116 protein-coding genes, 1 pseudogene and 1 riboswitch (1 of these 118 running past the window's edge) are annotated in these 113,851 nt (G+C 62.5%); of the genes and pseudogenes, 52 read left to right on the top strand and 65 right to left on the bottom strand.

Annotated features, from left to right (window positions below):
* From YH3_RS09070 to YH3_RS37285, 3 genes are all read right to left on the bottom strand, one after another.
* Positions 1–754 carry the 5' portion of an amino acid ABC transporter ATP-binding protein gene (locus YH3_RS09070; protein WP_020968833.1) on the bottom strand. Its footprint begins 32 nt before the window's first position, so 754 of the gene's 786 nt are visible here — the first part of the coding sequence; its start codon is at positions 752–754; its stop codon lies beyond the left edge, outside the window.
* Positions 751–1,725 (bottom strand): amino acid ABC transporter permease, encoded by a 975-nt coding sequence (locus tag YH3_RS09065; RefSeq protein WP_003944440.1) that lies wholly within the window; start codon positions 1,723–1,725, stop codon positions 751–753. The genes YH3_RS09070 and YH3_RS09065 overlap by 4 nt, the downstream gene beginning before the upstream one ends.
* Positions 1,726–1,835: 110 nt before the next feature.
* The gene (locus YH3_RS37285) at positions 1,836–1,913 is read right to left on the bottom strand and encodes a putative leader peptide (protein ID WP_350318888.1); all 78 of its coding nucleotides are present in this window, start codon (positions 1,911–1,913) and stop codon (positions 1,836–1,838) included.
* A 7-nt stretch (positions 1,914–1,920) separates the two neighbouring features.
* Positions 1,921–2,015, bottom strand: a riboswitch (SAM riboswitch).
* A 199-nt stretch (positions 2,016–2,214) separates the two neighbouring features.
* Between YH3_RS37285 and YH3_RS09060 the strand changes: the two genes are divergently transcribed.
* The 8 genes from YH3_RS09060 to YH3_RS09025 all read left to right on the top strand — a co-directional run bounded on the left by YH3_RS09060 (position 2,215) and on the right by YH3_RS09025 (position 8,687).
* Complete coding sequence (locus tag YH3_RS09060; RefSeq protein ID WP_003944404.1) at positions 2,215–2,982, top strand: sulfite exporter TauE/SafE family protein; 768 nt, start codon at positions 2,215–2,217, stop codon at positions 2,980–2,982.
* Between the two features lie 37 nt (positions 2,983–3,019).
* On the top strand, positions 3,020–3,835 hold the full coding sequence (locus tag YH3_RS09055; RefSeq protein ID WP_003944345.1) for an HAD-IIA family hydrolase: 816 nt from the start codon (positions 3,020–3,022) through the stop codon (positions 3,833–3,835).
* 290 nt (positions 3,836–4,125) lie between these two features.
* Positions 4,126–4,683, top strand: coding sequence for an alternate-type signal peptide domain-containing protein (locus YH3_RS09050; protein ID WP_047269467.1), 558 nt, complete (start codon positions 4,126–4,128; stop codon positions 4,681–4,683).
* A gap of 4 nt (positions 4,684–4,687) precedes the next feature.
* On the top strand, positions 4,688–5,254 hold the full coding sequence (locus YH3_RS09045) for a hypothetical protein (RefSeq protein WP_064443278.1): 567 nt from the start codon (positions 4,688–4,690) through the stop codon (positions 5,252–5,254).
* Complete coding sequence (locus tag YH3_RS09040) at positions 5,251–5,895, top strand: signal peptidase I (RefSeq protein WP_064443277.1); 645 nt, start codon at positions 5,251–5,253, stop codon at positions 5,893–5,895. Before YH3_RS09045 ends, YH3_RS09040 begins: the two co-directional genes overlap by 4 nt.
* Entirely contained in the window at positions 5,879–6,481 is a 603-nt protein-coding gene (locus YH3_RS09035) for a SipW-dependent-type signal peptide-containing protein (protein ID WP_082920554.1), read from the top strand. The genes YH3_RS09040 and YH3_RS09035 overlap by 17 nt, the downstream gene beginning before the upstream one ends.
* Positions 6,482–6,486: 5 nt before the next feature.
* The gene (locus YH3_RS35545) at positions 6,487–8,091 is read left to right on the top strand and encodes a signal peptidase I (protein ID WP_193777152.1); all 1,605 of its coding nucleotides are present in this window, start codon (positions 6,487–6,489) and stop codon (positions 8,089–8,091) included.
* On the top strand, positions 8,091–8,687 hold the full coding sequence (locus YH3_RS09025; protein WP_047269470.1) for an alternate-type signal peptide domain-containing protein: 597 nt from the start codon (positions 8,091–8,093) through the stop codon (positions 8,685–8,687). The genes YH3_RS35545 and YH3_RS09025 overlap by 1 nt, the downstream gene beginning before the upstream one ends.
* A 43-nt stretch (positions 8,688–8,730) precedes the next feature.
* Here YH3_RS09025 and YH3_RS09020 read toward each other — a convergent pair whose 3' ends face one another.
* Genes YH3_RS09020 through YH3_RS09010 form a run of 3 tightly spaced genes read right to left on the bottom strand, consistent with a single transcriptional unit; the run spans position 8,731 to position 10,851 of the window.
* Positions 8,731–9,954 carry an O-succinylhomoserine sulfhydrylase gene (locus YH3_RS09020; protein ID WP_172403504.1) on the bottom strand — a complete coding sequence of 408 codons (1,224 nt, stop codon included), beginning with the start codon at positions 9,952–9,954 and terminating at the stop codon, positions 8,731–8,733.
* Positions 9,951–10,379 carry a rhodanese-like domain-containing protein gene (locus YH3_RS09015; RefSeq protein ID WP_007726822.1) on the bottom strand — a complete coding sequence of 143 codons (429 nt, stop codon included), beginning with the start codon at positions 10,377–10,379 and terminating at the stop codon, positions 9,951–9,953. Before YH3_RS09015 ends, YH3_RS09020 begins: the two co-directional genes overlap by 4 nt.
* 46 nt (positions 10,380–10,425) lie before the next feature.
* Positions 10,426–10,851 (bottom strand): hypothetical protein, encoded by a 426-nt coding sequence (locus tag YH3_RS09010; protein WP_007726820.1) that lies wholly within the window; start codon positions 10,849–10,851, stop codon positions 10,426–10,428.
* A 230-nt stretch (positions 10,852–11,081) separates the two neighbouring features.
* Here YH3_RS09010 and YH3_RS09005 point away from each other — a divergent pair, with 230 nt between their 5' ends.
* Both YH3_RS09005 and YH3_RS34885 read left to right on the top strand, forming a co-directional pair.
* Entirely contained in the window at positions 11,082–12,479 is a 1,398-nt protein-coding gene (locus YH3_RS09005) for an FAD-dependent oxidoreductase (RefSeq protein WP_003944405.1), read from the top strand.
* Positions 12,480–12,588: 109 nt separating this feature from the next.
* On the top strand, positions 12,589–13,428 hold the full coding sequence (locus tag YH3_RS34885) for an amidohydrolase family protein (RefSeq protein ID WP_223304639.1): 840 nt from the start codon (positions 12,589–12,591) through the stop codon (positions 13,426–13,428).
* Here YH3_RS34885 and YH3_RS08995 read toward each other — a convergent pair.
* The 5 genes from YH3_RS08995 to YH3_RS37130 all read right to left on the bottom strand — a co-directional run bounded on the left by YH3_RS08995 (position 13,332) and on the right by YH3_RS37130 (position 17,796).
* Positions 13,332–13,814: a DUF456 domain-containing protein gene (locus YH3_RS08995; RefSeq protein WP_042924222.1), complete on the bottom strand. Its 483-nt coding sequence runs from the start codon at positions 13,812–13,814 to the stop codon at positions 13,332–13,334. The genes YH3_RS34885 and YH3_RS08995 overlap by 97 nt on opposite strands.
* Positions 13,811–15,046, bottom strand: coding sequence for a formate-dependent phosphoribosylglycinamide formyltransferase (gene purT, locus YH3_RS08990; protein ID WP_003944342.1), 1,236 nt, complete (start codon positions 15,044–15,046; stop codon positions 13,811–13,813). Before purT ends, YH3_RS08995 begins: the two co-directional genes overlap by 4 nt.
* A 40-nt stretch (positions 15,047–15,086) precedes the next feature.
* On the bottom strand, positions 15,087–16,592 hold the full coding sequence (locus tag YH3_RS08985) for a GGDEF domain-containing protein (RefSeq protein WP_231783042.1): 1,506 nt from the start codon (positions 16,590–16,592) through the stop codon (positions 15,087–15,089).
* A gap of 240 nt (positions 16,593–16,832) precedes the next feature.
* Positions 16,833–16,979, bottom strand: coding sequence for a hypothetical protein (locus YH3_RS08980; RefSeq protein ID WP_007726811.1), 147 nt, complete (start codon positions 16,977–16,979; stop codon positions 16,833–16,835).
* A gap of 694 nt (positions 16,980–17,673) precedes the next feature.
* The gene (locus YH3_RS37130; RefSeq protein ID WP_003944443.1) at positions 17,674–17,796 is read right to left on the bottom strand and encodes a hypothetical protein; all 123 of its coding nucleotides are present in this window, start codon (positions 17,794–17,796) and stop codon (positions 17,674–17,676) included.
* 320 nt (positions 17,797–18,116) lie between these two features.
* Between YH3_RS37130 and YH3_RS08975 the strand changes: the two genes are divergently transcribed.
* The 3 genes from YH3_RS08975 to YH3_RS08965 all read left to right on the top strand — a co-directional run bounded on the left by YH3_RS08975 (position 18,117) and on the right by YH3_RS08965 (position 23,121).
* Complete coding sequence (locus tag YH3_RS08975) at positions 18,117–19,850, top strand: ABC transporter ATP-binding protein (protein WP_007726810.1); 1,734 nt, start codon at positions 18,117–18,119, stop codon at positions 19,848–19,850.
* The gene (locus tag YH3_RS08970; RefSeq protein ID WP_042924214.1) at positions 19,847–21,913 is read left to right on the top strand and encodes an ABC transporter ATP-binding protein; all 2,067 of its coding nucleotides are present in this window, start codon (positions 19,847–19,849) and stop codon (positions 21,911–21,913) included. The genes YH3_RS08975 and YH3_RS08970 overlap by 4 nt, the downstream gene beginning before the upstream one ends.
* 107 nt (positions 21,914–22,020) lie before the next feature.
* Complete coding sequence (locus YH3_RS08965) at positions 22,021–23,121, top strand: CaiB/BaiF CoA-transferase family protein (RefSeq protein ID WP_042924245.1); 1,101 nt, start codon at positions 22,021–22,023, stop codon at positions 23,119–23,121.
* Positions 23,122–23,180: 59 nt separating this feature from the next.
* On the opposite strand, the gene YH3_RS08960 is transcribed toward YH3_RS08965, so the two are convergent.
* Positions 23,181–24,284, bottom strand: coding sequence for a bifunctional 2-polyprenyl-6-hydroxyphenol methylase/3-demethylubiquinol 3-O-methyltransferase UbiG (locus YH3_RS08960; protein ID WP_064443275.1), 1,104 nt, complete (start codon positions 24,282–24,284; stop codon positions 23,181–23,183).
* A 47-nt stretch (positions 24,285–24,331) separates the two neighbouring features.
* A complete protein-coding gene (locus YH3_RS08955; protein WP_054827550.1) occupies positions 24,332–25,807 on the bottom strand; it encodes a PLP-dependent aminotransferase family protein in 1,476 nt (491 codons plus the stop codon).
* 61 nt (positions 25,808–25,868) lie between these two features.
* On the opposite strand from YH3_RS08955, the gene YH3_RS08950 reads away from it, so the two are divergent.
* Positions 25,869–26,099 (top strand): hypothetical protein, encoded by a 231-nt coding sequence (locus YH3_RS08950; RefSeq protein ID WP_042924212.1) that lies wholly within the window; start codon positions 25,869–25,871, stop codon positions 26,097–26,099.
* A 45-nt stretch (positions 26,100–26,144) separates the two neighbouring features.
* Complete coding sequence (locus YH3_RS08945) at positions 26,145–26,615, top strand: 5'-3'-deoxyribonucleotidase (protein WP_042924209.1); 471 nt, start codon at positions 26,145–26,147, stop codon at positions 26,613–26,615.
* Between the two features lie 52 nt (positions 26,616–26,667).
* Here YH3_RS08945 and YH3_RS08940 read toward each other — a convergent pair whose 3' ends face one another.
* Positions 26,668–27,957, bottom strand: a complete 1,290-nt coding sequence (locus tag YH3_RS08940) for an adenylosuccinate synthase (protein WP_003944351.1) — start codon at positions 27,955–27,957, stop codon at positions 26,668–26,670.
* A 283-nt stretch (positions 27,958–28,240) separates the two neighbouring features.
* Between YH3_RS08940 and YH3_RS08935 the strand changes: the two genes are divergently transcribed.
* From YH3_RS08935 to YH3_RS08925, 3 genes are all read left to right on the top strand, one after another.
* Complete coding sequence (locus YH3_RS08935; RefSeq protein ID WP_080961056.1) at positions 28,241–28,915, top strand: hypothetical protein; 675 nt, start codon at positions 28,241–28,243, stop codon at positions 28,913–28,915.
* Positions 28,912–29,682 (top strand): site-2 protease family protein, encoded by a 771-nt coding sequence (locus YH3_RS08930; RefSeq protein WP_003944319.1) that lies wholly within the window; start codon positions 28,912–28,914, stop codon positions 29,680–29,682. Before YH3_RS08935 ends, YH3_RS08930 begins: the two co-directional genes overlap by 4 nt.
* Before the next feature lie 70 nt (positions 29,683–29,752).
* Positions 29,753–30,241 (top strand): GNAT family N-acetyltransferase, encoded by a 489-nt coding sequence (locus YH3_RS08925; protein ID WP_007726792.1) that lies wholly within the window; start codon positions 29,753–29,755, stop codon positions 30,239–30,241.
* A gap of 100 nt (positions 30,242–30,341) precedes the next feature.
* Here the strand turns inward: YH3_RS08925 and YH3_RS08920 are convergent, their stop codons facing one another.
* Positions 30,342–31,580 (bottom strand): HNH endonuclease signature motif containing protein, encoded by a 1,239-nt coding sequence (locus YH3_RS08920; RefSeq protein WP_064443274.1) that lies wholly within the window; start codon positions 31,578–31,580, stop codon positions 30,342–30,344.
* A gap of 91 nt (positions 31,581–31,671) precedes the next feature.
* Positions 31,672–32,169, bottom strand: coding sequence for a helix-turn-helix domain-containing protein (locus YH3_RS08915; RefSeq protein ID WP_003944415.1), 498 nt, complete (start codon positions 32,167–32,169; stop codon positions 31,672–31,674).
* Positions 32,170–32,227: 58 nt separating this feature from the next.
* Between YH3_RS08915 and YH3_RS08910 the strand changes: the two genes are divergently transcribed.
* Together YH3_RS08910 and YH3_RS08905 are read left to right on the top strand one after the other, a co-directional pair.
* Positions 32,228–33,643, top strand: coding sequence for an MFS transporter (locus YH3_RS08910; protein WP_064443273.1), 1,416 nt, complete (start codon positions 32,228–32,230; stop codon positions 33,641–33,643).
* The gene (locus YH3_RS08905) at positions 33,640–34,809 is read left to right on the top strand and encodes a thiolase family protein (RefSeq protein WP_042452159.1); all 1,170 of its coding nucleotides are present in this window, start codon (positions 33,640–33,642) and stop codon (positions 34,807–34,809) included. Before YH3_RS08910 ends, YH3_RS08905 begins: the two co-directional genes overlap by 4 nt.
* A gap of 28 nt (positions 34,810–34,837) precedes the next feature.
* Here YH3_RS08905 and YH3_RS08900 read toward each other — a convergent pair whose 3' ends face one another.
* Positions 34,838–35,494, bottom strand: coding sequence for a class I SAM-dependent methyltransferase (locus YH3_RS08900; RefSeq protein WP_042452162.1), 657 nt, complete (start codon positions 35,492–35,494; stop codon positions 34,838–34,840).
* A gap of 240 nt (positions 35,495–35,734) precedes the next feature.
* On the opposite strand from YH3_RS08900, the gene YH3_RS08895 reads away from it, so the two are divergent.
* Positions 35,735–36,676 (top strand): DUF808 domain-containing protein, encoded by a 942-nt coding sequence (locus YH3_RS08895; protein WP_007726787.1) that lies wholly within the window; start codon positions 35,735–35,737, stop codon positions 36,674–36,676.
* On the opposite strand, the gene YH3_RS08890 is transcribed toward YH3_RS08895, so the two are convergent.
* Entirely contained in the window at positions 36,673–37,626 is a 954-nt protein-coding gene (locus tag YH3_RS08890) for a YafY family protein (protein ID WP_064443272.1), read from the bottom strand. The genes YH3_RS08895 and YH3_RS08890 overlap by 4 nt on opposite strands.
* Before the next feature lie 64 nt (positions 37,627–37,690).
* On the opposite strand from YH3_RS08890, the gene YH3_RS08885 reads away from it, so the two are divergent.
* Positions 37,691–38,155 carry a pyridoxamine 5'-phosphate oxidase family protein gene (locus YH3_RS08885; protein WP_029254754.1) on the top strand — a complete coding sequence of 155 codons (465 nt, stop codon included), beginning with the start codon at positions 37,691–37,693 and terminating at the stop codon, positions 38,153–38,155.
* On the opposite strand, the gene YH3_RS08880 is transcribed toward YH3_RS08885, so the two are convergent.
* The 3 genes from YH3_RS08880 to YH3_RS08870 all read right to left on the bottom strand — a co-directional run bounded on the left by YH3_RS08880 (position 38,145) and on the right by YH3_RS08870 (position 40,714).
* Positions 38,145–39,074, bottom strand: a complete 930-nt coding sequence (locus YH3_RS08880; protein WP_054187138.1) for a cation diffusion facilitator family transporter — start codon at positions 39,072–39,074, stop codon at positions 38,145–38,147. The two genes, YH3_RS08885 and YH3_RS08880, sit on opposite strands and share 11 nt — an antisense overlap.
* A 91-nt stretch (positions 39,075–39,165) precedes the next feature.
* The gene (locus tag YH3_RS08875; RefSeq protein ID WP_003944297.1) at positions 39,166–40,311 is read right to left on the bottom strand and encodes an aromatic acid exporter family protein; all 1,146 of its coding nucleotides are present in this window, start codon (positions 40,309–40,311) and stop codon (positions 39,166–39,168) included.
* The gene (locus YH3_RS08870; RefSeq protein ID WP_007726781.1) at positions 40,298–40,714 is read right to left on the bottom strand and encodes a DUF3151 domain-containing protein; all 417 of its coding nucleotides are present in this window, start codon (positions 40,712–40,714) and stop codon (positions 40,298–40,300) included. The genes YH3_RS08875 and YH3_RS08870 overlap by 14 nt, the downstream gene beginning before the upstream one ends.
* Positions 40,715–40,839: 125 nt before the next feature.
* Between YH3_RS08870 and YH3_RS08865 the strand changes: the two genes are divergently transcribed.
* The gene (locus YH3_RS08865; protein ID WP_064443271.1) at positions 40,840–41,574 is read left to right on the top strand and encodes a nuclear transport factor 2 family protein; all 735 of its coding nucleotides are present in this window, start codon (positions 40,840–40,842) and stop codon (positions 41,572–41,574) included.
* 79 nt (positions 41,575–41,653) lie between these two features.
* Here YH3_RS08865 and fbaA read toward each other — a convergent pair whose 3' ends face one another.
* On the bottom strand, positions 41,654–42,691 hold the full coding sequence (fbaA, locus tag YH3_RS08860; RefSeq protein ID WP_007726777.1) for a class II fructose-bisphosphate aldolase: 1,038 nt from the start codon (positions 42,689–42,691) through the stop codon (positions 41,654–41,656).
* A gap of 181 nt (positions 42,692–42,872) precedes the next feature.
* On the opposite strand from fbaA, the gene YH3_RS08855 reads away from it, so the two are divergent.
* Both YH3_RS08855 and YH3_RS08850 read left to right on the top strand, forming a co-directional pair.
* Positions 42,873–43,610 (top strand): VTT domain-containing protein, encoded by a 738-nt coding sequence (locus YH3_RS08855; RefSeq protein WP_277921643.1) that lies wholly within the window; start codon positions 42,873–42,875, stop codon positions 43,608–43,610.
* Between the two features lie 29 nt (positions 43,611–43,639).
* Positions 43,640–44,302 (top strand): DedA family protein, encoded by a 663-nt coding sequence (locus YH3_RS08850; RefSeq protein ID WP_003944306.1) that lies wholly within the window; start codon positions 43,640–43,642, stop codon positions 44,300–44,302.
* Between the two features lie 11 nt (positions 44,303–44,313).
* Here the strand turns inward: YH3_RS08850 and YH3_RS08845 are convergent, their stop codons facing one another.
* Together YH3_RS08845 and YH3_RS08840 are read right to left on the bottom strand one after the other, a co-directional pair.
* Positions 44,314–45,441, bottom strand: coding sequence for a GTP-binding protein (locus tag YH3_RS08845; RefSeq protein WP_003944416.1), 1,128 nt, complete (start codon positions 45,439–45,441; stop codon positions 44,314–44,316).
* A gap of 44 nt (positions 45,442–45,485) precedes the next feature.
* Positions 45,486–46,838, bottom strand: coding sequence for an LLM class flavin-dependent oxidoreductase (locus YH3_RS08840; protein WP_058038543.1), 1,353 nt, complete (start codon positions 46,836–46,838; stop codon positions 45,486–45,488).
* 91 nt (positions 46,839–46,929) lie between these two features.
* On the opposite strand from YH3_RS08840, the gene YH3_RS08835 reads away from it, so the two are divergent.
* Entirely contained in the window at positions 46,930–47,928 is a 999-nt protein-coding gene (locus YH3_RS08835; RefSeq protein ID WP_238592549.1) for a GNAT family N-acetyltransferase, read from the top strand.
* On the opposite strand, the gene YH3_RS08830 is transcribed toward YH3_RS08835, so the two are convergent.
* From YH3_RS08830 to YH3_RS08810, 5 genes are all read right to left on the bottom strand, one after another.
* The gene (locus YH3_RS08830) at positions 47,891–48,598 is read right to left on the bottom strand and encodes an alpha/beta fold hydrolase (protein ID WP_064443269.1); all 708 of its coding nucleotides are present in this window, start codon (positions 48,596–48,598) and stop codon (positions 47,891–47,893) included. The genes YH3_RS08835 and YH3_RS08830 overlap by 38 nt on opposite strands.
* Before the next feature lie 11 nt (positions 48,599–48,609).
* On the bottom strand, positions 48,610–49,731 hold the full coding sequence (locus tag YH3_RS08825; protein WP_003944321.1) for a glycoside hydrolase family 76 protein: 1,122 nt from the start codon (positions 49,729–49,731) through the stop codon (positions 48,610–48,612).
* 57 nt (positions 49,732–49,788) lie between these two features.
* Positions 49,789–50,481, bottom strand: coding sequence for a TrmH family RNA methyltransferase (locus YH3_RS08820; RefSeq protein ID WP_064443268.1), 693 nt, complete (start codon positions 50,479–50,481; stop codon positions 49,789–49,791).
* Positions 50,481–51,080: a DUF6636 domain-containing protein gene (locus tag YH3_RS08815; RefSeq protein WP_003944380.1), complete on the bottom strand. Its 600-nt coding sequence runs from the start codon at positions 51,078–51,080 to the stop codon at positions 50,481–50,483. Before YH3_RS08815 ends, YH3_RS08820 begins: the two co-directional genes overlap by 1 nt.
* 67 nt (positions 51,081–51,147) lie before the next feature.
* On the bottom strand, positions 51,148–51,930 hold the full coding sequence (locus tag YH3_RS08810; protein ID WP_003944309.1) for an SDR family oxidoreductase: 783 nt from the start codon (positions 51,928–51,930) through the stop codon (positions 51,148–51,150).
* 34 nt (positions 51,931–51,964) lie between these two features.
* Here YH3_RS08810 and YH3_RS08805 point away from each other — a divergent pair, with 34 nt between their 5' ends.
* Positions 51,965–52,408 carry a hypothetical protein gene (locus YH3_RS08805; RefSeq protein ID WP_007726759.1) on the top strand — a complete coding sequence of 148 codons (444 nt, stop codon included), beginning with the start codon at positions 51,965–51,967 and terminating at the stop codon, positions 52,406–52,408.
* A gap of 4 nt (positions 52,409–52,412) precedes the next feature.
* On the opposite strand, the gene YH3_RS08800 is transcribed toward YH3_RS08805, so the two are convergent.
* The gene (locus YH3_RS08800; RefSeq protein ID WP_064443267.1) at positions 52,413–53,126 is read right to left on the bottom strand and encodes a lysoplasmalogenase; all 714 of its coding nucleotides are present in this window, start codon (positions 53,124–53,126) and stop codon (positions 52,413–52,415) included.
* A 49-nt stretch (positions 53,127–53,175) separates the two neighbouring features.
* Positions 53,176–53,856 (bottom strand): 1-acyl-sn-glycerol-3-phosphate acyltransferase, encoded by a 681-nt coding sequence (locus tag YH3_RS08795; RefSeq protein WP_003944312.1) that lies wholly within the window; start codon positions 53,854–53,856, stop codon positions 53,176–53,178.
* 63 nt (positions 53,857–53,919) lie between these two features.
* On the opposite strand from YH3_RS08795, the gene YH3_RS08790 reads away from it, so the two are divergent.
* Genes YH3_RS08790 through YH3_RS08780 form a run of 3 tightly spaced genes read left to right on the top strand, consistent with a single transcriptional unit; the run spans position 53,920 to position 56,240 of the window.
* The gene (locus tag YH3_RS08790; RefSeq protein ID WP_064443266.1) at positions 53,920–54,483 is read left to right on the top strand and encodes a TetR/AcrR family transcriptional regulator; all 564 of its coding nucleotides are present in this window, start codon (positions 53,920–53,922) and stop codon (positions 54,481–54,483) included.
* Positions 54,484–54,516: 33 nt separating this feature from the next.
* A complete protein-coding gene (locus YH3_RS08785) occupies positions 54,517–54,960 on the top strand; it encodes a MarR family winged helix-turn-helix transcriptional regulator (protein ID WP_003944339.1) in 444 nt (147 codons plus the stop codon).
* Between the two features lie 23 nt (positions 54,961–54,983).
* A complete protein-coding gene (locus YH3_RS08780) occupies positions 54,984–56,240 on the top strand; it encodes an MFS transporter (protein WP_003944384.1) in 1,257 nt (418 codons plus the stop codon).
* Positions 56,241–56,291: 51 nt separating this feature from the next.
* On the opposite strand, the gene pyrE is transcribed toward YH3_RS08780, so the two are convergent.
* From pyrE to clpB, 5 genes are all read right to left on the bottom strand, one after another.
* Positions 56,292–56,825, bottom strand: coding sequence for an orotate phosphoribosyltransferase (gene pyrE / locus YH3_RS08775; protein ID WP_003944385.1), 534 nt, complete (start codon positions 56,823–56,825; stop codon positions 56,292–56,294).
* Positions 56,826–56,899: 74 nt separating this feature from the next.
* On the bottom strand, positions 56,900–57,700 hold the full coding sequence (locus YH3_RS08770) for an SDR family oxidoreductase (protein ID WP_037131478.1): 801 nt from the start codon (positions 57,698–57,700) through the stop codon (positions 56,900–56,902).
* Positions 57,701–57,746: 46 nt separating this feature from the next.
* Positions 57,747–58,619: a hypothetical protein gene (locus tag YH3_RS08765; RefSeq protein ID WP_064443500.1), complete on the bottom strand. Its 873-nt coding sequence runs from the start codon at positions 58,617–58,619 to the stop codon at positions 57,747–57,749.
* Positions 58,620–58,705: 86 nt separating this feature from the next.
* Complete coding sequence (locus YH3_RS08760) at positions 58,706–59,677, bottom strand: hypothetical protein (protein ID WP_003944332.1); 972 nt, start codon at positions 59,675–59,677, stop codon at positions 58,706–58,708.
* Positions 59,678–59,835: 158 nt separating this feature from the next.
* On the bottom strand, positions 59,836–62,388 hold the full coding sequence (clpB, locus tag YH3_RS08755; RefSeq protein ID WP_007726750.1) for an ATP-dependent chaperone ClpB: 2,553 nt from the start codon (positions 62,386–62,388) through the stop codon (positions 59,836–59,838).
* A gap of 182 nt (positions 62,389–62,570) precedes the next feature.
* Here clpB and YH3_RS08750 point away from each other — a divergent pair, with 182 nt between their 5' ends.
* Positions 62,571–63,767 carry an FAD-binding oxidoreductase gene (locus YH3_RS08750; protein ID WP_007726748.1) on the top strand — a complete coding sequence of 399 codons (1,197 nt, stop codon included), beginning with the start codon at positions 62,571–62,573 and terminating at the stop codon, positions 63,765–63,767.
* A 16-nt stretch (positions 63,768–63,783) separates the two neighbouring features.
* The gene (locus YH3_RS08745) at positions 63,784–64,530 is read left to right on the top strand and encodes an FAD-binding oxidoreductase (protein WP_003944435.1); all 747 of its coding nucleotides are present in this window, start codon (positions 63,784–63,786) and stop codon (positions 64,528–64,530) included.
* 3 nt (positions 64,531–64,533) lie between these two features.
* On the opposite strand, the gene YH3_RS08740 is transcribed toward YH3_RS08745, so the two are convergent.
* A complete protein-coding gene (locus YH3_RS08740; RefSeq protein WP_054781177.1) occupies positions 64,534–65,694 on the bottom strand; it encodes a globin domain-containing protein in 1,161 nt (386 codons plus the stop codon).
* A gap of 235 nt (positions 65,695–65,929) precedes the next feature.
* Here YH3_RS08740 and YH3_RS08735 point away from each other — a divergent pair, with 235 nt between their 5' ends.
* Positions 65,930–67,117, top strand: coding sequence for a nitric oxide synthase oxygenase (locus YH3_RS08735; RefSeq protein ID WP_082920553.1), 1,188 nt, complete (start codon positions 65,930–65,932; stop codon positions 67,115–67,117).
* Positions 67,118–67,123: 6 nt separating this feature from the next.
* On the opposite strand, the gene YH3_RS08730 is transcribed toward YH3_RS08735, so the two are convergent.
* Positions 67,124–68,509, bottom strand: coding sequence for a CitMHS family transporter (locus tag YH3_RS08730; RefSeq protein WP_003944372.1), 1,386 nt, complete (start codon positions 68,507–68,509; stop codon positions 67,124–67,126).
* Positions 68,510–68,602: 93 nt separating this feature from the next.
* Entirely contained in the window at positions 68,603–69,655 is a 1,053-nt protein-coding gene (locus YH3_RS08725; RefSeq protein WP_007726742.1) for a tripartite tricarboxylate transporter substrate binding protein, read from the bottom strand.
* A gap of 112 nt (positions 69,656–69,767) precedes the next feature.
* Between YH3_RS08725 and YH3_RS08720 the strand changes: the two genes are divergently transcribed.
* Both YH3_RS08720 and YH3_RS08715 read left to right on the top strand, forming a co-directional pair.
* Positions 69,768–71,420, top strand: a complete 1,653-nt coding sequence (locus YH3_RS08720) for an ATP-binding protein (RefSeq protein WP_238592548.1) — start codon at positions 69,768–69,770, stop codon at positions 71,418–71,420.
* Positions 71,417–72,100, top strand: a complete 684-nt coding sequence (locus YH3_RS08715; protein ID WP_003944308.1) for a response regulator — start codon at positions 71,417–71,419, stop codon at positions 72,098–72,100. The genes YH3_RS08720 and YH3_RS08715 overlap by 4 nt, the downstream gene beginning before the upstream one ends.
* 24 nt (positions 72,101–72,124) lie before the next feature.
* Here YH3_RS08715 and YH3_RS08710 read toward each other — a convergent pair whose 3' ends face one another.
* Positions 72,125–73,699 (bottom strand): AMP-binding protein, encoded by a 1,575-nt coding sequence (locus YH3_RS08710; protein ID WP_039972740.1) that lies wholly within the window; start codon positions 73,697–73,699, stop codon positions 72,125–72,127.
* A 222-nt stretch (positions 73,700–73,921) separates the two neighbouring features.
* Between YH3_RS08710 and YH3_RS08705 the strand changes: the two genes are divergently transcribed.
* The 5 genes from YH3_RS08705 (at position 73,922) to YH3_RS08685 (ending at position 78,987) form a co-directional block, all read left to right on the top strand.
* Positions 73,922–74,467, top strand: a complete 546-nt coding sequence (locus YH3_RS08705) for a hypothetical protein (protein WP_003944299.1) — start codon at positions 73,922–73,924, stop codon at positions 74,465–74,467.
* A gap of 126 nt (positions 74,468–74,593) precedes the next feature.
* Positions 74,594–75,790: a Rieske 2Fe-2S domain-containing protein gene (locus YH3_RS08700; RefSeq protein WP_058038551.1), complete on the top strand. Its 1,197-nt coding sequence runs from the start codon at positions 74,594–74,596 to the stop codon at positions 75,788–75,790.
* Between the two features lie 51 nt (positions 75,791–75,841).
* On the top strand, positions 75,842–77,023 hold the full coding sequence (locus YH3_RS08695; protein WP_064443265.1) for an acyl-CoA dehydrogenase family protein: 1,182 nt from the start codon (positions 75,842–75,844) through the stop codon (positions 77,021–77,023).
* Positions 77,024–77,062: 39 nt separating this feature from the next.
* Positions 77,063–77,974 (top strand): biphenyl-2,3-diol 1,2-dioxygenase, encoded by a 912-nt coding sequence (gene bphC, locus YH3_RS08690; RefSeq protein WP_007726736.1) that lies wholly within the window; start codon positions 77,063–77,065, stop codon positions 77,972–77,974.
* A gap of 230 nt (positions 77,975–78,204) precedes the next feature.
* Positions 78,205–78,987, top strand: coding sequence for an IclR family transcriptional regulator (locus YH3_RS08685; RefSeq protein WP_007726735.1), 783 nt, complete (start codon positions 78,205–78,207; stop codon positions 78,985–78,987).
* Position 78,988: 1 nt separating this feature from the next.
* Here YH3_RS08685 and YH3_RS08680 read toward each other — a convergent pair whose 3' ends face one another.
* The gene (locus tag YH3_RS08680; protein ID WP_003944324.1) at positions 78,989–79,690 is read right to left on the bottom strand and encodes a PadR family transcriptional regulator; all 702 of its coding nucleotides are present in this window, start codon (positions 79,688–79,690) and stop codon (positions 78,989–78,991) included.
* A 240-nt stretch (positions 79,691–79,930) separates the two neighbouring features.
* Here YH3_RS08680 and YH3_RS08675 point away from each other — a divergent pair, with 240 nt between their 5' ends.
* The 3 genes from YH3_RS08675 to YH3_RS08665 all read left to right on the top strand — a co-directional run bounded on the left by YH3_RS08675 (position 79,931) and on the right by YH3_RS08665 (position 81,175).
* Positions 79,931–80,431 carry a flavin reductase family protein gene (locus YH3_RS08675; protein WP_007726733.1) on the top strand — a complete coding sequence of 167 codons (501 nt, stop codon included), beginning with the start codon at positions 79,931–79,933 and terminating at the stop codon, positions 80,429–80,431.
* Positions 80,432–80,543: 112 nt separating this feature from the next.
* Positions 80,544–80,930 (top strand): nuclear transport factor 2 family protein, encoded by a 387-nt coding sequence (locus YH3_RS08670; protein WP_003944423.1) that lies wholly within the window; start codon positions 80,544–80,546, stop codon positions 80,928–80,930.
* A complete protein-coding gene (locus YH3_RS08665; RefSeq protein ID WP_003944366.1) occupies positions 80,930–81,175 on the top strand; it encodes a hypothetical protein in 246 nt (81 codons plus the stop codon). The genes YH3_RS08670 and YH3_RS08665 overlap by 1 nt, the downstream gene beginning before the upstream one ends.
* On the opposite strand, the gene YH3_RS08660 is transcribed toward YH3_RS08665, so the two are convergent.
* Positions 81,148–81,633 carry a flavodoxin family protein gene (locus YH3_RS08660; protein WP_064443264.1) on the bottom strand — a complete coding sequence of 162 codons (486 nt, stop codon included), beginning with the start codon at positions 81,631–81,633 and terminating at the stop codon, positions 81,148–81,150. The genes YH3_RS08665 and YH3_RS08660 overlap by 28 nt on opposite strands.
* Before the next feature lie 119 nt (positions 81,634–81,752).
* Here YH3_RS08660 and YH3_RS08655 point away from each other — a divergent pair, with 119 nt between their 5' ends.
* Both YH3_RS08655 and YH3_RS08650 read left to right on the top strand, forming a co-directional pair.
* Positions 81,753–82,187, top strand: a complete 435-nt coding sequence (locus tag YH3_RS08655) for a nucleotidyltransferase domain-containing protein (protein ID WP_238592547.1) — start codon at positions 81,753–81,755, stop codon at positions 82,185–82,187.
* Positions 82,184–82,807 carry an AAA family ATPase gene (locus YH3_RS08650; RefSeq protein WP_064443262.1) on the top strand — a complete coding sequence of 208 codons (624 nt, stop codon included), beginning with the start codon at positions 82,184–82,186 and terminating at the stop codon, positions 82,805–82,807. Before YH3_RS08655 ends, YH3_RS08650 begins: the two co-directional genes overlap by 4 nt.
* Positions 82,808–82,838: 31 nt before the next feature.
* Here the strand turns inward: YH3_RS08650 and YH3_RS08645 are convergent, their stop codons facing one another.
* The gene (locus YH3_RS08645; RefSeq protein WP_064443261.1) at positions 82,839–83,459 is read right to left on the bottom strand and encodes a TetR/AcrR family transcriptional regulator; all 621 of its coding nucleotides are present in this window, start codon (positions 83,457–83,459) and stop codon (positions 82,839–82,841) included.
* Positions 83,460–83,550: 91 nt separating this feature from the next.
* On the opposite strand from YH3_RS08645, the gene YH3_RS08640 reads away from it, so the two are divergent.
* Together YH3_RS08640 and YH3_RS08635 are read left to right on the top strand one after the other, a co-directional pair.
* On the top strand, positions 83,551–84,921 hold the full coding sequence (locus tag YH3_RS08640) for a cytochrome P450 (protein WP_080726744.1): 1,371 nt from the start codon (positions 83,551–83,553) through the stop codon (positions 84,919–84,921).
* Between the two features lie 72 nt (positions 84,922–84,993).
* On the top strand, positions 84,994–85,236 hold the full coding sequence (locus tag YH3_RS08635; RefSeq protein ID WP_064114255.1) for a hypothetical protein: 243 nt from the start codon (positions 84,994–84,996) through the stop codon (positions 85,234–85,236).
* A gap of 57 nt (positions 85,237–85,293) precedes the next feature.
* Here the strand turns inward: YH3_RS08635 and YH3_RS08630 are convergent, their stop codons facing one another.
* Both YH3_RS08630 and YH3_RS36640 read right to left on the bottom strand, forming a co-directional pair.
* A complete protein-coding gene (locus YH3_RS08630; RefSeq protein WP_082920578.1) occupies positions 85,294–86,565 on the bottom strand; it encodes an EAL domain-containing protein in 1,272 nt (423 codons plus the stop codon).
* A 236-nt stretch (positions 86,566–86,801) separates the two neighbouring features.
* A complete protein-coding gene (locus tag YH3_RS36640; protein ID WP_231916151.1) occupies positions 86,802–87,113 on the bottom strand; it encodes an STAS domain-containing protein in 312 nt (103 codons plus the stop codon).
* A gap of 423 nt (positions 87,114–87,536) precedes the next feature.
* On the opposite strand from YH3_RS36640, the gene YH3_RS08620 reads away from it, so the two are divergent.
* Positions 87,537–88,970, top strand: coding sequence for an FAD-dependent oxidoreductase (locus YH3_RS08620; RefSeq protein WP_064443260.1), 1,434 nt, complete (start codon positions 87,537–87,539; stop codon positions 88,968–88,970).
* 21 nt (positions 88,971–88,991) lie between these two features.
* On the opposite strand, the gene YH3_RS08615 is transcribed toward YH3_RS08620, so the two are convergent.
* The 5 genes from YH3_RS08615 to YH3_RS08595 form a co-directional block, all read right to left on the bottom strand.
* On the bottom strand, positions 88,992–89,642 hold the full coding sequence (locus tag YH3_RS08615) for a hypothetical protein (RefSeq protein ID WP_003944437.1): 651 nt from the start codon (positions 89,640–89,642) through the stop codon (positions 88,992–88,994).
* The gene (locus YH3_RS08610; protein ID WP_042452216.1) at positions 89,639–89,941 is read right to left on the bottom strand and encodes a hypothetical protein; all 303 of its coding nucleotides are present in this window, start codon (positions 89,939–89,941) and stop codon (positions 89,639–89,641) included. Before YH3_RS08610 ends, YH3_RS08615 begins: the two co-directional genes overlap by 4 nt.
* Positions 89,942–90,040: 99 nt before the next feature.
* Complete coding sequence (locus YH3_RS08605) at positions 90,041–90,871, bottom strand: mycofactocin-coupled SDR family oxidoreductase (protein ID WP_042924153.1); 831 nt, start codon at positions 90,869–90,871, stop codon at positions 90,041–90,043.
* A 4-nt stretch (positions 90,872–90,875) separates the two neighbouring features.
* Positions 90,876–91,673: a mycofactocin-coupled SDR family oxidoreductase gene (locus YH3_RS08600; protein ID WP_064443259.1), complete on the bottom strand. Its 798-nt coding sequence runs from the start codon at positions 91,671–91,673 to the stop codon at positions 90,876–90,878.
* A complete protein-coding gene (locus YH3_RS08595) occupies positions 91,670–93,295 on the bottom strand; it encodes an NAD(P)/FAD-dependent oxidoreductase (RefSeq protein WP_007726712.1) in 1,626 nt (541 codons plus the stop codon). The genes YH3_RS08600 and YH3_RS08595 overlap by 4 nt, the downstream gene beginning before the upstream one ends.
* Before the next feature lie 297 nt (positions 93,296–93,592).
* Between YH3_RS08595 and YH3_RS08590 the strand changes: the two genes are divergently transcribed.
* A complete protein-coding gene (locus tag YH3_RS08590; protein WP_047269511.1) occupies positions 93,593–94,033 on the top strand; it encodes a hypothetical protein in 441 nt (146 codons plus the stop codon).
* Positions 94,034–94,040: 7 nt separating this feature from the next.
* Here the strand turns inward: YH3_RS08590 and YH3_RS08585 are convergent, their stop codons facing one another.
* Entirely contained in the window at positions 94,041–94,700 is a 660-nt protein-coding gene (locus YH3_RS08585) for a response regulator transcription factor (protein WP_007726710.1), read from the bottom strand.
* Between the two features lie 176 nt (positions 94,701–94,876).
* Here YH3_RS08585 and YH3_RS08580 point away from each other — a divergent pair, with 176 nt between their 5' ends.
* The gene (locus tag YH3_RS08580; protein ID WP_003944388.1) at positions 94,877–95,338 is read left to right on the top strand and encodes a hypothetical protein; all 462 of its coding nucleotides are present in this window, start codon (positions 94,877–94,879) and stop codon (positions 95,336–95,338) included.
* Positions 95,339–95,429: 91 nt separating this feature from the next.
* Here the strand turns inward: YH3_RS08580 and YH3_RS08575 are convergent, their stop codons facing one another.
* The 9 genes from YH3_RS08575 to dnaK form a co-directional block, all read right to left on the bottom strand.
* On the bottom strand, positions 95,430–96,605 hold the full coding sequence (locus YH3_RS08575) for an NADH:flavin oxidoreductase (RefSeq protein WP_042452220.1): 1,176 nt from the start codon (positions 96,603–96,605) through the stop codon (positions 95,430–95,432).
* A 132-nt stretch (positions 96,606–96,737) separates the two neighbouring features.
* Positions 96,738–97,457 carry an ABC transporter ATP-binding protein gene (locus YH3_RS08570; protein ID WP_003944438.1) on the bottom strand — a complete coding sequence of 240 codons (720 nt, stop codon included), beginning with the start codon at positions 97,455–97,457 and terminating at the stop codon, positions 96,738–96,740.
* Entirely contained in the window at positions 97,457–99,307 is a 1,851-nt protein-coding gene (locus YH3_RS08565; protein WP_003944379.1) for an ATP-binding cassette domain-containing protein, read from the bottom strand. The genes YH3_RS08570 and YH3_RS08565 overlap by 1 nt, the downstream gene beginning before the upstream one ends.
* A gap of 1 nt (position 99,308) precedes the next feature.
* The gene (locus YH3_RS08560; protein WP_064443258.1) at positions 99,309–100,166 is read right to left on the bottom strand and encodes a branched-chain amino acid ABC transporter permease; all 858 of its coding nucleotides are present in this window, start codon (positions 100,164–100,166) and stop codon (positions 99,309–99,311) included.
* Positions 100,163–101,377 (bottom strand): ABC transporter substrate-binding protein, encoded by a 1,215-nt coding sequence (locus YH3_RS08555; protein ID WP_007726702.1) that lies wholly within the window; start codon positions 101,375–101,377, stop codon positions 100,163–100,165. The genes YH3_RS08560 and YH3_RS08555 overlap by 4 nt, the downstream gene beginning before the upstream one ends.
* Before the next feature lie 332 nt (positions 101,378–101,709).
* On the bottom strand, positions 101,710–102,120 hold the full coding sequence (locus YH3_RS08550; protein ID WP_003944355.1) for a heat shock protein transcriptional repressor HspR: 411 nt from the start codon (positions 102,118–102,120) through the stop codon (positions 101,710–101,712).
* Complete coding sequence (gene dnaJ / locus YH3_RS08545; protein ID WP_003944329.1) at positions 102,117–103,289, bottom strand: molecular chaperone DnaJ; 1,173 nt, start codon at positions 103,287–103,289, stop codon at positions 102,117–102,119. The genes YH3_RS08550 and dnaJ overlap by 4 nt, the downstream gene beginning before the upstream one ends.
* Before the next feature lie 22 nt (positions 103,290–103,311).
* Positions 103,312–103,908, bottom strand: coding sequence for a nucleotide exchange factor GrpE (grpE, locus tag YH3_RS08540; RefSeq protein ID WP_003944430.1), 597 nt, complete (start codon positions 103,906–103,908; stop codon positions 103,312–103,314).
* Positions 103,905–105,758 carry a molecular chaperone DnaK gene (dnaK, locus tag YH3_RS08535; RefSeq protein WP_003944365.1) on the bottom strand — a complete coding sequence of 618 codons (1,854 nt, stop codon included), beginning with the start codon at positions 105,756–105,758 and terminating at the stop codon, positions 103,905–103,907. The genes grpE and dnaK overlap by 4 nt, the downstream gene beginning before the upstream one ends.
* Positions 105,759–106,020: 262 nt before the next feature.
* Between dnaK and YH3_RS08530 the strand changes: the two genes are divergently transcribed.
* The gene (locus tag YH3_RS08530) at positions 106,021–106,596 is read left to right on the top strand and encodes a hypothetical protein (protein WP_064443257.1); all 576 of its coding nucleotides are present in this window, start codon (positions 106,021–106,023) and stop codon (positions 106,594–106,596) included.
* On the top strand, positions 106,593–107,597 hold the full coding sequence (locus tag YH3_RS08525; protein WP_042452226.1) for a TIGR03617 family F420-dependent LLM class oxidoreductase: 1,005 nt from the start codon (positions 106,593–106,595) through the stop codon (positions 107,595–107,597). Before YH3_RS08530 ends, YH3_RS08525 begins: the two co-directional genes overlap by 4 nt.
* 19 nt (positions 107,598–107,616) lie before the next feature.
* Here YH3_RS08525 and YH3_RS08520 read toward each other — a convergent pair whose 3' ends face one another.
* The 5 genes and pseudogenes from YH3_RS08520 to YH3_RS08500 all read right to left on the bottom strand — a co-directional run.
* Positions 107,617–108,261, bottom strand: coding sequence for an FMN-dependent NADH-azoreductase (locus YH3_RS08520; RefSeq protein WP_007726694.1), 645 nt, complete (start codon positions 108,259–108,261; stop codon positions 107,617–107,619).
* A gap of 23 nt (positions 108,262–108,284) precedes the next feature.
* Complete coding sequence (locus YH3_RS08515; RefSeq protein ID WP_007726692.1) at positions 108,285–109,868, bottom strand: MFS transporter; 1,584 nt, start codon at positions 109,866–109,868, stop codon at positions 108,285–108,287.
* 104 nt (positions 109,869–109,972) lie between these two features.
* On the bottom strand, positions 109,973–111,457 hold the full coding sequence (locus tag YH3_RS08510) for a dynamin family protein (protein WP_042452229.1): 1,485 nt from the start codon (positions 111,455–111,457) through the stop codon (positions 109,973–109,975).
* Positions 111,454–113,322 (bottom strand): dynamin family protein, encoded by a 1,869-nt coding sequence (locus tag YH3_RS08505; RefSeq protein ID WP_007726689.1) that lies wholly within the window; start codon positions 113,320–113,322, stop codon positions 111,454–111,456. Before YH3_RS08505 ends, YH3_RS08510 begins: the two co-directional genes overlap by 4 nt.
* 123 nt (positions 113,323–113,445) lie before the next feature.
* Positions 113,446–113,851: pseudogene (locus tag YH3_RS08500) on the bottom strand (hypothetical protein); the annotation flags it as partial.

Genomic DNA, 113,851 nt, shown 5'->3' with positions numbered 1-113,851 from the left:
GTTCGTGGACCGGATTGTCGATCACCTGCGAAGGCGGGCCCTGTTCGACGATGACGCCGCCGTCCATGAAGACCGCAGTGTCCGCCACTTCCCGAGCAAATCCGACCTCGTGTGTGACGATCACCAAGGTGGCGCCGTCACGGGCCAGCTGAGCCAGGACTTCGAGAACCTCGCCCACCAGTTCCGGGTCGAGCGCCGACGTCGGCTCGTCGAAGAGAATGACCGCCGGCCGCAGTGCCAGCGCTCGCGCTATCGCGACGCGCTGTTGCTGGCCACCGGAGAGTTGGCGGGGATACTCGTCCGCCTTGTCCCCCACTCCCACTCGCTCGAGCAATGCGCGGGCCTCGCGGTACACCTCGTCACGATCACGCTTCTGGGCCGAGAGCGGCGCTTCCACCACGTTTTCCAACGCGGTCAGGTGCGGAAACAGGTTGAAGTTCTGGAACACGAATCCGATGTGCGAACGCTGTTTCAGGATCTCGCGGTCACGCAGTTCGTGGAGTCGATTTCCCTTGCGCCGGTATCCGATCAGCTCTCCGTCGATCCGTACGGTTCCGCGGTCGACTTTTTCGAGGTGATTGAGGGTTCGCAGCAAGGTGGACTTACCGGAACCCGACGGACCGAGAATGACGGTCACTTCGCCCTTGCGGACCAGGAGATCAACGCCGGCAAGTACTTCCAGCGTGCCGAAGGACTTGTGAATTCCGCGCGCTTCGACGGCATACACCGTCTCTTCGGCCAGTTCTGCGGTCATCGGGTCGCACCTCTCGGAATATCGAGACGCGCATCGCGAATCTCTTCGAACTTCTTGCGCGCCTTCTGTACCGGAGTCAACGGAAGAGCACGGGCGGATCCTCGTGCATAGTGGCGCTCCACGTAGTACTGACCGATCGAGAGCAACGTCGTGAGGATGATGTACCAGATCGTGGCGACCATCAGCAGGGGCACGACTCGTCCGTTGCGTCCGAAGATGACCTGCACCTGGTAGAACAGTTCGGCGATTGCCATGGTGGAGACGATCGACGTTCCCTTGAAGAGTCCGATGACCTCGTTGGCGGCGTTGGGGAGGATCGCCCGCATTGCCTGCGGGAGAACGATCTTGAAGAACTGGCGACTGCGCGGAATGCCGAGCGAGTGAGCAGCTTCGATCTGACCGTGATCCACCGAGATGATTCCGGAGCGAATGATCTCGGCCGAGTATGCAGCCTGGTGCAGCGCCAAACCGATGACTGCCGCGGTGAATCCGCCGATCACACCGCTGACCTGGAAGGTGAAGAACTCGGGACCGAAAGGTATTCCGAGAGAAAGTGTCTGGTACAGGTAAGTGATGTTGAACCAGAAGAGCAACTGCACGATGAGTGGAATCGAGCGGAAGGCCCAGATGTAGGTCCAGGCGATCACCTGCAGGACCGGATTCTTCGACAACCGACCGAGTGCCAGGAAAACACCGAGACCGAACCCGAGGATCGTCCCCCACAGGGTCAGTTTGATCGTCATCCACAACGCGGCGAGCACTGATTTCGCGGTGAAGTACTGCGCGAACGTCGGCCAGTCCCAGCCGGGGTTGACGACGAGCCCGTGGATGAACTGAGCAAGCAGGACCAGCACGACCGCACTGATCACCCAGCGCAGCGGGTGCCAGGTGCGAGCGACGACAAGCTCCGAGTCGGGAAGTTGCGACTCGGACACCGACTTTTCGGGGCGGACATCGGTGGGCGCGCTCACGGCGCGCTACCTGACGGAGTGGACATCACGAATAGACCTTTCGGGGAAATGGGAACGCAGCTGTGTCCTCGAGTTGGTGCGCTCGAGTTGCGAAGACGACGAGAGTTCGGTCAGCGACAGTGACACGAAGCGGTGCGGCACAGATCGATGTGACGTCGCTTGTGCGCAGCGTGCGAAGTGGTACCCATGTGATGCCTTCCATCGGTCCTGGCGGTAGCACCCGCTCCCGATCACTCGGGGGGTTGCTGCGACGTCGACGAGCCAGGTCTCTCGGTCGCTCTGGATGGTGAGCAAAGACTAGACGCGAAATGTCGAGTCGTCAAATGTTGTATTTCCCTGCACTGCAAGGGAAATGAAGTGTCTACGATGTTGAAATCGCATTGATTTCAACGGTGTCCGAAGCCGCGTTCGGCGTGTTGAATGGAGCGTTCGAATGAAGACCGGGACCGCCGTCCGGACTGACTTTTCCTCTGCCGTACCGTCTGCGGAGTGAGTGGACTCGACGCTTTCTTCATCTTGTTGGCCGGTATCGGCGCGGGCGCGATCAACGCCGTGGTCGGCAGTGGAACGCTGATCACGTTTCCCACCCTGGTCGCCTTCGGCATGCCGCCCGTGACCGCAACCATGTCCAACGCGGTCGGGCTCGTCGCCGGCGGAGTTTCGGGTACCTGGGGCTACCGACGTGAGCTGTCCGGACAGTGGGATCGACTGAAGTGGCAGATTCCGGCGTCACTCGCCGGGGCACTACTCGGTTCGTGGTTGCTCATGCATCTACCCGAGAAACTGTTCGAGACCATCGTTCCGGTGCTGCTGGTCCTCGCTCTCGCGCTCGTCCTCCTCCAACCACGCATCCAGGCGTGGGCCAAGAAGCGTTCCACCGAAGAAACGACGCTGTCCACCAAGAGGCTGATGCTCCTGACCGCCGGCACTTTTGCAGTCGGCATCTACGGCGGGTACTTCACTGCCGCGCAGGGCATCCTTCTCATCGGTGTGATGGGTGCCATCCTCCCGGAAACCCTCCAGCGCATGAACGGCGCGAAGAACCTGCTGTCGCTGCTCGTCAACATCGTTGCAGCAGGGATGTACATCACTCTGGCATTCGATCAGATCAATTGGGCAGCAGCCGGTTTGATCGCCGTCGGCTCACTCGGTGGTGGCGTTCTCGGTGCCCGCTACGGACGGCGCCTGTCCCCCACTGCACTGCGCTACACGATTGTCGTCGTCGGCCTGATCGGACTGTGGCGCCTTCTCGCTTGACCGCCCACATCGGGCGCCACCCGCACATACTGGAGTAATGACCAGTACAGAAGATCAGACCGGTTGGACCTACCTCATGGACATGGACGGGGTTCTCGTCCACGAGGAGCACTTGATACCTGGAGCGGACACGTTCCTGGCAGAGCTGGCGTCGAACGACATCCCGTACATGGTGCTCACCAACAACTCCATCCGCACCCCGCGTGACCTGCGAGCACGCCTGCTCAATTCGGGACTCGACATCCCGGAGAAGTCGATCTGGACGTCAGCGCTCGCAACCGCGACGTTCCTGGCCAACCAGCGGCCGGGCGGCAGCGCCTACGTGGTCGGCGAATCGGGCCTGACCACTGCCCTGCACGACATCGGTTACGTCCTGACGGACAGCGACCCCGACTACGTCGTCCTCGGCGAGACGCGAACGTACTCCTTCGAGGCAATCACCACCGCCATTCGCCTGGTCGAGCGTGGATCGCGGTTCATCGCCACCAACCCGGACGCCACTGGACCGTCGCGAGACGGCTCGCTGCCGGCCACCGGCTCGGTCGCCGCTCTCATCACCAAGGCGACCGGACGCGATCCCTACTACGTCGGCAAGCCCAACGCCTTGATGATGCGCTCAGCCCTGCGGTCCATCGGCGCTCATTCCGCCAATACGTTGATGATCGGCGACCGCATGGACACCGACATCGTCTGTGGCCTCGAAGCCGGACTGCAGACGATTCTGGTGATGACCGGGATCTCGACCCGCGCGTCGGTAGAGCTCTATCCCTACCGCCCGACCATCGTCCTCGAGTCGGTCGCCGATCTTGTGGGAACAACAACCGATCCATTTCGTAGCAACACAAACAATTGATTCAAATTGCAAAACAAAACCGAAACTCGGTAATTAACTGGTAAAAAACAGCAGATTTGCCAGGTTCCGACTCGTCCGCTTTGTCCAACTGAACAAACCAACGGTTTTATTCGCACCAAACTTACAAACGAGTAGTTAGACGCAGGTCAAAGATCATTTCGACACCGAGTGACAGTTGGACTCCAGTCGTAAAATTGATTTTTCGAAAAGTGGTAACGAATCGTTTGCCGTGTCTGATACTCATGTCTGAATGGCCCCATTTCGGGTCCCAGACATGAAATGAGATTTTCATGAAGAAGCAGACCAAGGGTGCGATCGCTGCTGCGGCGGCCGGTGCTCTCCTCCTCGGCGGTGCCGGCTCGCTCGCAGTCTGGAGCGATTCGGCCGACGTCAGTGGCGGCGGGCCCGTCACGTCCGGCGCCCTCGACCTGAGCTCTTGCGCACCGGTCGGTGGCGGGTGGAACTCCCTCAACCCGACGAAGACCGCGATCACCAACATCTCGGCTTACCGAATAGTCACCACCGAGAGCATCGAATACACCTGCGACGTCACTGTGACCGCAGTGGGCGATCGTCTCGCGGCTGTTCTGACCGCTGATACGGCCGGAATCGTTCCGGGTGCGAACAGCGCCGAGCTTGCCGCTGCTGTCGTGCCCGTGACGACAATCAAGGACACTGGCGGCAACCCGATTTCGCAGATCACCAAAGCCCAGAACGGAACGATCGTCCACGTCGGAGTCCGGCTGAACTTCAACGAGGTGGCCAACCAGGTCGCGCAGAACCAGTCGCTGAACTTGTCGGCGATGAAGTTGGTCGTCACTCAGACAGCACTGACACCGGCCCCGTAATTTCATGAGGAAAAAGGTCTGGGGAGCGATCGCAGTCGCGGTGGCTGCTGTAGCGGTGTTTGCATCGTCACAGCAGTCGCTCGCGCTGTGGTCCGATTCGGCGAGCGCGAATGGCGGTACGGCGACAGCCGCCAGCGTCAACCTCACGGTTGGTACAACTGCCGGAACCAGTGCGGCGTACACCCTGGCGAACTTGACGACGGCCGCGACGCCCGTTGTCCCGGGAAACACGGTGCAAGCACCGCTCACCGTCAAGAATTCGGGGACTGATCCTCTGCAATGGCGAATGCAGTCGACGACCGCACTTACGGGATTCACGTTGACCACGTACGGAGTCGCCAACGAAGGCGCCTGCCCGACCGGCGTGAACACGGCAGCTCCTGCCGTTCCATCCCTGATGTCAGCACCGATGACCGCGTCGCTGCAGCACCCGGTTTCACCGGCGTACATGCCGGATCCGCTCGTGCCTGGCGGCACCTACGTCTTGTGTCTGCGGCTCGCGGTGGACTCTGGTGCGGTCTCCGGTCAAACGAACAAGGCCACCTTCACGTTCCAGGCAGGTCCGGTATGACAAAACACTCGACCAAACGCGGTGAACGTACCGGCCCTCTGTGGTGGGTCACCTCGATTGTCAGCTGGACACTGCTGCTGGCAATTTCGGCAGTCATCGTCGCAACGATTGTCGTTCCCTTCTTTGCCGGAGCACAGCGCTTCACGATTCTGACCGGTTCGATGCGCCCGACGTACAACCCTGGATCACTGGTAGTGGTCAAACCTGTCGATCCGTCCGAACTGGGGATCGGTACACCTATTACGTACCAGCTGGAATCGGGTCAGCCGACCGTCGTCACGCACCGGATCATCGCCACAAGTGAAAACCAGAAGGGTGAAAGAACTTTCATCACCCAGGGCGATGCGAACGGTGAGCCTGACGAGAAGGAAGTACGGCCGGTGCAGATCCGGGGAAAGGTCTGGTACAGCCTGCCTTATCTCGGTTACGTGAACACCTGGCTGACGGGAGAGCAGCGCACCGTGATCGTGGTGATAGTCGTGACCGCTCTACTGCTGTACGCGTCGTACATGATGATCAGCGGCATCCGTGACGGCCGGAAGGAGCGAGCTCGAGCCCGATTGGCTCCTGACCCTGCACCTTTCGCGCCCGCAGACTCCGCCCAGATCGAGAAAGGCCAGAACGATGCCCTCGCGCCCTGACCGTCCGGCTCACCGGATTCGTCACCTGTTGACCAGCACGCGCTTTCGCGCGCTGCTCGCTTTGGGGATGGTACTGGGTGTCGGCGGTGTCACTACACTCGCGGCCTGGACGTCTTCCGCCACGGCAACCTCGGGCAACATCACGACCGGGTCCATCAATCTGCAGTTGAACAGCATTGCCCAGCCCATTCTGACCAGGTCTCTGAATTTCAGTGAGCTTGGCAAGTCCGGAATGATTCCCGGCGATTCGAATACCGCTCTGATCAAGGTCAACAACCTGGGCACCGGGACAACTGTCCCGCTGAAGTACACGATCACGTCTACGAGTAGTGGTGCGTTGACGACCTCTCTACGAATGACGGTTTCCTCCAACGGAACTGTTGCCAACAAGTGCACTGACGGCGCCAACGTCGTGTCCTCGCTCGCGCTGACACTCACCGCGAATCAAGCCATCGGTAGCCCCGACCGCCCACTGGCGGTCGGGGCTACCGAGAATTTATGTGTCTCGGTGCAGCTTCCGACAACACCGACACCGCCGACGAACAGCACGTCGAACATCGTCCTGACCTTCACGGCAAAGGTGTGATGGCAATGGCTCGACACACGAAAAAACATGCAAAGGCCTCGATGCCGAACCGGGTACGGGAAGTCCTGCTCAGTCTGGGAGCCCTCGCAGGCTTGGTATCCATCATCATTTTCATCGCCGGTCTGGCTTTCGGTATCACCCCGCTGATCTTTCGGAGTGGATCGATGTCACCCACGATCGATACCGGTGCTCTCGCATTCGCGCGCACCGTGCCTGCTTCGGAAGTGCTGGTCGGTGACATCGTCAGCGTCTCCGACAGCCAAGGCACGCGCATCACCCATCGTGTGGAATCAATAGATCAGCAGGGCAACAACCTTGCCGTCGCACAACTACGTGGTGATGCAAATCCGATCGCCGATCCCGATCCCTACGTCATCACCGAAGCCGATCGCGTCTTCTTCAGCATCAACCGCCTCGGATACGTGGCAGTCTGGCTGTCCGGACCGAGTGGGCTTGTGCTTGGTGCGATTGCCGTCGGCGGGCTCCTGTACATCGCGTTCCGTCGACGTGAGGCTTCCGACGCGGAGGAACCTCAGCGGGATCGTCAGGACATACGCGGCGGCGACTCCCATGCCCTCAAGGCCATCGTCGCCTTGGCTACGGTCGGTCTCACGGTGGTCGGTGTGTCCCAGATCGGTGGTACCAAGGCGGGGTACACCGACACAGCCACGGCAACAAGCATTCAGTTCGGCACTGCTGCAACCTTTCCCACGTCGCCAAGCACAGCCAGTTGCGCGGTGAATTTTGCGCTCGTTGTTCCGGTCGCGGTGACAATCACCTGGCCCGCGACTGTCGGAAGCTCATACCGTCTAATTGCCCGCGATAGCAACGGATCCTTGTTGGGATCGAATGACTACACCGCAACGTCTACTACAGGCTCCATGAGATACGGCTCGGGCGGTACAACAGTCGCGTTCCCGCTCATAGTCGGCACCTACAACATCGAAATCCATGGACTGAGCGGCACGTCGGTCACGCCGTCGTACTCCGGCTACCAATTCAGCATTCTCGTCGGCCTGCTCTACTCGTGTGGCGGTCCGATCAGCGGGACATCTGCTCTCAGTCGATCGGCAGCGCCGGCACTGGCGGCAGACGCTCCGAGCACTCCTACTACGGCCGTCACTTCCACGACCGCCTCATCCACCACGCCCACCACGACATTGGCGCCGGCTGTGACAACCACCAGCACAACTGCACCGTCGACAACCACCAGCACAACTGCACCGTCGACAACCACCTCGTCACCGGCTACAACTACGGCGCCCCAGACGACGACCGCTACAACGACAACGACAACGACAACGGTGCCACCAACTACGACCACCCCGAGCGAGGTTCCCGTCGACGCCCCGGCGACCACGACCGGTCTCAGCGCCCAGAAGCTCTCGACTGCCAGCGGAACGGTTGTGTCCGTGTCGAATTCATCGGGCGCTGAGGTATATCGAGGTCCCGTTGACAGCGACGCTGTACTGCATTGGCTCACCGGAACCGATCAGTTGTATGTGATCACCACTGGCGGCGTCACCGTCATCGACACGTCAACGGGAGTCTGGGCCGAATCTCCTGCCCCGAGCGAACTTCCGGACGAGATCAAGGCGCTGGTGCCGTGATGAGAAAGACAACGAAAGCTGCCATGGCAGTTGCCGCGGCCGGAGCCGTATTGCTCGGCGGTTCGGGCACATTGGCGAAGTGGACCGACAGTGCGACCCTGACAAGCGCCGCTGTCCAGTCCGGGACCCTGGATCTGGGAGCATGCGTGACCACGAGCGGCGGGGGCTGGTATTCGCAGGTCTACGTCAACGCGCCCACCAATCCGAATCCACTCGTATATATCCCGGACATCACTACCTACCGGCTCAAGCCCGGATTCAACTACACGTATTTCTGCGATTCGAAGGTGATGGCCACCGGCCCACGTCTGAAAGCGAACGTGACAGTCGACAAGACCAAGTTGAGCGGCGGGCTCGCAGCCGCCAACATCGACCTTCGCACGTACGTCACGGATCAGAGCAACAATCTGCTGTACGACAGCACAGCACCGACGCCGAACCTCATCGCGGTCACGTCGGCCCTGAACAACACCAATCTGACGGCGCAGGTGTTGTTCACGATCTACCCCACCGACACGACAAGCTCAGGTCTCACACTGAATACGACGGCGTTGACGATCGACGTCAAACAACTGGGTCTCACGCCCGCACCGTAGAACGCCTTGCCGTCGGAAGTTCGAGGCAAGGCGCTCCAGCGATTCAGCCGAGTGCTCGCTTCAGATCAGCCAACAGATCAGCCGTGTCTTCGAGCCCGACGGACAGACGGACAACGCCGTCTGTAAGACCCACTGCTGCACGGCCTTCCGGACCCATGGCCCGGTGCGTCGTCGTGGCGGGGTGAGTGATCAACGACTTGGAATCTCCCAAGTTGTTGGAGATGTCGATGACGCGCAGGCCGTTGAGAACCTCGAACGCCCGCTTCTTGCCCTCTCCGTCAGGCGCATCGAGCTCGAACGTGACAACCGTTCCGCCACCGCTCATCTGAGACTTCGCGAGCTCGTGCTGCGGATGCGACGTCAGGTACGGATACTTGACCCACTTGACGCCGGAGTGTCCTTCGAGGAATTCGGCGATCTCGAGTGCCGAAGCCACGGAGTGCCGAATACGGACCGGCATCGTCTCCAGGCCCTTGAGCAGAGTCCACGCATTGAATGGACTGAGCGCAGGACCGGTGTGCCGCATCAGTTCTCGGACGGGACCACTGATGTATTCCTCGGTTCCGAGAATCGCGCCACCGAGCACGCGCCCCTGACCGTCGATGTGCTTGGTGCCGGAGTACACAACGACGTCGGCGCCCAGATCGAGGCTGCGCTGCAGAAGCGGCGTCGCGAAGACGTTGTCCAGCACTACCTTTGCACCGGCTGCATGAGCAAGCTCCGACACCCGTCGAACGTCGACGAGAGATTGCATCGGGTTGGACGGCGTCTCGAAGAACACTGCCGTGGTAGGCACGGACAGCGCCTCTTCCCACTGCGCGTTGTCTTCACCGTCGACGAAGACGACCTCGACTCCCCAGCGCGGAAGAATCTCGTTGCACACGACGAAGCAGGATCCGAAGAGGCTGCGCGCAGCCACCAATCGGTCGCCGTTGGCCAACAGTGCGCCCAACGCCGTGAAGACTGCCGACATTCCGCTGGCAGTCGCAAAGCAGGCTTCTGCACCTTCGATGAGACGCAGGCGCTCTTCGAACATCTTGACCGTCGGGTTGCCGTAGCGGGAGTAGACAAAATGATCCACCTCGCCGGTGAAGGCTTGTTCGGCGGCTTCTGCACTCTCGTAGACGAATCCGGAGTTGAGGAACAGCGCTTCGGAAGTCTCCTCGAACCCGGTACGCATCAGTCCGCCGCGAACACCGAGAGTGCCGAGACCGACGTCGTCCGGCAGCGCTCGTTGAAATGCGCCACCCTGGGGAATTCCGCTCACTGCTGCCTCCATGGCAAGCCGATGGCCCGCCAACCTACAAGTCCGCGATGTCCGTCGGCACCCAATGCGCCTTCGAACCCGTCGAGCACGTTGTACGACGGGCCGATGCCCGCCGCAGTCGCAGCTTCCGCCGCACCGATGGAACGCTGTCCGGATCGACACAGGAAAATCACCGGACGCTCCGACCCGGAGGAATCAGCAGTGATGCCGGCTTCCTTCAACTGGTCGACGAAGTTGTCATTGCGCGCGCCGGTCGGGTGGCTCACCCATTCGATCAGTGCGGCCTGCTTGCCGAGGGAGGACACATCGGGGACGCCGACGTACTTCCACTCCGCATCGGTCCGCACGTCGACCAGCACGGCGTCGGGGTTTTCGCGGAGCAGCTCCCAGGCTTGCTCCGGCGTCAGATCGCCTGCGTAACTCACGTGGTCCATGTTTTCACAAGACTGCCGTGAGCGCCTGAGCGGGCCGTCAGTTGCAGACGACCCAACGGTTGCCGTCACGGGTCAGGGCCCAGGTCGAGACTCGCTCGCCCGCTCCGCCACCGGTGATCGTCACGTCGGCCCGAGCGCGATCGCCGTTGACCGCGACCCCGTCCACACCCTTCAGCTCGACCGTCCCGTCGACGCCGGCCATCGGACCGTTGCTCGAATTGAAGCTCGCGCAGGTCAGGGTCTTGATCGTCTCCGCGTCATTCCGATTCTCGGCATCGACGTAGTCGGTGACGGAGCGGCTCACGCGGTCCGACTCGGTGACGTTCTCCTCGGCCGGCGAGATCCACGATGCGACGAAGATTCCACCCAGGATCAAGGCGACGATGGCGACAGCCAAGAGGAACGGCCCCGCAGACGCCTTCTTGCCATCGATGTTGTCGGATTCGCGCAGCTCGTCACTCATAACGCCAATAGTCCCCCACAACTAGAAATTGTGGCCCGTCAAGGATCAGGCCCCTACCCCGGATACCCGAGACAACAGGAGAATGGGAGGAAAGAATAGGTTTACCCACAACCGATCGAGTGAGAGTGTGGATCCGTTCGGCCGCAACCGAGGCACTGTGCTTAGGTTCGGCTAAATTGGATACTTGTCGATATGTTGTCCGAACTTCGAAGAAGGTAGCTGTCCTCACGATGACTGACTCCAACCGCCCACTCCGGGTCGCGATCGTCGGCGCCGGCCCCGCCGGCATCTACGCCGCCGACGCCCTCATGAAATCCGACACCGCAGTTTCCGGCCGCGGCGTCAGCATCGACCTCTTCGAGCGCATGCCCGCGCCCTTCGGCCTGATTCGTTACGGCGTCGCGCCCGATCATCCGCGCATCAAGGGCATCATCACCGCCCTGCACAAGGTGCTCGACAAGCCTCAGGTACGCCTGCTCGGCAACATCGACTACGGCACCGACATCACCCTCGACGACCTGCAGTCGTTCTACGACGCGGTCATCTTCTCCACCGGCGCCAACGCCGACCGTGCGCTCGGCATCCCGGGCATCGAACTCGACGGCAGCTACGGCGCGGCCGACTTCGTCTCCTGGTACGACGGCCACCCCGACGTACCGCGTACGTGGCCGCTCGAAGCCGAGAAGGTCGCCGTCCTCGGCGTCGGCAACGTTGCCCTCGACATCGCCCGCGTTCTCGCCAAGACCGGCGACGAACTGCTGCCGACCGAGATCCCCGCCAACGTCTACGAGGGCCTCAAGAACAACAAGGCCGTCGAGGTTCACGTCTTCGGACGCCGCGGCCCGGCCCAGGCCAAGTTCACCCCTCTCGAACTGCGCGAACTCGACCACTCGCCGACCATCGAGGTCATCGTCGACCCCGAGGACATCGACTACGACGAGGGTTCCGAGCAGGCTCGCCGCAACTCCAAGCAGGTCGACATGGTTGCGAATACGCTGCAGGACTGGGCAATTCGCGACGTCGGAGCCCGTCCTCACAAGCTGTTCCTGCACTTCTTCGAATCTCCCACGGAGATCCTCGGTGAAGACGGCAAAGTCGTCGGCCTGCGCACCGAGCGCACTCAGCTCGACGGCACCGGCAACGTCAAGGGCACCGGCACGTACAAGGACTGGGATGTCCAGGCCGTGTACCGCGCCGTCGGTTACCTCTCGCAGAACATCACGCAGTTGCCGTTCGACGACCAGGCCGGCACCGTCCCCAACGACGCCGGACGCGTCGTCGCCGACGACAACGCCGAGGGCGCAGCCCGGTTCATGCCGGCCACCTACGTCACCGGCTGGATCAAGCGCGGCCCCGTCGGCCTCATCGGCCACACCAAGGGTGACGCCAACGAAACCGTCGCGAATCTTCTCGAGGACTCCGTCGACTTCGCGGGCGCCGCGAACCCCGACGAGAACGCCGTCATCGAGTTCCTCGAAGGCAAGCAGGTTCCGTACACGACCTGGCAGGGCTGGTACCGCCTCGACGCGCACGAGCGCAGCCTGGGCGAGCCCGAGGGCCGTGAGCGCATCAAGGTCGTCGAGCGTCACGACATGCTGAAGGCATCCGAGCCCGACCGCGCGAACTGAGTGCGCGGAAGTAACTGAACAGAAGCCCTCCACCGGCCCGACGCGACCCAGGTCACATCGGGCCGGTGGTGTGTGCAGGGACCCAGGGCAACAGGGCAAAATAGACCCCGTGTTTGACGCCCATGTGCATATCATCGACCCGCGCTTCCCGCTGGTCGAGAATCACGGGTACCTGCCTGAGCCCTTCACCGTGGCCGATTACCGGGCCCGGATTGCCTCGCTGAAGGGCCTCAGCGTTGACGGCGGCGCGGTGGTGACCGCGTCGTACCAGGGCAATGACCAGGAATACCTGAAAGCTGCCTTGTCCGAACTCGGTGAAGGCTGGGTGGGCGTCACTGCTTTGCCGCTCGATGCGACGGATGAAGACATCGTTGCTCTGGACGCACTGGGAGTACGTGCCGTCCGGTTCAACCTGCGCCGCGGCGCCACCGACCTGCGTCTGCTCGCCGATCTCGCCAACCGCGCTTTCGATCTGGTCGGCTGGCACGCCGAGTTCTACGTCGATGCCACGCTGTTGCTGTCGTTGGAACCGGTCTTCGCCAAATTGCCCGCGGTGAGCATCGACCATTTGGGAATGTCCACCCGCGGACTGCCGTATCTCCTCAACCTCGTCGACCGCGGAGTGCGCGTCAAAGCCACCGGGTTCGGCCGCACCACCATCTCCGACGTCAGCGATGTGCTGCGCCAGATCCACGCGGTCAATCCCGCTGCGCTGATGTTCGGCACCGATCTACCCGGCACACGGGCACGTCGAGCGTTCGAGGTCCACGACCTGGACGTGATCGCCGACGCTGTCGGCGACGACCTGCCCGCGGTCATGTGCGACAACGCCCGCTCCTGGTACCGCTGCGCTCAGGTGAACGCAACGGCTCCCAGCCACAGCCCCGCCGCGATCAGCGCTCCGAACAGTTCCACCAGCATGGACAATCCGACTGCCTTCACCGCGTGAAGCGTCGACGACCAAGCGATGTCGTAACGGCGCAGCCGCGCTAGTTCCGCGAAATACGTTCCGACGATGAATCCCAGGAACAAGCCCACGACCGGAATCACGAAGAACCCGATGATGCCGACGACGCCGCCGACCACCACCGACAGGTTGGGCACTCCCCCGGACTTCATCCGCTTGCCCGGCCACGTGTACTTCACGATCCCGGTGACCACCAGTGCCAGCGCGGACAGCGCGAACACCGTCCACGCCGTGGCACCACCGGTCATGATCGCCCACACCAGAATTGCACCGAAAACGAGAAGCGTCCCCGGGAGAATCGGAACGACGACACCGATCAGACCGACCAGGATGACCAGCCCGACGAGGACCTCGGCCGCTGGACTCATCCGACGGGACGCACCTTCGACGCAGCCTCGCGAGCACGGTCGCGTGCAGTAGGCACATCGGCGGCCGTCGACACTGCAACACCCATGCGACGACGCGTGAAGCTCTCCGGCTTGCCGAAGAGCCGCAGGTCCGTCTCGGGAACCGCGAGCGCCTCGGCGACGCCGTCGAATCCGATCCCCTTTGCCTCCACTCCGCCGTAGATCACTGCCGATGCTCCCGGAGACGTGAGCGTCGTGTCGACCGGCAAGCCCAGGATCGCGCGGGCATGCAGTTCGAACTCCGAAAGTCGCTGCGTCCGCAGAGTCACCAATCCGGTGTCGTGCGGCCGTGGGCTCACTTCGGAGAAGAAGACGTCGTCGCCCTTCACGAATAGCTCGACGCCGAAGATGCCTCGCCCGCCCAGAGCCGTGGTCACCTTCTCGGCGACGTCTCGGGCCGAGGCGAGGGCAACGGCGGACATCTGCTGCGGCTGCCACGATTCGATGTAGTCTCCGGCCTCCTGCAGGTGCCCGATCGGTTCGCAGAACGACGTCTCGACCTGACCGCTCTCACCGACGGCTCGAACTGTCAATTGCGTTATCTCGTAATCGAAATCGACAAAGCCTTCGACGATCACCCGGCCGTGATTCACACGACCTCCGGCCATCGCGTAATCCCATGCGGCGTCGAGATCTTCGGCGGATCGAACCGTCGACTGTCCCTTCCCCGACGAGGACATGACTGGCTTGATGACGCACGGGAAACCGATTCGGTCTGTCGCTGCCTGCACTTCGGCAAGCGAGTCCGCGAAAGCGTACGGCGAAGTGGGCAGGCCCAACTCCTCGGCCGCGAGCCGACGGATTCCCTCACGGTTCATCGTGAGCTGGGTGGCTCGGGCGGTCGGAATGACCACCGCACCCCCGCGTTCTTCGACGAGTGCAAGCGCATCCGTCGCGATGGCCTCGATCTCGGGAACCACGAAGTGAGGCTTTTCCAACTCGATGACGGCAAGCAGTGCTTCCGGATCGGTCATGTCGACGGTATGAGCACGATGAGCCACCTGGTGCCCAGGGGCATCGGGATACCGATCCACCGCAATCACTTCGACGCCCAGACGCTGCAGCGCGATGACAACTTCCTTGCCCAACTCGCCTGATCCCAACATCATCACGCGGATGGAGTTCTCGGTCAGTGGGGTTCCGAATCGGAGCGGAAGCGTCGGCAGGGGCGAAGGCGTCGAATCAAGCTGCATGGGTGCGACTATATGCCAATCCCGATGCAGGTCAGCGCGGTTATCGGCCGTCCACCACACCTTCGCGGCCAAATCCTCGCCGGATCGTTCGGGGTAGCGCAGGTTTGCGATAGGTGCGGGTGGCAGTGTCCGGCTCGGAATTCCGTTGCGGCACGGTGTCGTTGCCGACGCGGTGCACTTTCACGAGGTTGCGCCCAGCACGCTTGGCGTCGTACAGAGCCTCGTCTGCGACGCTCATGAGGGTCGACAGCGCCGGCGTCGCATGATCGACCCACGCGACGCCGACGCTGACGGTGCTCGTCACATCTGATTCGGCCGAGTACTCGACTTGCGCGCCGCGGACCGCCTCGGCGACATCGATTGCTCGCGCGTAGCTGCAGTCCGGAAGCAGAACGGCGAACTCCTCGCCGCCGAGCCTTCCGATCAGATCGCCGTCCGACAATCGGTCAGCGGCCCGCTCGGCGAAGTTCGCGAGAACGCTGTCACCGGTCATATGTCCATGCGTGTCGTTGATGCTCTTGAAGTGGTCCAGGTCGAGCATCAGCAGGCCGACCGGAGATTGTGTGCGAGCCGCGTCGGCAAGTTCCGCTTCCGCGTGGCCGAGGAACGCACCACGCGAGAGGACCCCGGTCAGATGGTCGAATTCGACGGCAAGGAAGAGCTCACGCTCGGCAGCACGGCGTTCCTCGGTCGCACAGGCAACCGCTATCGGCCCCAACGCGATCAGCGTGACCGCTATGGATGTGATGACGTCCTCGTTCCACGTCGAGGCGGCTTGATCTCCGATGTCGAGTCGACCGCTACCCGCCATCATGAGTGACCACACCGACCAGACCACTGAAACGAAGGCAGTGCTCGGAACCGAGATGCGAGTGGCACACCAGAGGAGAGCTGGAATCGGCAAGACCAGCGCAATCGGCCCTTCGATACTGAGGGCGATGGGCACGCAGGCTGCAGTGGCGAGTAGCGGAACGCTCAGAGCGGCGACAGTTCTGGCGGTCAGTTTCCTGCGGAACTCGGCAAGGCTCGACGGGATGGTGAGAGTGAGAATGAGAGGAAGGACCAGCAGGTACGCCATGACCTCGGTGGCACCCCAGTGGAAAAACGTGTCGGCAAAGGACTGACCGCGTAAGAGCCGGTCCAAGGCGCCGGCCGTGGCCGCGGTACCAGTCGCCGCGACGAACGAAACGAAGACCATCCATACCAGCGACTGCGAATCGACCAATCGGAACGGTGTGCGCTTCAAGTAGTACAGAACGAGAACACCGAGCGTCACTCCGGCGAGGTTGGCCCCGTTCAGCTGCAGGGCAAGCGACAGCGAGTTGCCCGTAATCAGGTCAGCGCAGACGTATCCGACGGCCGCGGCGATCCACGTCCGCCATTCGATCAGGACCGGCCATCTGACCATCATTCCCAGCAGAATGGCGTTGGCGCACCAGAAAGTCGCGAGCAAACCTGGTGGGCGCGTGAGGATGCCGATCAACGATGCCGCAAGTACGACGGCCAGCACTAGGAGAAGGCGCAGAAAGCGACTCGTCCCTACCATGCGTCACCTCGCGGTCGGCTACCTCTGAATTCGGGAGCACCGGACGTCGCGGTGACCGTATGCCGATGTCGTCGAACCATCGTACGCAGGTGCTGCCACTCGCAGTTCTGTGTTCACATGCCAAAACGGCAGCTGCGACCATCTCCGCAAACGCGAGTGCCCTCCGGCCACCACAGTGGACAGAGGGCACCTGCATGCAATCCGATCGGCAGAGCCGAATGGACCTGCCGGAAGGGATGACTACTCGGCGGATCCGCTGGACAGACCCGAGAGTGAACCGGTGGACGAGCCCTCGCCCTTGCCGGACAGCGATTCGGTGGGAACGGACTTGAGGAAAGCTCCGAGCGCGGTGAGCAGGGGTCCGAGGGTGCTGAGTGATCCGAACATAGGAGGTTCTCCTGTATGTGAGGTGATGTGATGTTCCAGCGCCATTCCGGCCGCAGGCGGTGGCCGAGATGGTTCGGGAACTTCTGCCGCACGGATGGCTGAACCGCCCCCCGAACAACATCCCGAGCTGTGATGTAGCGCACTTACTTGGCGCTGCCTGCATTTATAGACCGGCTTTCCACACTTGTCTAGCTACCTAATAGCTATCAATGTGGACTTTCGGTCGCACCTTTACGGATAATTGCAGTTCAAAGGGCAAATTCACCCTCTAGAATGTCCCATAATGTGATTTAGCTCACAGTGAAAAGCCGAAAAGTGTGACCCGCAGACAACTGCGAGCCACACTTTCGGACAAACTGGACTTACTTATCGGCCGCCGATCCCGTCCCAGGGGTGAGAGAGCCACCACCGAGTGCCGTGAACAGGTCCTTGAGCACCGGAAGAACGTCTTGACGACGCCGCTGAAGTCTTCGAATGAACCCATGTCGGGCCTCCTTTTGTCGGAATGCAGTTGAGATGAAGTGAGGACCGAGAACTACTCGGCGGCCGAACCGGCCGAACCCGAGCCGTCTGCCGATCCCGCGTTCAACTTGGTCACGAATGCAAGAACGCTCTTGAGGAAGGCGTCGAGATTCTGAATCGAGGTCATGCGACTACTCCTGTGTTGTTTCGGAAGATTTCTCGAGGTCGAACGTCAGGAGTTCGAGCTCGCGGTGTCCAGCCCCTGAAGGGTTTTGAGCATGTTGACCAGGGGCAGAAGCTGGAGAATGCCCCAGCCCATACCGTTGGCCTTGAGGAGGTTTCCGAGGGATCCCATATGTGACTCCTTGCATGAATATCTATGACGCGGCGCACGTTTTGTTCGCTCCACGTCTTTGTCGCCAAGCTAAATACGTACGTCCAGTTTGTTTCTGTCCAAGCGAAAACGTGACACATTGGATGAATATGTAAACCTGCAGTTCAGGTGCTGTGACCTGAATCCAATCTCGAATTCGAGCGTGTTCGAGATCACAGTCAATTAGGACAAAAGGATGCAATCGTCAGAGTCGGTGCCAACCTCGACCGCGATCTGTCATACCGTGTGCGTGTGATCAATCGCGAACGAGCGGCAACCGAGGCAACTCACCGGGAACCGTCGTGCTAGCAAAACTCCTCAAGACGTACCTGCCGCCGTACCGCTGGTTGCTTGCCGGGGTCCTCGCACTGCAACTCTTCGGGGCCATCGCGTCGTTGGTCCTCCCCACACTCAACGCGCGGATCATCGACGACGGCGTCGCCCGAGGCGACACCGGATTCATCATGTCCACCGGCGGGATCATGCTCCTGGTCTCGCTTGCGTCGATCATCGCGTCGGTCGCATCGACCTATCTGGCTGCAAAATCGTCGATGGGCTTCGGCCACGACGTTCGAGGCGCCTTTTACAAGGCAGTCGGCAGTTTCTCGGATCGCGAATTCAACAGTTTCGGTGCGCCGACGCTGATCACACGCAACACCAACGACGTCCTGCAGATCCAGGCCCTGGTCATGCTGACGTCCTCGATGCTCGTCAGCGCCCCACTTATGTGCATCGGCGGCATCATCATGGCTCTGCGCGAGAACCTGCAGATGTCCTGGCTCCTGACGATTTCGGTACCACTGCTCGGCATCACCGTCTCGGTCGTGGTGGCCAAGCTGATCCCGCATTTCCGGACGATGCAGACGCGGATCGACAACATCAATCGATCACTGCGCGAACAGCTCACCGGTATGCGTGTCATTCGCGCCTTCGTTCGCGAACCCGACGAAACGATCCGCTTCGACAAGGCCAACAAGGAACTGACCGACACTTCGCTCCTCATCGGCCGGTACCAGGCGGTTCTGCTGCCCACCGTCATGTTGATCGCCAACCTGTCGAGCGTGGCGGTCCTATGGTTCGGCGCGCATCTGGTCGACACCGGGGACATGCAGATCGGACAGATCAGCGCCTTCCTCGCCTACGTCATGCAGATCCTGATGTCGGTGGTCATGGCGACCATGTTGGCCGTCGTGATCCCCCGCGCCGCCGTGTGCGCCGACCGCATCACCGAAGTACTCGACACCGAGGCGACCGTGCCCGCGCCGGCCCAGCCCCTTCGCCCGACCAGCCCATACGGCGTGGTCGAGTTCGGTGGAGCCGGATTCACGTATCCAGGAGCAGAAACGCCGGTTCTGTCGAATGTTTCGATGCGATGCATGCCAGGCACGGTCACCGCGATCGTCGGCAGTACGGGCAGTGGCAAATCGACCCTCGTCTCACTCATCCCCCGGCTCTTCGACGTCACAGCCGGCGCCGTCCTGGTCGACGGCTTGGACGTCCGTGGCTGGGATCAGGACGAACTCTTCGCCAACTTCGGATACGTGCCCCAGAAGGCCTATCTGTTCGCCGGCACGATCGCGAGCAATATCCGCTACGGAAACCCGACCGCCACCGACGACGACATCTGGGCAGCCCTCACCATCGCCCAGGCAGACGACTTCGTCCGGGAGCTGTCCGACGGTCTCGAGTCACCGATCGCCCAGGGCGGCGGCAATCTCTCGGGCGGACAAAAACAACGTCTCGCCATCGCCAGAGCGGTGGTCCGCAGACCCCGGATCTTCGTCTTCGACGATTCGTTCTCCGCTCTCGACATGCATACGGACGCCGCCGTCCGACGCGAACTCCGGACGGTTTCGACTCATTCGACGGTCATCATCGTGGCTCAGCGCGTCGCATCCATCATCGATGCCGACCAGATCATGGTCCTCGAAGACGGTGCGCCGGTCGGCCTCGGCGACCATCAGTTCCTTCTGGCCAACTGTCCGACGTACCAAGAGATCGTGGCTTCCCAGATTCCCGCGGAGATGAGCGCATGACCAGCCCGCAGGACCCGACATGGGGCGGCCCCAACAGCCAGTACTTCGACGATGCCCCGACGGTGGTGTTCGCCAAGATTCCGAGCGAACCTGAATCCGCGGACGGGGATGCGAAGTCGAGTAACCCCGAGACCCCCGACAAAGAGCCGAAGCCCGCGCTGACCGCGACGGACACCAAACCTCGCCACTTCAAGGCGACGATGAAGCGGCTTCTCTCGCTTCTGCAGCCGCACAAGTTTGCGGTCTTCTGTGTCGTCGTTGCGACGATCGCCAGCATCGCACTCTCCGTCGCAGTGCCGAAGATCCTCGGTCACGCGACAGACCTCATCTTCGCCGGGTTCATCGGCAAGAGCCTGCCCGCCGGACTGACCCGCGAGCAGGCCGCAGACGCCATCCGGGCATCAGGGAATTCGACGTTCGCCGATCTTGTCGCCAACTCGACCGACGTCGTTCCCGGTGTGGGTCTGAACTTCGACGCCATCGGCAAGGTCGTCATGCTCGCGATCGGCGTGTACTTGCTCTCGTCGCTGCTTGCCTGGTTGGAAGCATTCCTCCTCAACATCATCGTCCAGAAGACCATCTACAACCTGCGTGCCTCGGTGGAGGCGAAGCTTCACCGTCTCCCCCTTCCGTATTTCGACAAGACACCGCGCGGCGAGATCCTCAGCCGCGTCACCAACGACATCGACAACATCTCGTCGACGCTGTCGTCGACGTTGACCTCGCTCCTGACGTCGGTGCTCACCGTCCTCGGCGTCCTGACGATGATGTTCGTCATCTCTCCGATGCTCGCCCTGATCGCACTGATCGCGGTGCCGGTATCGGTGCTCCTCGTTGCCAGGGTCGCCAAGCGAGCACAGGTGTTGTACAAGGCTCAGTGGACCGAGACGGGCAAGATCAACGCGCAGATCGAGGAGAACTACAGCGGTCGCGACCTGGTACGCGTGTACGGGCATCAGGCCGAAGCCGAGCGTGAATTCGCCGAGCAGAACAAGAAGCTCCTCGACGCGTCCTTCGGCGCACAGTTCCTCTCCAGCCTGATCATGCCGGTCATGAACTTCGTCGGAAACATCACCTACGTGCTGCTCGCTGTGGTCGGCGCTCTTAAGGTCGCCAGCGGCAACATGTCACTCGGTGACGTTCAGGCCTTCATCGTCTATTCGCGCCAGTTCAGCCAGCCACTGACGCAGATCGCGTCCATGTCGACGAGCCTGCAGTCCGGAGCCGCGTCGGCGGAGCGGGTCTTCGAGCTTCTCGACGAACCCGAGCAGTCGCCCGACATCGACGTGCCGCTTCTCCCCGAGCCCGCCGGACGTCATCGCAACGTCGGTCACATCGAGTTCGAGAACGTCTCGTTCCGGTACGAGCCGGACAAGCCGTTGATCGAGAACGTGTACCTCACGGCCCGGCCCGGGCAGATGGTCGCCATCGTCGGGCCCACCGGTGCCGGCAAGACCACCTTGGTCAACCTGCTCATGCGCTTCTACGAAGTCGACTCCGGCCGAATCACTCTCGACGACGTCGACATCTCGCAGATGCGCCGCTCCGACTTGCGCAAGCACGTCGGCATGGTTCTGCAGGACACCTGGCTCTTCGGCGGCACGATCCGCGACAACATCGCATACGGCCGACTCGACGCCAGCGAATACGAGATTCACGAAGCCGCACGCGCTGCCTTCGTCGACCGCTTCATCCACACGCTCCCGGACGGTTACGACACCGTGCTGGACGAGGAGGCGTCGAACATCAGCTCCGGCGAGAAGCAGCTCATCACGATTGCCCGAGCATTCCTGTCGGAGCCGTCGCTGCTGATTCTCGACGAGGCGACCAGCTCAGTCGACACACGTACGGAACAGCTTGTGCAGCAAGCAATGTCCGCGTTGCGCGTCGGGCGGACCAGCTTCATCATCGCGCACCGGCTCTCCACCATCCGTAACGCCGATCTGATCGTCGTGATGGAGTCGGGCAAGATCGTCGAGCAGGGCACACACGACGAACTCATCGCAGCGGCGGGCGCGTACTTCCGTCTCTACAACGCTCAGTTCGAGGGTGCCGCCGTCTAGTGATCGGCGCCTCCCTCGGTGGACACAGTGCCCCGGAGCACACCTGATCGATTCGACACGTTACCGTCGGGTCAGAAGTGTTGTCACCGTCTGAATTGGGAGTGCGTGTGTCTGCAGAAGCTGTGGAGAAGAAGGGCCCGCTCGCGGGCATTCGGATCGTGGAATTCGCTGGATTGGGACCGGGCCCGCACGCCGCGACACTGTTGGCGGACATGGGCGCCGACATCGTCATCGTGCAGCGCGCAGGGCAGATTCCGCAGGACTCGAACGCAACCGACCAGATCAAGCGCGGCCGCCGCATCGTCGAGGCCAACCTGAAGGACCCGGCCGACGTCGCGAAAGTGCTCGATCTCCTGGGCCGCGCCGACGTCCTCATCGAGGGTTTCCGCCCCGGCGTCATGGAACGCATGGGACTCGGACCCGACGTGGTCTCGGAGCGCAATCCGCGCCTCGTCTACGCCCGTATGACGGGCTGGGGACAGGAAGGACCGCTCGCCAACGCCGCCGGTCACGACATCAATTACATCTCACTGACCGGTGTCCTCAACGCCATCGGACGCAAGGGTGAACGTCCCGTCCCGCCGCTCAACATGGTCGGCGATTTCGGCGGCGGTTCCATGTTCCTGATCTTCGGCATTCTGTCGGCTCTCGTCGAGCGCTCGACGTCCGGTAAGGGCCAGGTCGTCGACGCGGCAATGGTCGACGGAACCCTCGCGCTCTCCCACATGATGTGGGCATTCCGCGGTCGCGGCGTCTGGTCCGACGAGCGCGGCGTCAATCTCCTCGACACCGGCGCTCCGTTCTACGACACCTACGAGACCTCCGACGGCAAGTACATGGCCGTCGGATCCATCGAACCCCAGTTCTACGCATTGCTGCTCGAGGGCCTCGAACTCGATCCCGCGACGCTCCCTCACCAGATGGACACGTCCAAGTGGGACGACATGAAGAAGCTCTTCACCGAAAAGTTCCTGTCCAAGACTCGCGACGAGTGGGCCAAGATCTTCCTCGGCACCGACGCCTGCGTCTCCCCTGTCCTGACTTTCGCCGAGGCTCCGTCCAACGAACACATCGCGGCTCGCGGTTCGCTCATCGAACTGGACGGCGTCACCCAGCATGCTCCCGCACCGCGCTTCTCGCGCACGCCCACCACGACGCCTGCTGCGCCAGCGCGTGAGGCGACGGATATCGATACGGTCTGGACCTAGGGCCTTCGGCCCCGTGCGCCTTTTTGGTAGTTACTGCAACCAAAAAGGCGCACGGGGCGTCAGCCCAACCTGTAGAACCTGAACATCTCGTGCTCGATCGGCAGCACGTCCACCCGCTCGAAACCTGCCGCCTTGGCATAGCTTTCGAGTGTCGAGTGCCTCATCACCGTCCCGGTGGCAATGCTTCCCGGATGCGAAAGACTGTCCGGTAAGCAGCAGGTCAGCGAAAATCCGTACAGCAATTGCTCGATCGGACCCGCCTCGGGATCGAACTCATCCGCCGTTCGTTCGTCCATCACGATCACCGGAGCGCCCGGCTGGGCAATCGCCCGAGCCGTGGACAGAAAACCCACCGGATCCGGAACGTCGTGAAGGCACTCGAAAGCGAAGACGGCGTCGTAGGTCCCGGCATCGGCTCGCCCGGCCTCAGGAGCCTGTCCGGCGACGTCGACCAACGAGAAATGCACGCGGTCGTCCACCCCCCGATCATGAGCGTTACGACGGGCAGCGTTCACCGACGCCGCGTCGACGTCGAAGCCGTGCACTTCGATCTTCGGGTATCCGAGGGCGAGCGCGATCGACGACCAGCCCTCCCCCATCCCGAGATCAGCGACCTGCCCGCCGTCCGAAAGTGTGGCGTGCAGGTCGGTGACTACCGGCAGAAACTGCTGACAGAGCTGATGGAGATACATCGACCGATTCAGTAGCGCCTGACCCTCGCGAGCATCGGGGCCCATCGATTCCCACGTGACTCCCCCACCGTGACGATAAGCGTCGAGTAGACGTGGCATCGACGACGTCGTCGCGACGAACAGCCTGGCCAGCGGCGCCAGGAAAAGAAGGTTCTCGTCGTCGACCAGAACATCGGCGTGGGCCTGCGGCAGGCTGTACCGGCGATCGGCATCCGAATTGACGTCCACATAACCGGCGACGGCCTGCTGCTCGAGCCACTCCCGCGCATATCTTTCGACGGTCCCTGTCCGGTCCGCCAGCTCCGTCGACGTGAGCGGGCCGTGATCGCTCAGCGCGCGGTACCAGCCCAACCGGTCGCCCAGATACACGGCCTGCAGCTCCGATGCCCCGAGCGTGGCCGCGAACAATCGTTCTGCGAGCGCTTCCGCCGCACTGGTTCCCGCTGCGCCTGTACCGTCTACCGCCGTCATGCCCTACCTCCTGGTTTCACACCACTTTCAGGGTGTGTACCCAGTTCTCAGACGACGACCATTCGTTGGTCTGCCGTGTCGCGATCCGTCGCGAGAGTGTCGTACGCAGCGGCGATGGACGCAACGCCGCGAATGAGGTCCTCGGGAGAACGTGCGTACGGCACGCGGATGAATCGTTCGAACGCACCTTCGACGCCGAAACGGGGGCCGGCAGCAAGGAGTACGCCGAAGTTGGGTGCCACCGCCGCCAACGCCGTCGAGACGGGCGCGGACATTCGCATCCAGACCGACATTCCGCCGGAACCGATGGTGGGACGCCAGTCCGGCAGATGCTCGGCCACCGCACCGAGGAGTACCGCACGCTGTTCTCGCAGAACTTCGCGACGCTGTTCGAGCAACGAGCGGTCGTCGGCGAGCAAGTAGGCGGCTGCCAACTGATCCATGACGGGAGTACCGAGGTCGACCGCGGCACGCGCCCCCACCAACTGGGTGATGAGCGCGCCATCGGCGCGAATCCAACCGACACGTAGCCCGCCCCACAGCGACTTCGCGGTCGAACCGAGCGTCACCACTTCGGTTTTCGCTGCGCCTCGCCCATGTGAGGCGACCGGCGCCGGCGGTGGTGCGTCGAGCCACAGATCCACCATCGTCTCGTCGACGACCAGAGTCATTCGCGTTTCGTGCGCAATCTTCGCAAGCTCGGCGCGGCCGGAAGAGTCCATGCAGAGGCCGGTCGGGTTGTGAAAGTCGGGGATCAGGTATGCCATTCTGGCAGCGGTTTGCCTTGCTGCACTACGAATCCCGTCGAGATCCCAGGCTCCGGCTGCCGCGAACTCCGGTCGGACCGGAACCGGTACGGGCCGAGCGCCGTTTCGCCGAATCGCTTCCAGCGCATTGGGGTACGTCGGATGATCGACCAGCACTCGCTCGCCGGGTGAGGTGAGCACCGACAGCAACAATCGAAGCGCGTGCTGCGCACCCGAGGTCACCATGATCTGTTCGGCGGTGGTGGGAAGACCCCGCGCCGTGTAGCGCTGCGCGATCACGTCACGCAAGTCGGCGATCCCGACCGGTTCCATCCCGTGAGTGGGAAGGAAGTTCGGAAGTTCCTGCAGCGCAGACGCATACGCCAGTTCGACCTGAGCGGCGGGAGCTGCCATCGCCGCGTAACTGAGGTCGACGACGGGTCCACTCGGCCCGGGTTGATGGGAGCGGAACATCAACCCGTTCGGCCGCGCGCCGGCAGGCAATGCCACGGTGCTTCGCGACCCCTGCCTGCTGATCAGGTACCCCTCGTCTCGCAGCACCGAGTACGACGACGTGATCGTGGTTCGACTGAGTTCGAGTACCGCCGCAAGTTCACGCTCACTCGGCAGTGCGACTCCCAGCGGAACGCGACCGTCGTGCACGAGCAGGCGGATACCGTCGGCAAGCGCACGGTACGCGGGCCTGCGTCCGGACTCTTCCTGCCAGGATCCCAGATCGCGAGCAAGCGAACGGGCACCGAGAACTCGAGTCATCATGCAGTCCAGTATCGACAACTTGGCTATGTAACTCAATACCAGTCGAGTTGATCATATGTCCATGACTACCTTCGCAACCCTGATCGGCATCGGACTCTTCGTGGCACTCGTCTACTTCTTCGCGCCCGCCGAAGGTGAAGGTACATACATTCGTTTGGAGCAGTTTCGCCTGGCAGCACCCCTCGGCGGCATCTTCCACGACAAGACTTCAGACCGCGAGAACGACGCTGTCAGACCCCCGTGCGATTGTGATCAGGGGGAAGAATTCACTGATCTCAGTCCAGTTGGGTAAAACTGGACTCTTTTCGCACTCAGAAAGTCTCCAGAGAGGGTTCCCATGCCGGCTTCCAAAAAGATTCTCTATATCGATCTCGACAACACCTTGGTCAACTTCCAGTCGGGCATCGATCGCCTGACCCACAGCGTCCGAGAGAAGTACCAGAACGACCTCGACGAAGCGCCGCACATCTTCTCTCGCATGGATCCTCTCGACGGCGCTATCGACGCCTACCACCAACTGGCACAGCAGTTCGACACCTACATCCTCTCGACAGCGCCGTGGAAGAACGCCACAGCCTGGCACGACAAGGTTCTGTGGGTCCAAGAGCACCTCGGAATGGAGGAAGGCAGCGTCGCATACAAACGTCTGATCCTCTCGCACCACAAACACCTCAATCGTGGCGACTACCTCGTCGACGACCGCGGAGCAAACGGAGCAGATCGATTCGAGGGCGAGTGGATCAAGTTCGGCAGCACCAAGTTTCCCGACTGGAAGACCGTCACCGCACACTTGTCGAAGCTGGCTTGAAACACGAAATCCCCGCTCATGCTTGCATGAGCGGGGATTTCGAGGGAACAAACTAGCGGACGATCTCGCGCCGGACGATCGTTTCGTCGCGGCCGGGGCCGACACCGATGCAGGAGATGAACGCACCCGAAAGCTCTTCGAGCCTAAGCACGTAGTTCTGCGCATTCTGCGGCAGTTCCTCGAAGGTGCGAGCCTCCGAGATGTCTTCCCACCAGCCGGGCATCTCTTCGTAGATGGGCTTGGCGTGGTGAATGTCGCTCTGTGACATCGGCATTTCGTCGTGGCGGACACCGTCCACCTCGTACGCGACACAGATCGGCACGGTGTCGAGGCTGCTCAGCACGTCCAGCTTGGTGAGGAAGTAGTCGGTGATGCCGTTGACGCGCGTCGCGTAACGCGCGATGACAGCGTCGAACCATCCCGTACGACGAGCGCGTCCGGTGGTGACACCGACCTCGCCGCCCTGCTTCGCCAGGTATGCGCCGTGATCGTCGAACAGCTCCGTCGGGAACGGACCGGAACCGACACGCGTCGTGTACGCCTTCAGGATGCCGAGCACTGTGGTGATCTTGGTGGGACCGATTCCCGAACCGACCGCCGCACCACCCGAAGTGGGGTTGGACGAGGTCACGTACGGGTACGTGCCGTGGTCGACGTCCAGCAGAGTGCCCTGCGAACCTTCGAGCAGAACGGTCTCGCCGCGCTCGAGGGCGAGGTTGAGTTCCAGGCGCGTGTCCGAGATGCGGTGCTTGAAACCCTCGGCCTGCGTCAGTACCTCTTCGACGACCTGCTGCGGGTCGAGTGCCTTGCGGTTGTAGATCTTGACCAGCACCTGGTTCTTGAATTCGAGTGCTGCTTCGACCTTCTGGGTCAGGATCTTCTCGTCAAGGACGTCCGCGGCACGGACACCGACACGGGCGATCTTGTCCTGGTAGCACGGGCCGATACCGCGGCCGGTCGTGCCGATCTTCTTCGCTCCCAGGAAGCGTTCGGTGACCTTGTCGATGGCCACGTGGTACGGCATGATCAGGTGCGCATCAGCAGAAAGCAGCAGGCGGGACGTGTCCACGCCGCGCTCTTCCAGGCCTGCCAATTCGGTCAACAACACACCCGGGTCGACGACGACACCGTTACCGATGACGTTGTTGACGGCGGGGGTGAGGATTCCGGACGGGATGAGGTGCAGTGCGAACTTGTCACCGTTCGGCAGAACCACGGTGTGTCCGGCGTTGTTACCGCCCTGGTATCGCACGACCCACTGAAGCTGCTCGCCCAGTAGATCTGTAGCTTTGCCCTTACCTTCGTCGCCCCACTGGGCGCCGATCAGGACGATTGCCGGCATGACGTTGTCTCCTACGGTCGACGTGCAGCAGTTGTCCCGCCGCATTGGTACTGCCTGGCTTCCGCGCACATGATGCAGCGCCGAACTGTTGCAGTGACCGAAGGAGCAGTCTAGCCCAGAGCACCAGACCAGACCTGACGGTCCAGAATTTGGCCGGTGACCATCACGATTGCGAGTCGACACAGAGACTCGCACTAAGATCGTCGGCAGTGATTCGGACGGCCATTTCGGGGAAGGGTGGCGAGGTCCCACTACCCGAGAAGAAGTCTTGATCGAGCTAGGAGTGGCTTTGACCCCTGTGGTGCTCAAATGTGGCGATTCGCCGGTTCCACTCCCCCTGGGTGAACTCACGTCGTTCACTGTCCCCGAGCTTCCGGAGAAACAAGACTTCGACGAGGCACTGTCCCAACTGCAGGTCGTGACGGAGCCGCGCTTGATCGTCGTGGGCAACGACGGCGCGTTTGCCGCGGCATTGACGCGGTTGATGCGATTGGAGCGACTCAACGTCGAACTCGCCTACGTCACCGAGAACAGGTCCGACGCAACCGATGCGTACAAACTCGCGACCGGTGCACGAGCTGCGCGCACGGCCTTGAAAGGCACAGTTCACACCGTGCCGCTCATTCGCGACGACGCTGGAATCGCGCTGGTAGGCGCAGCAACTGTCACGGGTCCGGCGGATGCAGACGAACTGATCGGCGAGGCCTACGTCGACGACAACAAGCTGTTCTCCGGCACAGTCCCCGGCATCCGGATAGTGCCGAGCCCCAAGCTCCCCGGGATCAAGGCATCAGTCGACCGCAAGAGCCGCTGGAGCGGGCGACGCTGGCTGGAAGGCCGAGCCATTCAACTGGGCTCGCCGGCAGCGCGACTGGTTCGCGACGGGGTGGCCAACCCACGCGATCTGAAGCGTTCGACCTTCTACCGGCACGACAAGACTTGGTTGTTGGTCAGGTGAGAACCGGAGCAGCACGGTCGGCGGTTCGGCCGAGCCCTGTCTTCCTCGGCGTAGTTGCGATCACTGTCATCGCCGGAATCGTCGCTTGGAACTCGACGTGGGGTTCCATCGCGGGCCGCGCGGGTGTTTTTGTCCTCGTGGTTGCCGGCTGGGTGGTCACGCTCTGCTTGCACGAATTCGCGCATGCCTATCTGGCGTGGCGTCATGGAGACACCGACGTCGAGGCTCGTGGCTACCTGACGCTCAACCCGCTCAAGTACAGCCATCCGATGCTCTCGATCGGTCTGCCGGTGCTGTTCATCGCATTGGGCGGCATCGGGCTTCCCGGCGGCGCCGTGTACCTGCGCACCGGGATGTTCCCGCCCAAGGTGCAGGCCCGAATATCGCTCGCCGGTCCGTTCACGAATGCCGTCGCCGCCGTGATCCTCCTCGTCGTCATACGTACGTACGGCTCATCGGCCGAGCATCTGACGTTCTGGGCCGGCCTCAGTTTCCTGGCTTTCTTGCAGGTCATGGCAACAGTTTTGAACCTGCTCCCAGTCCCGGGTCTGGACGGTTACAACGCGCTGGAGCCCTACCTCGCACCCAATACACGGCACCAACTCGACCAGTTCAAGCCGTACGGACTGCTCCTGCTGGTTGCGCTCCTGTTCGTCCCACAGATCAATGTCGTCTTCTTCGACGCGATCTACTGGATCTTCGAATTGAGCGGTGTGTCCGACTACTACGCCATGCTCGGTAACGCCCTCATGCGTTTTTGGACGTGATCGAGTGCGCTGGAGGAGACTCGTGAGAGTCTGACATTTCAGACATTCATTCTTCTTCAGGGGAGCATCGATGATTGCGACGTCATTTCAGTCCGGCGGAGTGGAGTACACCCTCACGCGGGCCGAGATTCGACACGTGGAGGCACTGATCGACTTGCTCGCCGACGACCCGATCGGCAGCACCCGGGAGACGACCAACCCCGAAGCCCGAACGATCTACGAGGACGCGTTCAAGCGAATCGACGAGGATCCGGCTCAACTTCTCGTCACCGTTCTGGTCGGCGACGCGGTAATCGGCACAATGCAATTGACCTTCATTCCGGGTATGAGCCGGATGGGTGCCACGCGACTGCAGATCGAAGCTGTTCGCGTCCACGAGGACTACCGAAGTAAAGGCATCGGCAGTTCGATGATCCGATGGGCCTGCGAAGAAGGTGCCCGGCGCGGCGCGTTTCTGGCGCAGCTCACCTCGGATCAAACTCGCAAGGAAGCTCACGACTTCTACGAGCGACTCGGATTTGTGGCCTCCCATGTCGGGTTCAAGAAGTCACTGAGCTGACGCCCTGCCACAAAACTCCCAAACTCGGGGACTCCCAAACGCGAGCTCGAGCACCGGGGCATGGTTGTGCCCCGGTGCTCACGTCTTCAGTTGTCGCGATTCACGCCGCGGTGGGCGGGCTGTTCCCGCCGATGGGCCGCTGGAACGGATCAATCGACATCGGTGGATAGAACACTGTTTTTCGGTCGGGGCCGATCTCGACCCGCCATTCGGTGTGGTGCAGCGTTCGATGATGATGACCGCACAACAAGATCAGATTGTCGAGATCTGTTGGGCCACCATCGTTCCAGTGAACAATATGATGGGCATCGCACCACCCCGACGGTGTCCCGCACCCCGGAAACGCGCACCCACCATCACGAACCGCCAACGCCCGCCGCTGCGGAACCGTCGCCGTTCTCGCTTCCTTGCCGCAGTCGAGCGGAACACCATTCTCGTCCAACAAAATCCGCGTCACGGTGCAGTCGCACGCCAACATCCGCGCGGTATCGATACTGATGGGGCCCACCCAATCCGCCCACGCGAAACCCAGTTCCTCGGTGGACGGCAACAGGTCTTTCAGAACTTTAAGGTCCGTCATATCTTTTGCCGACGCGGTCACCGTGATGTGCGGTTTCACTCCGCCCTCGATCGGACCCAACCCCGCCCGCTCGTACCGCTGCAGTAAATCGCAGAACCCATCCGCACGCCGTAATGCAGGCGTGCGTGTGTCCTTCACGCCGTCTTTTTCCGGTGTCGGCGCAGACAGGCTCGACAACAACGTGATCAACCGGGCCCCGTTCACAGCATCCAGATCACCCTTCACGGTCACCCGCCCGTACAAGCCTTTCGAGGCGTAGAACTCGTTGCGCTCCGAATCCTCACCCACCGGGACGCCGTCCTCACGCCTGCCGTACTGGTTCTCGATCCGCCGGATCGCCCCTCGCACCGCATCACAATCCGCAATGTTCTTCGACGCCAGGCCAAGCAGGATCCCGCGAGCCGTCTCCACGTCCGCCGGCGTCATGTTCTTCGGCGGATGCTGACAGAACGACGCCACCTGCCACGCCTTCAACGCATCCACGTCACCACGGTGAAACGCATCGCCGACAACAGGTTCGAGCATCAACAACCGCGCCAACCCGACCAGCAGACTGCACTCACCGATCTCCAGATTCGTCGAACCATGCAACCACTGTGCGATCGCCCGAAACCCCTCCCCGCCGAGAACCTCACGGGAAAACATCTCCACGATCAGCAACACCATCCGCGACTGCAACTCGTGTCGGGAGCGCACCAGATCCAGAACCTCACCCTTGAGGTCCTCGCTATCCAGTTGCCATGCTTCCCGACTGTCCATGCTCAAAGTTAATCGAACATACTTTCGATAACCAGAGACAAACCGGACAACTTCAAGAAGACCTACACTCGAGAGCTGTTGAGATGCATCGCTATTCGCGCAACCGCCGACGCGATTCGTTGACAGAGACTCGCAACTCCCCCAAAGGCACTTCACGACCCGACTCACTGCGCACCTCGACGCGAACGCGCTCACCAGTAGCGTCGTCGGCCACCTCCAACGGTCCACCTTTTCCGCCGTGCAGATACTTGTCGCCCCACTGCATCAGCGCGAGAACCGCCGGCAGCAGGTCACGGCCCTTCTCGGTGAGCACATACTCGTGCCGCGTCCGCTTTCCAGGCTCCTTGTACGGCACACGCTCGAACAGTCCCGCCTCAGTGAGTTCTTTCAGCCTCGCCGACGCAACCGCCTCGGTGATGCCGACTCGCGACGCGAAGTCGTCGAAACGCGTTGTGCCGTAATAGGCCTCTCGCAGAATGAGCATCGCGGATCGAGTGCCGACCACTTCCATGGCCCGCCCGATCGAACAGTGCGTGGCCCGCCAGGCGTCGCGATCTTCGAGCACTCCGGTCAGTCGTACAGCGTCCATGCAATTCACCATACCCCCTGGCTTGCCATAACCATAGCCAGAGTCTAGATTGCTGACTATGGAACTTCATAGCCAGCCGGTGCGGACCGGACCCCTGCTCGCGATACTGTCGGGGGCGCCGTTTGTCGCCAGCCTCGATCTTTTTGTGGTCAACGTGGCCTTCGGCGACATCGCCAAGAGCTACCCAGGTCACTCGCTGGGCGAGTTCAGTTGGATCCTCAACAGCTACGCGATCGTCTACGCCGCACTGTTGATACCCCTCGGACGCTGGGCGGACAGGATCGGGCACAAGCGCGCCTTCATCGCCGGCCTCGCACTGTTCACCCTCGCCAGCGCCGCCTGTGCCTTCAGCCCGTCCTTGTGGGCACTGGTGGCCTTCCGTATCGTCCAGGCAGTCGGCGCCGCTGCGCTCACCCCGGCCAGCCTCGGGCTTCTGATCAATGCGCTTCCCGCCGCGAAACGTCAATCCGGCGTTCGCATCTGGGCAGCCGCCGGCGCTGCAGCAGCTGCATTCGGCCCTGTCGTGGGCGGCATCCTCGTAGAGGCCTCGTGGCGCTGGGTCTTCCTGATCAATGTTCCAGTGGGCATCGTGTTGCTCTACTTCGCAGTCCGACTCGTACCGGATACAACACACAAGGACCCCGATGCCGGTATCGACTTCGTCGGCGCTGCCCTCCTCACCGTCGGAATCGGCTCTCTCGCCCTGGCACTCGTCCAGGGTCCGGACTGGGGATGGACCGACAATCGCGTTCTGATCGCCTTCGCCGTGGCCGCCGTGACACTACTCTCGTTCTGGTGGAGCAACTCTCGTCACCGGACTCCGTTGATTGCTCCGGATCTTCTGAAGATCCGCTCGTTTGCCTGGTCCAACGTCACCGCCATCCTGTTCAGCGCAGCATTCGCCGCGGGTCTTCTCTCGAACATCCTGTGGCTCCAGGAAGCCTGGGGATACTCGGCTCTGCGAACCGGTTTCGCCGTCTCACCGGGTCCACTTCTCGTTCCGCTGTTCGCCATCGCCGGCGGATCGCTGACGCGCAGGTACTCGGCGGGACGCGTCGCCGCACTCGGCAGCCTTCTGTGGGCAGTCGGAACCGTACTCGTTCTCGTCTCGGTTGATACGACGCCCAACTACGCGGCCGGACTCCTACCAGGCTGGATCATCGCCGGGATCGGTGTCGGTCTTGCCCTGCCGACCATTCTGTCGCAGGCCACGGCGGATCTGGCACCTGCCAGATCGGCCACCGGTAGCGCAATCGTCAGCATGAGCCGACAGATCGGAACCGTTCTCGGCGTGAGCGTTCTGATCGCGGTTCTCGGCTCTGCTGTCGACTACGACACCTTCCGCCAGGCCTGGTGGGTGATCTTTGCCGTCGCGCTTGTGTCTGCCCTGGCATCACTGGGAATGACGCCTGCGACCACACCCACCCCGGTTGTCCCTGTTGAATCCGCCATCCCTGAAAGGAATTTGTCATGAGAGACGCAGTTATCGTCGAAGCCGTTCGCACTCCGATCGGCAAGGGAAAGGCGAACGGCGCCCTGCACGGCATCAACGCCGTCGACCTCCTCGCCCACAGCCTCAAGGCGGTAGTCGAACGCACTGGAATCGATGCAGCATTGATCGACGACGTCATCGGTGGAGCGGTAAGCCAAGTCGGTGAACAGAGCCAGAATGTCACTCGCACTGCCCTTCTCGCCGCAGGCTACCCTGAGTCGGTACCGGGAACCACCGTCGACCGACAGTGTGGAAGTAGCCAACAAGCAGTTCATTTTGCCGCTCAGGGCGTCATTGCCGGTGCGTACGACATCGTTGTCGCTGCCGGAGTCGAGTCGATGAGCCGAGTCCCTATGGGCTCGAGCAGCATCGGGCGCGAATCACTCGGCGTGGGTTTCGAAGAGCGCTATCCGGACGGTCTGGTACCGCAGGGCATCAGCGCCGAATTGATCGCCGCCAAGTGGGGACTGAGCCGCACCCAACTCGACGAGTTCTCGGCGTCGAGTCATCGGAAAGCCGCGCTGGCAACCGAGAGTGGTTACTTCACCAAGGAACTCGCCACGCTCCCGCAGCTGTCGGTCGACGAGGCCATCCGCCCCGGCACCACGGTCGAGACCCTGGCCGGCCTACGGACCGCCTTCGAATCCGACTACTACGCACAGCGATTCCCACAGATCGACTGGTCCATCACCGCGGGCAACAGCAGCCCGCTTTCGGACGGCAGTTCGGCGGTGATGATCACGACCAGTGAGATCGCCGCGAAACTCGGCCTCACCCCGAAGGCACGATTGCACAGCTTCGCAGTCGCCGGCGACGATCCGCTCTACATGCTCACCGCGGTCATCCCGGCTACGCAGAAGGTCCTGGCCCGTGCGGGATTGACGGTCTCGGACATAGATCTGTTCGAGGTCAACGAGGCCTTTGCCCCCGTCGTCCTCTCGTGGGCAGCGGACACCGGCGTCGACCTGTCCAAGGTGAACGTCCACGGCGGCGCCATCGCGCTCGGCCACCCACTGGGCGGCAGCGGAACGCGGATCATGACCACCCTGGTCAACGCGATGGAGCAGCGCGGCGCGCGCTACGGACTCCAGACCATGTGCGAGGCAGGTGGGTTGGCAAACGCGACCATCCTGGAGCGCCTGGGCTGAGCGATCCCCGATGGACGGCATTCCGACATCAGTGACCGAGTGCCGTCCATTCGGGATCCGGCTTGCGCGCAACGACCCGAAACACGATTCCGCCCCGGCCGCTGCGCTGCACCTCGTCGATCAGGAAACCGGCGTTTTCGAGGTATTCAACCGGTTCACGGGTGAGATGATCGGCACCGAACCGAACAAAAAGCGGTTCGACGACCTTCATCAACGTACGAGCAACAACGTTCTTGCTCGGTCCGTGCTCGGCGAGGACGAATCGACCACCGGGTACCAGGACTCGAAATGCTTCGTTCGCAACTCGGTCCGGATCGGGGATCGTGCAAAAGGCGTAGGTCGAGACCAACGTGTCCACGCACTCGTCGGGAACATCGAGTGCTTGCACGTCTCCGAGTCGTAGGTCGACTTCGGTCTTCACTCCTTCGGAGACCTTGAGCCTGGCCTGATCGAGCATCGCAGTCGAGATGTCCACGCCGATGACGTAATCGACGTCGTCTCCGTAGAGAGGCAGGTTCAGTCCGGTACCCACGGCGATCTCGACCACGCGGCCATGCGCCTGGTCCACGGCCCATTTCCGGGCGTCACCGAGCACAAAGCGTTCGAAGCGCCCGATCTGTCGGTCGTAGTGCGCCGCCATTGCGTCGAAAGTCTTGGCGACCTGTGCAGTGTCTGGTTCACGCATAGTGCCCCGTTTCGATCGATCTTCTGTGCAGTCTTACACGCGAGCACCGGGTCGGGAAGACCTTTCGTGACGAAGGGCAACCGACCTCGCGAGGTCGTCCCTGACGGATGCCCCCGGTATCGTTCCAGGTGACCTGACCTCACCTACGACGATCATGGATAGAGACCTCGTGCGATCAAGTAACTGCGTCACCGGTTCGGTCCGGCCACCTTTTTCCACTGATTCCACTGGAGGTCTGTGATGGCCGGCGGACTCTTCGCCCTGCTCGACGACGTCGCAGCCCTGGCTCGCATGGCTGCCGCCTCGATCGACGACGTTGCCGCCGCAACCGGTAAGGCGACCGCCAAAGCGGCCGGCGTGGTGATCGACGACGCAGCCGTCACGCCGCAGTACGTCCGTGGGCTCGCAGCCGAACGCGAGTTGCCCATCATCAAGCGCATCGCCATCGGATCGCTGCGCAACAAGCTGCTGATCATCCTTCCGATCGCTCTGCTGCTGAGTCAGTTCCTCCCCTGGCTGCTGACGCCACTGTTGATGGTCGGCGGCTGTTACCTCAGCTACGAAGCGGTTCACAAGATCTGGGGTGCAATCTTCGGCCACGGTGACCACCACGAGGCCGCTGACGAGCATCCTCGCGACGAAGAAGCAGTGGTTTCGGGCGCCGTCCGCACCGACCTGATCCTGTCCGCCGAGATCATGGTGATCGCACTCAACACCATCGCAGGCGAAGGCTTCTGGAGCCGATTGGTGATCCTTGCCGTCGTGGCGGTCGTCATCACCGTGGTCGTCTACGGCGTCGTCGGACTGATCGTGAAGATGGACGACATCGGATTGAAGATCGCCGAGACGTCGTCTGGCTTCACCCACAAGGTCGGCCGAGGCCTCGTTCGCGGCATGCCTCACGTGATGTCAGTGCTCTCGGTCGTGGGTACCGCCGCGATGCTGTGGGTCGGTGGCCACATCCTGTTGGTCGGCATCGACGAACTGGGCTTCCACCCGCTCTACGACGCCGTTCATCACGGCGAAGAAGCAGTCAGTGACATCGCTGGAGTCGGTGGCGTGCTGGCGTGGATCGTCAACACACTTGCCTCGGCAGCACTGGGCCTGGTGGTTGGCGCCGTTATCGTCGCCGCTCAACTGGGTATCACCCGCATGCTCGCAAAGCGTTCTGCGACGGCTTAGCTGTCGTGCCCGTGGCGGAGCACCATCTGCTCCGCCACGGTGCGTATCCCTTCACGCAAAGACGAGGGTTCGAGCACCTCGACGTCGGCTCCCAGCCCGATCAACTGCGAGAGCGCGACAGCTTCGCTCTCGAGTTTCAGCTCGGCACTCACCCATCCGTCGTTGTCCTCTGGCCCCACTTCGACTGCAGCGGCAAGCTCGCCCACCACATCGGGGAGCCGGCGCCTGCCCTCTGGTGACAATCGCACGCGACACTCGAAGCGAAGCAGCGAACGGTCGAACTCGGCCATCGACGCTGCCCACCACGACGGCAGGTCGAAATCCGCCGGGCGGGCGAACGAATCATCCTCTACGACGGCGTTTTTGATGCGGCCGACCCGGAACGAGAGCGTACGTCCGTTCAAACCTGCCACGAGATACCAAATTCCGGCTTTGATGACCAGACCCAGCGGTTCGACCGTCCGCTCGCGATCGCGATAGACGAAGCGCAGTCGACGCGAGTCCAGCACAGCGGATGTGACGATCGGAAGCGCAGAGATGTCGTCGACGCCGCCGAACCAACCCGGAACGTCCACGAGAATGCGGTCCTGCCACAACCGTGCGCTCTCGCGCAGCGGACCGGGCAGGGAGCGGAGCAGTTTGGCCCCCGCCGAACCGACGGCGTCTGATCGTCCGAGATCTGCAGCGATGGACGGCACACCCAACAGCATGAGTGCGGACGTCTCGTCGTCCGTCATGCCGGACAACTTGGACTGCCATCCGTCGAGCAGACGGATGCCACCACCGGGGCCGCTCTCGGTCCAGATCGGCACACCGGCAGCCGACAACGAGGCCACGTCGCGGTAGATCGTCCGCACTGACACACCGAACTCGTCGGCCAACTGCTCGGCGACGACGCCGCGACTCCCCTGCAAACGCAGCATGAGTTGGAGCAACCGCGCGGATCTCATGGACCGAACATTACCGAGAATTACTGACAGAAGTTGTCAGGAATAGGGGTGCACAATGACCGTCATGGTCACCTGGAAGCAGTTCTCCGAAGAAGTACCCGCTCTTGCCGACGCGGTCCAAGCGCGGTTCAAAGCCCACAAGCATCACGTCCTCGCAACGCTGCGCAAGGACGGCTCACCACGGGTCAGCGGCACCGAAGTCGAAATCCTCGACGGGCGTCTGGTGCTCGGTTCGATGTTCGGCGCACTCAAGGCGAAGGACCTCATCCGTGACGGGCGCTACGCCCTCCACAGCAATCCCGGCGAGCACACCATGGAGGGCGGTGACGCGAAGATCGCCGGAATCGCACGCGAGGTGACCGGCGACGAGTTCGAAGCCGTGCTCGCAAGCTACACCTACGAGGTTCCGAAACCCCTGCACCTCTTTGTGCTCGACATCGACGAGGTGGTGCACACGACGGTCGACGACGAGCACATGTACGTCGATCTCTGGAAGCCGGGCAAGGAGATCACCCGCTTCACCAAGTGACGTTCTTCTCGCAATGCTCGCCGTTGGCGCACGATTCCACCTGAACGGTGGCGTGGGAAAGACCGTGACTCTCGAGGACGGTGCGCGCGGATTCCAGAACGTTCGACGAATTCGCGTCACTGGTCAGGTGGACCGTCGCGACATCCATGCCGGTGGTGAGCGTCCAGACGTGTAGGTCGTGAACACCCACCACGCTCGGCAGCGCCGCCAGGTCGGCCTCGACCGCTTCGACGTCGACGTCGGCCGGCGAAGCCTGCGTCAGAATGCGCAGCGATGCTGCGGCCAGTTTGATCGCACGCGGCACCACCCACAGCGAGATGAGAACACCGACGACGACGTCTGCCCACGTCCAGTTGAACAGCAGGACAAGGCCACCGGCGATCAGAACGCCGACGCTACCGACGGCGTCGGCAAGCACTTCGAGGTAGGCACCACGCACGGCCAGGCTGTCCTTGGAATCGCCGCGCAGCATCAGCATCACGACGATGTTCGCGGCCAGGCCGGCGGCCGCCGTGATGATCAGGGCGCCGCCCGGGATCTCGGGTTCGTTACCGATGCGGCCGATTGCCTCGTAGAAGACCCAGGCGGCGACGGCCAGCAGCATCACCGCATTGGCCATGGCGGTCAGCACTTCGGCGCGGTGCCAACCGAAGGTCCTGGCAGCGGTGGTGCTGCCCCTCTTCGCGAGCAGCAGCGCCGTCAGTCCCATGGCCATACCCACCACGTCTGTGAGCATGTGACCGGCGTCGGCAAGCAGAGCCAACGAGTTGATCAGGATGCCGACCGTGGCCTCGAGTACGAGGAACGCAACGAGGATCGCAAGCGCGATCGCCATTTTTCTGATGCGTTGCGGTGACGGTCCTACGCCGACCGAATCTGCTGCCGAGTGGCCATGTGAATGACCGTGCCCTGCTCCCATTTGTCCTGTTCCCTCCCAAGTCCTTCTCAGAGCATATGCATACATTCGCATACATACAATGAGTTGCTCAGTGAGCGGGAAACGGCAGAGGTCAGTGATCCGGCTCGTAGGCGGGATGAGGCACGGTGGGCGGCAGAGTTGCGATCGACGAGATTCGCTTCATGCCCGCGACCTGCAACAGGTCGACGACCAGCGATCGAATCTGGGCGAACACCACCGTCGAGGACAGGCCTGCGTTCTCCACTATCGCCGGTTTCAGTTCCTTCGCCACCGAGCGCAGGACGCGCGCTGCTTCGGCCTGATCAGGCTGCTCCCCCGGCTCCGCCAGGATCATGTCCTCGAGAACTTCGACGGCTTTCGACAAGCGCTCGACCTGAGCCACCAGACGCGGATCGAGGATCTCGTCGTCCCTGACCAACGTCAACGAACGACGCGCGAGCACTCGAATGTTGCGCATCGCGTTGTCGATGGGATCGGCTGTCGCCATGAGCCTTTCGAGGCGAGGCCGACTGTTCCAGTACAGCGGGGAGATTCGGCTGATCTCGCGACCGCCGAGAAGGTTACTGCGCAACCCGTCGATGGCACCCTGAGTTGCGCGCGCCTTCTGCAGTGCCTTCACGATCGGGTCCGGGTCATTCGCGACGAGGCCGTCTGCCACCAATTGCAGTACCTCGGAAGCTGTTCCGAGGATTGATGCAGCATCCTTGCGCGCGCGTCGTACCGGGTGGGTGGGGATGATCGCGACCACCGCGATACCCACCAGACCACCGACAAGGGCATCGATCATGCGATCGGGACCGCCGCTGCCGCCCGGCGGGATCAGCGTCGCCACCAGCACAGCCGAGTTTCCCGCCTGCATGGAGAAGATCGGCCCGCTGTTGAGAAGCACCGCGACGGACATCGCCAGCACGACAACCAAACTGATCTGCCACGGTCCGCTCCCGATACCGGAGATGATCAGATCACCGATTCCGATACCGACCGTGACTCCCGCAACCAACTCGAACGAGCGTCGTAGTCGTGCACCCAACGACAGACCGAGCGAGACCACAGCGGCAATCGGCGCGAAGAACGGCGCGTGGTGCCCGATCACCGTGGTGGCAACCCACCACGCCAATCCGGCCGCCAAGGCACATTGAATGATCGGTAGCGCCGACGTCTGAAGCCGACGCACCGATTTGCGAGCCCGGTCCTTGATGCCGGCCCGGCTCGGACGGAAACTGCTAACCGAGGCCAAGCGCTTCGGCGGCGTTGGGATCGCAGTCTTCGAGCAGATCGAGGCAACGCGCGTACTCGTCGGCTTCACCGATCGTCTTCGCGGCCTTGGCCAGGACTGCGACGCAACGCAGGAAACCACGGTTCGGTTCATGGCTGTAGGGCACGGGACCGAAACCCTTCCAACCGTTGCGACGCAGTTGGTCCAGTCCGCGGTGGTATCCGGTACGCGCGTAGGCGTAGGCCGTGATGGTTTCGCCCTTGTCCAGGGCAGCCTCGGCCAGGTAGGCCCACGCAATGGAGGCAGTGGGGTGGTCGGCCGCTACCTGGGCCGGTTCAGCGTGGTTGAGCAGTGCCGATTCCGCGTCGTCGTCGCCGGGAAGCAGAGTGGGCTTGGGTCCGAGCAGGTCACCGAATTGGGTCATGCGCTCATTGTGCCCGCTACGCCTTTCTGCCACAGGACCGCCTCGCCGACGGTCGGAGTTATGCAGGCTACATACCGGTCGTTACCCTGACATGGTCATTGCTGCATAAGACCGAAGGGTTACCCGTGCCGGACTCGAAAGACGACAACTCGAAAAAGAGCGCAGCACCGAAGGGTGCGCCCGAGAAGTCGGCCCCGACCGAACCTGCGACTGTGGCGATCCAGAAGACAGACAAGGCCTCGAAAGCGGACGGCGACGCCAAAGCTGCCAGCGCACCAACCGTCGCGATCCCCAAGGCAACTCAGGCAACCACAGCAGCACCGACACCCCAGCCCAAGCCGGAGCCCGCCACCGTCGCGATTCCGAAAGCCGCGCAGCCGACACCACCACCACCACCGCCCGCCGCGCCGGAGAAGACCAAGCGCAGCGGCAAGGGCTGGTACATCGCGGCAGCAGCGGCCGGCGTCGCCGTCCTCGCGGCGATCGGCGTCGCCGTATTCGTCTCGTCCAACAGCGGTAGCGGTGAAAGCTCACCCGAAGCTCAGGTCCAGACCGCCATCTCGACGTACGTCGACGCTTTGCAGACCGGCGATCTGGCAACACTGCGAACGTCGACCTGTGGGGCGTTGGGCGAGTACTACCGCACCATTCCCGACGCAGCGTTCGCGCAAGTCCACGACAATGCCGTCGCGCAGAAGACGATCCCGCAGGTCGGAGCCGTCGACGCGGTGCGCATCACCGACGACACCGCGATCGCTCAGGTCCAGGCAAGTTTGCCGAGCACGGGCGAGCAGTCGTGGCGCACGTTCGACCTCGAGCGCCAGGACGGCACGTGGAAGGTCTGCGATCCCAGCAAGTAGGTACCTGAACAGAAAATGCGCGCCGGGGAGAATTTCGCCGGCGCGCATTTTGTTCTGTGAAGCGCAGTTGTGAAACCGATCAGCCTGCCGACACCGAGCGTCCGGCCGACTTCAGGTCGTTGCACGCCTCGACGACGCGAGCCGTCATGCCGGCTTCGGCCTTCTTGAGGTAGCTGCGCGGGTCGTATGCCTTCTTGTTTCCGACCTCGCCGTCGACCTTGAGGACGCCGTCGTAGTTGGTGAAGAAGTGTCCGGCGATCGGACGGGAGAACGCGTACTGGGTGTCGGTGTCGACGTTCATCTTGACGACGCCGAAGTTCAGCGAGTCCTCGATCTCCGACTTCAACGATCCCGATCCACCGTGGAAGACGAAGTCGAAGGGCTGCGAACCGGAAGCCAGGCCGAGCTTGGCAGCGGCGACCTTCTGGCCCTCTTCGAGAACCTCGGGCTTGAGCTTGACGTTGCCCGGCTTGTAGACGCCGTGGACGTTGCCGAAGGTGGCGGCAAGGAGGTACTTGCCCTGTTCGCCGATGCCCAGAGCATCGACCGTCTTCTCGAAGTCTTCGCTCGAGGTGTAGAGCTTGTCGTTGATCTCGGCTTCGACGCCGTCTTCTTCGCCGCCGACGACACCGATCTCGACCTCGAGGATGATGCGTGCAGCCTTCGAGAGGGCGAGCAGTTCCTTGGCGATGGCCAGGTTCTCGTCGATCGGGATAGCCGAGCCGTCCCACATGTGCGACTGGAACAGCGGGTTACGACCGGCGTCGACGCGCTCCTGCGAGATCGCGAGCAGCGGACGCACGTAGGTGTCCAGCTTGTCCTTCGGGCAGTGATCGGTGTGCAGCGCGATGGTGACGTCGTACTTTGCCGCGATCACGTGTGCGAACTCGGCGAGCGCAACAGCGCCGGTGACCATGTCCTTGACGCCCAAACCGGAACCGAACTCGGCGCCGCCCGTCGAGAACTGGATGATGCCGTCACTGCCGGCGTCCGCGAAGCCCTTGATGGCTGCGTTGATGGATTCGGAGCCGACACAGTTGATGGCGGGGAAGGCAAAGGAATGCTCCTTGGCCCGACCAAGCATCTCGGCATAGACCTCGGGAGTTGCGATAGGCACGGCGGGAGTCCTCCATATACGTGTCGTTCGGAGCGCTCGGCGATGTGAAAGCGCTTCGTGTGGTCCTAGCAGTATGGCAAGTCCGACTCGTCACGTCTCTTTGCGGTCTCGGCCCGCCGCCACCGACGCGATGACCTGCGGTGGTGGGAAACACTCAGATTCGGCCGGTACTCTGGCCACCGTGAATGTGCAGGCAGCAACTGAATCCGTGACGAACCTGGCCTTGCTGCCCGGCTTCCTCGATCCCGTGAACCTCTTGAATTCCTTCGGAACGTGGGTTCTGGTGGGATTGCTTCTGGTGGTCTTCATCGAATCAGGCCTGCTGTTTCCGCTCTTGCCCGGCGATTCGCTCCTCTTCACCGCAGGGCTGATCGCGGCGTCCAAGTCCACCGAGATCGAACCGTTCGCGCCGCTGTGGGTGCTCCTGGTGACCATTCCGATCGCCGCGATTCTGGGTGACCAAGTCGGGTTCTACATCGGCACCAAGGGCGGAACTGCCCTGTTCAAGACGGACGACGCGCGGTTCTTCAAGAAGAAGTACATCGACGAGTCACACGCCTTCTTCGAAAAGCACGGCCCGATCACCATTATCCTGGCTCGGTTCGTGCCGATCGTGCGTACTTTTGCTCCGGTTGTCGCCGGCGCTTCGAAGATGAAGTACTCACTGTTCCTGACCTACAACATCGTCGGCGGCATCCTGTGGGGTGCCGGCGTGACTTTGCTCGGCTACCTCCTGGGGCAGATCGAATTCATCCGCGACAATGTCGACTACATCTTCATCTTGATCGTCCTGGTGTCGGTTCTGCCGATCGTCTTCGAAATCGGGAAGCGAATTCTGGCGTCGAGACGTGGTGAAACGGCGAATACTTCCACTACGGACAATTCGACGGTGACAGTCCCCGAAGACCCCACCCCCTGATTGCAGAACGAGGCGAAGAACTGACGACGATGACGCTCGCATCCGGCAGTTTCTCCCCGCTCGAGACTGCCGGGCCTCTGTTGGTCTGGATCATCGTCGTCACGTTCGTCTTCATCGAGTGCGCGATCATCCTCGGGTTGTTTCTCCCCGGTGATTCGCTTCTGATCACAGCCGGAATCGTTCTTGCCGGCCACGAATCCGGCGCGGGCCACGTGTGGGCGTTGTCTGTCGGTGCGATGATCGCGGCCATTGCCGGCAACCAGGTCGGGTACGTCATCGGCCACCGGACCGGCAATCACATCAAAGCCCGTAAGGGCGGCAAGTACTTCACCGAGAAGAACCTGCACCGCGTGAACATCCTGTTGGAAAAACACGGGTTCTGGGCGGTCCTGATTGCTCGCTGGGTTCCGTGGGTGCGCACCCTGTGCCCGATGGTCGCGGGCGCAGCCAAGATGAACCACACGCGCTACACCATTGCGAGCACCATCGGCGCGATCATCTGGGCGCCCGTGCTCCTGCTACTCGGTTTCTACGGTGGCTCGTTCCTCGATCGCGTGCCGTGGTTGCTGCCCGCCGTGCTGATCGTGATGATGGTCAGCTTGGTCATCGGTACTGCGCTGGGAATCTGGCAGTACCGCAAGGAGATGGCCCGACCGGCCGAAGACGTCGAGGTCGAAGAAGTCCTCGACTAGAAGCTGACTGCTCAGTGCAGGTGGCTCTGGTCCCACGCCGGCAGCGGGTCTTCGTAGCGAGTCCATGCCCGCGGTCCTTCGCGTAGTTCGTCATCGGTCAGCAGAGCCGGATCGAGGATTCGTGACGGCGCCGCCGGGTCCAGTTTCACTCCGATGAACACGATCTCCTGCCCTGGCACCTCCGCCGCCGACGCCCACAGTTGAGCCGGTTCGATGACGAGGTTGGGGCCTGCCTGCGACCAGATCGCGGCGAACTCGGGCCGACTGGCGATCCAGCAGAATCCCTTGCTCCGCAGGAGTCCGGCGAACTGACCGAGCGCGGCCTCGAGTCGCGCCGGATGAAAGGGTCGCGAGGCGCGGTATGTGACGCTGCGTATTCCGTATTCCTCGGTTTCCGGGGTGTGCCCACCGGCCAGTTCCTCGTCCCAACCGGGTACCTGCGCAGCAAGTTCCGGGTTGTAGAGACCGGTTTCGAGGACACGGTCCAGGGTGACTTTGCCGTGATCTGTTCGAATCAGTTGAGCGGTGGGGTTGAGCCTACGAAGCGTTGCCTCGACGGTTCCTGCCGCCCGCGGGCTCACCAGGTCGGTTTTGTTCAGCAAGATGACGTCGGCGAACTCCACCTGATCGACCAGGAGATCGGAGATGCTGCGTCCGTCCCCCTCCCCGGCTTCGAGGTTGCGCTCGTCCAGTCGTTCGCCTTTTGCCAGCTCGCCGAGGAAGGTCGACGCGTCCACCACGGTCACCATGGTGTCGAGCTTCGCGAGCGAGCCGAGGCTGAAACCGTCCTCGAATTCCCAGTCGAAGGTGGCCGCCACCGGCATCGGTTCGGAGATGCCGGTGGACTCGATCACCAACTGATCGAATCGCCCCTCTCGGGCCAGGGCGCCGACGGCGTCGATCAGATCCTCACGCAGCGTGCAGCAGATGCATCCGTTGGTCAGCTCGACCAACTTCTCTTCCGTGCGGTCGAGATGACCCTGGCCCGCGACGAGGGCCGCGTCGATGTTGATCTCGCTCATGTCGTTGACGATGACGGCGACCCTCCGGCCATCGCGATTGGCGAGAATGTGGTTGAGGAGTGTGGTCTTGCCTGCGCCCAGAAATCCGGACAGCACGGTTACCGGTAGCTGCTTCATTCCTTAATGGTAACCATTGTCATTATCGACAACAGCGGGCGGGCCTACTGCACTGCAGAGGCACTACCCGAGAACTGGCTCTCGGGCCTCGGCAAACCGAAATGATCACGAAGGGTCGTACCCGAGTATTCGGTCCGGAAAAGACCGCGATCCTGCAGGATCGGGACCACACGCTCGGTGAAGATCTCGAGCCCACCCGGGTAGTACGGCGGCATGACGTTGAAGCCGTCAGCAGCACCGCTCGTGAACCACTCCTCGATCGTGTCGGCTACCTGCTCGGCGGTTCCGGCAAACACCCGGTGCCCGCGCGCACCCGCCAATCGATGAAGGAGGCCACGAACCGTCGGACGCTCGCGCTCGACGATGCCGGCGATCACCTGCAATCTGCTTTGCTTGTTGTCGGTGACATCCCCTGCAGCCGCGAACAATTCGACAGGAACCGGTGCATCCAGTTCCAGATTCCGAACATCGGCCCCGGTGAGTGCACCGAGTTGCGCGAGGCCGTACTCCGGCGAGGTCAACTCGTTGAATTCTCGCTCGAGCGCCTTGGCCTGCTCCTCGGTGTCACCGATGAACGGGCTGATTCCGGGCAGGATCTTGACGTGGTCGGGGTTACGCCCGAACTGCGCAGCCCTCGACTTGATGTCGGTGTAGAACGCCTGAGCATCGGAAAGTCTCTGGTGCGCTGTGAAGATCGCCTCCGCGTACTGACCGGCAAATGCGCGACCGTCGTTGGACGCACCGGCCTGCACCAGCACAGGGTATCCCTGCGGAGTTCGCGGTGCGTTGAACGGTCCCCGCACCCGCAGATGCCGGCCGACGTAGTTGATCTCGTGAATCTTGTTTCTGTCCGCGTAGATTCCGTTCTCCCGGTCCAGACTGATCGCGTCGTCCTCCCAGCTGTCCCACAACCGCACCACCGCGTCGACGAATTCCCTTGCACGCGAATACCGGTCGCCGTGGTCCGGATGCTTGGCCAGCCCGAAGTTCGCGGCAGCCAGATCCGTACCCGTGGTGACGATGTTCCACCCAGCACGTCCGTTCGAGATGTGGTCGAGCGAGGCGAACAGCCGAGCCAGGTTGTACGGCTCGTAGTACGTGGTCGACGCCGTCGCGATCAATCCGATCCGCTCGGTTGCCACTGCAATGGCCGTCAACAAGGTGATCGGCTCCAACGTTCCTGCGGGACCGTGCTCGACGTCGCTGCGCAACGCGGGACCGTCGGCGAAGAAGATTCCGTCGAACTTCGCCGCCTCAGCAGTGCGAGCGATCTCCTGGAAATACGTGACGTCGAACAGACGTTCCGGTGTTGTCCACGGATGACGCCACGCCGCTTCGTGATGACCGGCGGGGTGGATGAACGCGTTGAGGCTCAGTTGGCGCGGAGAATCAGACATGCCTGAATGCTGGCAACTGCCGCCGCAGTCCGACAGGGTTAGGGTTCGCGTGATTCCAACTCAGGGTGGGCAGGTCGGTATCGTCACATGGGTGAGCCGCGTAGTCGTAGCCGAGTTCGTACCGTCCGGAGCGACAGCAACTGTTCTTCATCAGTGGTGTGAGGTGTTCGCCGAAGGCCAGCGTCACCTGTCCGGGACTGCGCCGACAGCGACTGCGCTGATGGAAATGATCGAGGCCGAGGACAATTCGGCCGATGTACGGCGTTGGATTGCACGCGACGCCGGCACCGACGAGGTCCTCGGCATCGCCCAGGCACGACGCAACTCGGCCGAAGCCGATCTCGCAGAGTTTCGGATGTACGTGACACCCCACGCGCAGCGACGAGGGGTAGGACGAGCGCTTGCCGAACTCGTCGAAGTCGACATCGCCGGGTTCGGCGTGCGAAGAATCAGAGTGACGGCGCTCGTCGGAAGCGCAGCCGAGCATTTCCTGCGATCGTTCGACGGTCACCGCGTGTTGCTTCGGTTGGCCAACCAGGTTCAGCACCTCAGCCCTCCCACCGCACACAGCACCCGCCCCGGCTATCGAATCGTCAGTTGGCGCAACCGAACCCCGGACGAGCTGGTCCACTCCTTCTCGGAGGCATTGAACCGACTCCTCGACGCGCCCGGCGCCGAACTGCAGATACCCGAACGTAATTGGGGAGCCGACGAGGTCAGATCGTGGGAACAGAAGATGACGGACGGCTCTCAAGTCCTCCTGGTGTGCTGCGCGGTCGACGACGGCATCGGCGAAGTAGCCGCAGCAACAGTGGTGACGGTGGACGAACATGACAGCACCCACGCATCGCAGCACGACACCGTGGTACTTCCGCAGCACCGCGGGCACGGTCTCGCTCAGTGGGTCAAGGAGCAACAAGCGTCTGTATTGGCAGCTGAATTTCCCTCCCTGCGAAAGATTTACACAACGGTGAACGCGGAGAATCACCCGATGCTGACCGTCAATCGGAGCCTGGGGTACCAGACCGTCGCGGAGCGGATCCTGGTGGAAATCAGGAGAGCCGAGAGTGCGCCGCACAAGCCTCGGTGACGATCTTCCTCCACAGGAGCGGGTGAGACTGCCAGAAGTTGTGCGCGACACCGTCGACGACCTCGAAACTACCGTTAGGCACGAGCTCGGCCAGTTGCTGCAACGGCCACGACGGGCGAATGTCGTCGGCCGCCGCGAGAAATGTCATGGGCACTGGTGAGTCGGCCAACTGCCGAAACAGCTGTGGTTCATGGATCCATTCGATGAACGATTCTTGAAGCGATTGCCAGACAACAGGTTCCCAAGGTATCTGCGGGTCCGGCTCGATTCCCGCTTCGTACTGCTTCGACCATGTCCGGTCCTTGTCGAGGCCGTGCCCCGCGATGCCGACGACGCCGGACACCGATTCCGGACAGTCGAGTGCGTACCGCACCGCCAAGTCGGATCCCCACGAGTGCCCCAGCACGACCCAACTGTCGATCTCGAACGTGCGTCGGACGAGTTCGAGGTCCGCAACCGCCTGCGCCATCGTATGAGCGCCGCCACCGGACCGGCCGACTCCGCGTGGCTCAGGGCACCACGCGCGCATTCCTTCCGGAACCAGCTCGTCGTGAGCAAGATAGTGAACGCATCCCGGGCCGCCGGAGAGAACCAGAACGTCCGCCCCTGCCCCACCGACATCGACGTGAAGACGTACGCCGTCCGTGTCGACCACGTACCGGGATTCCATGAGGAAAAAGCCTAACGCTTACGCGGGTATCCAGCCGCCGAGACGACAAAGGCCGCCTCCATGAGCATCCACCCACCCACCTGCACCGAGAGGTCTCGCTCGGGCACGCTCGACGAGCGCACCGTTCCGGCGGCGAAGGTGGCGATGTCGCCGGACAGACTCGGCAACTGAGCATCCTTGGTCCAGTCGTGCCCGAACAGCGGCAGGCCTTCGATCTGCAGTCTGTTGTTCCAGGCAGCTTCCGCGGAGGAGAGAACGATCTGCGCTGCGAGTTCGCGCGCTCGCAGGTCCTCGTGAGTCTCCCAGGACAGGTTCACCACCACGAACGCGAGGTAGCGAGCCAGGATTGCGTTGAACAGTCCGCCGTCGCCTCCGCCACCGCCCGTGATAACTCCGTACTCGGTCATGCCGTCGTAGACCGCGTCGACGAGTTTGTGGACTCGCTCGCGGTGGCGCGGTTCGCCCAATCGCGTCGACAACTCGGTTTCCAACCCCAGCGTGACGCCCTGACAGTACGAATAGATCGCGCGCTCGAGGGTGCCGTCGCGGCGGATACCGTCGAAGATCAGTCCGGAGTCCGGATCCCGCAGCGTCTCGTCGATCCAGTCGGCCGTTGCCTGCGCACGCCAGAGTTTTCCGGTGCGCGCCAGCATGATTCCGGCGGGTCCGTTTGCCGGCGTGTTGTAGAAATCGGAGCCTTTGCACCACGGAATACCGCCGCCGTCGGCCGGGGACCACGAATCGAAGAGTTGCGATTCGAGCGCCTGAACCGCGGTTCGGTGATCGACCGAGAACATGCGTTGCGCACGTTCGAGCGAGAGGCCCAGCCACGCCATGTCGTCGTAGTAGTTGTTGGTCCACGCCGAGACGTTGCGGACCCGCACACTGCGGGCAACCTTCGCGACCCGGCGACGACGCTTGGGGGTCGGGTCACGTTCGAGTGCGTCGATCGCAGTATCGAGCAGGTGTGCTTGCCACCAGTAGTGCCACGGCTTGAACATCCGCTCGCGTCGAACAGCAGGCCAGGCAACCACGCCGAGTGCTGTCCGGGGCATTCCCCACAGGCGCCGAAGGTGACGACTGACTATCGCGCCCTCAGCCGCATCGGCCCGCTCTGCCCACACTTCCTGCATAACTACCTATCCTGTCTGGTCGAGGCGCTACACGCTAGCCGGAATTCGCGAGCGAGATCAGCGGGAATCGGCGAGATCGGCATGCTCACGTACCCACGCGTGCATCGCGATGCCGGCCGCGACACCGGCGTTGATGCTGCGAGTCGAACCGAATTGTGCGATCGAGACCGTCATGGACGCAACCTCTTTCGCATGATCGGTCACTCCGGGGCCTTCTTGACCGAACAGCAGGATGCACTCCCGCGGCAGGCTTGCCGTTTCCAGCGGCACCGACCCCGGGGTGTTGTCGACGGCCACGATCGTGAGTGAATTCTCACGGGCGTACTCGACGAGTTCGCCGATGTCTGCATGGTGAACGATGTGCTGGTATCGATCGGTCACCATGGCGCCCCGCCGATTCCAGCGCCGACGCCCCACGATGTGGACCGCGGCCGCGGCAAACGCGTTGGCCGTGCGGACCACCGTGCCGATGTTGGCGTCGTGCGCGAAGTTCTCGATGGCGACATGCATCGTGTGACGGCGCGAGTCGATATCCGCGACTATCGCTTCCCGCGTCCAGTACCGATACTCGTCCAAGACGTTTCGACGATCACCCTCGGCCAGAAGTACCGGGTCGTAGCGCGCGTCGGTCGGCGGTTCCGTGTCGTGCTCCTCGGCCCAGGGTCCGACGCCGTTGGGATTCTCGCCCCACTCGGTGGGCCCCGGTTCACCGGCCCCGCCGGACACGTCGTCAGCTGCGACTTCGGTCATCAGAACACCTCGTTGGAATCTGCAGCCACGGTGAAGCCGTGCGTGGTCTGATCGTTGACACACGAGACGTCTGTCGCGGTGGTCGTACAGGTGAAACCCAGTTTGCTCAGCGGTTGACCGGCCGCCAACACCGGATCGGCGTCGGGGCCGCCAGAGGTGTACACCTCTCCGCCCGAACACATGAAAGCACCCTCACCCTCGTCGGTGACGCGAATACCGTTGCCCCAGTTGACCATGCAGCTCTCCGGCCGCGGCGGAACGGGAGTGGTCGTTCCCTCGCACCCGGCTTCGATTCTGGTGGGCAACTTGATGATGCCGCACTGGAAGTTTCCGTCGGGAGTGGTGAAGTAGTACGACTCGTTGCGCTCGAACTGCACGTCCGTGAGTGTCGTCGTCGGTGGCAGCGTCGTGGTCGGTGGTTCGGTGGTCGTGGGGACGACGGGCGCGACGGTGGTGGTTGTCGTCGGCACTGCGGTAGTGGTGGACGAACTGGGCTGCGCCGCTACGGTCGGCGCTGAATCCGCCTCCCCGCTGCACCCTGCGAGCACGAGCGCCGACCCGACGCCCAACAAGACGAACCCCACCCGAACACGAACCACCCGACTACCTCCACACACGTCATCTTGGCCCAGCAACAGCCGACAGTGCACTCTATCGTGTGGTCGACTAAGTGCTGGTGACGCGCTTGTTCATCAGCCGTGAGAGCCACGCGGGCGAGAAGCGCGACGCGCTGAGGAAGAGCTTCGCCTGAGTTCCGACCGGGTAGTGAACCTTGTGCATCCGTCCGGCGCCGCGTGTGGCCGCCCACAGTTCCTGCGCGACGTCGGTTGCAGTCAGCTTGATACCCAACGATCTGGTGGCTCCGGTGTCCATTCCAGTGACCATCGCGGTCTGGACGAACAACGGCCAGAGCGCGAGAACACGGATGTCGTGCTGTGCCCATTCCAGATCGAGCGCCTCGGTCAGGCCGCGGATCGCGAACTTGGTTGCACCGTACGTCGCCAGTTCGGGCTGGCCGTAGATCGCCGAAGCGGAGCACAGATTGACCACCTGAGCGCCGACGGTATCGCGAAGGTACGGGAAAGCCGTGTGCGTGCCGTTGAGGGTGCCGGTGATGTTGATGTCGACCATTCGGCGATGCGCCGCAAGAGAAATATCCTCGAACCGTCCCGAGGAGAGCACGCCCGCATTGTTGATCAGGATGTCCAGACGCCCGGACTCCCCGGCAAAATCGGCCAGACACTGCGCCCATCCCGCCGGATCGGTGACATCCAGGACACCCGTCACGACGCTCCCACCGAAACCGTCGATCTCGGCCTTCAAGGAGGCAAGGCCGGCGTCGTCGATGTCGAACGCGCCGACGCGGTATCCGTTGCGCGCGAACAACAGCGACGTCTCCCGCCCGATTCCAGCCGCAGCACCGGTGATGAAGACGTTCGGTTCGCTCATCCGGTCAGGCTATCCTGGATGTGGAGGAAATCTGATGAATCACCGTCGCGTCGTACACACCGTGTGTTTCATCGCGGTGGGGTATCTGATCGTGCTCGCCGTGTGGCTCGGATGGCTGGTCGAGCACACCCCACCTGGCACGCTGCCCTATCAGATCGGCGGGCTGCTCGCCGCTTTCGGCTCGGTTCTCGGATTCGGAATGGCATGGGCCAACCGCCCGACCCGCGCCGAGCGCAAACTCGAAAAGCACGGCCTCGAAGGGTGGGCACGAATCGACACCGTCACACCCCTGCGCCGAACTGTCGACGGCGAATTGGCCAAGCTCGCACTCCACCTCACGGTTCCAGGTTCCGATTCGTACTCGGGCCGGATCGAGTACGAGATCCGACCCGAGTACAAAGACAAGATCACTCCCGGATCCACGGTCACCGTCATGGTGGACCCGAAGAACCGAGACCGAATCATGCTGTGCCCGTGAAAGACTAGACGCTCTTCTTGCGCCCCAGCGCCAACATGCCCTCCACCAGCATCAGCTGCGCTCCCGCGTACGACGCCAGGATCACACCCTCGGCAGCAGCGCGGCCGGCGGTCCCGCGGATGAACAGACGACGCACCACGATCAGTCCGTCGGATGCGGTGAAGAGCACTCCGCCCAATCCGAGCCAGGAGCGTCGATCCTTGTTCGGGACGACCACGTCGAGCACGGCCTTGGACTGCGGTGCCAGAGCGGGGTCCGCCGACAACGTCGAGGTGGTTCCCAACATCAATCCGTATCCGGTGAGCGGCGTCGACACGCTCGGGGCCTTGGCACGGAGCAGTCCGGACGCCGTCGACCAACCGCTGATGCGGGGCCGCAGGGCAGCGCGGGTCGGCCGAGCGCCGCGCCGCAGCAGGAGCGCCGAGTAACTGGCCTGCATCACCGCGAACGAGGACGCGCCCTTGATCAGACGAGCATCGTTGTCCGGGTCGATCATGAACACGTCGCCGACAGTTGCAGCGGCGAGACCGGCCAGAAGCAGTGCGGTATCGGCAGTTTCCGTCTCCGAGCGCTTGCGCAGCACTCGGGCGGCCAGAGCGGGTGCGATCAACGGCTTCGCGATCTGCTGAACCCGCTCGTTACCGACTACTGCCCCGAACACTGTCGCTGCCGTCGCCGCCGCAAAAACTGCGTGCTCGATGCCCCACTTGCCCGCCATCACAATCCTCCTGTTGGTTACACGTCCAACAGCGACCGTACTGGGTCACTCAGGCGGCATCGCCGGATTTGACGTCCGCGCCGTAGACATCGACGTATTCCTGCCCCGACTGGTCACAGAGCACTGCCATCAATTCGTCCGTCGCCGCACGCACGACGGCCTGGTAGCCACGAAGTTCGCGGTACCGAGAGAAGTCGATCGGCTCCCCTACCGTGATCCGGACCTTGCTGAAGCGCCACATCCGCGTACCCGGCGGGTTGACTGCGTCGCCGCCGTGTACGACGACGGGAATGACCGGCGCCCCGGTTTCCAATGCAACTCGAATCGCTCCGGTCTTTCCCTTGTACAGGCAACCGTCGGGTGATCGTGTTCCCTCGGGGTAGATCCCCCAGACACCACCCTTGTCGAGAATCCCGATGGCCGTGTCCAACGCCGCACGGGAGGCGTCGGCGCCGCTACGGTCGATCGGCACCTGACCGGCCCCACCGAAGAACCAGCGCTGCATCGCGCCCTTCACACCGGTCCCGGTGAAATATTCACTCTTCGCGACGAAGGTGATGCGTCGGCGCACCATGAGAACCAGGAAGAACGAGTCGACGACTGCCCGATGGTTGCCGGCGAGAATCACCGGCCCTTTCTTGGGGATGTGGTGCTGCCCCTCGATCGTCGGCCGCCCGAACAGCCAGAGGACCGGGCCGATCAGGACGTATTTGAACAGCCAATAGAGCACAGGGCATCACCTTTTCCGTCTAGTAGACAGTGTCTACGACGAGAATAGTAGACACTGTCTTCCATGACTGTCAGCAGCCTTCGCGAAACACTCGTCGCCACCGGCGTCGAGATTCTCGATGCCGACGGCGCCACAGAACTGACGCTACGGGAGATAGCGCGTCGGGCGGGCGTGTCGCACGGCGCCCCGCGGAGATACTTTCCGACCCACAACAGCCTGCTAGCCGCAATTGCCTCACACGGCCTGCGCGATCTCGCCGACAGACTCAATCCCGTCCTCGCCGGCAAACAACCCGCTCGTAGCCGATTGATCTCGGCAGCAATCGAATACGTGTCATTCGCCCAGGAGCGACCGGCGATGTTCGAGTTGATGTTTCGCCACGACCTCCTCGAGGGCGCAGGCAGCAACCTCCGAGAGTCTTCACTCCCGCTCTTCGCCGCCCTGCAATCCCTGACCGAAGAGGCCGACGCCTCCGATCCCACCACATCTGCGTTGAACATCTGGACCGGAACCCACGGCATCGCAGTGCTGGCGGCAAATCGAAGCCTCACACTCGTCGCACCCGACCTCGATGTGCCGTCGCTGGTAGCCACCGCCGTGACGGACCACCTTCCACGGACTCGTTGATTTACATAGTTAACCTATGCAATAATATTCTTCGTGACAGACGAAGAACAGCAACTGCACGAACTACTCGTCGACCTCGTGAGCAATACGCACCGCTTCGCGAAGCTGGCAGGCTCCTTCGCGTCCGATCAGTACCCACGCGCCTGGCTGCGCGCACTCTCGTTACTCGAGGAATACGGCGAAATGCGGATCAGCGACTTCGCTCGACTCGACAGAAGCTCGCAGCCCTCTGCCACTGCACTACTGCGCAAACTCGGCGAGAACGGTTACGTCGAACGCCGCGCCGACCCCGAAGACGCCCGGGCAGTTCGAGTGGCCATGACGGACAAGGGACGAAAGATCTTGAACGACGGCCGAAACGAGATCGCCGACGCTCTAGTCCCCCACTTCGTCGAACTCGGGCCCGAGCAGATCAAGAAACTGGCCGACGGATTGGCCGAATTGCGGTCCATCATCAAGACTTCCGATCCCAGCTGAAATACCCACCACTGAAAAAGGAGGTGGCCGTGAGCAACACGACCGCGACATCAACGCACCAGAACGAGGCTCCGCCGAGCCTCCTGAAACAACCGAAAGCGGTGTGGGCGGTAGCCTTTGCCAGCGTCATCGCCTTCATGGGCATCGGATTGGTCGATCCGATCCTCAAACCGATCGGCGAACAACTCGACGCCACACCGTCGCAGGTTTCGCTGCTGTTCACCAGCTACATGCTCGTCACCGGCGTGGCCATGCTCATCACCGGTGTGGTGTCCAGCCGCATCGGCGCCAAGAAAACACTTCTTGCAGGCCTTGCCATCATCATCGTGTTCGCTTCTCTGGCAGGCGCTTCCAGCACCATCGGCCAGATCGTCGGATTCCGTGCGGGCTGGGGACTCGGCAATGCACTGTTCATCGCAACGGCGCTCGCGGCAATCGTCGGCGCGGCCAGCGGCGGCGTGGCACGGGCGATCATCCTGTACGAGGCTGCATTGGGCATCGGTATCGCAGTCGGACCGCTGGTCGGCGGAGTTCTCGGTGACATCAGCTGGCGCGCACCGTTCTTCGGCGTCGCAGCCCTGATGGCGGTCGCCTTCATTCTCATCGTGGTGATGCTTCCGAGCGCACCCAAGCCCGAACACCACACGTCCATCGCTGCGCCCTTCCAGGCGTTGCGGCACCGCGGGCTACTCACCGTTGCCATCACCGCGCTGCTCTACAACTACGGATTCTTCACGCTGCTCGCGTACACGCCGTTCCCCCTCGACATGGGGGCGTACCCGATCGGATTCATCTTCTTCGGTTGGGGCCTGATGCTGGCGATCTCGTCGGTTTTCCTCGCCCCTCGCCTGCAACGACGCTTCGGCACCCTGCCGATGATGATGCTGGCACTGACCCTGTTCGCACTCGACCTGGGCATGATGGCGCTCTTCACCGAGAACAAGATCGTCTTGATCGTGGGTGTCGTCCTCGCCGGTTTGTTCCTCGGCGTGAACAACACACTCATCACCGAAACCGTCATGATCTCAGCTCCCGTGGAGCGGTCGACCGCCTCGGCTGCTTACAGCTTCGTTCGATTCGTCGGCGGCGCCGCTGCTCCGTGGGTAGCCGGCAAGCTCGGCGAGTCCAACGTCCACATGCCGTTCTGGGTCGGCGCGGTGCTCACCCTCGCCGCCGTATTCGTCCTGTCTAGCGGACGTAAGGTTCTCGCTCACGTCGACGACCACGATCCCGCGCCGCACAGCGTCGACGAAGCACTCGCCGTCACCGTAGGCGACTGACCCCTGTGAGTGGTTGAGGAGTGCAGGGACTCCTTAACCACTCACGGGGCGTCAGCTCAGGTTCAGATCTTCCAGGCCCAGCAGCGAGCGGTACTCGACGCCCTCGGCACCGATCACCGCATCCGCACCCGTCGCGCGATCGACGACCGTAGCGACTCCGACCACGGTGGCCCCTGCCTCGCGCAGGGCCTTCACTGCTGTCAACGGCGAATTGCCCGTCGTGGTCGTGTCCTCGACAACCAGGACACGCTTGCCGACGATGTCCGGGCCCTCGATCTGGCGCTGCATCCCGTGGGCCTTCGCGGCCTTGCGGACGACAAACGCATCGATCGGTCGGCCGGGAGCGTGCATCACTGCCATAGCGACCGGATCGGCGCCCATCGTCAAACCGCCGACGGCGTCGAAATCCCAGTCCGCGACCAGTTCACGCAGCAGCGAGCCGATCAGCGGCGCTGCCTTGTGGTGAAGTGTCGCGCGGCGAAGGTCGACGTAGTAATCGGCTTCCTTGCCCGAGGACAACGTCACCTTTCCGTGTACAACAGCCAATTCGCGCACCAGCGCAGCCAAATCCTCACGATCGCTCATGAGTGCTCAGCCTACCGACCACTGCCTTGTGTTCGGCTTCTGCCTCTGGGCTACGTCCGGCTTCCGCCTCTGGGCTACGTCCGCCCGCGGCCACGTCCGACGATGTTGGTCAGCCGGCGAACCAGCCCCTTGGGAACGAGACGCCCGGCCGTCGTGAGGACCTTGTACTGGAATCCCGGAATACTGATGACCTTGTCGTCACCGAGATCCTTCATCGACGCCGCAACCACCTGGTCGACGCTCAGCCACATCGGCTTGGGGATCGTGGACATCTCGATGCCCGCGCGCTCGTGGAACTCGGTGCGAATGAAGCCCGGGCACAGCGCCTGCACGCGCACTCCCGTCCCGGCCAACCCGCCGGACAGCCCTTCGGTGAACGAGATGACATAGGCCTTGCTTGCCGAATACGTCGAACCCCGCCCGGACAGCAGGCCCGCGACGCTCGCCACGTTGACAATCGTTCCGTGCGCCGACGCGATCATGCTGGGCAGCGCCGCACGGGTCAGCCGCATCACGGCGGTGACGTTGACGTCGAGTTGAGACTGAAGAAGCGCCGGATCGGCGGTCCAGAACTCGCCGGAGGTACCGAATCCGGCGTTGTTCACCAACACCTCGACGCCCTTCTCCAAACGAAGCGCGACCGTGTCGCGTCCGGCCTCCGATGCGAGATCGGCAACCAGAATCTCCGACTCGGTGCCGAACATCGTCTTCAACTCGGACGCGAGGTCGTGCAATCTGACCTCGTCACGTGCGACGAGAACCAGGTCGTATCCGAGGGAGGCGTATTTCTTGGCGAAACCGGCGCCGAGACCAGAGGTGGGTCCGGTCACCAGGGCAACGGGACGCACAGGGCGATCCGAGTGGGAAGTCGACATACCGGCCACGCTAGTGGTTATCGCGCCTGGACGGGAACCTTAAAGGTCAGTCGACCGGGCGAATTGTGCCCGAGCGCTGCGACGCCGGGCGCTGAGCCGGCTTGTCAGCCGCCTCGGGCTTGCGCAGCGATTGATCCGGACGTGGCGCAGATTCCCGCGGTGCGGGCTCACGCGGGGCAAATTCACGCGGCGGAGCGTCACGGGGCGGCTGTTCTTGACGCGAACGGGGCTGTTCTACCGGATCCGGAGTTGGGCGAGACTTCTCGGCGCCCGGCCGCGGGCGGCTCGGATCGTGATCGACCTCGAGTTCGTTGGGATCGGTGACGGGAGGCAGGACATGCAGAATGCCGGACAGGCGCGCAACCGACTCGATTGCCGCGTCCCAGTCCCGGCCGTTACTGGTCACCGGAAGCGAACCGAGCGTCCACTGCCCTTCGCTCCACAGCATGCTGATCGACGGCGGAACCGATTCGGTGAACGCCACCATGCGCTGATCACAGACACGACGTGCGATCTCGAGATCGGTCGCGAAGACGACTCGTGAACCGATCGCGCCCAACAGGTTCAGGTCGCCGTCCTTGGGCGGAGCCGTCGACTTCAACCGAAGATCGATGTCGACGTCCGACCCGATCTCGCGGCGAACAGCCACGATGGTTGCGGTCTCCTCCAGGTCGAACAGCACGAACTGCTCTCCGCGACGGCGGCCGCGGACGACGTCGGTAGCAGTGAGGTAGTCCTGCTTGGCCATGACCGCGCGGTGCCATTCGCCTGCCAGCTGATCGTCAGTGGCCGTGTACGTGTAACCCTGCGCCTTGGCCCAGATCTGACGCACTCGCCCGGATTGATCTCGCCTCGTCCTGTCGACGTACAGAAGCGCACCCGCGCCTGCGAGTGCAATTGCTGCCAGTCCGAACCACATTCCAGTCATCACCCTCCAGGGTAGCGACTCGCGGCCTCAACCTCCCGCGACACCCTGGTGGACTCGCCCGATGTGTCGTGAACGACTCAGTTGCCGAACTTCGGCAGCGACGTACTCAGAATCGTGTTGGCGGTCATCGTGCCGTTCTCCACCGGCGTTCCGTCAACGACGATGTTGTCTCCCGGTTGCAGATCGGCGATGGTGGCGCGGTTGAGCGCGATGAGCGTGGTGTCCGCGGTGGTCAGAATCGTCACCTGCGAACCCCCGATCGAATCGATGACCAACGTGCCGCCGTCGTTCGACTTCACGGTGCCGACGGCTCCCCCGGCGTCACCGATGACTTCGCCGAGCCCGCCTGGAAGCTGGCTGAGCGGAGAATCCGTCGTCGGAGTCGGCGCCGTGGTGCTGGCCTTCGGCGGTGTCGTGGTCGGCGCCTGCGTCGTGGTGGTCGGGGGAACGAAAGCGGTCTGGGTGCCCTTGTCGTTCGAGCCGAACGCCGAGAACGCGATGATCGCGATCACGGCGACCAGGATCCCGACCACACCGGCGGCCACCCACGTCGCGAGCTTGCGCTTCTTACCGCCGCCCGACGATCCATCGTCGATGAACGGCTGTTCCGGCGGAACTCCACCGCCACCACCGGCAACCGGATACTGCTGTGTATTTCCGTACTGCTGCGTGTTCCCGTACTGATCCGGGTTCCCGTACTGCTGAGCGGTGTACGGCGGATAGGCCTGCGTCGCACCAGGCGGCGGCGCCTGCGGATCGAACTGCGGGTTGTAGGCAGGGAACGCCTGAGTGGGATTCGGCTGCTGCCCCTGCTGCCCCAAGTACTCCGTGTTCTGATCCGGTCCGCCGTAGGGATACTGCTGTGCCCCCGGATACTGCTGTGCCCCCGGCTGCTGACCGAAATACTCCGTCGGCTGGTTCGGATTCTGGCCGGACACCGTCCCGTACTGCTCCGTCGGCTGGTCGGGCGTACGCCCCCACACCTCGGTGGCCTCGGGATCCTCACGGCGCGGCCCACCCGAGTTACGCGGATCGTTCTCATCGGTCATGCCTGGCTCACCTTCGGTTGGGACGAAAGAGCGTCGGAGTCGTTCGGAGAGGCGCGGGTGCACTCGTCCCCGGTTCGAGCATCCAGCCATCCAGGGTAGAACAAAATGCGAATGCCCCGCCGATCCAAGTGGATCGACGGGGCATTCCGCTTACCGAATCAGGAGAGAACCAACTGATCCGCGTCCTCGCTGACACCGACGTGCACGGTGTCGCCGTCCTGGACCTTGCCGGCCAGGAGCAGCTTGGCGAGCTGGTCGCCGATCGACTGCTGAACGAGTCGACGCAATGGCCGAGCGCCGTACAGCGGGTCGTAGCCGCGCACTGCGAGCCACATCCGAGCCGCACCGTTCACCTCGAGGGTGAGACGACGCGCAGCCAGACGCTTCTGCAACTGCTCGAGCTGGATGTCCACGATGTGCTCCAACTGCTCCTCGGAGAGCGAGTCGAAGATGACCACGTCGTCGAGACGGTTGATGAACTCCGGCTTGAACGCGTGGCGTACCGCATCCATGACCTGCTCCCGCGTGCCACCGGATCCCAGGTTGGAGGTCAGGATCAAGATGGTGTTGCGGAAGTCCACCGTGCGGCCTTGACCGTCGGTCAGTCGGCCTTCGTCGAGCACTGCAAGCAGGACGTCGAACACGTCCGGGTGTGCCTTCTCGACCTCGTCGAAGAGGACCACCGAGTACGGGCGTCGCCGAACTGCTTCGGTGAGCTGGCCGCCGGCTTCGTAACCGACGTATCCCGGAGGGGCACCGACGAGTCGGGCCACCGAGTGCTTCTCACCGTATTCGCTCATGTCGATACGGATCATCGCGCGCTCGTCGTCGAAGAGGAAGTCCGCCAAGGCTTTGGCGAGCTCCGTCTTACCGACGCCGGTCGGGCCGAGGAACAGGAAGGAACCGGTGGGCCGATTGGGGTCGGCGACACCTGCTCGGGCGCGGCGAACCGCATCCGAGACGGCGACGACGGCGTCGGTCTGGCCGACGACGCGCTTGCCGAGTTCGGACTCCATGCGGAGCAGCTTCTCGGTTTCGCCTTCCATCATCCGGCCGGCGGGGATTCCGGTCCAGGCTGCGACCACGTCTGCGACGTCGTCGGGCCCGACCTCTTCCTTGAGCATCACGTCACCGTCGGAGGCAGCTCCGGAAGCGGCTGCTGCCTCTTCCAGTTCCTTCTCGAGCGCCGGGATACGGCCGTAGCGCAACTCGGCTGCCTTGCCCAGATCGCCGTCACGCTCAGCGCGTTCGGACTCTCCTCGCAGGGTTTCGAGCTGTTCCTTCAGCACGCGCACCGAGTCGATGGCCTGCTTTTCGTTCTGCCAGCGGGTGCTGAGCTGATTGAGCTTTTCGCGGTCGTCCGCGAGTTCCTGACGCAGCTTCTCGAGCCGAGCCTTGGACGCGTCGTCGGTTTCCTTCTCGAGTGCCACTTCTTCGATTTCGAGTCGGCGAACCGTGCGTTCCACCTCGTCGATCTCGACGGGACGCGAGTCGATCTCCATACGAAGTCGCGATGCGGCTTCGTCCACGAGGTCGATGGCCTTGTCCGGCAGGAACCGCGACGTGATGTAGCGGTCCGACAGCGCGGCAGCCGCCACCAACGCGGAGTCGGTGATGCGCACGCCGTGGTGCACCTCGTAGCGCTCCTTGAGGCCGCGCAGGATACCGATGGTGTCCTCGACCGAGGGCTCACCGACGAGCACCTGCTGGAAACGACGCTCGAGTGCTGCGTCCTTCTCGATGTACTTGCGGTACTCCTCGAGTGTGGTCGCACCGACCAGTCGCAGCTCACCACGGGCGAGCATCGGCTTGATCATGTTGCCTGCGTCCATCGCGGATTCACCGGTGGCTCCGGCGCCGACGATGGTGTGCAATTCGTCGATGAAGGTGATGACCTGTCCGGCACTGTTCTTGATGTCGTCGAGGACAGCCTTGAGGCGTTCTTCGAATTCACCGCGGAACTTGGCACCGGCGACCATGGACCCGAGATCCAGGGACACGACGGTCTTGCCTCGCAGCGATTCCGGGACGTCACCCGCGACGATGCGTTGGGCAAGGCCCTCCACGATCGCGGTCTTGCCGACGCCGGGCTCACCGATGAGTACCGGGTTGTTCTTGGTACGACGCGAGAGCACCTGCACGACACGGCGAATCTCGGTGTCGCGACCGATCACCGGGTCGAGCTTGCCGCTACGTGCAGCTTCGGTGAGGTCGGTGGAGTACTTTTCCAGCGCTTGGTAGGTGCCTTCGGGCTCCGGGCTGGTGACGCGAGCGCTGCCGCGGACGGTGGTGAAGGCTTCACGCAATGCGTCCTGGGTAGCGCCATGACGTACGAGCAACTGTGCGACGTCGGAGTCCCCGCCGGCCAGTCCGTAGAGGACGTGCTCGGTGGAGACGTATTCGTCGTCCATCTCGGTGGCGAGGTGCTGAGCAGCAGTGAGTGCCGCGAGTGCCTCACGCCCGAGTTGCGGGGTGGAGCTTGCGCCGGTTGTCTTGGGTAGGCGATCGACGATTGCCTGTGCTTCACGGTGTACGACCGTGGGGTCGACGCCTACAGCTTTGAGGAGTGGGGCAGCGATGCCGTCGGTCTGGTCGAGCAATGCGACCAGCAGATGGGCAGGCCGGATATCGGGGTTACCCGCCGACGACGCCGACTGCAGTGCAGCCGTCATCGCAGCCTGGGTCTTGGTTGTTGGTGTGAACGAGTCCACTTGTCACCTTTCTGGCGAAGTCGAACGGGAAGAGCCGCGACCGGTTGGTATTGCGACTGTGTCAATATGCTCAACGCGGACAAACTTGAGTCTATTCCGCTCAAGTTTGTTTTCGCCAGGCCGAGTTGGTTTCGTAGGTCACATTTTCAGCCGTACTAGAATTGTGGCGAGAGTTGCAGCTGGTGCGAAAGGGGGATGGATTGGATCCGACAGTGATCGCCCGTCTGCAATCCAGCCTCGATTCTCTGACCGACGACGAAGAGAGCCGTGCGCACTTCTCGGCAGTGTTCTACACCGGCCTCTTTGCGGAACATCCTCTGTACCGCTCATTGTTCCCCGCCGGGATGGAATCGCAGGGCCACCGTTTCTTCAGAGCCATCGAGTTCGTCGTGAAGAATCTGCCCCAGCATCGCCGAATCCGAAAGTTCCTCACCCAACTCGGCCGCGACCACCGTCGCTACGGCGTCGAGCGTGAGCACTATGAGGCCGCCGGCGTCGCTCTGAAGCGTGCGGTTCGGTCGATGTACGGCACGAGCGCGCACAGCCGCTACAAGTGGACGCCGGAGCTGGACGAGGCCTGGTCTCAGTTCACCGACCTCGTCGTCGGCACGATGGCCGACGGCGCCGAATCCGATACGACCCCGGCGCTCTGGGGCGCAACCGTGGTCAGTCACGAACGAGTCCTCGACGATCTGGCGATTGTTCGCCTCGAAGCCGACCCACCCATTCCGTACGGGGCGGGGCAATACGTAGGTGTTCAGATTCCCCAGCGCCCGAAAATGTGGCGGTACTACTCACCGGCGATTCCGACCAACCCTTTCGGTCAGCTCGAGTTCCACATCCGCAAGGTGTCGGGAGGATGGGTCAGCCCCGCGATCGTCAGCGAAACCAACGTCGGTGACCGCTGGGTCATGTCCACTCCCCTCGGCGGTCTCGAGGTCGACTTCACCAGCGACCGTGACGTTCTCATGATCGGGTCCGGCACCGGTATCGCTCCACTGCGGGCACAGGTGATGGAAATGTCTCAACGCGCGCACAACCCGCGCGTGCACCTGTTCGTCGGCGGCCGCTATCCGTGCGATCTCTACGACCTCGAAACCCTCTGGCACATCTCGCTCAGCAACCCGTGGTTGACCGTCGTACCGGTTTCCGAAGAACCCGAAAACCCTTGGTGGCACAACGGACCGGTGCTCGAACCACCGTTCGGAATGCACAGCCGGCTGATCGGACCGATCGGAAAAGTGGTCGCGCAGTTCGGCTCGTGGGCCGACCGCCAGGTGCAGATCTCGGGGTCACCGTCGATGATCAAGACAACCGTCTACGCCTTGCGTGCCGGCGGAACTCCGCTCGACCAGATCCGGCACGACCCGCTCTACTGACTACAGGAGTACTTTCATGGCCCAGCGAACCTGGTCGAGCACAGTCGTCGAACATCACCGTCTCCGTGAGGATCTGGCGGTTGTTCGTCTTGTCGGCGACGTCGTCCCGTTCCGACCGGGCCAGTACGTCGACGTCAGCGTCCCGCAGAATTCGCGGTTGCTCCGTCGACTCTCCCCCGCACTGCCTCCCTCACACGACGGGAAGTTGGAGTTTCACGTCAAGACGGTTCCCGGTGGTTGGGTCAGCGGTTCGATAGTCAAGGACACCCAGCCTGGTGACGTCTGGCAGATCCTCGACCCGCGCGGCAACCTGTCCGTCGACGAGAACGGCCCCACCGTCATCATGGTCGCGGGCGGAACCGGTTTGGCCCCACTCCGGTCGATCATTCTCGATCTGGCTCAGACCCCGAACCCGCCGCAGGTGTACCTCTTCTTCGGTGGCCGAACGCTTCGTGATCTCTATGCTGCGGACATGCTGTGGCTGCTCGCCGACCAGTTTCCGTGGTTGCAGCCCATTCCTGTCGTCGAAGATCTCTCCGACGGCGGCCCGCCCGACGGATGGTTCGACCGGTTGAACGTCGACATCGGATTCGGCGACGATCATCTCATCGAAGGCACGCTCGCCGACGTCGTCGCGTCGTACGGTGCATTCACCGAACATCAGGTCCTGGTGTGCGGATCGGCGGCCATGGTTCGGTCGACGCGTGATCGATTGATCGAGGCCGGAACGCCGGCCGAGGTCATTCAGTTCGATCCGTACTGACGGTCAGTACGTCGGGTCGTTGCGAACGGTGTCGACGTCGATGCCCACTGCGCGAAGCCTGAATTTGGTGCTGTTGACCATGGATTCGCTGCCTACGACCTGAATGTCGTAGCCCGCCCAGTCCCCGAACGAGGTCACGACCTTACCGACCTTGCCGACGATGCGCCGCTTCATGCCGATCGGCGGCAGTGGCTCCACTTCGGTGTGCCACCACGGATTCTCGTCTTCTTCGGAGACCGGGATGATCGTGAGCCACGGGTACTTCTCTGCCAGCTTCCACAGATGCGGAAGGTCGTAGAGATCGCACGGATGCTGTCCGGAGTAGAACAGTTGGACCTTGCGGGTGTTGCCGCGTCGGATCAGCTCGAGTATCTGAGCGCGCAGCGGAGCCACTCCGGTTCCCGACGCGATCATCAAAAGGTCCTTGGAGTTCTCCGGAATCCCCAAGGCGCCGATGGGCGAACCGACCACCCAGGTGTCTCCGACAGCGGTCTGGTTCACCATGACCGGGCTGACCCACCCGCCGGTGACCTGGCGGATGTGGAACTCGAGGATTCCGGTCCCGTCGTACGGCGTGGCCGGAGAGAGGTAGCGCCACATCCGTGGCCTCGCGGCGACCTGCACGCTGACGTACTGACCGGCGCGGTACTCCATCGTCTGGTCGAGTTGCAGCCGCACGACGGCGACGCCCTTGATGACCGGGCGGCATTCGATGACCGTGGCACTCCACGCGGGCGGACCGCCTTCCGCGTTGGCGGCGTCCATCATCGCTGCAGAGATGATCGCGAGCGCGTTGCGCCACGCGCTGTCGACCTCGTCTGTCCACATTTCGGCGCCACCGAAAGTCTCGAGTGCTTCGATCAGGGCATTGCCGACTGCCGTGTAGTGCTCGTCGGTGACGCCGTACTTACGGTGATCGCGGCCGAGCTGCGCGAGGTACTCGAGTATCGCGTCGGACTCGTCGAGGCGTTCGACGACGTGAGCGATAGCGCTGACAAGCCGGTCACGCTGCACATCCATCGCTGCCGGAAAGAACTCCCGGGTTTCGGGCGATCGAGCGAACAGGATCGAATAGAAGGTACGGGCGAGCCGTTCCGGACCATCTTCTACCGCAGCGACGGATTTGAAGCTCGACCGGACCAGAGAGATTGCTTGCGAATCCACGCTCATCCTCGTCCCGACTAGACGCGGCAAGACCCGCCGCGGAATTTCGTCTGCAGCTTATGTCACAAATGTCTGACTCGTAAATCATTCTGGACAAGTGTCACAATGCGACCCCATTTCGCGGTGTGACCGTCCCTTTCTTATTCTTGCGTGCAAGATAAACAAGAGCTTCGACACTCTCGATCGCCGAGCTAACGTTCAGCGAAATCTCAACCAGCCAAACAGGAGTCGTGCCGTGGATTTTGTTCGACAGGACGAATTGCCCACCGATAGCGGGCTTACGTCCCAGATCGCCTCCACTACCCCGACGCTGACCGAGCTTCAACGTCGGGAACTCGAGTGCGTCGAATTTTTCGACTCTCCGGAACTGGGCCACCTCCCGACGTCTCGGCGGCGTGAGGCCTTGCGTGAACTCCATCGGACCGGCACCTACACGCACACAGCGGAGGAATTGCTCGTCGGCGCCAAACTCGCGTGGCGAAACCACGCCAGGTGCGTCGGTCGCGCGCATTGGCGGACCCTCAAACTCATCGACGCGCGCGATGCCGTCACGGCTTCCGCTCTCGCCGAAGCATGCTGGGAGCACCTGCGACTGTCGACCAACGGCGGCGCTCTGCAGTCGGTCGTGACGGTCGGACCACTCCCCCGCGAGGACGGTCAGGAGTGCCGAATCCTCAGCCCGCAACTGATCCGCTACGCCGGCTACCGGCAGCCTGACGGCACCATTCTGGGCGACCCGTGGCACGTCGATCTGACTGCTCAGGTCACCGCGATGGGGTGGAAGGGCGCCGGTACGCCGTTCGACGTTCTCCCCGTACTGATTTCGGTCCCCGACGAACCCCTGCAGTACTTCGACGTCCCGACCGACCTGATTCTCGAGGTCGAGATCGAGCATCCCGAATACAGCTGGTTCGCTGATCTGGGGCTTAAATGGCATGCCGTCCCTGCGGTCTCGGACATGAACCTCGACATCGGCGGAATCGTTTATCCCTGCACGCCGTTCAGTGGTTGGTACGTCAGCACCGAGGTAGGCGCACGCAACTTCAGCGACACCGATCGCTACAACATGTTGCCCACCATCGGAGCGATGATGGAGCTCGACATGAGCCACGACCGCACGCTCTGGAAGGACCGCGCACTGGTCGAACTGAACCGTGCAGTTATCCACAGCTACCGCAAGGCCGGCGTCATCATGGTCGACCATCACACTGTCGCAAAGCAATTCATCGATCACATCGCGCGTGAGGACAAGGCCGGGCGCAAGTGCCCGACCGACTGGTCATGGGTGAACCCGCCCATGTCCAGCTCGCTCACGCCGACGTTCCACCGCCTGTACGACGAGCCCGATCTCGACATCCGGCCCAATTTCGTGACAAAAAAGAAGAAGGGCACCGACCAAGGCCGGTGCCCCTTCCACAACTGATCGCGCTCAGAAGGGGATCTGCCCCAATCCGACGCCGACCACGAGCATCGTGATCGAGATCAGGCCCGCTCGCCACAGAACCTTCTTGTGGTGATCCGCCAGAGAAACACCGGCGAGTGTGACCAGTAGCAGGATCGCCGGGACCAGCGGGCTCTGCATGTGCACGGCCTGCCCGGTGATCGAGGCGCGCGCCATCTCCACCGGCTCGATGCCGTACTGCGCTGCAGTCTCGGACAGCACCGGCAGCACACCGAAGTAGAACGCGTCGTTGGTCATGAAGAACGTGAGCGGGATACTCAGGACGCCCGTGATGACGGCGAGGTGCGGGCCCATCGCGTCGGGGATGACCTGAAGCAGCCACTCTGCCATCGCCTCGACCATGCCGGTTCCCTGGAAAACGCCGGTCAGCACCGCTGCTGCCAGCACCATCGCGACCACCGAGACGATGCTCGACGAATGGCGTGCGATTGCTTCACCCTGATCCTTGACCGCCGGGAAGTTCACCGCGAGGGCGATCGACGACGCGATCATGAACAGCACCGGGATGGGCAGGATGTCCATCACGAGTACGACGAGAAGGATCGTCGTCAGCGCAGCGTTGAACCAGAGCAATTTCGGCCGCAAGGTGTCCCGCTTGGGGTCGAGGCCGTCGATGAATCGTCCGGTGTCGCCGCCGTCGTCCTCGGAGTCGTTCGAGCCGCCGGTGCCGGCGCTACCGGTGCTGGAACTTCCACCGTTTCCGACCTTTTCGAGGATGCGCTCAGAAGTCAGGACCAAAGTCCCGATCCTGCGGCGCTCCATGATCCCGAGGTGAATCGCGAATCCGAGCACCATGATCAGGCCGACGATCAACGACGGCACCATCGGCACGAACACGTCGGAGGGCGAGAGTCCCAGCGCGCTCGCGGCCCGGACGGTCGGGCCGCCCCACGGGATGATGTTCATCGTCGCGTTGGACAGGCCGGCGATCACCGTCAGAACGACGGGACTGACACCGAGTTTGAGGTAGAGCGGAAGCAGCGCCGAGGTCACGATGATGAAGGTCGTCGAACCGTCTCCGTCCAGCGAGACCACCATCGCGAGCACTGCGGTTCCGACCACGAGCCTCATCGGATCGTCTCGCACCATCCGCAGGATGAGCTTGACCAGCGGATCGAAGAGGCCGACGTCGATCATGATTCCGAAGAAGATGATCGCGAAGAACAACAGCGCCGCGGTGGGTGCGAGCGACTTGATGCCGTCGGTGATCATGTCGCCGATTCCGAGGCCGGCCCCGGCAAGTAGTCCGAAGGCCACCGGAACCAGAGTCAGTCCCACCACCGGGGTCGCGCGTTTGGTGAGAATCAGGAACATGAACACCGCAACCATGAGGAAGCCGAGTGTGACGAGCATGATGAACTCCTTTAGTGCTGAATTGCCGAGAAAAACGGCACGGCAAATCGAGCCGGTGACCTTCGTGGAGGTGAAACGAAACTTCGGTAGTGCTCAGTTGATGCCGGGCGGATCGAGTGTTGCGTCGACGAACCGGGATTGATCGGTGAGGAATGCGGAGAACTCGGGTTCGGTGAGAACTGCACTGTTCCAACCGTTTCGGCGAGACAGCTCGTTCCAGCGCGGACTTGCCGCCAGATCCCGCACCAAATTCTGCAAGTGCTGACGCTGATCGTCCGTCAGGCCCGGCGGCGCCATGAGGCCGCGCCAATTGGTGAACGTGACGTCGACGCCAGACTCCGCCATCGTGGGCGCATCCACCGCCGGGGTACGGGCCGGCGAGCTGACCGCAAGGACCCGAACCGTGCCTGCCGCAATCTGATCGAGGTACTCACCGATACCGGTGGCGGCGACGTCGACCTGCCTCGTGAGCAGTGCGGGAAGCAGTTCGCCGCCGCCGTCGTAGATGCGGTACGGGGAGCGCGACGGATCGACGCCGACCGCCCGTGCGAACAGAAGGCGGAACAACCCGTCCGGTCCACCTTCACTCGAACCACCGCCGATCGAGATCGACGACGGATCCGCCACCCAGGCCTGCGTCAGATCGGCGAGAGTTTTGTACGGTGAATCTGCTGGAACCAGTAGCGCTTCCGGTTCTTCGACGAGTCTCGCAATCGGTGTCACGTCGGCAAGTGTGTGCTCGGACGGCAGTATCTCGAGCGAACCGAGAACTCCGAGCCCCATGACCATGAGTAAGTCGGGATTCCCGCTTTCGAGAGCCAACCGGTTGAGTCCGACGATGCCGCCCGATCCGGGCAGCACAACGACGTCGGCGTCGACGGTCCCTTCGTCGGCCAGTGCTTGCACCATGGTCCGGGCGGTCAGGTCGTAACCACCACCGGCCACCGAGGGCACCAGCACGCGCAGTTCTTCGGAACTCTCACCCGCTCGGCCACCGGCGACGAAGGACTCGACCGGAGTGCATCCGGTCGAGAGCACGAGAGTCATCGCGCAGGCACCGAGCAGGGCGATATGCCTGCTCAGCCGCTTCGATGTGCTCATGGCTTCGTCCTTGTCTGCCGGTACCGATGTGTGAACAGGTTTCATACTGACGCACTTTGTGACTGGGGTCACCATTGGGAAAGCAAATTGATTTGTGCTCATTGTGCTCACGAACGGCCGCTTTCCCGGCATCGAACTGAAGGCTAGGGTCTGGCTGGTGTCCTCAGGAAACGAGCAGGCGGAGCGAGAGAGCAAGTCGTCTCTGTTTGCCCGGCTGGTTCGCCGCCGGCACACTCTGGCGACACAACTTCTCGAACTGCAACTTCTGATCGTCGTTGCAGTTCTCGTGTGCGTCACCGCCCTCTCCCTCGCGCAGTCGTCCGCGAGTTTCCAACGCGAGGAGGGACGTCGCGCACTCTCGGCAGCGGAATCGCTCGCAGCCAATCCGGCAGTACGCGAGCTACTCCCCCAGGCGCAGACCCGTCTCCGCTCCGGACTACAAGGTTCGGTCGACTCGGTACGCGCCATCTCGGGCGTCACCTACGTCTCGCTTGCCGACGCCGACGGCAGTGTCGTCATTTCGACGCGTCCCGGTGATGTCGGCATCGACGCACGTCAGACGGAGGATCGGTCGTGGACGGGTTTGGTCGACACGCCCTCCGGCAAGGCCGTGGAGGCGCACGTTCCGATTCTCGGCAGCGAAGGAGCGATTACCGGAACCGCGATCGTCGGCATCGAGTACCCCTCGATCTGGACACGGCTGCTGCAGTCTGCACCGAATCTCCTGGTATACCTCGCGGTGGCATCCCTTCTCGGCGGCGTCGGGTCGATCCTGTTGGCCCGCAGGGTAAAACGGCAAACCCTCGGCATGGAAGCCGGCGAGATCCTGGACCTGGTTCGCCAACGTGAAGCAATGCTGCGCGGTCTCAAGGAAGGCGTCATCGCATTCGACGCGCAGGGAAAGGTGGTGCTGATGAGCGACAGTGCCCACAAACTCCTCGACATCCCACGCGGCAGCGCCGGTAGATCGGTGCGGGACCTCGGTCTCGACGACCGCCTCCAGAGTGTACTGACCTCCGGCACAACCGAATCCGATCAGTTGGTTCTTGTCGGCGATCGCCTGCTCGTCCTCAACACCGTCTTGATCGAATCGAAAGGCCGCACCATCGGGTCGGTCACCACTTTCCGCGACCGCACCGAATTGCGCTCCGTGGAAGAAGAACTCGACGTGACCAAAACCAGCACCGACGCACTACGCGCCCACATCCACGAGTTCGACAATCAACTGCACACCATCTCCGGCCTCATCCAGCTCGGCGAATACGACGAGGTGGTCGGCTACGTCGAGGGTCTGACCATGGAGCGCGCGCAGGTCAGCGCGACCGTGACCGAGAAGATCGCCGACGTCGGCACCGCCGCACTCGTGATCGCCAAGATAGGTGCTGCTGCACAGGGGTTGGTCACGGTCGAGCTGGCGGCGGACACGCATCTGGAACCGGTGGACCGCAGACTCGGACGAGATCTCGTGACAGTGGTCGGAAACCTCGTCGACAATGCCGTCGACGCCGTCGGTGAGATGCCGGAAGCCGCGCGCCGCAAGGTTCGGTTGTCGATTCGGGGCCGTGGCACCGCGGTCGAAGTGCGGGTCGAGGACGCCGGCCCCGGTATCGCGCCGGAGAATCGCGACAGGGTGTTCGGCCAGGGTTGGAGCACCAAGGGACAATCGAGTGACGGACACGGTTTCGGTTTGGCGCTGGTGCGCCTGACGTGTCGTCGGCGGGGCGGCGACGTCACCGTGAGCACTCGTTCGGCAGAGGACATCGAGTGGACTGTCTTCAGCGCAGTCCTACACGACGGAGAGGGCGCATGATCCGGGTACTGGTGGTCGACGACGACTTCATGGTGGCGAAGGTGCACAGCGGATTCGTCTCACGGATAGACGGTTTCGAAGTGTGCGGCGTTGCCCATTCGGCCGAGACCGCGCTGGCCGCAGTCGGTGAGTTGCAACCCGACCTGGTGCTTCTCGACGTCCACCTGCCCGGCACCACCGGACTCGATCTGATCGCCCCGTTTCGCGAGCTGGCACCGGAGCTGGATGTTCTTGTCATCACTAGTGAGCGCGAGGCCGGCTCGGTCAAGAAAGCGCTGCGCAGCGGCGTCGTGCATTACCTGATGAAGCCCTTCACGTTCGAGGTTCTCCGTGAGCGTCTCGAGCGTTACCGATCGACATATGCGAATCTCGACAGCTCCGGCGAAGCAGAACAGGAGGCGGTGGACGAGGCTTTCGGCGTGGCAGGTGGCGCGACAACGGCGTCGTCCCTCAAGGGTCTACCGAAAGGACTCAGTCCTGAGACCCTTCAGCTGGTCGAGGCAGCACTACGAGACGAAACCGAACCCGCCTCGGCCACAGACATTTCCGAGAGGGTCGGCATCTCACGCGCGAGCGCGAGGCGCTACCTCGAATACCTCTACGAAACCGGGCGGTCCACCACTTCGCTGAAATACGGAGTGGTGGGCCGCCCGGAACGTCGTTACGTCTGGAAACGCTGACCCTTCGCTACACGACGCTGGTTCCTAGACCGCGCGGGCGCTGGTCTCCCAGTACCGCGCGCGCAGCGCCTTCTTGTCCAGCTTGCCTAGCGGTGTCAGCGGGAGTGATTCCACGAAGTCGATGCTCTTGGGAGCGTGAACCGAACCCTTGGCTGCCTTCACCTTGTCGACCAGTTCCTCGGTGTCGACGGTCAGTCCGGCACGAAGTACGACACAGGCCTTGACGGCTTCGCCCCACTTGTCGTCCGGCACACCGACTACCGCCACCGACGCGACGGACGGATGCGCCGAGATCACGTCTTCGATTTCGCGGGGGAACACGTTGAAACCACCGGTCACGATCATGTCCTTCTTGCGATCGACGATGGACATGAACCCGTCCTTGTCCTTGCGCGCGATGTCGCCGGTGTGCAGCCAACCACCCCGGAACGCCTCGGCGGTTTCGGCCGGCTTCTTCCAGTAGCCCTTCATGATCAGCGGGCCACGGACGCAGATCTCACCGAGTTCTCCCTGCGGCACCTCGTTGAGGTCGTCGTCGAGCAACCGGACGTCGAGCCACGGCACCGGACGCCCACACGTGGCGAGGCGGGCCGGATCGTCGGCGAGGTGTTCTTCCTTGCGCAGCACCGAGATAGTCATGCCGCACTCGGTCTGACCGTAGAACTGGAAGAAGATCTGACCGAACTTCTTGATGCCCTCCTGCAGTCTGGCGGGAGACATCGCGGACGCTCCGTAAAACAGCGTCTGCAAACTCGAGACGTCCCGCTTGGGCAGATCGGGGTGGTCCATGAGCATGTAGATCATGGTGGGCACCAACATGGTTGCCGTGATCTTGTGCTTCTCGATCGCTTCGAGCACAGCACCTGGCTCGAAGGCAGGCAGGACGATCAACGCACCGCCGCGCAGCAAGGTCGGGATGAAGAACGCTGCACCTGCGTGTGAGAGTGGCGTGCAGATGAGGAAGCGGTTGTCCTCGGGCCACTGCCACTCCGACATCTGGATCTGATTGAGCGCAGCACCCGAACGGAAGGATCCGACAACACCTTTGGGCTTGCCGGTCGTTCCACCGGTGTAAACCATGCTGCTGGCGTCTTCGGCGTCGACGTGCGCTGCCTTCAGCGGCGCGGGCTCGAACGTGGCAGCCAGCGCGAGGATGTCGATTCCCACCTCGGACGGCCCCATCGAGAGCACGTTGGTCAACGAGGGTGACGACGCCTTCAACTCGGCGGCACGCTCTTCGAAGGCATTGGGATCGAAGATCAGCGTCTCGATCTCGGCGTCGTCGACGATGTACTTGTGGTCGTCGAGCGATCCCATCGGGTTCAAGGCGCTCGCCCGGCAGCCGGTGATCATGGTCGCGCCCATACTGATCAGAACCTCGGGGCGATTCTTCGACAGCATCGCGGTGCTGGTGCCCTGAGTGATTCCCAAAGACGCGAGCGCCTGGGCGAAGCAGCTGATCTGATCGCGCATCTGACCGCCGGTGAGGATCACGTCGCCGAGGTACAGCGCGGGCTTGTCGTGATTGCGTTCCAGAGCGGTGATGAGCAGGTCCGGACCGTATACCGGTCGGTGCAGGTCAGCGAACTCGTCTGTCATCTGGTCTTCCTTCTGCTCGGCGCGTGCAGTCATCGAGATGTGCTCCCGGTCACGGATACGATATCCAGAATTGCACAAAACTGGAACAGGTTCCACCTCTTCGATCGAATCCGAGAATGCTCCCGATCAGCGGGAAGCCCGTCGTCACCCGCGAGAGCGGTGGTTAGCGTCGATGTACCCACCGAGACGACAGCGTCTCGGTCGCGTCCAACGGAGAGTGTCATGACTACCAACCTCGGTACCGCCCACTTCACGGCAACTGCTCCGCGTACTGCCACCACGCTCCTCTCCGATTTCGACTCGTTGTACGGCACCGTGCGCTCGGCACCCGACGGGGCCGTCGTCGAGCAGGACGTCGTGTTCTTCGGACGCCCCGATCCCGGCGCACTGCTCACCGGATCCGTGAGGGCGCTGAGTTCGACACTCGAGCGGATCACCGAATACCACGACCAGACCGGGCATCTGGTGGCCGAGGTCTTCGTCCGGGAAGCCCCGACAGCGGGCACCGGAACCGATTCCGTTGCCGCCCTTGCTGATTTCGCTGCTCGTCGTTACGGCTCGGCGTCACTACGACGCTTCCGCGGACGTTGCACCGCGACTTCCACGGGAACAGATCTGCACTGCTCCGTGACAGTGCTCGCGACGTACGAGAAGGACCACGAGAGCGTGGCCGACGTAGCTCTGGTCGCCACCGATCCCGCTGGGGTCGTCACTGCCCGGGCCTGGGCGACTTACGCGATCGACGATGTGGCGACACTCGCGAGCTGAATCTCTGCAGGTCACCGAGTAGGCGTTCCATCCAGCGGGAACTGCCGTATCTCCAGCGGACGCTTCGTCGTTGTATGAGACGGATCACATCACTGGAGCGTCGCAAGACGCGGCTCGGAGGAAGACATGGCACTCGGAACCGGCCCACTCACCACTACGGACACCCCGACGCAGACGGGCGCCGGCGAGGAAATTCGAGAAATCGAAGCGGCAGCGCCTCCCGCACGGTTCGCACGTGGATGGCACTGCCTCGGACTGAGCAATACCTATCGCGACGGTCAGCCCCACCAGATCGAGGCATTCGGCACCAGCCTTGTCGTCTTCGCCGACAGCAAGGGCGACATCAAGATTCTCGACGCATACTGCCGCCACATGGGTGGCAACCTTGCTCACGGAACCGTCAAGGGCGATTCGATCGCCTGCCCGTTCCACGACTGGCGTTGGGGCGGTAACGGAAAATGTACGGCGATCCCCTACGCACGACGCGTTCCGCCGCTGGCCAAGACGCGGGCATGGATCACTCTCGAGAAGAACGGTCAGCTGTTCGTCTGGCACGATCCCCAGGGAAATCCCCCGCCCGCCGAGGTCACGATCCCCGACATCGAGGGCTTCGGAAGCGATGAGTGGAGCGCCTGGAGCTGGAACACGCTCACCATCGAAGGCTCTCATTGCCGCGAAATCGTGGACAACGTCGTGGACATGGCCCACTTCTTCTACGTTCACTACTCGTTCCCCAAGTACTTCAAGAACATCTTCGAAGGTCATGTCGCGAGCCAGTACATGGAATCGGTGGGACGTGAGGACGTCATCAGCGGCACCAACTACGGCGATCCCAACGCTGTGCTCCGTTCGGATGCTTCATATTTCGGACCGTCGTACATGATCGACTGGATCAAGAGCGAAGCCAACGGGCAGATCATCGAGACCGTCCTGATCAACTGCCACTACCCGATCTCGAACAATGCGTTCGTCCTGCAGTACGGCGCGATGGTCAAGAAGCTACCCGGTATGGACGACGAGTCCACTGCCGCGATGGCCGCGCAGTTCACCGAGGGCGTCGAGATGGGATTCCTTCAGGACGTGGAGATCTGGAAGAACAAAGCTCCGATCGACAACCCCCTGCTCTCCGAGGAGGACGGCCCGGTTTACCAGTTGCGTCGCTGGTACAACCAGTTCTACACCGACGTCGAGAATGTCACGGAAGACATGACGAAGCGCTTCGAATTCGAGATCGACACCACCCGCGCAGTGGAGAGCTGGAAGCGGGAAGTCGCCGAAAACGTTGCCGCACGCGACGCCCAGGCACTCGAGACAACCTCCTGATCCGCAGTCGAAAACACTGCTGAGACAACCAGACTGGATGCAAGGAACAACATGACGTACGAAGTGCTCGAACAGATCAACGCGATGGCCGACGACATCTTCGCCGAAGGCATCGAGGCCGAGCGGATCGGCCGGGTGGCCGACGACACCGCCAAGAAGATGAAGGCAATCGATTCCATCCGCATGCTGCAGCCCAAGGAGCATGGCGGCATGGAGGCGCATCCGCGCGAATTCGCCGAAACCGTCATGCGCATGGCTTCACTGAACCCGTCGGCCGGCTGGGTCCACGGGATCGTCGGAGTTCACCCGTGGCAACTCGCGTTCGCGGATCCCAAGGTGCAGCAGGAGATCTGGGGATCCGATCCCGACACCTGGATGGCATCGCCGTACATGCCCGGCGGAATGTGTATCCCCACCGACGGCGGCTACAAGTTCTCCGGTCGCTGGCAGTTCTCCTCCGGTACCGACCATTGCGACTGGGCATTCCTCGGCGCGATGGCGTGCGACAAGGACGGCAACATGGAGATGCCGCCGCGCATGCTCCATGTGATCATTCCGCGCACCGACTACGAGATCATCGAAGACTCGTGGGATGTCATGGGACTTCGCGGCACCGGCTCCAAGGATCTCGTAGTCAAGGATGCGTATGTCCCCGATTACCGCGTCATGGACTGCGACGAGGTCATCGACGGCACGGCAGTGCGCAAGTACGGGCGCACCGAGACGCTGTACCTCATGCCGTGGTCGAACATTTTCCCCCTCGGAATCACCGCCGCCACGATCGGCATCTGCGAGGGAATGCTCTTCCACGCCAACGAGTACCAAGCCGATCGCATCAACGCGCAGGGCACGGCGATCAAGGACGACCCGTACACCTTGTTCGCCATCGGTCAGGCAACCGCCGACATCCGGGCTGCGCGCGACACCCTGCTTGCCAACGTCGACCGCATGTGGGATCGAGTGGACGCTGGCAAGGAAGTGACCTTCGAGCAGCGCGCGGAGGGACGTCAGACTCAGGTACAGGCCGCCTGGCGCGCCGTCAACGCAATCGATCAGGTCTACCCACGCTGCGGTGGCAACGCATTGCGGATGGACAAGCCGCTTCAGCGATTCTGGCGCGATGCTCATGCTGGACAGCATCACGCAATTCACGTGCCGAGCACCGTTTTCCACGCCGCATCACTGAGCCGTCTCGGCGCAGACCCGCAGGGTCCGCTGCGGGCGATGATCTGATCAGACTTCGACACAAGAAATCGACAGGAAAAAGACACGATGACACGCACTGACATCAAGGGACTTGGCTACGTCAAGATCTCGACCAACGACATGGCACGTTGGCGCACTTTCGCTTTCGACGTTCTCGGCTTCGCCAAGGGCAGTGGGCCGGACGAGAACGCGCTCTACCTACGACTCGACGAGCGTGCTGCTCGCATCGTCGTCGTCGAGGGTGAGCGCGACGAGATCGTCAACATCGGTTGGGAGGTCGCCGACCACGCCGCACTGCGCCGCGTTCAAGAAGCACTCGAGAAGAACGGCACCGAGGTCGAGCAGCTTTCGCTCGCCGAAGCAGATGCTCGACGGGTCGAAGAGGTCATCGCCTTCACCGATCCCGGCGGAGCAGCCATCGAGGTCTTCCACGGAGCGATCCTCGACCACAGCCCCGTGGTGACGCCCTTCGGCGCTCGATTCGTCACCGGCTCACAGGGTCTCGGCCACGTCGTACTCCCCGTCATGGACAGTGCTGCGAGCTTCGACTTCTACACCGAGGTGCTCGGCTTCTACCCGCGCGGCGCCTTCCGCCTGCCGGCCCCGCCTGAATTCGGGCCGCTGCGAATCCGTTTCATGGGCGTCAACGAGCGTCACCACAGCTTGGCCCTGTGCCCGGCACCGCACGGCGGCGCACCCGGCCTGATTCACATCATGGTCGAGGTAGACACCCTCGACGCCGTCGGCCAGGCACTCGACCGCGTGATGAAGGACGGATTCTCCGTGTCGTCGACCCTGGGTCGTCACACCAACGACAAGATGATCTCCTTCTACGTCCGCGCACCTGGCGGCTGGGACATCGAGTTCGGCACCGAGGGCGCGAGGGTGGATCAGGACTCGTACTCCTCCGAGGAGATCACCGCTGACAGCTACTGGGGCCACGACTGGTCCGGAAGCGAACCACTGGCAGCTATGTAGTACCCGCCGGTGGCGATCAATACCTGCCGGTGGCGATGTAATACCTGCCAGTAGTTAAACGACGAGGGGGTTTGCGCGAGCATTCGCGCAAACCCCCTCGTCATTTCCACCGCGACGCGCCCGAAAACAGACCGGTGATCCACTTCACAAATCCGTAACTCTATGACACTATTTCTAATTGAAATAGCCAGTTCACTGGTTGTGGAGCTCTAAGAGAAGTGAGGTACACGATGACACTGCAGGCTGTGGATGCTTTAGGCGCCGATTCGGCCCCGACAGCAATTCTCGATCGCGTCTCGCTGGTTCTCGACGCCTTCGACGGTCCCGGCAGGTTGACGCTCGCTCAAGTCGTTCGGAGCACGGGCCTTCCCCGCTCGTCTGCCCACCGCATGCTCGAACGTCTCGTCTCGATGCGTTGGCTGCGTCGCGACGGCCGTGACTACGAACTCGGTATGCGCCTCGTCGAACTGGGATCGCTCGCGGTTCATCAGGACCGCCTCCACGCTGCAGCCATGCCCCTTCTCCACGAGCTCTACCGAGTCACCGGATTTGTGGTTCACCTCGGCATCCTCGACGGGCCCGATGTGGTCTACATGGAGAAGATCGGCGGACGCCTCGCCGCCGCAGTGCCGACGCGTGTCGGTGGTCGACGCCGCGCCGAGACCACTGCGATCGGTCAGGCACTGCTCGCGTTCGGTTCGCCGAAGTCCTCGGGCTACGCACTGCCCCACCTCGCCAGAATCCGCGAGTCCGGGGTGGCCTTCGAATCCGGAAACGGCCTACCGGGATTCAGCTGTCTTGCGGCACCGATCGGCCCCATCGGCCGCGCCGTCGCCGCGGTATCCATCTGCGCGCCGTCGAAGGCCCTCCGCCTCGACCACGTCAGCGCAGCGCCGGTCCGTATGGCGGCCGCTGCCATTTGGCGAGGCATCGACGGCGGATCGCTGAGCGTCACTCCGACTTTGCAACGTCGTCATCTGCTGCGCAACATGCCGACCGCAGCCGGGGCCTGACTCAGATACTCGAACCGTTGCCGGTGAGCCCGGCTTGCTCGAGCGCCAACACGTACTCCTCGACGTTCTTCCATTTGCCAGGCGTCGAGGGCAACGGTGATCCCAGTCGGTCGTGCTCGGCGACGTTCGCGAACTCGGCGGTCGCACGATCGATGTCGTCGAGCAGTTCGCGAGCAAGTTCGATCTCGGCTCGGAAGTACCGTTCCGACCATCGCAACGTCATGACCGGGAACGACCAGGCCGGCTCGTTCTCGGCATGATCTGCGTGGAGTTTCGCGCGTCGAATCTGCTCTTCGACATTGGCGATGTGGGCTTCCACCAGCGCCTTCAGTCGCTCGGGCTCGTTGAGGTGTCCCATCCACAGACGCAACATCACACCGTGCTTGAGCACCGGAACTTCCACCGGTGCCTCCCGTGACCACGTCCGGACGGCGTCGGTTCCTGACTGAGTAATGGAGTAAAGGCGCTTGCCTCGCACCCCTGGTTCGGAGACGACCCGGGACTCCACGAACCCGATGCTTTCGAGCTTCTTCAGTTCTGCGTACACCTGGCTGATGGACGGACTCCAATAGAAGAAGCCGACACTCCAGTCAGCCCACTTCTTCAAATCGTTTCCGGTCAGCTCCTCCCCGAACGTCAGCATCCCGAGCACTGCCCAGCTGGTAGCGGGAAGTCCTCGGGACACGTCATCAGGTTCGGACATGCCCGAAGTCTAACAATCACTGGTCATTTGCTGGTTTCGTAGAATCCGAACGGACCGCTGAGCGGGATCAAATTTGCTCGAAACCCCTCCACCTGCCACTCGGTCGGTCCTGACCCGTGCCGAGAAGCCATTGCTGCCATTGAGTGGGACTGCCGCTGGATTACGGCCGCGGCGCCACACATCGTTGCTTCTGAAGCTGTTTGCAGAGTTTTGAACAAAAGATTTGAACAAGGAGACGACATGACCGTGGAAAACGCCGAGCCGCCAGTTCTGGACGGACGCACACTTCGCAACGTGATGAGCAATTTCTGCACCGGCGTCACCGTCATCACCGCTCACGACGGAAATTCACCCCTCGGTTTCACCTGCCAGTCCCTGGTCTCGGTATCGCTTGATCCCCCGTTGCTCTCGTTCTGCCCGGCGAAGACGTCGACAAGTTGGCCGAAGCTTCGCGAAACGGGAACTCTCTGCATCAATGTTCTCGCCCACGATCAGCAGGACATGTGTTCGGCGTTCGCTCGCGGCGGGACGGACAAGTTCCTCGGCGTCGAGTGGGATGCCGCCGGCAACGGTGCTCCGGCGCTGAGCGGCGCGCTCGCCCGCATCGAAGCAACGGTCGAGCAGGAGCACGACGCCGGTGATCACACCATCGTCGTCGCACGCATCACCGATCTGAACGTGCTGCGCCACGACGGTCCGCTTCTGTTCTACCGCGGCGGGTTCGGACGCTTCGACGCCTGAGTGCTCAGGCTGTCCCGCTGCGTGGGAGATGCCGGCGCCGAATCGAGCCCGCACCGATAGCGTCCGAAGTAGTAGTCAGACCCTGAACTTCTCGACTGATCGGACTAACTCGATGACCACTCTCGAACCAGACACCACGGCCGCGATCACGGCGACGGTTACCACCTACCTCGACGCCGTGGCTCGCGGATCGTCAGCGGACATCGCCGCCCTCTACGCCGAGAACGCGACGCTCGAAGACCCTGTCGGCAGCGAACCCCGCGTCGGCAAGGCCGCGATCACCGAGTTCTACGGCGCTCTCGAGGGCGGTTCGCAAGAGACAGAACTGCTTACCTTGCGGGTGAGCGGATCCAGCGCGGCCTTCCACTTCCGCGTCGTCACACCGGTGGGCGATCAGGTCTACGAGGTCGAACCGATCGACGTCATGACTTTCGACGAGGACGCCAAGATCACGAGCATGCGCGCCTTCTGGTCACCGGCCGATCTGATTGCACGCTGATGCGTCAGGTCAGTTGCCGCAACTGCGGAAATCGCGTCCTCGTCGAGAAGTACAGCGAAGCGCACACCAGCGTCCAATGGCTCGAAGAGTCGCAGGAAGTGTGCCCGGAGTTGGGTCGCGTGAACAGCCGTGCCAACGCTCAACGGACGTGTGGCGCTCTGCGCCAGACGATCAACGACCTTGCCGACGCCGGTGAGCTGGAGATGAGCCTGCGCAGCTACCCGGTGCCGGGCAAGCTGTCCTGAACGCTTCCGCGTAGCATTTCGGCGAACATGCGCGCCGATTCCAAGTCGTCGGCGTTCGGCCGCCCCTTCCGGATACCGCCGAACGGCTTGAACGGGAGATAGGTATCCCACGCACGGGACGAGAAGGCTGCGACCACATCGAAGCCCTTCTGTTCGAGCAACTGAACCAGTGGACGCGAGAAGCGATGAATCCCCTTGTCAGGAAAACCACTGGTGGCGAAGACAAAAGCCTTGGATCGCCGTTCTTCGGGGAGTGCCTCGACGAACGAGCGTAAATCTGCGTGGTACGAGCGTAGGTAGATGCCGGAGCCGAACCCCACCAGGTCGTAGTCGGCGAGCTGCGCGGCGTCGATGTCACCGGGCTCGACCACGCGAGCATCGAGAACTTCTTTGATGACGTCGGCGATCAGCTTCGTATTGCCATGGGAGACAGAGGTACACACGATGATTGCTTTCATCGGCTGAGTTCTCTCATTTTGGACATACGCATCCCTCCGCCTGGTTTGTCACTGACAGTTCCAGGATAGAGGCCCCGGCGAAGCTACGGAGAAGGGTGGCGATGGGGAATGATGCCGGTATGTCAGCAAGGTTGAAGGGACGAAGACGTGCGGTGAACGCGCTGCTCGTCGACGTCGAACGATGGGCCGCTGAGCACGATGACGTCAAAGCTGTAGCGCTGGTCGGGTCCTACGCGCGCGGCGCGGAGCGTATGGCGAGTGATCTTGATCTGATGATCCTGGCCGACGACGCGAACGCGCTCGCAAATGAAGACTGGTTCGACCGGCTCCGCCCCGACGCGCGATTCATCAGAGCCGCCAACTGGGGGCCAGTCCGAGAACGACGCTTCCGCCTACGGTCCGGCCTCCTCGTCGAACTGCATTTCGCGAGCGAGAGCTGGGCCGACCTTCCGCTCGACGCGGGCACTCGACGCGTCCTCGAAGACGGCCACCGAATCCTGTACGACACCGGGCCTCTTCGCGTCGCTACGAGCGCGGGAAGAACTGCTCGATGAGCACCAAGACGGTCTTCGAGACCTTGGCCGCCGAAATAAACGCGCTGCGCGGCTCTCCCGTCGTCGCGATCGACGGCGTCGACGGGAGCGGCAAGACGACATTCACGAAAAGTCTTGCAGCACAGCTGAATGAACGCCCCGCCATTGTGATTCACGTCGACGACTTCCTCAATCCGCCGGAGATTCGCCATCGCAGAGGTCGGCTGTCACCGGAAGGCTTCTGGCTCGACAGCTACGACTACGACGCCCTCGAGCGTCATGTTCTCGCCCCTCTGAGACCGGGAGGTGACCGCGAGTACCGACCACGACGGGACAGCGACGCGTACTTGCATGCAGCCGACGGAGCCGTGGTCCTCGTCGAGGGACTCTTTCTGCATCGGGACGAATTTGCTTCCCGATGGGACTATTCGATCTTTCTCGACGTGCCCTTCGAGATCACCGCCGAGCGAATGAACCTTCGCGACGGAACGAACGCGGATCCGGAACACCCGTCGATGAACCGTTATGTCGGCGGCCAACGTCTGTACTTCGCGGCTGCAGAGCCCTGGACCCGCGCGGACAGTGTCATCGACAATTCAGACCCGAAACTGCCTCGAATCACGACACATGCCGCCCACTAGAGTTGGCAGTCCGCATCGCCGGCCCCGCGTTTCATCGGTGCGCTGTGGATGTGAATTGGAAGGTTGCGGCATCCACGATCTCAGCGGGCGTGATGTCGATTTCGCCGTTGAGCCAGGCCGTCACCAATTCGGCCAGGCCGCCCACGAACAGTAATCCGTTGATCTCACCCTGATGGGGAGGCCAAGCTCGATCGCCGTACAAGAGCGCAGCCTCGTCGGCCACCATCTGCGCGAACCCACGCAGCGCTCCCCGCCGGTGAGTGCGCAGCGGCTCGTAAGCCACCGACTCGACCATCGCGACACGCCCTTTTCGAGGATCGTCCGTCAGGATGTTGACGAACGAAGCAATGGCGCTCCGCACGCGCTCCTCCCGTGTCCCCTCGGTCGTTCGGAGTGCAGCCATTCCGGCCACGCGCACCTCGTCGACGATTCCGTCGAAAACCTGCTGGAGGAGTTCGTCCCTGCTGGCGAAACTCTCGTAGAAATATCGCTCTGTCAGCCTGGCATGCGCACAGATGGCGGTCATGGTGGCACCCTGCCGGCCCGCGGCCGCAAACACGTCCAGTCCTGCTGCGAGCAAGCTTTCACGCCGAAGCGCGGCCCGCTGCTCACCACTCAGACCGGCATATCGACGGGGTGTGGGAGAAGCCATGAGTCGATCTTGACAGACGACGCGACTGTGACGCAGACTACCCCCATCTGACAGGCGCCACTGTCAGATGCAAACGGAAGGCAGGTACGTGATGTCGAAAATCCTGGCCGCTCCACCCATCCGGTCGCAGTTGCGTCCCATCTCAGGCAACTCGGGACTACCCGGAATAGGGCAAACTTTCGAATACATCCGCGACCCTCTCGCTCTGATGCAAAAACGCTGGGATCGTTACGGCGAAGTCTCGTGGTTCTCGATGGCCGGTAGACGATGGGTCGCAGCCCTCGGGCCCGACGCATGCCAAGAAGTTCTCCAGAACAAAGACCGCGCTTTTGTCAACAGCGACGGGTGGTCAGTGCTCATCGGTCCCTTCTTTCACGGGGGTCTGATGCTTCTCGACTCCGAAGAGCACCTACGACAACGACGCATCATGCAACAAGCCTTCACGAGATCGCGTCTCGAAAAGACCGTGGACGTGCTGAATCCCGCGATCGCCTCCGCGCTCGACGCCTGGACTCCGTCCGATGGCTTCCGCGCCTACACCGCTCTCAAAGCTCTCACACTCAACCTCGCGACCGACATCTTCATGGGCGGCGCGGAAGGGACCACTGAAAGCGAAATCGACTCTGTGAAAAAAGCTTTCGTCGATTGCGTGCAAGCTGCAACCTCGGTGATCCGTTATCGAGTTCCCGGCACCAGATGGAAGCGCGGCCTCGACGGGCGCCGAACCCTCGAAAACTTCTTCCGCCGCTACCTACCTGCGCGCCGTTCACGCGAAACCGACGACCTGTTTTCCGTTCTCTGTCACATCGAATCAGACACCGGACAGCGCTTCAGCGACGGCGAGGTGATCGATCACATGATCTTCCTGCTGATGGCCGCACATGACACCTCCACCATCACCATCTCGACAATGATGCAATATCTCGGCCAGAATCCTCAGTGGCAGAACAGATGTCGGGCGGAATCACTCGCACTGAGTACGTCGACGCCGAGCTATGCCGAACTCGACCAACTCGCCGGCTTGGACCTGGTGATGAAAGAATGCCTCCGACTCGTCGCTCCCGTGCCGGTCATGGCTCGCCGAGCGGTGTGTGACACCCAGATACAGGACCACTTCGTACCCGCTGGGACCTACGTGTCAGTGGTGCCACATTTCACTCACCACATGCCGCAGTACTGGCCCGACCCCGAACATTTCGATCCCGAACGTTTCGCGGACCACCGACGTGAAGACAAGGTGCACCGGTATGCCTGGGAACCGTTCGGTGGAGGCGTGCACAAATGCCTCGGCATGCACTTCGCCGGCGTCGAAATCAAAGCGATCATGCACCACCTGCTCACACGCTTCGATTGGCAGGTCGCGCCCGGCTACACCGCCCCTCTCAACTACATGTCCTTGCCGTTCCCCTCCGACGGACAGCCGATCGATCTGAAACCACTCACGACTTCTCATGACCGGTAGCGACCGAACAGACGTCAGGATCAACTCGCACATGACTACCGGCACAGACGCTTTCGAAATCCAGAGGAAAACATGAGCACTCGGCCTGCCCGAAACCGGCATGCACGCGCTGCTCCGAAACCAGAGGTCGTCGCAGCGGCGGAGTTCCTACTCGCAGAATCCGACGCCCATGTCTTCCGTCGCCGCTATCTCGAACTGCTCACCCACACCACAGCACCGGATGGCGCAACCGTCACGGACTACACGGTCGCCGAAAGGTATCTACTCAACTCTGCAGCAAAGAGACGTGCTGCGCGGCGCCCGGCCAATCCTTAGCCACGATCGCCGGTCGGGCAGCGCTCGCGGCGAACGTCGAGAACCTCGGCACCGGTTTCACGAATTCGTCGTGGGGTAACGACGAAGAATAGAGTGCGCTGCCTGGGTGACGGCGGTGCGATCGTAGGTTTGCACGAAGTCGAAGGTCCGCTCGAGATCTGGACCGTTGTCATGAAGATCTCGCGCCGACAGCATCGCCGCATGGTGCGGTCCCAGAGTGACGACCGTCCACTCGTTGACGAGATCATCACCCGGGTCGAGCGGCGCGTGTTGAACTTTACCGTCGAGCATCACGGACAGTCCGACACCGTAGACACCGGCAAACCCTACGGTGTCGGCGAGGTGACGCCACCGTGCTGTTGTGGATGCGGTGAAATGCTCGGCTTGTTGAAAGGTGCCCAGAACAAGCATCGAGGAACCCGATGTGGCGGCTTGCGCTTCGAGGGACTTGCTCAGTTGGATCAACAGACGCTTGGTACCGCGCCGGATCCGGCTGTGAGCAGACACGATCGAGTAGGGAGTGCCCACCTCGGGGATGGGATCACTCCACACCGGACTGTCGGGCATCGCGACGACCGGTTCGGACAACAGTGAACTCGGATCGTCGACTGCGGGATACAACTCACCCGTTCCGTATGTGGCTCCGATGGTGATTGCGGCAAGACGGGACGATTCCGAGTCGACACCCTCGGCAAGGATAATCGCGTTCGATCGCTCGACGTAGGCGCCGAGCGCGTGCACCGTCGTTCCCACTTCGAAATATGCTGCCTTGGAAAGCAATTCAGCGGAAGTGATAATGATGTCGGGTTCGACCAAAGACAGAAGTGTCGCCGAGTGCCTGTCGATGCCGACACCGTCGAGTGCAATCAGACGCCCGCCCGCGCGGGCTTCTCTGATCACTGCCAGAGAGTTGTGGGGATCGGTAAGCACCGATGCGCTGTCAACCGTGATGACGATCCGTTGCAGATTTCTCGTCGCTCCTTCGATACCAGGAGCGTTAAGAGCTGCTCGGGAAGCCGAGTCGACTGCCACCAGCAACGGCAGGCGATCCGCGACGGTGCATGCGAGTGCAGTACGGGACATGGCCAGTTTGTGACTGTCGAATTCCGAGCGTTGCTGCATCAATTGCGAGGCGCGACGGAGGGCATGCGCCGAACACAGAGAGGAATTGTCAGGCCCACGCAATTGCAACTCGGCGCCTGCAAGTGCGCGGTCGTCGAGGCGGCGTATCGGTGCGAACTGCATGCTTACTTCCAGACCAATCACATCGGAGAACTGGGTGATCGGAGAATTCGACGATGTCGAACCGTTGCTGGTGTCATACGCCATGGTGTGGCTCTTCACTACGAGTCGGGACCACCAAGCGTTCATGCGGCCGGACGCGTCGATGGCAGCGCCGGCTGCTCGACACCGAACGAGACTACCGCAAATCTCGGCGCAACCCGGTGACGACAACCTGATCCCGCGCCGCAAAGTGCACATCGACACGCAGATCAGACCAGATACCAAGTCAACGCGTATCGAGCACTGCTCACTTCACATCGTTCGTGGGAGTTGTTTCCGGCTCAAGCACCGAGAGCATCAGCGGTCGACGTGGCAACGCCCGCAATGAGTTCGGAGGCGCCGAGAGCCTGAAAGATCATGAAGACCGCTCGCGTCGGGGCAAACAAGCGAATGCGGTTGTTGCCACGCCCCGCAGCATCGACAACGGCATTCGCCACTCCGGACGACATGAAGGTCACGCCGGAGAGATCGACGTGAATATCGGTTCCGACCAGGAGAAGTCGGTCGAGCGCGTGCACCAATTCCACCCGCTGACCCATGTCCAATTCTCCGGCAAGTCTCAGTACCGCATACGAAGGGGTGTAGCTTTCCACGTCGATACTGTACCGATGCCCTTCTCGGCCGGCGCTGTCAAAGAGATCGAGAACATTTGCAGCTGAAGAACGTTCGTTGATCGTAGTCATGAAAGCCTCTTGTCTGGACTCGGCGTGCCCCACCGCCCGAATCAGCGATGAATCACTGTGCGTCGGATAACCAACCGTGTCGGTCACTGCGTTCCAGACGAACTCTGCCACCGGCAGGTTTCGCCGACACAACCACATCTATAACGCTAGGGTCTCGAAAACGTCACAGCGCGATATCGCACTTTTGGCGCCACCCCCGACGCACTGAACCGCTACCTCGCCTGGCCCCCGACGTGCCTGCGGGGCGACGTCTCTGCGGCGTCGACCACTGGCTTTCTCGCTCATCGGGAAGGTGGGTTCGCCGCACCACCATTCCGCAATACCTTCTGTGACATGGATAACATTGTCGACGTACTCGTCATCGGATCGGGCGCTGCCGGATCGGCCGCAGCGCTCCAAGCGCACGCCGACGGCGCATCGGTCGTGATTCTGGAAAAGAGCGGACCTGATTCCGCGGGCGGCAACACTCGACTGTCCGGCAGTGGATGGTTCGTCAACCAGGACCCCGCTGCCGCCCGAACCTTCCTGCGTTCGTTGAACGGGGAGTTCCCCGTTGCCGAGGACGTCATCGATGCCTGGGCCGAGAACACTCACGGACTGTCCGACTGGATCCGCAGTCTGGGTGCAACTGTAGCGATGACCGGCGATTTCCATTCCGCGGCAGAGTTCGCCGAACTTGACGGAAGTTCTTGTTACGCAGGGATGGACACCGTCGAAGGGAAGATGGGCAATGAACTTCTCTACCGGTTCCTCGTCTCCGCTCTCGCTGAACGCGGCGTCACAACACTATTCGACACCGAAGCCACCGGACTGCTGACGGATGAATCCGGAGCGGTGACCGGAGTCGAGATCCGTTCGGGTGAAAAGACTTCGCAGATCCAGGCACGCCGGGGCGTCATCCTTGCCACCGGAGGATTCGAAGCAAATCCGACGATGGTGCGCGACTACTTGCGTCTGGAGAATCCGAAGATCTGGGGCTCACCATCGGCAACCGGCGACGGTCACCGCATGGCACAGGCCGTGGGCGCCGATCTGTGGCACATGAACAACATGATGACCATTACGGGAATTCCCGGCGACCTCGAAAATCCGACTGGATTCTTCCTCGCACTGTGGAACGCGCACAACTATGTGTTCCTCAGCCGGGAAGGTAGACGCTTCACCGACGAGTCAGCCGAAATGCGGCATGGTCATGTGTTCAGAGAGGGTTCTTACCAACACTTTCCGGTGCAACCGATGAACGTCGTCTTCGACGAGACGATGAGGTTGGCCGGACAGCTGAGCCCCGGCCGCGACGCACTGCCCGTCGGCCACAGGGTTCTCGACGAAGGGTACGAGTGGAGCTCGGACAATCAAGCCGAGATCGACAAGGGATGGATCCTAAAGGCGGACACGCTCGCCGAACTCGCCGAGAAACTCGGACTGGACCCAACAGTCGTGGAAACGAGCGTGCGACGCTACAACGAGGCGTGCGCGGACGGCATCGACCATTCGTTCGGCCGCAATCCCGAAACTTTGGCCCCGGTGGCTACCGCTCCGTTCTACGCCGTCTCCGGGTCGCCACTGCTGGGATGGAGTAACGGTGGGCCGCGCCGCGACGGTCATTCCCGCGTACTCGATACTGCCCGCAATCCAATTCCTGGCCTCTACGCCGCGGGCGCGGTCAGTTCCACCTACAGCGCGGCCAAGGACGGCGGATTCCACATTGCCGACGCCTTCGCATTCGGCCGTGTCGCCGGGGCCCATGCCGCCGCGCGTAAAGCTTGATATCGCCGGCCTTTCGACTGACTAGCCACGCACGATTACGTGGCTGGTCAGTTGTGGTCGATCGTCACGCAGATGAATCCTCTGCGCCGGATGAAACCGGGATTCGTACCGGGACGCTATCGCCTCGGCCGTCCCGTAATAGCTCACATCGCGCGGACGTCCCTTCGCACGCCGCAAGGACTCGTCGAAGCTTGCTTCAACCCAGATTCGTAGGTCGAACTGATCTCGCATCAGTCCGCGAAAAAGCAGCACTCCCTCGACGATCACAATGGCGCGATCCGGGACTCGTGGCTTCGACACCACAGATTCGTCTGTCTCCGGATCAGTCGAGACGTAGGAAATTTCGGTAACTTCGGCCAACCGTAGCGGCACCATCACACGGCTACTCAGGTTCGAATAGTCGTACGCATCCTCGAGATACCCACGCACCGTGTCAGGATCTTTGTTCCGTACCGCTTTCGCAGTCGAGAACTCGTCCCCATGGATCATGATGAAGTCATGGCCCGACTTCGAGATACCGGCAGCCAACTCGTCCGCGATCGTCGATTTTCCGGAAGCCTCGATTCCCGAGATCCCGACAAAAGTGCGTCCGGCCCGATCTTCGTGGCAGCGCACGACGTGCTCGACTAGAGAACCCGAATCATCCGCGCCGAAGGTCTTCTGCCGATTCACACCCGAGCAGCCTTGACCTCGTCGAAGAACGCGATGACGGCTGCCTCGTTCTCCGGCGGAACAGTCAGCGATGCCCGTGGACCCGCTACCGCGATCGAGTCGTCGGCGAGCCTGTTCCCGATGGTGAGTTTCAGTCCCGACTTCGACGGTTTCGCCTTCACCGCAATGTGTTCGACATGCCAACGAGCCACTTCGCTCGTGCTCGCGGCGGTGCGGTCGAAGACCTCCACCGTGCGGTGGTCGAGGACCATCACGATGTTGATCCCGACGGTGACTTCCAGATAGCGCCGTTCCGCCACGGTGTACGCCTTTCGGTTAGGTGAAACCGACGCTACACACCGTGGCGGAACTCAGCGTGTCAAAACCTCAGCTGTTCAAGATTTCAGCTGTTCGAAACCTCAGCGGGACGAACTTCCTGCATCCACCGGCAGGGCGACCGACGTGATGTAGCGAGCCTCGTCGGAAGACAGGAACAGAGCAGCGTTCGCTACGTCCACCGGTTCGATCCACGGAATGGCGAGCATGTTCATCGTCATCGCTGCGGCAGCAAATTCTTCGCGCGTCGGGTTCTCGAGATCGGGGCGGAACTTGCCGCGCACCAACGGGTTTTGAATCATGAGGGTGTCGACGTTGGTGGGATGGACCGTATTGACGCGTACGTTGTGCGGAGCCAGTTCCTTTGCCAGCGAACGCATCAGACCAACGACTCCATGCTTGGCTGCGGTGTAGTGCGCGACTCCGACCAGCCCCCGAAGTCCGGCGATGGAGCTTGTGAGTGTCATCGATCCCCCGCCCCGCGCGATCAAGTGCGGAGCCGCGACGGTCGTGGTGTGCCACACGCCGGTCAGATTGACGTCCAGCATGGTCTGCCACATCGTTTCCGACATGGTCAGGGCCCCGTCGGAGGACGTGATACCAGCTGTAGCGCAGACGATGTCGAGACCACCGAGCATTCCGACGGCCGAGTCCACGGCACTGCGTAGTGCCTCGAGATCCCGAACGTCCACTACCGCAGATTCGACCTTTCGCCCCAGCGCCCGGATCTGCGCCACTGTCTCATCGAGATCGGCCTCCGTCGCGGGCGGCGTGACTGTGGTTTCCACCGAAGTGCACACGTCGACCGCGATGATGTCCGCGCCCTCTTCGGCAAAACGCACGGCCTGAGCCCGCCCGATTCCTCGTGCCGCACCCGTGATCAGCGCGATCTTGCCTTCCAATCGAGAAGTCATCAATTCACACTTTCTGGGTCAGGCCGGCGTCGACAACCAACTGACAGCCGGTCATGTAGCGGGACTCCGCGGATGCGAGGAACAGGACCGCATTACTGACGTCCACCGGATCGACCCAGGGAACGGGCAGCAAGTTGCGAGCGCTGAGCACTGCAGCAGCGTCTGCTTCGGTGGGATTCTCGATGTCCGGGCACAGGTTCGCGAACACTCGCTCGTTGATGATCATCGGGGTACGTACCGAACCCGGATGCACGGAGTTGACGCGGATACTCTGCGCCCCCAACTCGTTGGCCAGCGTTCTGGCCAGGCCCACCACGGCATGCTTGGCTGCGCTGTAATGACTTGCTCCGGCAATACCTTTGATTCCCGCTGTCGAGCTGACCAGAACGACGGATCCACCGTTGCCGAAGTGCGGAACGCAGGCCTTGACGGTGTGCCACGCCCCGGTCAGATTGACGTCCAGCGAGCGGTTCCACACTGCAGGATCGATGGTCCACGACGGTCCCGGCGTGTCGTAGACGCCCGCATTCGCGACCACGACGTCCAACCCGCCGAGTTCGGTAACGCACTCGGCCACGACGTCGGCCAGGCCGTCGAAGTCCCGAATATCCGCCACACCGGTCACCGCGATACCGCCTCGATCACGCACTGCCTGAGCGGTTTCCGCCAACCCCGATTGTGCCTGTTCGACATCCAACGCGATCACGGACGCGCCTTCCTCGGCGAGCCGCTCACAGTGTGAGCGTCCCATTCCTCCGGCAGCACCCGTCACGAGTACCCGCTTGCCCTCCAGCCGGCTCATGCGTGCACCGCGCTGTTCAGCTCGAAGCCTCGGTATCCCGCTGCTGCCACGTCTGCACAGATGTCGGAGTAGACACCGAAGCCTCCGATGAAGGGCATGAATATCCTCGGCTTTCCCGGGATGTTGGCTCCCATGTACCAGGAGTTCGCGGATGGGAACAATGTTGCCGACGCCCGGCGTGAGCACTCCTCGAGCCAGTTGTCCACGGCTTCGGCACTCGGCTCGATGGTGTCGATCCCCGCCGAATCGAGGTGGTTGATCGCGTCGGCGATCCAGTCGACGTGCTGTTCGGCAGCGAGAATCATGTTGGACAGCACACTCGGGCTACCCGGCCCGGTGACGATGAACAGGTTCGGGAAGCCGTGAACTCCCAAACCAAGATAGGTTCTCGGACCCGCATGCCAGTTCTCTCGCAAGGTCTCGCCGTTGCGGCCACGGATCTCGATGCGATCGAGTGCCCCGGTCATCGCATCGAAACCTGTGGCGAACACCAATGCGTCGAGTTCGTAGTGCGAGTCGGTCGTCTTGATCCCGGCCTCGTCGATTGCCTCGATCGGTGCGCTCTTGAGATCGACCAGGCTCACGTTGTCACGGTTGTAGCTCTGGTAGTAGTCGGTGTCCGTCACGATCCGCTTGGTCCCGATGGGGTGGTCGTTCGGGATCAGCAGGTCGGCGATGGCCTGATCTTCGACCACCGATCTGATCTTGGCCTCGGCAAATGCGGCCGCCGTCGCGTTGGCGTCGATGTTGCTGGTCTGGTCGGCGAAGGTTTTGGCGAACAGGACACCGCCGAGCTTCCACCGCTCCTCGTAGGCCGCGTTCCTCTCGGCCTCGGATACCTCGAGCGCGCTGCGAGGATCCGAAACGAACGGAGATCCACCGCCACTGCGCTTGGACAGCGCTCGACGCTCGGCGTAGTCGGCCTTGATCTCTGCGCGTCGTTTGTCATCGAGAGGCGTGTTTCCCGCCGGCACACTGTAATTCGCGGACCGCTGGAACACGAAGAGGTGATCGGCCTGCTCGGCGATCAACGGAACGGACTGGATGCCCGACGATCCGGTGCCGATCACTCCCACTCGCTTGCCGGTGAAATCGACGCCCTCGTGCGGCCAGAAGCCGGTGTGGAAGACCTCACCGCCGAAAGTCTCGCGACCTGCAATGTTCGGAACGTTCGCGGTCGAGAGGCTGCCCGTGGCGCACACCACGAACCGCGAGGTGACGTCATGACCACCGTCGGTGTGCACTCGCCACGTCGACGAGTCCTCGTCGAACTGTGCGCTCAGGACACGGGTATCGAAAGTGAACCCACTGCGTAGGTCGAAGCGATCGGCGACGTGATCGAGGTAGGACAGGATCTCCGGCTGCGCGGCGTACTTCTCGCTCCAGTCCCAATCCTGTTGCAACTCTTCGGAGAACGAGTAGGAGTAGTCGAAACTCTCGACATCGCAGCGTGCGCCCGGGTAGCGGTTGAAGTACCACGTGCCGCCCACTCCGGAGCCCGCCTCGAAGCCGTGGACACGCAGCCCCTGCTCGCGAAGTCGGTGCATGGCGTACATGCCGGCGACGCCGGCGCCGATGACTACGACGTCGAGTGGTGCGGTGGAGAAGTCAGGATCGGTCATGGTGGCCACGCTACGAGTGGGTTGAATGGTAGAGGAACAGGTTCTCCCGCTGGGTGGGCGGAGCCTCCACCCCATGACGCTGGGTGGGCGGAGCCTCCACCCCATGACGCTGGGTGGGCGAAGCCTCCACCCCATGACACTGGGTGGGCGGAGAGCGCTGTGTCCACCGATCGGGGGACAGCGATGTCGTCCAGCACTCGGACCCGTAGGTGGACAGACCCGAAGGGATTTCGGGGCCATAGTTGTCTCATCACAGAAACACACGGTCACCGAGACCGACAAATCGAGGAGAACATGATGAGCACCAACACAATTCGACCTGAAGCACTTTCCTTCTCCGGCCTCAGCATGGCAGCTCTGGTTGCCCGCTCCGCCGGTGCGAACACGGTGAAGTCGATGACCGACACATCCGTCACGACGGCGATGATCAGCAATTCGGGTCGCGGGGCCCTGTATCTGGTCGACGCATCCAACCCGAACGGCGACTGGGTCGTCCCGCCGGCGGACTACATCCTCCCCAACATGAACGTGAACGTTGTGGCCACGAGCAAGAACCAGAACGACTTCCCCATCGTGCTCACGTACCGCTCCGACGACGGTGGAGTGTTTGTCTTCAGTGCCACCAACTCGAAGACCAGGGCGGATGCCGGAGGTACGTACGCCCCCGACAGCCACGACGTCACGGTGACGATGACCTCGGGTTACCCGGCCATGAACGTCACGTACGTGCTTCGGTGACGCTTGCTCACTCCAACAATCCCTGCCGCATTGCAGCGGCGACGGCGGCGCCTCGATCGTTGACTCCGAGTTTCTCGTAGAGGCGCTGCACGTGGGTTTTGACGGTGGAGGGCGCAAGAAAGAGTTGTGAGGCAATGGCCGGGATGCTGGCGCCCTGCGCGATCAATCCGAGAACCTCACGTTCGCGGGCGCTGAGCGTCGGACCGGAGGGTTCACTACGACGCCGAACCTCTCCTACCAATCCGGCGGCGATACTGGGCGGCAACACATCTCGTCCCGCAGCACAGTCGAGCACGGCGCTCACGATCTCGGCGCGAGTGGATTCCTTCGGCAGGAATCCGGCAGCACCGGCTTGCAGGGCCTGGTACACGACAGACGATTCGTCGTGAGCGCTGAGCAGAAGCACACGCGTCGGAAGCTCGTCTCGAACGACTGCGGCGGCGACCTGAGTTCCATCCAGGTGCGGCATCCGGAAGTCGAGCAGCGCGACCTGCGGGCGTAGTTCGCGGATCATTGCGAGCGCTGCTGCGCCGTCGTCGGCCTCGCCCAGGACGTCGATGCTGTCACTGCCGGTCAGAGCCCGAACCACGCCCTCACGGAACAGTGGGTGGTCGTCGCCGACCACCACGGAAACCTTGCCGGCCAGCGGCTTCGTGCCTTCGCGCATTGCTCACTTTCTCACGCCCGTACCAGCAATGCGAGCACTTACGCCTCCCCCGATCGGGGGACAAGAGATTCAACCCCGCCACGGCCCCGTCGGCGGACATACAGCAGCACTCCTTCGCGACAAGATTGATTCATCGCCGAGAACGGCAACCACACACCATCCCAGGAGCAGACATCATGCGTACCAACACCACTCGCTTCGTAGCAGTCACCGCAATCGCCCTCGCTGTCGGCGGAACCGCACTGGGAACCGCAGCGATCGCCAACGCCGGCACCATGCCCACCGACGGCCCGACGGTTGCCATGACCATCACCAACAACACCGACAACCCGATGCTGCTGGACAGCGCGTCCAACCCCTACGGACAGTGGATCAACGGCCCCCGCTCCTACCTGGCCCCGCACACCACCGAAATCGTCACCGCCTACAGCAGCGATCCCCGCGGTATCGGTGTCGACGTCACCTACAACGTCGCCGACGGCGTCCAGACGGTCATGGCTGCCAACAACTACGCCGGCAACCCCACCCTCGACGGAACTCGCATCATCGGCGACCCGACGCACGTCATCCTCACCGACTACATGGCCACCGGCTACCCCACGATGAACGCCTCCTACGACGTCTTCACGCAGAACTGAACCAAGCGTTGATGCGACCACGAACTTGATCCGCTACGGCCCACGACCCGGTATCCGCATGGATGTCGGGACGTGGTGTGCGCTGACCAGATCAGACGCGTTCGACCAACACGCAGCGAGCGCCACTGAAGATCGTGGGCATGCACTTGTTGCAGTGGATGCACAGTGATTGGGTATCGGATTCGGCCGCGATCCGATTGATCAGATCCGGTTCTCTGAGCAGCGCCCGTGCCATGGCGACGAACTCGAACCCTTCCGCCATTGCGGTATCCATGCCCGCTTTGTCCGTGACACCTCCGAGCAGCACGAGCGGCAACTTCACCGCAGCACGAATCTGCCGAGCCTCTTCCAGCATGAACAACGGCTTGTACGGATAGGTATGCAACATGCTCTTCCCCACCAACTGCACACCGAGTCGAACAGGTTGCGGCATCGCGGCGGCGAACTCGCGGATCGGCGCATCGCCCTTGAACAGGTACATCGGGTTGAGCAGTGAACTGCCCATCGTCAACTCGAGCGCGTCGACGCTTCCGGATGCTTCGAGCCACTGCGCCACCTGGATTGCTTCGTCCACCCAGAATCCGCCTGGCACACCGTCGTCCATGTTCAGCTTGGCCAAGATCGCGATCTTGTCACCGACGGCATCGCGCACACTGCGTGCAGTTTCGAGTACGACGCGAGCCCGGTTCTCCAGCGATCCGCCGTAGGAGTCCTTACGACGGTTGAGTTTCGGGCTCAGGAACGAGCTCGCGAAATAGTTGTGACCGAAGTGGATCTCGACGGCGTCGAATCCTGCCTCGACGGCAAGTCGCGCAGCGCTCCCGTGCGCCGCCGCAATTCTGGTGATGTCCGCTGTCGTGGCAGTGCGAATCATCCTCATGCTCAACGGATTGAACGAACTCGACGGTGCCAGCGCGGGCAGTCCGGTCGACTTCTGATTCGCCACGGGACCGGCATGGCCGAGCTGCGCCGACGCAGCAGCACCTTCGGCGTGAATGGCATCGGTGAGCCGCCGAAGCCCGGGGAGGGCATCGGGCCGCATCCAGAGCTGGCCGTATTCGGTGCGCCCTTCCGGTGCGACGGCGCAATACGCGACGGTGGACATCCCGACTCCGCCGGCGGCTGGGCGACGATGGAACTCGATCAGCTCGTCGGTGACCAGGGCGTCGGGAGTTTTGCCTTCGAATGTCGCGGACTTGATGATTCGATTTCGAAGGGTCACCGGGCCGAGCTTCGCCGGGGCGAGCACGTCGGGAGCAGTGGTCATCGAGTTTGCCTCTCGCGGGAGTTGTTTGCAGGACGGTAGATCGATGGCCCCGAGCCGGCTAGGGCCCGTGCCACGGAGCGGGAAACGGCTTCAGCCCGGCCGAGGTGGCCGGGCTGAAGCCGTCATTGCCGTTCAGACGCGTCCGAAATACGCATCCTTGAGCACTGCCAGGTCGTCGATGTCCTTGGCGTCGGCGTCGAGAACCACCTTGCCGATGTCGAGGACCGTCACATGATCGGCGACGCTCATCGCGGCCTCGACTGCCTGCTCGACCAGTAGAACAGCCAGGCCGGTTTCCTTGAGTTGTTGGACGCGGTCCATCACCTCACCGACGATCACGGGAGCGAGACCGCCCGAAGGTTCGTCGAGAAGGAGCAACCTAGGCTGCGCCATCAGCGCTGCGCCGATCGCGAGCATCTGCTGCTGACCGCCCGACATGGAACCGGCGGGAAGCGAACGCTTCTCCCCCAGGATCGGGAACATCTCGTACATCGATTCGACGGATTCCATAAGCTCGCCACGCTTTGCCTTGCGGGTGTACCCGCCCAGCAGGAGGTTCTGCTCGACGGTCTGCTTGTGGAAGACCCGCTTGCCCTCCTGCACGTACGCCATCCCCTGTCGTACCCGTTTGTGCGCGGGGACTCCGGTGATGTCGGCGCCGTCCATCTCGACGGTTCCGGAGGCCACCTTGTTGAGGCCGGACAGGGCACGGAGCGTGCTCGTCTTGCCTGCGCCGTTGCGTCCGAGCAGGGCGGTCACCTGACCGGGATAGACGTCGAACGAGACATCCCAGACGACGCGCAGATCGCCGTACCCGGTCTGCAAGTTTCGGACCTTCAGAATCGGTTCCATCACTTCACCTCACTGGTCTGATGGTCTACCGCGCCGATTTCTTCGAGAAGTGCTTCTTCGTCACCGGACTTGACTCCGAGGTACTCGCTCAAGACGCGTGGGTGATGTTCGATGGTTGCCGCATCGCCGGTGGCGATCACCTGCCCTTGCGCCAGCACGACTATCTCGTCGGCCAGCGAGAGGACGAGGCGGAAGTTGTGCTCCACCAACACCACTGTCGCCCCGGCATCTCGCAGTACCCGGATCAGATCTGCCAGGCGTTCGAGTTCGTCCTCGTCGAGTCCGGATGCCACCTCGTCGAAGAGGACGACCCTCGGTTCGGCGATGACGGCGCGAGCAACCTCGAGCATGCGACGCATCCCCAGGGGCAGCGACGTCGCGATCTCGTTGCGCAAGTGCGACATCCCCACGAGTTCGAGGACACGCTCGGCCTCGACGATGTCGGCCTTCGCGATCCTGCGGAAGCTGGGCAGGCGAAGCACAGCCGACGCCATCGACGCTCGGTGCACCGAATAACGTCCGGATGCAACAGCTTCCAGAACCGTGATGTTTTCCGGAATCGTCGGAGTTTGGAACGTGCGCGCCACACCCACGCGCGCCACCTTGTGCGGCGACGACTGCGAGACCACCGTGTCACCGATCGTGATCACGCCCGCATCTGCGGTGTAGAAGCCGCAGATCATGTTGAGCATGGTCGTCTTACCCGAACCGTTGGGCCCGATCAACGCGGTGACCTTACCGGCCTCTGCGGTCAGGGTTGCCGCATTGAGCGCCTGGTTGCCACCGAACGCTTTGGACACTCCGTCGACCACCAACCGTGCTCCGTTGATCGGCGCCAGTTCCGGTGTCCCACCGCTGTTTTCCTTTGCGGTGACTACGCCCAGGCCGGCCTTGCGATCGAGTTTCGAGACGATCGCTCGCCCGACCTTGGTCAAACCCCCGGAGAGAAGCACACCGCCGATGATCAGGAAGCCGCCGTAGAAGATCAGCGAATACTCCTGGAACGCCGTCGACTGGTTGGGACCGAGCTGCATGATCGCGGCACCGACCACGGCGCCGTACACACTTGCCGCACCGCCGAGGATCGACGCCGCCAGAACTGCTGTGGCAAAGGTGAACCCGAAGGCTTCCGGCGAGATGAACAGGTCGGTGTTGGCGAACAGCGCACCCGCCAGACCGGCGGGGAACGCACCGATGGCATAACCGAGCAGCTTCATCCGGAACACCGATACACCCTGCGACGACGCCAGAACCGGCGACTGCTTGAGCGTGCGGAACGCGATGCCGTGCCGCGAGACCACCAGGTTACGCATCACCGCGAACCAGAGCACGGTCACGACGACGACCACCATGTAGTACTGCTGGGTGTCGAGTTCGGAACCGAAGAACGTCGGCGGCTCCATACCGGTGAGGCCGTTTCGGCCGCCGGTCTTGCCACCGAAGATCGCCAGTACGTCAGGTACCAGCAGAACCAGGAAGAACGACGTCATCGCCAGGGACCAGTTGCCCAGGCGCAGACCAGGAACACCGGTCAGGATTCCGACCGCCAGTGCCACTGCTCCGGAGGCAGCAAGCTGAAGCAGAATGTCGGTGTGACCTGCCTGGGACATCAGACCCGCGGTGTAGGCACCGGCCGCGTACATCGCTGCCTGGCCGAGTGCCAGTTCACCGGCAAAGCCGAGGCTCAAGTTCAGGCCACTGACCACAAGTGCCAGGATGCAGGCCAATTGAATCTGACGTGATGTCGACAGGTCGAGTCCCATCACGGGCAGCAGCAGGATCACCACGGCCAGGACGAGTGGGATGATCCAGCTCGGTAGGGAACGGAAAGTCCGCCACGCACTTACCATCTCACACCACCCGTTCTCGGACATTGCCGAACAGTCCAGCCGGTTTGACCATCAAGATGACGATCAGCACCGTGAAGACGGCGATATTGCTGTACTGACTTCCCGCCCACAGGGCGGTGAACGATTCCACCAGGCCGACGGTCAGACCGCCGATCAAAGCGCCAGGCAGAGAGCCGAACCCGCCGATCGCCAACGCCACGAATCCCTTGAGGGCCAACGCTGCACCCAACGTCGCAACTGCAAACGTCTTGGGGCCGACGAAGAGTCCGAGGACACCGGCCAAGGCACCCGAGAAGGCAAACGCTCCCAGTGCCAACCGTCGTACGTTGACTCCTCGCAGCATCGCCGCTTCACGATCCTCGGAGATGCCGATCAGAGCCAGACCCGTCATCGTTTTCTTCGAGACGTAACTCAACCCGACGACCAGTGCGATCGCCGCAACCAGCAGAGCGATCTCGACCGGGTAGGTACGGCCGCCGAGCAGGGTGATCGGTTCGTTCGATCCGAAGAACGGAACCGTGAGAGGTTCACTACCCCAGATCAATTGAGTGGCGCCGTTGAGCAGAGTTGCGACACCCAACGTCGTGACCAACTGGTTCTGGTGATCGGCCACCGGTCTGATCGCGACGATCTCCTCGACCGAGGCGAGGAGCATCACGGTCACGGTAGCCATGACGGCCACCACGAGAACGGGGAGTTTCAGGGTCACCAGACCCGTGTAGGCGATAAAGGTGCCCACCATCACCAGCTGAGCTTGAGCGAAGTTGAATGTGTTGGAGGAAACGAAAACGATGTTGTACCCGATGGCAACCAGCACGTAGACCGCGCCGAGCGCCAACCCGGACCACAGAATGGTCATGACGCAGCCGGGTTTCCGAACTGACCGTTGAGGATCTTCGTCGGACTGATGAACTTCAGCTCGCTGGTGTCCGGGTTCGGGCCGTGGTTGTCGGAGCTGAAGTTGTAGCGCGAGAGGAATGCGGTCTTGGCATTCTCCTGGACCTCAGTGGTTTCCAGTGCTTCGGCGAGCTTCTTCGGATCGGTCGAACTGCCGACCTTCTCCGCTGCCGCCGCGACGAGGGGGAAAGCGTCGTAGTTGTCCGCGAGGATCAGCGTCGACGGGATGGAGCCCAGCGAAGCCATCGTGTCCACCATCGTGTTGACGAGTGCGTTGTTCGGATCGAACACCGTGCTGCTGAACACCTGCGTCACCAGGTTCTTCACCTGCGGGGTGCCGAGCACACCGGCCGGCGGATCATTCGCGATCAGGTTGGTGGCAGACACCGAGGTGTTTCCGACCAGCGGCACGTCCCAGCCGAGTCGCTCGAGGCTTTGCAACACGTATCCAAGAGGAGCGCCGTACGCATCCAAGGCGATTGCCGCGGCACCCGAATTCTTGAGCGACTGCAACTGCGCCGTCATGTCCAAAGCGGCGGCGTCGTACTCCTCGTTACCGGCGGCCTTCAGACCTGCGGATTGCAAAGCACTGGTCATTTCTTCGCCGAACAGCTCACCGTAAGCGGTGCTGCCGTGCAAGACTCCGACGCTGCTGTAACCCTTGGACTTCGCGTACTCGGAAATTCCGCGAGCGGTATCGGTCGCACCCGGAGCCAGATCGAAGTTGAGCGGGAACTTCGAGGGGTCCGTCGAATCGGGCGAGGGAGCCATGCTCATCGAGAGAATGTTGTTCTGCTTGAGGATCGGCAGAACCGCAGCCGCGATCGACGACGGACCCGAGTTCAGGTAGAGGTCAGGCTTGTTCCCCGAATTGATGGCTTCGCGCAGCTTGGTGACGGCGATGGTTGCGTCACCCGCGTCGTCCACCGTAGTGAGCTCGATCTGACGGCCACCGATCCCCCCGGCTTCGTTCTGGACCTGAACGCCCGCCTTGGTGGCGAGCAGCGAGGTCTGCGAATTAGCCGCGAGGACTCCCTGTGCACTGATCCCGCCGGTCAGCAGCACACGGTAGGGCGAGTCCGCACCTCCGTCGGACTCCGAAGAACCACTGCACCCTGCAAGAGCCAGAGCCGTCACGGCAACTGCCGCAACAAGAATGGGCCGACGATTCATGTCTGCACTCCTAGAACACATGTATGCACCGAACGTCAGGCGAATACCTGACGAAAGAATGATCGGCCGGTGGACGTGCCTGATTTCGAGCACCAGCCAACCAAGCACCCGCTTGATGATCTAGCAAGCAGTTGCTTGGGATGGAGCATAGAATGTGATCTGGATAACGTCAAACGCTGAAAAGTGGAGTCATGGAAGCGGACGCTATGCACATTGAGGCGGCGTCGACAGATCTCTTCCCGCTGGGTGGAAACGCCGAAACGGCTCCACGCCCTGGCGGATTCGACGAAATGAATCCGACAGGGCGTGGAGCCGTTTGTGTAAAGGTCCGACTATCGCTGGTTGCGGGGCTTCCAGACCACCAACGCGTTGTTGCGCGGAATCGGCACGAGATCCCGGCGATAGCCCGCATGGACTTTCGCGATCTCCTCGGCCAATTCGCGGACGCGATGCTGCAGAGCCTCGACCTGGTTGGTCAGTTCGATGATTCGTTTGATTCCGGCAAGGTTGACTCCCTCGTCCTGCGAAAGCCGTTGTACTTCACGAAGAAGCGCAACATCGCGCGGGGAGTAGCGTCGTCCGCCACCGGTGGTTCGATGCGGGGTGACCAACCCGAGTCGGTCGTAGTTACGCAATGTCTGCGCGTGCATTCCGGCCAACTCGGCTGCCACCGAGATCACGAAGATCTGAGCGTCAGGATCGACCGTCGCATCCCATTGATTCTGCGGTCGCTCTGTCATCATGCACCGGCCCACCCGGCCCGTGGATCGAACCCGCTCGCCTTCTCGGCTTCGAGATAGGTTTTCAGCGCTTCGATCGCCGGGTCGTCCAACTTCTGCGGAACGGATACCTTGACCGTGACCAGAAGGTCACCGGCACCGTCCGGCCGCTTGGGGATACCGCGTCCGCGAACTCGCAGAATGCGTCCGTCCACCGTTCCAGCCGGAACCTTCACTCCGACACGGCCTTCCAAAGTCGGCACGGACAGTGTCGTTCCCAGCACCAGCTCGCCGTAGCTCACCGGAACCGTCAGTGTCAGGTCGTCGCCGTTGCGTCCGAAGACACTGTCCGGCTTGACGCGGATGTTGACGAACAGGTCGCCGGCCGGAGCGCCGCGGAGTCCCGCTTCGCCCTTGCCCTTGAGTCTGATCTTCTGACCGTCGCTCACACCGGCAGGCACGCGAACCGTGATGGTCCGTGTGCGATTGGTGACTCCGCTACCGTGGCAGTCTTCACACGGCGAGTCGATGATCGAGCCGGTTCCCCGGCAATCGTCACACGGCTCACTGAATCCGAAGGCGCCCTGGTTCCGGCTGACCACGCCGGTTCCGTTGCAATGTGGGCACACTCGCGGGCTGGTGCCTGGCTTTGCGCCGCTGCCGTGACACGTGGTGCACGACGTAGGGCTGGTCAGACGAAGAGGGACGGTGACACCGAGCGCTGCTTCACGAAAGGCGAGCGTCGTCTCGGTCTCGAGATCCTTGCCTCGACGCGGGCGGTTGGGCGCAGCTGTTCGCTGGCCCGCTCCCCCGCGGTTGAACAATCCGCCGAAGATGTCTCCGAGACCCGAGTCCTGCCCACCGGCCCCGCCGCCGAACAGGTCGTTGATGTCGAAACCACCAGCGCCGGGGTTGAATCCGCCGCCGCCCTGCGCGCGGGGGCCGAAGCCGCCGCTGGCAAAGAGGCGCCGAGCCTCGTCGTACTCCTTGCGCTTGTCCGGATCAGACAGAACGGCATGAGCTTCACTGACGGACTTGAAACGCTCTTCGGCCTTCGCATCGTCAGGGTTGGCGTCGGGATGAAGATCCCGAGCCAGCTTGCGATACGCCTTCTTGATTTCGTCGGCCGTCGCGGTGGACGAGACGCCCAGCTCCTTGTAGAAGTCCTTCTCGATCCACTCCCGTTGACTCACTGGGCGTCTCCTCCTCTCACTCTTACTTCGCTTCTTGTTCTGAACCGTCTGCAGGCTTGTCGCCTACCCGGTCCGTCACGGCCACCATTGCGGTCCGAAGGACCCGGTCGCCGAGCTTGTATCCCTTGCGCATGACCGTCCCGAGTACGGGGTCGTGGCCTTCGCCTTCATGTTGCACCGCTTCGTGGAGTGCGGGATCGAAATCGTCACCCTCGCTGCCGAAGTCGGTCAAACCCAGACCCGTCAGGGTCGTGTTGAGTTTGTCTGCGAGTGCACGCAGTGGACCCGATTCGAGGTCACCGTGTGCCCGAGCGCGATCCAGGTCGTCGAGAATTCCGATGAGCTCGGTGATGACCGAAGCCCGCGCGGTTTCCTTGATGACCTGCTTGTCACGCTCGACGCGACGACGGTAGTTGGTGAACTCCGCCTGAAGTCGCTGCAGATCCGCAGTCCGTTCGGCGAGCTGATCGGTGGCGGATGCTTCCTCCACGATCGACTCTGCTTCCTGAACTACCCCTGTGTCTTCCGAGTCGAGCGGCGGCAGGGATTCCCCCGCCGCCTCTCCCTGTGCACCGGTCTCGGGGTCGACCGGGTTGTTCTCGGGGTTGTCCGAGGTCACTTCTTGTCCGAGTCGGTGGGCTCGTCGACAACCTCGGCGTCGACGACGTCGTCGTCATTGCCTGCGCCGTCGGTGTTTCCGGCCTCGTTTGCAGCGGAAGCCTCGTAGATGGCCTGGCCCAGAGCCTGCGACTCGGTGCCCAGCTTCTCCACTGCGGTCTTCACTGCAGCGATGTCGGTGCCTGCCAGGGCGTCGTTGACGTCCTTGACCGCTGCCTCGACCTTGGTCAGGATCTCCTCGGAGACCTTGCCCGCGTTCTCACCTTCACGCTGCTCCTTGACGAACTTCTCCGTCTGGTGGACCAGCGACTCGGCCTGGTTGCGAACCTCTGCCTCTTCGCGACGGGCCTTGTCTTCCTCGGCGTGAGCCTCGGCGTCCTTGACCATGCGCTCGATCTCTTCCTTGGACAGACCGGAGCCGTCCTGGATCTTGATCGTGTTTTCCTTGCCGGTGCCCTTGTCCTTCGCCGTCACGTGCACGATGCCGTTGGCGTCGATGTCGAAGGTGACCTCGATCTGCGGAACGCCACGCGGGGCGGGCGGCAGATCGGTGAGCTCGAAGGAGCCGAGCAGCTTGTTGTGCGAAGCGATTTCGCGCTCACCCTGGAAGACCTGGATCTGCACCGAAGGCTGGTTGTCGTCAGCGGTGGTGAAGGTCTCGGAACGCTTCGTGGGGATCGTGGTGTTGCGCTCGATGAGCTTGGTCATCACGCCACCCTTGGTTTCGATGCCGAGGGAAAGCGGCGTGACGTCGAGGAGCAGAACGTCCTTGACCTCACCCTTGAGCACACCGGCCTGGAGTGCGGCGCCGACGGCGACGACCTCGTCCGGGTTGACGCCCTTGTTGGGCTCACGGCCACCGGTCAGTTCACGAACCAGATCGGAGACGGCCGGCATACGGGTGGAGCCACCGACGAGCACGACATGGTCGATGTCCTTGACGGCGATTCCACTGTCCTTGATCACTGCCTGGAACGGCGCACGAGTGCGATCGAGCAGGTCCGAGGTGATCTTCTGGAACTCGCTGCGGGTGAGCTGCTCGTCCAGGAAGAGCGGGTTCTTGTCCGCGTCGACCGTGATGTACGGGAGGTTGATGGAGGTGCTCTGCGAGCTGGAGAGCTCGATCTTCGCCTTCTCCGCAGCCTCACGCAGACGCTGCAGGGCCATCTTGTCCTTGGTCAGATCGATGCCGTTCTGAGCCTTGAACTTGTCGACCAGCCAAGCGACGACGCGCTCGTCCCAGTCGTCGCCACCGAGGTGGTTGTCACCGGAGGTTGCGCGAACCTCGACGACACCGTCGCCGATTTCGAGCAGGGAGACGTCGAAGGTGCCGCCACCGAGGTCGAAGACCAGAATGGTCTGCTCGGTGTCACCCTTGTCGAGTCCGTATGCCAGTGCAGCCGCGGTGGGCTCGTTGACGATACGAAGGACGTTGAGGCCGGCGATCTGGCCGGCTTCCTTGGTTGCCTGACGCTGTGCGTCCTCGAAGTACGCGGGGACGGTGATGACGGCGTCGGTGATGTCTTCGCCGAGGTAAGCCTCCGCGTCACGCTTGAGCTTCATGAGCGTGCGGGCGCTGATTTCCTGCGGCGTGTACTTCTTGCCGTCGATTTCCACGTTCCAGTCAGTGCCGATGTGGCGCTTGACGGAGCGGAGGGTGCGGTCGACGTTCGTGACTGCCTGGTTCTTCGCGGGCTGACCGACGAGAACCTCGCCGTTCTTGGCAAATGCGACCACCGAGGGGGTGGTACGTGAGCCTTCGGCGTTGGCGACCACTACGGGCTCGCCGCCCTCCAGCACTGCAACTACCGAGTTGGTCGTACCGAGATCGATACCGACTGCACGAGCCATAGTGTTCCTACCTTTCGTTCTGCGGTTCTCTGCCCGAGTGGTTGATCTCGAACATGACCGCGAGTTTTTCGCTTGGTGAGCGTCCTCCGCTCAAGTTTGCCTCCGACCGTGGCCGGGAGTCAACTTGAAGTTGAGCCGAGGGCGCTCAAGCTTGTCGAAATGGTCAACTACAGCCCACGTAGATTTGTTCCCGCCTTCCCCGAAAAGCCGGAAAAGTGCGCCACATCACTTCCGTATCTCTCCGAATGGCTACGATCGGCCGGTGACCGATCCCGACAATTCTCCCGCGCGACCTCCTCGCCCGTCACCTCCACGCCCGGCACCCGAGCGACCCGACGTCTCGGTTCGGCCGCTCCGACCTGCAGCGAGCGACGAGACACCCAAAGCCGTGACATTGTCCACCTCTGCCTGGATCGGCTCGTTCGTCGTCCTGGCCGGAATCGCCGGAGTGGTAGTCACCAGCCTCGACGACGTCCGGTCGGCTCTCGAAGAATCGACTGCGCGCGACAATCCCGGATACTCGTCCACCGACATCTCCGATGCCGTGACCGTCGTACTCGCCGGCAGCGGCGGCGGCGCTCTCGTCCTGGTCCTGCTCGCACTCATGAGCCTTCAACTCCTCCGCGCACGCAAGAACGCCGGGCGGGTGATGACGGCGATCGTGGGAGTCGTGAGCATCGCGGCCGGACTCGGCTTCATGTCTCTGGTCGACGGCGCAGCAGACATCGGCGCCGGAGTTCTGAGATGGGGTCCGATTCTCTACTGCGCCCTGGTCGCGGTGGCGGCGATCGCTCCGTTCGCTCCCGGTGTCAGCGCCTGGCTGCGGGGACGCCGATGAAGGTTCACGTACAACTGGACTCCGCGCCGGGCGCGGGCGCTGCTCGTAGCCGTGAACTCGCGGAGACCGGCGCCGGTGGCCTGTTCACGTTCGAGGGACCACACGACGTGTTCTTCCCGCTCGTCGAAGCAGCATCGGCCGTCGACCTCGACCTGATGACCAACGTCGCCATCGCATTCCCCCGCAGTCCCATGCATCTGGCGCATTCGGCCAACGACCTGCAGTTGCTCAGTCGCGGCCACTTTCGACTGGGTCTCGGATCGCAGATCAAACCGCACATCGAAAAACGCTACAGCGCAACGTGGTCGCGTCCGGCGGCCCGCATGAAGGAGACGGTCGCAGCGGTCAAGGCGATCTTCACTGCGTGGGAGAACACCTCGACGCTGAACTTCCGCGGCGAGTTCTTCACCCACACGTTGATGCCTCCGACGTTCGATCCCGGCCCCAACCCCTATGGGCCGCCGCCCATCCTGATGGGTGCGCTCGGACCGGTGATGACCAGGACGGCTGCCGAGGTGGCCGACGGACTACTGGTCATGCCGTTCCACACGCAACGTCATTTCCTCGAACGAACACTTCCGGCCGTCGATGCCGGTCTTCGCGAATCCGGCCGCACCCGAGACGAATTCACGATCATCCCGCAGGTCATCGTCGGCGTCGGCCGCGGCGACGATCAACTTGCCGCGGCCGCCAGAGGCGTCCGAGCCCTGCTCTCGTTCTACGGTTCGACGCCCGCATACCGTCCGGTGCTCGACGTCGAAGGGTGGGGCGAGGTCCAACCGGAACTCAATGCCCTGTCGAAGCGAGGTGGCTACACCGAGATGGCGTCGCTGATCACCGATCCGATGCTGACCACACTCGCCGTCGTCGGCACTCCCGAAGAGTGCGCCACCGAGATTCGGCGGCGGTTCGGCGAACATGCCGACGAAGTGTGCTGCTATTTCCCCGGTTACGACGTAGAACCGTCAGACGTGGCGTCGATGATCTCGTCTCTCACCTGAACCCGGTCGAACTTCTTGATCAGGCCCCCAAGGTACGGGCCAGCTCGGTCAACGACTCCCGGGCAGCACGCAGGCTCGCGTCACCCTGCTCGATCAGAGGTGCCATCGCCGGAATACGTTGCGCCAAAGTCAGTTCCGCGGTGATGACGGAGACATCCATTCCCATCGACACCCCGAGCACCTGAACGAGTGGCGGGACGGTGTGATCGTTGGCCTCGTTTCCCGAGCCCGGCGCATAGGTGTTTCCGCGGCTGGAGACGATCACCACCGGCTTACCTGCCAGAGGCTGAGTACGCGTGTCGAAAGGGACCGTAGTCCCCAGGACGTGTACGTAGTCGATCCACGCCTTCAACGTGGACGGGATCGACCAGTTGTACATCGGCGCACCGATCACGACGACGTCTGCAGCGGTAAGTTGCTCGATGACCCGAGCCTGGAGTGCTTCCGCGGCGGGATCCGGAATCTCGCCCTCGACTCGCAAGCGTGGTGCATAGTGCAGGGCCGCGTCCGCGAGGTGCGGCAAGGGATCCCGGTGCAGGTCCAACGTCACCGTCGTGTGATCCGGACTGTTCTTCGACCACTGCTGAGCGAACAGTGCGGTCAGATCACGTGAGGTCGAGTGGTGGAGTTCGGCGGACGAATCGATGTGAAGTAGCTGTGGCATCCCTCATCACTACCAGAGCGCGCTCAACTCTTCTCCGCGGCTAGATCGGATTCCGCCGCGTACTGCGCCAGCAGGACTCGTTCGCGCTCGCGACGCGGATAGAAGAACGTCACCACCGCGGCACCGGCACACACGATGATGATCGCCGCGATGTAGGCGTTTGTATCCCCGTCCAGGAAGGCGTTTTTGGCGGCGGTCATGATTTGGTCCGCGTATTGCGGGTAGCGTTCCGCGAGAACTTCGGCGCTGGAGAAGGATTTGGTGAGCGCGGCCTGAGTTTCGGGAGTCACTTCGGATGCGTTCGGCGAGGACGAGATCGCATTTCCCAACGATTTTGCGTACCCGGCCGTGAGTATTCCGCCGAGAATCGACTGCATGATGGCGCCGCCCAGGTCGCGTTGCAGGTCCGAGGTTCCCGACGCCATACCAGCGCGGTGCACGGGAACGGATCCGGTCAGCGAACGCGATGCCGGTGTGCCGGCCAGACCGACGCCGATGCCGACAAGCGCATAGGCCAGCGCGACCTGCCAATACTGTGTGCTTTCGTTCCACAGGAACAGCGCGACGAACAACCCGAGAACCACGAACAGGTAGCCGGCGAGCAGCGTGACGCGGGCGCCGTACCTTTCGATCATGGTCGCCGAGCGCGGCGCGACGATCACCATCGCCAGCGCAGCCGGAATGATCGCCGCACCGGCTGCCAGCGTCGAGTACCCGAGGACGTTCTGCAGGAACTGCTGGCCGATGAACATCGCGCCCATGAGCGAACCGAACACGACCAACCCACCCACCGCCGCGACCCAGAACGTCGGGCGCGCAGCTACGTGAAGATCGAACAGCGGATTGGCCGCGCGTCGCTGTTGCAGGAAGAACCCGATACCCGCGACAACTGCTATCGCCCCGAGCACCAGAGCCAACGTGCCCGAACCCTTCACCGGCGCAAAGTTGATGGACAACACCAGCGCCCCGATGAAGACGATCGACACTATGCCGCCGAGGTGATCGACTCGCTCGGTCGTCTCGTTGACGTGAGCGGGAACCAACACCAGGGAACAGATCAGTGCCACAAGGGCCAAGGGAAGGGTGACGAAGAAGACCGAACCCCAGTGAAACTGCTCGAGCAGCGCCCCCGAGACGATCGGACCGAGTGCTGAAATCGCGCCACCGATTGCCGACCACATGGCAATCGCCTTGGTTCGTGCCGGTCCGGCCCACAACGCCGTGATGATTGCCAGCGTGGTCGGGAACGCCAGACCTGCCGAGACGCCTCCGACTATCCGAGCGAGGAACAGCACTTCGAAGTTCCCGGCGAATCCCGCCACGATCGACGCCGGAATGGACAGCGCCATGCCGGTGACCAGCAACATCTTGCGGCCGTATCGGTCTCCCAAGGCCCCCAGGTAGAGCACCGTTCCGGCCAGGCCCAGCGAGTAGCCGACCGCGATCAGGTTCAGTTGCGTCTGACTGGCGTCGAAAGCCCGCCCGATATCGGGCAAAGCGACATTCGCGACCGAGAGATTGAGGTTCGCGACCGCAGCGACCAGGATGAGCGTCCCCAGGACGAGGGTGGCTCGATCCGGTGAAGCGGACTTGATGTCACTCGCCATGCGCGTGCTCCCATCGAGGTGGGACCCGAACCTGGGAGTTATGTCCGGATCATCCCGAACTCAAGATAGAACCCTCGTCCGGCGCTCGCATAGTGAACGGGTCCCTATTCGGGCACAATTTCAGCCAGGACGCCCTCGGCGCTGCGGGCGGCGACCAGGCAGGCGCGCGAGGTGAACCTGTCGAAGAGCGGATGTCTGGACAACTCGCGCCATCTGCGGACAGCCGCCGTGGCCCGCGCACGCTGCACCTCCGGCGATTCTTCCGGTTCGCAGCCCAACCGGTCACTTGCCCGGATTCCGTAGCCGCCGATCAGTCTTTGCAGTTGTGCCAGGTCGTCGGGTGGCAGATCCGTGTGTACCGAACGAAGACGCCCGAGCAGGCGAAGTTCGTGAAAGCCGTGAACATCGGCAAGCAACCGTTGCGCCTCCGCCGCGATCTGATCGCCTTCCTCGCTCGGATCGGCTTCGAGGATTCTTCCCAGCGTCACCAGCGCCGTGTGCGATTTGAGCTGATCTGCCCGCTGCCCGAATTGAACGTCGATCACCTGACGCAGTTCGTCCAGGCCGCTGCGCTCCAACAATTCGGCCGCCAGGGACGGTGAATCAGTGGCCCCCAACTTGATCGACGTCACGGCGAGGCGAATTCCGAAGAGCCCGAACCGATCGGCCAATTGCGCCCGCATGGCCGCATCGACCGGCAGCGGACTGTCCTGCCTGGCAAAGCGATCCGCGGAGAGGAGCGCAAGGCTCAGATCCTCGGCCGGAACCTGCGCGAGCGCCGAGAAGGCCGCGAACTCGCTCTGCCTCATCGTCCGAGCAGCGAGCGCGAGCAGACCTGCCACCGGAACCACCGACTGGCACAGGCCGGTTCGCTCCAACTCCTCGGCAAATCGCGCCGCGACGTCCTTCGCCGAAGACAACGCGTCGAGCCTGCCTGCGCCGACCTCATCGGCACGCGAGAGAACTCCGATCACTCCGAGTGGCCCGGATTCTCCGCCCACGTGATCCGCGATCTTCCCGAGGAACTGCATGTCACTGGCGTTGAGAGCCCGCAGGAGGTAGACCACTGCATCCGCGCCCGGTGCCTCACCGTCGGGAACGAGCATGTCCCAGGTGCGGGCCGAGACCTCGGTCGAGAGCGACGAAGTGCCCGGTGTGTCGATGATCGTCGTACGAGCCAATGCCGAAGACGGCCAGTCGACGTCGATGCGGTCCACCGAGTCTGCGGTGTACTCGCCCAGATCGAACGTGAGCCTGCCGTCGCGGCGCGTCACCGGCACGTTGAACTCGGCACCGTTCTCGGCCGTCGCGGTCACCTGCGGCGTCGTCCCGTTCCGATACCAGGTGACGACGCGTGTGCATTCCGTCGCGTCGGTAGGCGCTATATCCTGTCCGACAAGCGAATTGAGCAGCGTCGACTTACCCGCTTTGAGGGAGCCGGCGAGCGCCACCCGGAGTGGCTCGTCGAGCCTGGCCGCACATTCTTCCAACTGGGCGCGCGTCTGCGGCTGATCGGCGTAGGCACGTCTGGCGTGGTCGATCAGGGCGTGTGCCGACTCCACTGCGGTCACGGTGGTCGTGGCATTCATGCGTTGGTCACCTTTGCCGAGGCAGGAGCGGGAGTTTCGCCGATCAGCGTTCCGGCAACGGCGTCGAGCTCCGCGACGACGCGCATGTCGGTCTCCAGACGCTTGATCCGAGCGGCATGCTCACTCGACTCCAACTGCGCGGCTTCCTGAGTGGCGCGGAGGGATTCGTTGATCGAGCGCAACGCCTGCTCGGCGATGTCGGTGAAGTGATCACGCAACAGCCGCTGCACCAGGCGTAGGCGATCCTTCGACTCCTTGCCCACCTGGAAGCTGACGTCGTCGGCAAACCGTCGGATAGCCGCTTTCGCCTCAGCGCGACGCTTGAGCACCTGAGCCTGCTTGTCTTCACGATAAGCCTTGGTGCCCAGCAGAACCCCGGCGCCGATGGAGATCGGGTTGACCAGAGCCATGCCCATCATCGTGGTGATCAAGCCGAACATGAGCACGCCGCCGTACGAGCCGCGCATGCCGACCAGGACTTTCTGAGTGATGCCGATTCGGCCGGATTCGAGGTCCGCCAATGCACCGACCGGTTCCAGGAAACCGTCGGTGTCGGCGACGTCGAGATGCGGGAGCGCGACGTCACCGGTCTCCGCAAAGTGCTGCGCCACAACTTCTGCCAGCCACTGTGCGCGATCATGCGCCCACACGAAGTTGTCACCGATCGCGGTGGCGATCTCCTGTTCGAGCCACTCCCCCACGACGTCCCAGTCCTTACCGGGATCGCCTTCGTCGACCGTCTCCTCGGCCTGGCGGGTCACCCGGCGCAACCGGTCCCGGAGGTCGTGATCGATGTCGGCGGCGAGGTCTGCGATGCCGTCACCGAGGCTCTGCTGCCACAGTGAGGTCTTCTTGTGCAGTTCCTCGGCCGCTGCCCGGGCACGCTGCAGTCCCGCGACCGCTGCCTGAGCGGTCGACGGATCCTTCAGCGCCGCAAGCTCACTGCCCATCTCCAACGTCAGATGCGCTGCCGCAGAACGCACATCCATCGCAACTGCGCGTCGAGTATTCGATTCGGCACGCGCAACGACGTTGTCCCGCAAGAACTGATAGAGGTCCAAAAATCCGGATTCCGCTTCGAGTTCCTTGTCCCCCAGCCTCAGCGCGTGCGAGCGCAGTACCGAGGAGATCGGAATGAGCGGCAGATCCAACCCGGCACGCTGGAGATGTCCGCGATCGGCGTCGAGGATCTGCCGCCAATGCGGGTACAGATCGGTCTTGCTGATCAGCCCGGCTACCGCAGGACACAGATTGACGACCTGGCGGATGAATCCCAGCTCCGGTTCGGTGAACTCCTGGCTGGAGTCCGACAGAACCAACACTGCATCGGCCGCAGTGATCAATCCCAATGTTCCTGCAGCATGAGGATTTCCATGACCGCCGACACCAGGGGTGTCGATCAGAACCAAACCGTCGGCCAACAGCGGACTGGGAACACCCACTTCCACACGCAGAACCTCACGCCCTTCGGCGCGAGGCGTGGCCGGGGTGATCCCCATCAGTTCCTCGAGCGGGAGGGGCACCCGAATGGGCGCCGCACCCGGATCGGCGAGAATCAGTTCGGCGACCGCGGTCTCCGCGTACTGGACTACCGTCGCCACGGCCGTGGTCTCGTCGTCACCGACCGAGCACACGTCGATGCCGAGCAGAGAATTGACGAACTGGCTCTTGCCCTGCTTGAGGGGTCCGACCACCACGATGCGAATACGCGGGTCGTTGACTCTCACCTGAGCGTTCTCGAGTCGGCGCACCAGATCCGTGCGCCCGAAATCCTTCGCCACGACGGCTGTTCGTTCGAGCAACGACGCCGTCGACGACGCGACGCGCGCCTTCCGGCTGCTTACCTGACTCGCTGAATCACTCATGAGCTACGTTGACCCGCAATTCTTCCCGACTCGAATATCCGGCCCTGCGAACGCATAGCGCACGCAGGGCCGGATTTGTTACATCAGGTCATTTTGACCGATTTCAGTTCCTGCGTCAGCAGATCAGGGATGCAGGTGATCGACAACCGCAACCGGGTCGATGTGATCGACCGGCGCTGCAACCGAATCCTCGGCGAAGAGCGAGTGTTCGGTATCGGCGCTCAGACCCGAAGTGGAACCCGAACCGAAAGCATCGGTCGCATCGATCGACGACCACGGGTTCAGCGCACCGGTCAACGAACTCGTCAGGTCGGACACTCCGCTCACTGCTCCACCGAGGGATCCGCCCAGGTCAGCGACTCCGCCGCCGCCAACGGTACCGCCGCCGTCGACTGTGCCACCGGCAGCTGCGGCTGCGTCGGCACCGATCGAACCCGTCACGTCGGTGACTGCTCCGACAGCCCCGCCGAGCGATCCACCGAGATCGGTGACGCCGTTCAGTGCGCCGCCGAGCGACCCACCCAAACCA

This window comes from Rhodococcus sp. YH3-3, from assembly GCF_001653035.1.
GTDB classification, from domain to species: domain Bacteria; phylum Actinomycetota; class Actinomycetes; order Mycobacteriales; family Mycobacteriaceae; genus Rhodococcus_F; species Rhodococcus_F qingshengii.
Note: the sequence above shows the minus strand (reverse complement) of the source record. Positions and strands in the feature narration are given on the sequence as shown.

Coding starts and splice junctions, on each gene's coding strand:
- YH3_RS08725 (WP_007726742.1), bottom strand. CDS start 69,655: ATGAAACCTGTTCACACATCGGTACCGGCAGACAAGGACGAAGCCATG.
- YH3_RS08900 (WP_042452162.1), bottom strand. CDS start 35,494: ATGCGTGAACCAGACACTGCACAGGTCGCCAAGACTTTCGACGCAATG.
- YH3_RS08580 (WP_003944388.1), top strand. CDS start 94,877: ATGCGTACCAACACCACTCGCTTCGTAGCAGTCACCGCAATCGCCCTC.
- YH3_RS08895 (WP_007726787.1), top strand. CDS start 35,735: ATGGCCGGCGGACTCTTCGCCCTGCTCGACGACGTCGCAGCCCTGGCT.
- pyrE (WP_003944385.1), bottom strand. CDS start 56,825: ATGAGCGATCGTGAGGATTTGGCTGCGCTGGTGCGCGAATTGGCTGTT.
- YH3_RS08600 (WP_064443259.1), bottom strand. CDS start 91,673: ATGAGCCGGCTGGAGGGCAAGCGGGTACTCGTGACGGGTGCTGCCGGA.
- YH3_RS08715 (WP_003944308.1), top strand. CDS start 71,417: ATGATCCGGGTACTGGTGGTCGACGACGACTTCATGGTGGCGAAGGTG.
- YH3_RS09010 (WP_007726820.1), bottom strand. CDS start 10,851: ATGAGTGACGAGCTGCGCGAATCCGACAACATCGATGGCAAGAAGGCG.
- YH3_RS08510 (WP_042452229.1), bottom strand. CDS start 111,457: ATGAATGCCACGACCACCGTGACCGCAGTGGAGTCGGCACACGCCCTG.
- YH3_RS09025 (WP_047269470.1), top strand. CDS start 8,091: ATGAGAAAGACAACGAAAGCTGCCATGGCAGTTGCCGCGGCCGGAGCC.
- YH3_RS08980 (WP_007726811.1), bottom strand. CDS start 16,979: ATGTTCGGATCACTCAGCACCCTCGGACCCCTGCTCACCGCGCTCGGA.
- YH3_RS08970 (WP_042924214.1), top strand. CDS start 19,847: ATGACCAGCCCGCAGGACCCGACATGGGGCGGCCCCAACAGCCAGTAC.
- YH3_RS08585 (WP_007726710.1), bottom strand. CDS start 94,700: ATGCGCGAAGGCACGAAGCCGCTGGCCGGCAAGGTTTCCGTGGTGGTC.
- YH3_RS08595 (WP_007726712.1), bottom strand. CDS start 93,295: ATGACCGATCCTGACTTCTCCACCGCACCACTCGACGTCGTAGTCATC.
- YH3_RS08635 (WP_064114255.1), top strand. CDS start 84,994: ATGAGCACTCGGCCTGCCCGAAACCGGCATGCACGCGCTGCTCCGAAA.
- YH3_RS09035 (WP_082920554.1), top strand. CDS start 5,879: ATGCCCTCGCGCCCTGACCGTCCGGCTCACCGGATTCGTCACCTGTTG.
- YH3_RS08995 (WP_042924222.1), bottom strand. CDS start 13,814: ATGAGTCCAGCGGCCGAGGTCCTCGTCGGGCTGGTCATCCTGGTCGGT.
- bphC (WP_007726736.1), top strand. CDS start 77,063: ATGACACGCACTGACATCAAGGGACTTGGCTACGTCAAGATCTCGACC.
- YH3_RS08765 (WP_064443500.1), bottom strand. CDS start 58,619: ATGTGGTTCGGACTGGCAGCAATTGCACTCGCAGGCGCGGGTGCGCTT.
- YH3_RS08870 (WP_007726781.1), bottom strand. CDS start 40,714: ATGACCCAATTCGGTGACCTGCTCGGACCCAAGCCCACTCTGCTTCCC.
- YH3_RS37130 (WP_003944443.1), bottom strand. CDS start 17,796: ATGGGATCCCTCGGAAACCTCCTCAAGGCCAACGGTATGGGCTGGGGC.
- YH3_RS08925 (WP_007726792.1), top strand. CDS start 29,753: ATGATTGCGACGTCATTTCAGTCCGGCGGAGTGGAGTACACCCTCACG.
- YH3_RS08800 (WP_064443267.1), bottom strand. CDS start 53,126: ATGGCGGGCAAGTGGGGCATCGAGCACGCAGTTTTTGCGGCGGCGACG.
- YH3_RS08920 (WP_064443274.1), bottom strand. CDS start 31,580: ATGGACAGTCGGGAAGCATGGCAACTGGATAGCGAGGACCTCAAGGGT.
- YH3_RS08770 (WP_037131478.1), bottom strand. CDS start 57,700: ATGTCGACTTCCCACTCGGATCGCCCTGTGCGTCCCGTTGCCCTGGTG.
- YH3_RS08620 (WP_064443260.1), top strand. CDS start 87,537: ATGGATAACATTGTCGACGTACTCGTCATCGGATCGGGCGCTGCCGGA.
- YH3_RS08705 (WP_003944299.1), top strand. CDS start 73,922: ATGACTACCAACCTCGGTACCGCCCACTTCACGGCAACTGCTCCGCGT.
- YH3_RS08650 (WP_064443262.1), top strand. CDS start 82,184: ATGAGCACCAAGACGGTCTTCGAGACCTTGGCCGCCGAAATAAACGCG.
- YH3_RS08955 (WP_054827550.1), bottom strand. CDS start 25,807: ATGATGACTCGAGTTCTCGGTGCCCGTTCGCTTGCTCGCGATCTGGGA.
- YH3_RS08590 (WP_047269511.1), top strand. CDS start 93,593: ATGAGCACCAACACAATTCGACCTGAAGCACTTTCCTTCTCCGGCCTC.
- YH3_RS08505 (WP_007726689.1), bottom strand. CDS start 113,322: ATGAGTGATTCAGCGAGTCAGGTAAGCAGCCGGAAGGCGCGCGTCGCG.
- YH3_RS08560 (WP_064443258.1), bottom strand. CDS start 100,166: ATGACCATTCTGTGGTCCGGGTTGGCGCTCGGCGCGGTCTACGTGCTG.
- purT (WP_003944342.1), bottom strand. CDS start 15,046: ATGCAGCTTGATTCGACGCCTTCGCCCCTGCCGACGCTTCCGCTCCGA.
- YH3_RS08730 (WP_003944372.1), bottom strand. CDS start 68,509: ATGCTCGTCACACTCGGCTTCCTCATGGTTGCGGTGTTCATGTTCCTG.
- YH3_RS08960 (WP_064443275.1), bottom strand. CDS start 24,284: ATGACGGCGGTAGACGGTACAGGCGCAGCGGGAACCAGTGCGGCGGAA.
- YH3_RS08830 (WP_064443269.1), bottom strand. CDS start 48,598: ATGGAATCCCGGTACGTGGTCGACACGGACGGCGTACGTCTTCACGTC.
- YH3_RS08565 (WP_003944379.1), bottom strand. CDS start 99,307: ATGGTAAGTGCGTGGCGGACTTTCCGTTCCCTACCGAGCTGGATCATC.
- YH3_RS08885 (WP_029254754.1), top strand. CDS start 37,691: ATGGTCACCTGGAAGCAGTTCTCCGAAGAAGTACCCGCTCTTGCCGAC.
- YH3_RS08805 (WP_007726759.1), top strand. CDS start 51,965: ATGAATCACCGTCGCGTCGTACACACCGTGTGTTTCATCGCGGTGGGG.
- YH3_RS08685 (WP_007726735.1), top strand. CDS start 78,205: ATGACACTGCAGGCTGTGGATGCTTTAGGCGCCGATTCGGCCCCGACA.
- YH3_RS08570 (WP_003944438.1), bottom strand. CDS start 97,457: ATGGAACCGATTCTGAAGGTCCGAAACTTGCAGACCGGGTACGGCGAT.
- YH3_RS09005 (WP_003944405.1), top strand. CDS start 11,082: ATGACTGACTCCAACCGCCCACTCCGGGTCGCGATCGTCGGCGCCGGC.
- YH3_RS08640 (WP_080726744.1), top strand. CDS start 83,551: ATGTCGAAAATCCTGGCCGCTCCACCCATCCGGTCGCAGTTGCGTCCC.
- YH3_RS08555 (WP_007726702.1), bottom strand. CDS start 101,377: ATGAATCGTCGGCCCATTCTTGTTGCGGCAGTTGCCGTGACGGCTCTG.
- YH3_RS08655 (WP_238592547.1), top strand. CDS start 81,753: ATGTCAGCAAGGTTGAAGGGACGAAGACGTGCGGTGAACGCGCTGCTC.
- YH3_RS08575 (WP_042452220.1), bottom strand. CDS start 96,605: ATGACCACTGCTCCCGACGTGCTCGCCCCGGCGAAGCTCGGCCCGGTG.
- YH3_RS08605 (WP_042924153.1), bottom strand. CDS start 90,871: ATGACTTCTCGATTGGAAGGCAAGATCGCGCTGATCACGGGTGCGGCA.
- YH3_RS08790 (WP_064443266.1), top strand. CDS start 53,920: ATGACTGTCAGCAGCCTTCGCGAAACACTCGTCGCCACCGGCGTCGAG.
- YH3_RS08550 (WP_003944355.1), bottom strand. CDS start 102,120: ATGATGACAGAGCGACCGCAGAATCAATGGGATGCGACGGTCGATCCT.
- YH3_RS08670 (WP_003944423.1), top strand. CDS start 80,544: ATGACCACTCTCGAACCAGACACCACGGCCGCGATCACGGCGACGGTT.
- YH3_RS08760 (WP_003944332.1), bottom strand. CDS start 59,677: ATGACCGATGAGAACGATCCGCGTAACTCGGGTGGGCCGCGCCGTGAG.
- YH3_RS08850 (WP_003944306.1), top strand. CDS start 43,640: ATGACGCTCGCATCCGGCAGTTTCTCCCCGCTCGAGACTGCCGGGCCT.
- YH3_RS08880 (WP_054187138.1), bottom strand. CDS start 39,074: ATGGGAGCAGGGCACGGTCATTCACATGGCCACTCGGCAGCAGATTCG.
- YH3_RS08525 (WP_042452226.1), top strand. CDS start 106,593: ATGAAGGTTCACGTACAACTGGACTCCGCGCCGGGCGCGGGCGCTGCT.
- YH3_RS08645 (WP_064443261.1), bottom strand. CDS start 83,459: ATGGCTTCTCCCACACCCCGTCGATATGCCGGTCTGAGTGGTGAGCAG.
- YH3_RS08710 (WP_039972740.1), bottom strand. CDS start 73,699: ATGACAGACGAGTTCGCTGACCTGCACCGACCGGTATACGGTCCGGAC.
- YH3_RS08820 (WP_064443268.1), bottom strand. CDS start 50,481: ATGACCGAAGTCGCAGCTGACGACGTGTCCGGCGGGGCCGGTGAACCG.
- YH3_RS08945 (WP_042924209.1), top strand. CDS start 26,145: ATGCCGGCTTCCAAAAAGATTCTCTATATCGATCTCGACAACACCTTG.
- YH3_RS35545 (WP_193777152.1), top strand. CDS start 6,487: ATGGCTCGACACACGAAAAAACATGCAAAGGCCTCGATGCCGAACCGG.
- YH3_RS08915 (WP_003944415.1), bottom strand. CDS start 32,169: ATGGACGCTGTACGACTGACCGGAGTGCTCGAAGATCGCGACGCCTGG.
- YH3_RS08845 (WP_003944416.1), bottom strand. CDS start 45,441: ATGAAGCAGCTACCGGTAACCGTGCTGTCCGGATTTCTGGGCGCAGGC.
- YH3_RS08950 (WP_042924212.1), top strand. CDS start 25,869: ATGACTACCTTCGCAACCCTGATCGGCATCGGACTCTTCGTGGCACTC.
- YH3_RS08745 (WP_003944435.1), top strand. CDS start 63,784: ATGGCCCAGCGAACCTGGTCGAGCACAGTCGTCGAACATCACCGTCTC.
- dnaK (WP_003944365.1), bottom strand. CDS start 105,758: ATGGCTCGTGCAGTCGGTATCGATCTCGGTACGACCAACTCGGTAGTT.
- YH3_RS08515 (WP_007726692.1), bottom strand. CDS start 109,868: ATGGCGAGTGACATCAAGTCCGCTTCACCGGATCGAGCCACCCTCGTC.
- YH3_RS09055 (WP_003944345.1), top strand. CDS start 3,020: ATGACCAGTACAGAAGATCAGACCGGTTGGACCTACCTCATGGACATG.
- YH3_RS08680 (WP_003944324.1), bottom strand. CDS start 79,690: ATGTCCGAACCTGATGACGTGTCCCGAGGACTTCCCGCTACCAGCTGG.
- YH3_RS08630 (WP_082920578.1), bottom strand. CDS start 86,565: ATGGCGTATGACACCAGCAACGGTTCGACATCGTCGAATTCTCCGATC.
- YH3_RS08700 (WP_058038551.1), top strand. CDS start 74,594: ATGGCACTCGGAACCGGCCCACTCACCACTACGGACACCCCGACGCAG.
- YH3_RS08840 (WP_058038543.1), bottom strand. CDS start 46,838: ATGTCTGATTCTCCGCGCCAACTGAGCCTCAACGCGTTCATCCACCCC.
- YH3_RS09050 (WP_047269467.1), top strand. CDS start 4,126: ATGAAGAAGCAGACCAAGGGTGCGATCGCTGCTGCGGCGGCCGGTGCT.
- YH3_RS08660 (WP_064443264.1), bottom strand. CDS start 81,633: ATGAAAGCAATCATCGTGTGTACCTCTGTCTCCCATGGCAATACGAAG.
- YH3_RS37285 (WP_350318888.1), bottom strand. CDS start 1,913: ATGGGTACCACTTCGCACGCTGCGCACAAGCGACGTCACATCGATCTG.
- YH3_RS08910 (WP_064443273.1), top strand. CDS start 32,228: ATGGAACTTCATAGCCAGCCGGTGCGGACCGGACCCCTGCTCGCGATA.
- YH3_RS08985 (WP_231783042.1), bottom strand. CDS start 16,592: ATGGTAGGGACGAGTCGCTTTCTGCGCCTTCTCCTAGTGCTGGCCGTC.
- YH3_RS08520 (WP_007726694.1), bottom strand. CDS start 108,261: ATGCCACAGCTACTTCACATCGATTCGTCCGCCGAACTCCACCACTCG.
- YH3_RS08665 (WP_003944366.1), top strand. CDS start 80,930: ATGCGTCAGGTCAGTTGCCGCAACTGCGGAAATCGCGTCCTCGTCGAG.
- YH3_RS08890 (WP_064443272.1), bottom strand. CDS start 37,626: ATGAGATCCGCGCGGTTGCTCCAACTCATGCTGCGTTTGCAGGGGAGT.
- YH3_RS08675 (WP_007726733.1), top strand. CDS start 79,931: ATGACCGTGGAAAACGCCGAGCCGCCAGTTCTGGACGGACGCACACTT.
- YH3_RS09045 (WP_064443278.1), top strand. CDS start 4,688: ATGAGGAAAAAGGTCTGGGGAGCGATCGCAGTCGCGGTGGCTGCTGTA.
- YH3_RS09040 (WP_064443277.1), top strand. CDS start 5,251: ATGACAAAACACTCGACCAAACGCGGTGAACGTACCGGCCCTCTGTGG.
- YH3_RS08695 (WP_064443265.1), top strand. CDS start 75,842: ATGACGTACGAAGTGCTCGAACAGATCAACGCGATGGCCGACGACATC.
- YH3_RS08905 (WP_042452159.1), top strand. CDS start 33,640: ATGAGAGACGCAGTTATCGTCGAAGCCGTTCGCACTCCGATCGGCAAG.
- YH3_RS08810 (WP_003944309.1), bottom strand. CDS start 51,930: ATGAGCGAACCGAACGTCTTCATCACCGGTGCTGCGGCTGGAATCGGG.
- YH3_RS08825 (WP_003944321.1), bottom strand. CDS start 49,731: ATGCAGGAAGTGTGGGCAGAGCGGGCCGATGCGGCTGAGGGCGCGATA.
- YH3_RS08940 (WP_003944351.1), bottom strand. CDS start 27,957: ATGCCGGCAATCGTCCTGATCGGCGCCCAGTGGGGCGACGAAGGTAAG.